Annotated in this window: 92 protein-coding genes, 1 tRNA gene and 1 pseudogene (1 of these 94 running past the window's edge); 64 read left to right on the top strand and 30 right to left on the bottom strand. The window is 33.5% G+C overall.

The window, feature by feature from the left end:
* The 5 genes from TD29_RS04795 to TD29_RS04775 all read left to right on the top strand — a co-directional run.
* Positions 1 to 323 carry the end of a PoNe immunity protein domain-containing protein gene (locus tag TD29_RS04795; protein WP_040279288.1) on the top strand. The gene continues 451 nt to the left of window position 1, outside the view, so the window shows 323 of its 774 coding nt (coding positions 452-774); its start codon lies beyond the left edge, outside the window; the stop codon is at positions 321 to 323.
* 154 nt (positions 324 to 477) lie between these two features.
* Positions 478 to 672 carry a hypothetical protein gene (locus tag TD29_RS04790; protein WP_040279287.1) on the top strand — a complete coding sequence of 65 codons (195 nt, stop codon included), beginning with the start codon at positions 478 to 480 and terminating at the stop codon, positions 670 to 672.
* A gap of 3 nt (positions 673 to 675) precedes the next feature.
* Positions 676 to 1,041: a hypothetical protein gene (locus TD29_RS04785; RefSeq protein ID WP_040279285.1), complete on the top strand. Its 366-nt coding sequence runs from the start codon at positions 676 to 678 to the stop codon at positions 1,039 to 1,041.
* 74 nt (positions 1,042 to 1,115) lie between these two features.
* Entirely contained in the window at positions 1,116 to 1,904 is a 789-nt protein-coding gene (locus TD29_RS04780; protein ID WP_040279283.1) for an immunity 49 family protein, read from the top strand.
* 5 nt (positions 1,905 to 1,909) lie between these two features.
* Complete coding sequence (locus TD29_RS04775) at positions 1,910 to 2,536, top strand: hypothetical protein (RefSeq protein WP_052466979.1); 627 nt, start codon at positions 1,910 to 1,912, stop codon at positions 2,534 to 2,536.
* A gap of 2 nt (positions 2,537 to 2,538) precedes the next feature.
* Here the strand turns inward: TD29_RS04775 and rpoN are convergent, their stop codons facing one another.
* From rpoN to rplM, 10 genes are all read right to left on the bottom strand, one after another.
* Positions 2,539 to 3,999, bottom strand: a complete 1,461-nt coding sequence (rpoN, locus tag TD29_RS04770; protein ID WP_040279281.1) for an RNA polymerase factor sigma-54 — start codon at positions 3,997 to 3,999, stop codon at positions 2,539 to 2,541.
* Positions 4,000 to 4,673: 674 nt separating this feature from the next.
* The gene (asnS, locus tag TD29_RS04765) at positions 4,674 to 6,104 is read right to left on the bottom strand and encodes an asparagine--tRNA ligase (RefSeq protein ID WP_152611466.1); all 1,431 of its coding nucleotides are present in this window, start codon (positions 6,102 to 6,104) and stop codon (positions 4,674 to 4,676) included.
* Between the two features lie 30 nt (positions 6,105 to 6,134).
* Positions 6,135 to 8,546 (bottom strand): efflux RND transporter permease subunit, encoded by a 2,412-nt coding sequence (locus tag TD29_RS04760; protein ID WP_040279278.1) that lies wholly within the window; start codon positions 8,544 to 8,546, stop codon positions 6,135 to 6,137.
* Positions 8,547 to 8,722: 176 nt separating this feature from the next.
* Positions 8,723 to 10,000 (bottom strand): hypothetical protein, encoded by a 1,278-nt coding sequence (locus TD29_RS04755; RefSeq protein ID WP_040279277.1) that lies wholly within the window; start codon positions 9,998 to 10,000, stop codon positions 8,723 to 8,725.
* A 61-nt stretch (positions 10,001 to 10,061) separates the two neighbouring features.
* On the bottom strand, positions 10,062 to 10,619 hold the full coding sequence (gene frr / locus TD29_RS04750) for a ribosome recycling factor (RefSeq protein ID WP_040279276.1): 558 nt from the start codon (positions 10,617 to 10,619) through the stop codon (positions 10,062 to 10,064).
* Between the two features lie 51 nt (positions 10,620 to 10,670).
* Complete coding sequence (pyrH, locus tag TD29_RS04745) at positions 10,671 to 11,378, bottom strand: UMP kinase (protein ID WP_040279275.1); 708 nt, start codon at positions 11,376 to 11,378, stop codon at positions 10,671 to 10,673.
* Positions 11,379 to 11,540: 162 nt separating this feature from the next.
* On the bottom strand, positions 11,541 to 12,506 hold the full coding sequence (gene tsf / locus TD29_RS04740; RefSeq protein ID WP_040279274.1) for a translation elongation factor Ts: 966 nt from the start codon (positions 12,504 to 12,506) through the stop codon (positions 11,541 to 11,543).
* A gap of 96 nt (positions 12,507 to 12,602) precedes the next feature.
* On the bottom strand, positions 12,603 to 13,418 hold the full coding sequence (rpsB, locus tag TD29_RS04735; RefSeq protein ID WP_040279272.1) for a 30S ribosomal protein S2: 816 nt from the start codon (positions 13,416 to 13,418) through the stop codon (positions 12,603 to 12,605).
* Positions 13,419 to 13,658: 240 nt separating this feature from the next.
* Entirely contained in the window at positions 13,659 to 14,045 is a 387-nt protein-coding gene (gene rpsI, locus TD29_RS04730) for a 30S ribosomal protein S9 (RefSeq protein ID WP_040279270.1), read from the bottom strand.
* A complete protein-coding gene (gene rplM, locus TD29_RS04725; protein WP_040279269.1) occupies positions 14,045 to 14,500 on the bottom strand; it encodes a 50S ribosomal protein L13 in 456 nt (151 codons plus the stop codon). Before rplM ends, rpsI begins: the two co-directional genes overlap by 1 nt.
* A gap of 390 nt (positions 14,501 to 14,890) precedes the next feature.
* Between rplM and TD29_RS04720 the strand changes: the two genes are divergently transcribed.
* Positions 14,891 to 16,522, top strand: a complete 1,632-nt coding sequence (locus TD29_RS04720; RefSeq protein ID WP_040279267.1) for an ABC-F family ATP-binding cassette domain-containing protein — start codon at positions 14,891 to 14,893, stop codon at positions 16,520 to 16,522.
* A gap of 480 nt (positions 16,523 to 17,002) precedes the next feature.
* The gene (locus TD29_RS04715) at positions 17,003 to 18,976 is read left to right on the top strand and encodes a YgiQ family radical SAM protein (protein WP_040279266.1); all 1,974 of its coding nucleotides are present in this window, start codon (positions 17,003 to 17,005) and stop codon (positions 18,974 to 18,976) included.
* 13 nt (positions 18,977 to 18,989) lie between these two features.
* Here TD29_RS04715 and TD29_RS04710 read toward each other — a convergent pair whose 3' ends face one another.
* Complete coding sequence (locus TD29_RS04710) at positions 18,990 to 19,706, bottom strand: tetratricopeptide repeat protein (RefSeq protein WP_040279265.1); 717 nt, start codon at positions 19,704 to 19,706, stop codon at positions 18,990 to 18,992.
* Entirely contained in the window at positions 19,706 to 20,251 is a 546-nt protein-coding gene (locus TD29_RS04705; RefSeq protein ID WP_040279264.1) for an RNA polymerase sigma factor, read from the bottom strand. The genes TD29_RS04710 and TD29_RS04705 overlap by 1 nt, the downstream gene beginning before the upstream one ends.
* 115 nt (positions 20,252 to 20,366) lie before the next feature.
* Between TD29_RS04705 and TD29_RS04700 the strand changes: the two genes are divergently transcribed.
* The 8 genes from TD29_RS04700 to TD29_RS04665 all read left to right on the top strand — a co-directional run bounded on the left by TD29_RS04700 (position 20,367) and on the right by TD29_RS04665 (position 30,420).
* Entirely contained in the window at positions 20,367 to 21,785 is a 1,419-nt protein-coding gene (locus tag TD29_RS04700) for a hypothetical protein (protein WP_040279263.1), read from the top strand.
* A gap of 23 nt (positions 21,786 to 21,808) precedes the next feature.
* Positions 21,809 to 23,347, top strand: a complete 1,539-nt coding sequence (locus tag TD29_RS04695) for a T9SS type A sorting domain-containing protein (protein WP_161792598.1) — start codon at positions 21,809 to 21,811, stop codon at positions 23,345 to 23,347.
* A gap of 9 nt (positions 23,348 to 23,356) precedes the next feature.
* Positions 23,357 to 23,998 (top strand): hypothetical protein, encoded by a 642-nt coding sequence (locus tag TD29_RS04690; protein ID WP_040279259.1) that lies wholly within the window; start codon positions 23,357 to 23,359, stop codon positions 23,996 to 23,998.
* Between the two features lie 12 nt (positions 23,999 to 24,010).
* Positions 24,011 to 24,580, top strand: a complete 570-nt coding sequence (locus TD29_RS04685) for a hypothetical protein (RefSeq protein ID WP_152611465.1) — start codon at positions 24,011 to 24,013, stop codon at positions 24,578 to 24,580.
* 5 nt (positions 24,581 to 24,585) lie between these two features.
* Entirely contained in the window at positions 24,586 to 25,065 is a 480-nt protein-coding gene (locus TD29_RS04680) for a T9SS type A sorting domain-containing protein (RefSeq protein ID WP_084203389.1), read from the top strand.
* 2 nt (positions 25,066 to 25,067) lie between these two features.
* Entirely contained in the window at positions 25,068 to 26,627 is a 1,560-nt protein-coding gene (locus TD29_RS04675; protein ID WP_040279254.1) for a hypothetical protein, read from the top strand.
* Positions 26,628 to 26,744: 117 nt separating this feature from the next.
* On the top strand, positions 26,745 to 29,552 hold the full coding sequence (locus TD29_RS04670) for a CHAT domain-containing protein (RefSeq protein WP_152611464.1): 2,808 nt from the start codon (positions 26,745 to 26,747) through the stop codon (positions 29,550 to 29,552).
* Positions 29,553 to 29,613: 61 nt separating this feature from the next.
* Complete coding sequence (locus TD29_RS04665) at positions 29,614 to 30,420, top strand: hypothetical protein (protein WP_040279252.1); 807 nt, start codon at positions 29,614 to 29,616, stop codon at positions 30,418 to 30,420.
* Between the two features lie 2 nt (positions 30,421 to 30,422).
* Here the strand turns inward: TD29_RS04665 and TD29_RS18460 are convergent, their stop codons facing one another.
* On the bottom strand, positions 30,423 to 30,575 hold the full coding sequence (locus TD29_RS18460; protein ID WP_161792597.1) for a hypothetical protein: 153 nt from the start codon (positions 30,573 to 30,575) through the stop codon (positions 30,423 to 30,425).
* Positions 30,576 to 30,783: 208 nt separating this feature from the next.
* Here TD29_RS18460 and TD29_RS04660 point away from each other — a divergent pair, with 208 nt between their 5' ends.
* Both TD29_RS04660 and dcm read left to right on the top strand, forming a co-directional pair.
* Complete coding sequence (locus TD29_RS04660) at positions 30,784 to 31,041, top strand: hypothetical protein (RefSeq protein ID WP_040279250.1); 258 nt, start codon at positions 30,784 to 30,786, stop codon at positions 31,039 to 31,041.
* A gap of 101 nt (positions 31,042 to 31,142) precedes the next feature.
* A complete protein-coding gene (gene dcm / locus TD29_RS04655; RefSeq protein WP_040279248.1) occupies positions 31,143 to 32,387 on the top strand; it encodes a DNA (cytosine-5-)-methyltransferase in 1,245 nt (414 codons plus the stop codon).
* On the opposite strand, the gene TD29_RS04650 is transcribed toward dcm, so the two are convergent.
* Both TD29_RS04650 and polA read right to left on the bottom strand, forming a co-directional pair.
* Positions 32,360 to 33,124 (bottom strand): Eco47II family restriction endonuclease, encoded by a 765-nt coding sequence (locus TD29_RS04650; RefSeq protein ID WP_040279247.1) that lies wholly within the window; start codon positions 33,122 to 33,124, stop codon positions 32,360 to 32,362. The genes dcm and TD29_RS04650 overlap by 28 nt on opposite strands.
* A gap of 41 nt (positions 33,125 to 33,165) precedes the next feature.
* Complete coding sequence (gene polA, locus TD29_RS04645; protein WP_040279246.1) at positions 33,166 to 36,018, bottom strand: DNA polymerase I; 2,853 nt, start codon at positions 36,016 to 36,018, stop codon at positions 33,166 to 33,168.
* A 124-nt stretch (positions 36,019 to 36,142) separates the two neighbouring features.
* Here polA and TD29_RS04640 point away from each other — a divergent pair, with 124 nt between their 5' ends.
* The gene (locus TD29_RS04640) at positions 36,143 to 37,075 is read left to right on the top strand and encodes an isoaspartyl peptidase/L-asparaginase family protein (RefSeq protein WP_040279245.1); all 933 of its coding nucleotides are present in this window, start codon (positions 36,143 to 36,145) and stop codon (positions 37,073 to 37,075) included.
* 153 nt (positions 37,076 to 37,228) lie between these two features.
* Here TD29_RS04640 and TD29_RS04635 read toward each other — a convergent pair whose 3' ends face one another.
* Positions 37,229 to 38,089, bottom strand: coding sequence for a cyanophycinase (locus TD29_RS04635; RefSeq protein WP_040279243.1), 861 nt, complete (start codon positions 38,087 to 38,089; stop codon positions 37,229 to 37,231).
* A gap of 105 nt (positions 38,090 to 38,194) precedes the next feature.
* Between TD29_RS04635 and cphA the strand changes: the two genes are divergently transcribed.
* Positions 38,195 to 40,834 carry a cyanophycin synthetase gene (cphA, locus tag TD29_RS04630; RefSeq protein ID WP_040279242.1) on the top strand — a complete coding sequence of 880 codons (2,640 nt, stop codon included), beginning with the start codon at positions 38,195 to 38,197 and terminating at the stop codon, positions 40,832 to 40,834.
* 75 nt (positions 40,835 to 40,909) lie between these two features.
* Here the strand turns inward: cphA and TD29_RS04625 are convergent, their stop codons facing one another.
* Both TD29_RS04625 and TD29_RS04620 read right to left on the bottom strand, forming a co-directional pair.
* Positions 40,910 to 41,182, bottom strand: coding sequence for a hypothetical protein (locus tag TD29_RS04625; protein ID WP_040279241.1), 273 nt, complete (start codon positions 41,180 to 41,182; stop codon positions 40,910 to 40,912).
* Positions 41,183 to 41,506: 324 nt separating this feature from the next.
* On the bottom strand, positions 41,507 to 41,779 hold the full coding sequence (locus TD29_RS04620) for a hypothetical protein (protein WP_040279240.1): 273 nt from the start codon (positions 41,777 to 41,779) through the stop codon (positions 41,507 to 41,509).
* A 172-nt stretch (positions 41,780 to 41,951) separates the two neighbouring features.
* Here TD29_RS04620 and TD29_RS04615 point away from each other — a divergent pair, with 172 nt between their 5' ends.
* On the top strand, positions 41,952 to 43,364 hold the full coding sequence (locus tag TD29_RS04615; protein ID WP_040279239.1) for an aldehyde dehydrogenase family protein: 1,413 nt from the start codon (positions 41,952 to 41,954) through the stop codon (positions 43,362 to 43,364).
* A 57-nt stretch (positions 43,365 to 43,421) separates the two neighbouring features.
* Here TD29_RS04615 and TD29_RS04610 read toward each other — a convergent pair whose 3' ends face one another.
* From TD29_RS04610 to TD29_RS04600, 3 genes are all read right to left on the bottom strand, one after another.
* The gene (locus TD29_RS04610; protein WP_040279237.1) at positions 43,422 to 44,429 is read right to left on the bottom strand and encodes a N(4)-(beta-N-acetylglucosaminyl)-L-asparaginase; all 1,008 of its coding nucleotides are present in this window, start codon (positions 44,427 to 44,429) and stop codon (positions 43,422 to 43,424) included.
* 66 nt (positions 44,430 to 44,495) lie between these two features.
* On the bottom strand, positions 44,496 to 46,166 hold the full coding sequence (locus TD29_RS04605) for an MFS transporter (protein WP_040279236.1): 1,671 nt from the start codon (positions 46,164 to 46,166) through the stop codon (positions 44,496 to 44,498).
* Between the two features lie 81 nt (positions 46,167 to 46,247).
* The gene (locus tag TD29_RS04600; protein WP_040279235.1) at positions 46,248 to 49,217 is read right to left on the bottom strand and encodes a GH92 family glycosyl hydrolase; all 2,970 of its coding nucleotides are present in this window, start codon (positions 49,215 to 49,217) and stop codon (positions 46,248 to 46,250) included.
* A 112-nt stretch (positions 49,218 to 49,329) separates the two neighbouring features.
* Between TD29_RS04600 and TD29_RS04595 the strand changes: the two genes are divergently transcribed.
* On the top strand, positions 49,330 to 50,619 hold the full coding sequence (locus tag TD29_RS04595; RefSeq protein ID WP_040279234.1) for a metallophosphoesterase: 1,290 nt from the start codon (positions 49,330 to 49,332) through the stop codon (positions 50,617 to 50,619).
* Between the two features lie 141 nt (positions 50,620 to 50,760).
* Positions 50,761 to 51,057 (top strand): thioredoxin family protein, encoded by a 297-nt coding sequence (locus tag TD29_RS04590; RefSeq protein ID WP_040279233.1) that lies wholly within the window; start codon positions 50,761 to 50,763, stop codon positions 51,055 to 51,057.
* Positions 51,058 to 51,060: 3 nt separating this feature from the next.
* Here the strand turns inward: TD29_RS04590 and TD29_RS04585 are convergent, their stop codons facing one another.
* Positions 51,061 to 51,687, bottom strand: coding sequence for a polysaccharide deacetylase family protein (locus tag TD29_RS04585; RefSeq protein ID WP_040279232.1), 627 nt, complete (start codon positions 51,685 to 51,687; stop codon positions 51,061 to 51,063).
* Between the two features lie 6 nt (positions 51,688 to 51,693).
* On the bottom strand, positions 51,694 to 55,053 hold the full coding sequence (locus TD29_RS04580; RefSeq protein ID WP_040279231.1) for a glycosyltransferase family 117 protein: 3,360 nt from the start codon (positions 55,051 to 55,053) through the stop codon (positions 51,694 to 51,696).
* A 150-nt stretch (positions 55,054 to 55,203) separates the two neighbouring features.
* On the opposite strand from TD29_RS04580, the gene TD29_RS04575 reads away from it, so the two are divergent.
* Positions 55,204 to 55,277 (top strand) — tRNA-Gln (locus tag TD29_RS04575).
* A gap of 63 nt (positions 55,278 to 55,340) precedes the next feature.
* Here TD29_RS04575 and TD29_RS04570 read toward each other — a convergent pair.
* The gene (locus TD29_RS04570) at positions 55,341 to 56,165 is read right to left on the bottom strand and encodes a universal stress protein (protein ID WP_040279229.1); all 825 of its coding nucleotides are present in this window, start codon (positions 56,163 to 56,165) and stop codon (positions 55,341 to 55,343) included.
* Positions 56,166 to 56,318: 153 nt separating this feature from the next.
* On the opposite strand from TD29_RS04570, the gene rimP reads away from it, so the two are divergent.
* The 3 genes from rimP (at position 56,319) to infB (ending at position 60,885) form a co-directional block, all read left to right on the top strand.
* Entirely contained in the window at positions 56,319 to 56,783 is a 465-nt protein-coding gene (gene rimP / locus TD29_RS04565; protein ID WP_040279227.1) for a ribosome assembly cofactor RimP, read from the top strand.
* Positions 56,784 to 56,792: 9 nt separating this feature from the next.
* Entirely contained in the window at positions 56,793 to 58,025 is a 1,233-nt protein-coding gene (gene nusA / locus TD29_RS04560; RefSeq protein WP_040279225.1) for a transcription termination factor NusA, read from the top strand.
* A gap of 67 nt (positions 58,026 to 58,092) precedes the next feature.
* The gene (infB, locus tag TD29_RS04555) at positions 58,093 to 60,885 is read left to right on the top strand and encodes a translation initiation factor IF-2 (protein WP_040279224.1); all 2,793 of its coding nucleotides are present in this window, start codon (positions 58,093 to 58,095) and stop codon (positions 60,883 to 60,885) included.
* A 113-nt stretch (positions 60,886 to 60,998) separates the two neighbouring features.
* On the opposite strand, the gene TD29_RS04550 is transcribed toward infB, so the two are convergent.
* A complete protein-coding gene (locus tag TD29_RS04550) occupies positions 60,999 to 61,379 on the bottom strand; it encodes an SPOR domain-containing protein (RefSeq protein WP_040279223.1) in 381 nt (126 codons plus the stop codon).
* A 320-nt stretch (positions 61,380 to 61,699) separates the two neighbouring features.
* Between TD29_RS04550 and TD29_RS04545 the strand changes: the two genes are divergently transcribed.
* The 22 genes from TD29_RS04545 to TD29_RS04440 all read left to right on the top strand — a co-directional run bounded on the left by TD29_RS04545 (position 61,700) and on the right by TD29_RS04440 (position 94,700).
* Positions 61,700 to 63,001 carry a c-type cytochrome gene (locus TD29_RS04545; protein ID WP_040279407.1) on the top strand — a complete coding sequence of 434 codons (1,302 nt, stop codon included), beginning with the start codon at positions 61,700 to 61,702 and terminating at the stop codon, positions 62,999 to 63,001.
* 83 nt (positions 63,002 to 63,084) lie between these two features.
* Positions 63,085 to 66,339, top strand: coding sequence for a TAT-variant-translocated molybdopterin oxidoreductase (locus TD29_RS04540; RefSeq protein WP_040279221.1), 3,255 nt, complete (start codon positions 63,085 to 63,087; stop codon positions 66,337 to 66,339).
* 34 nt (positions 66,340 to 66,373) lie between these two features.
* Positions 66,374 to 68,107: an NrfD/PsrC family molybdoenzyme membrane anchor subunit gene (gene nrfD / locus TD29_RS04535; protein WP_084203388.1), complete on the top strand. Its 1,734-nt coding sequence runs from the start codon at positions 66,374 to 66,376 to the stop codon at positions 68,105 to 68,107.
* A gap of 8 nt (positions 68,108 to 68,115) precedes the next feature.
* Positions 68,116 to 68,646, top strand: a complete 531-nt coding sequence (locus TD29_RS04530; protein WP_040279219.1) for a DUF3341 domain-containing protein — start codon at positions 68,116 to 68,118, stop codon at positions 68,644 to 68,646.
* A 9-nt stretch (positions 68,647 to 68,655) separates the two neighbouring features.
* Positions 68,656 to 69,237, top strand: coding sequence for a c-type cytochrome (locus TD29_RS04525; protein ID WP_040279218.1), 582 nt, complete (start codon positions 68,656 to 68,658; stop codon positions 69,235 to 69,237).
* Between the two features lie 24 nt (positions 69,238 to 69,261).
* Positions 69,262 to 70,653 (top strand): hypothetical protein, encoded by a 1,392-nt coding sequence (locus TD29_RS04520; protein WP_040279217.1) that lies wholly within the window; start codon positions 69,262 to 69,264, stop codon positions 70,651 to 70,653.
* A 27-nt stretch (positions 70,654 to 70,680) separates the two neighbouring features.
* Complete coding sequence (locus tag TD29_RS04515) at positions 70,681 to 71,742, top strand: cytochrome c oxidase subunit II (RefSeq protein ID WP_040279215.1); 1,062 nt, start codon at positions 70,681 to 70,683, stop codon at positions 71,740 to 71,742.
* Positions 71,743 to 71,766: 24 nt separating this feature from the next.
* A complete protein-coding gene (locus tag TD29_RS04510) occupies positions 71,767 to 73,560 on the top strand; it encodes a cytochrome c oxidase subunit I (protein WP_040279213.1) in 1,794 nt (597 codons plus the stop codon).
* 90 nt (positions 73,561 to 73,650) lie between these two features.
* Positions 73,651 to 74,100, top strand: coding sequence for a hypothetical protein (locus tag TD29_RS04505; RefSeq protein WP_152611463.1), 450 nt, complete (start codon positions 73,651 to 73,653; stop codon positions 74,098 to 74,100).
* Positions 74,101 to 74,177: 77 nt separating this feature from the next.
* Positions 74,178 to 75,200, top strand: coding sequence for a Holliday junction branch migration DNA helicase RuvB (gene ruvB / locus TD29_RS04500; RefSeq protein ID WP_040279209.1), 1,023 nt, complete (start codon positions 74,178 to 74,180; stop codon positions 75,198 to 75,200).
* 127 nt (positions 75,201 to 75,327) lie between these two features.
* Complete coding sequence (locus tag TD29_RS04495; RefSeq protein WP_040279207.1) at positions 75,328 to 76,659, top strand: cytochrome P450; 1,332 nt, start codon at positions 75,328 to 75,330, stop codon at positions 76,657 to 76,659.
* Positions 76,660 to 77,583, top strand: a complete 924-nt coding sequence (gene queG, locus TD29_RS04490) for a tRNA epoxyqueuosine(34) reductase QueG (RefSeq protein WP_040279206.1) — start codon at positions 76,660 to 76,662, stop codon at positions 77,581 to 77,583.
* Between the two features lie 154 nt (positions 77,584 to 77,737).
* Complete coding sequence (locus tag TD29_RS04485; protein ID WP_040279205.1) at positions 77,738 to 78,643, top strand: DUF6503 family protein; 906 nt, start codon at positions 77,738 to 77,740, stop codon at positions 78,641 to 78,643.
* A 112-nt stretch (positions 78,644 to 78,755) separates the two neighbouring features.
* A complete protein-coding gene (locus tag TD29_RS04480; RefSeq protein ID WP_040279203.1) occupies positions 78,756 to 81,038 on the top strand; it encodes an NADP-dependent malic enzyme in 2,283 nt (760 codons plus the stop codon).
* A gap of 122 nt (positions 81,039 to 81,160) precedes the next feature.
* Complete coding sequence (gene ruvA / locus TD29_RS04475) at positions 81,161 to 81,742, top strand: Holliday junction branch migration protein RuvA (protein ID WP_040279202.1); 582 nt, start codon at positions 81,161 to 81,163, stop codon at positions 81,740 to 81,742.
* Between the two features lie 4 nt (positions 81,743 to 81,746).
* The gene (gene sov, locus TD29_RS04470; RefSeq protein ID WP_040279201.1) at positions 81,747 to 89,264 is read left to right on the top strand and encodes a T9SS outer membrane translocon Sov/SprA; all 7,518 of its coding nucleotides are present in this window, start codon (positions 81,747 to 81,749) and stop codon (positions 89,262 to 89,264) included.
* A gap of 59 nt (positions 89,265 to 89,323) precedes the next feature.
* Positions 89,324 to 89,704, top strand: coding sequence for a glycine cleavage system protein GcvH (gcvH, locus tag TD29_RS04465; RefSeq protein ID WP_040279199.1), 381 nt, complete (start codon positions 89,324 to 89,326; stop codon positions 89,702 to 89,704).
* Positions 89,676 to 90,059, top strand: coding sequence for a VanZ family protein (locus TD29_RS04460; protein ID WP_241485204.1), 384 nt, complete (start codon positions 89,676 to 89,678; stop codon positions 90,057 to 90,059). The genes gcvH and TD29_RS04460 overlap by 29 nt, the downstream gene beginning before the upstream one ends.
* Before the next feature lie 64 nt (positions 90,060 to 90,123).
* Entirely contained in the window at positions 90,124 to 90,849 is a 726-nt protein-coding gene (locus TD29_RS04455; RefSeq protein WP_040279198.1) for an energy transducer TonB, read from the top strand.
* Between the two features lie 116 nt (positions 90,850 to 90,965).
* Positions 90,966 to 91,769, top strand: a complete 804-nt coding sequence (locus TD29_RS04450; protein WP_052466978.1) for an energy transducer TonB — start codon at positions 90,966 to 90,968, stop codon at positions 91,767 to 91,769.
* A 155-nt stretch (positions 91,770 to 91,924) separates the two neighbouring features.
* On the top strand, positions 91,925 to 94,036 hold the full coding sequence (locus TD29_RS04445) for a hypothetical protein (RefSeq protein ID WP_040279197.1): 2,112 nt from the start codon (positions 91,925 to 91,927) through the stop codon (positions 94,034 to 94,036).
* 178 nt (positions 94,037 to 94,214) lie between these two features.
* Positions 94,215 to 94,700 carry a hypothetical protein gene (locus TD29_RS04440; protein WP_040279195.1) on the top strand — a complete coding sequence of 162 codons (486 nt, stop codon included), beginning with the start codon at positions 94,215 to 94,217 and terminating at the stop codon, positions 94,698 to 94,700.
* A gap of 128 nt (positions 94,701 to 94,828) precedes the next feature.
* Here the strand turns inward: TD29_RS04440 and TD29_RS04435 are convergent, their stop codons facing one another.
* On the bottom strand, positions 94,829 to 95,713 hold the full coding sequence (locus TD29_RS04435) for an MBL fold metallo-hydrolase (RefSeq protein WP_040279194.1): 885 nt from the start codon (positions 95,711 to 95,713) through the stop codon (positions 94,829 to 94,831).
* Between the two features lie 127 nt (positions 95,714 to 95,840).
* On the opposite strand from TD29_RS04435, the gene cyoE reads away from it, so the two are divergent.
* The 15 genes from cyoE (at position 95,841) to tsaB (ending at position 109,237) form a co-directional block, all read left to right on the top strand.
* Positions 95,841 to 96,734, top strand: coding sequence for a heme o synthase (cyoE, locus tag TD29_RS04430; protein WP_040279402.1), 894 nt, complete (start codon positions 95,841 to 95,843; stop codon positions 96,732 to 96,734).
* Between the two features lies 1 nt (position 96,735).
* Positions 96,736 to 97,317 carry a cytochrome c oxidase subunit 3 gene (locus TD29_RS04425; RefSeq protein ID WP_040279192.1) on the top strand — a complete coding sequence of 194 codons (582 nt, stop codon included), beginning with the start codon at positions 96,736 to 96,738 and terminating at the stop codon, positions 97,315 to 97,317.
* A 138-nt stretch (positions 97,318 to 97,455) separates the two neighbouring features.
* Positions 97,456 to 98,433, top strand: coding sequence for a cytochrome c oxidase subunit 3 (locus TD29_RS04420; protein ID WP_040279191.1), 978 nt, complete (start codon positions 97,456 to 97,458; stop codon positions 98,431 to 98,433).
* Between the two features lie 19 nt (positions 98,434 to 98,452).
* Positions 98,453 to 98,833 carry a cytochrome C oxidase subunit IV family protein gene (locus TD29_RS04415; protein WP_040279189.1) on the top strand — a complete coding sequence of 127 codons (381 nt, stop codon included), beginning with the start codon at positions 98,453 to 98,455 and terminating at the stop codon, positions 98,831 to 98,833.
* A 68-nt stretch (positions 98,834 to 98,901) separates the two neighbouring features.
* Positions 98,902 to 99,618: a hypothetical protein gene (locus TD29_RS04410; protein WP_040279187.1), complete on the top strand. Its 717-nt coding sequence runs from the start codon at positions 98,902 to 98,904 to the stop codon at positions 99,616 to 99,618.
* 38 nt (positions 99,619 to 99,656) lie between these two features.
* The gene (locus tag TD29_RS04405; RefSeq protein WP_040279185.1) at positions 99,657 to 100,412 is read left to right on the top strand and encodes an SCO family protein; all 756 of its coding nucleotides are present in this window, start codon (positions 99,657 to 99,659) and stop codon (positions 100,410 to 100,412) included.
* Between the two features lie 4 nt (positions 100,413 to 100,416).
* Complete coding sequence (locus TD29_RS04400; protein WP_040279184.1) at positions 100,417 to 100,965, top strand: DUF420 domain-containing protein; 549 nt, start codon at positions 100,417 to 100,419, stop codon at positions 100,963 to 100,965.
* A 3-nt stretch (positions 100,966 to 100,968) separates the two neighbouring features.
* Complete coding sequence (locus TD29_RS04395; RefSeq protein WP_040279183.1) at positions 100,969 to 101,196, top strand: hypothetical protein; 228 nt, start codon at positions 100,969 to 100,971, stop codon at positions 101,194 to 101,196.
* 133 nt (positions 101,197 to 101,329) lie between these two features.
* The gene (locus TD29_RS04390) at positions 101,330 to 102,031 is read left to right on the top strand and encodes an ABC transporter ATP-binding protein (RefSeq protein WP_040279181.1); all 702 of its coding nucleotides are present in this window, start codon (positions 101,330 to 101,332) and stop codon (positions 102,029 to 102,031) included.
* Positions 102,024 to 103,268 (top strand): ABC transporter permease, encoded by a 1,245-nt coding sequence (locus TD29_RS04385; RefSeq protein ID WP_040279180.1) that lies wholly within the window; start codon positions 102,024 to 102,026, stop codon positions 103,266 to 103,268. The genes TD29_RS04390 and TD29_RS04385 overlap by 8 nt, the downstream gene beginning before the upstream one ends.
* Before the next feature lies 1 nt (position 103,269).
* Positions 103,270 to 104,532 (top strand): ABC transporter permease, encoded by a 1,263-nt coding sequence (locus TD29_RS04380; RefSeq protein ID WP_040279178.1) that lies wholly within the window; start codon positions 103,270 to 103,272, stop codon positions 104,530 to 104,532.
* 37 nt (positions 104,533 to 104,569) lie between these two features.
* The gene (locus tag TD29_RS04375) at positions 104,570 to 105,727 is read left to right on the top strand and encodes an efflux RND transporter periplasmic adaptor subunit (RefSeq protein ID WP_040279177.1); all 1,158 of its coding nucleotides are present in this window, start codon (positions 104,570 to 104,572) and stop codon (positions 105,725 to 105,727) included.
* 55 nt (positions 105,728 to 105,782) lie between these two features.
* Positions 105,783 to 107,225, top strand: coding sequence for a TolC family protein (locus TD29_RS04370; RefSeq protein WP_040279176.1), 1,443 nt, complete (start codon positions 105,783 to 105,785; stop codon positions 107,223 to 107,225).
* Positions 107,226 to 107,230: 5 nt separating this feature from the next.
* Entirely contained in the window at positions 107,231 to 108,535 is a 1,305-nt protein-coding gene (locus TD29_RS04365) for an efflux RND transporter periplasmic adaptor subunit (protein ID WP_040279175.1), read from the top strand.
* 24 nt (positions 108,536 to 108,559) lie between these two features.
* On the top strand, positions 108,560 to 109,237 hold the full coding sequence (gene tsaB, locus TD29_RS04360; RefSeq protein ID WP_040279173.1) for a tRNA (adenosine(37)-N6)-threonylcarbamoyltransferase complex dimerization subunit type 1 TsaB: 678 nt from the start codon (positions 108,560 to 108,562) through the stop codon (positions 109,235 to 109,237).
* Here the strand turns inward: tsaB and TD29_RS04355 are convergent.
* The 4 genes and pseudogenes from TD29_RS04355 to TD29_RS04340 all read right to left on the bottom strand — a co-directional run bounded on the left by TD29_RS04355 (position 109,234) and on the right by TD29_RS04340 (position 112,068).
* A complete protein-coding gene (locus tag TD29_RS04355) occupies positions 109,234 to 110,046 on the bottom strand; it encodes a mechanosensitive ion channel family protein (RefSeq protein WP_040279172.1) in 813 nt (270 codons plus the stop codon). The two genes, tsaB and TD29_RS04355, sit on opposite strands and share 4 nt — an antisense overlap.
* A gap of 88 nt (positions 110,047 to 110,134) precedes the next feature.
* Positions 110,135 to 110,842 (bottom strand): hypothetical protein, encoded by a 708-nt coding sequence (locus TD29_RS04350; RefSeq protein ID WP_040279170.1) that lies wholly within the window; start codon positions 110,840 to 110,842, stop codon positions 110,135 to 110,137.
* Between the two features lie 85 nt (positions 110,843 to 110,927).
* A pseudogene (locus TD29_RS04345) lies at positions 110,928 to 111,124 on the bottom strand (dodecin family protein).
* A gap of 41 nt (positions 111,125 to 111,165) precedes the next feature.
* On the bottom strand, positions 111,166 to 112,068 hold the full coding sequence (locus tag TD29_RS04340) for a NifU family protein (protein WP_040279169.1): 903 nt from the start codon (positions 112,066 to 112,068) through the stop codon (positions 111,166 to 111,168).
* A gap of 349 nt (positions 112,069 to 112,417) precedes the next feature.
* Between TD29_RS04340 and TD29_RS04335 the strand changes: the two genes are divergently transcribed.
* The coding region (locus tag TD29_RS04335; RefSeq protein WP_152611462.1) for a choice-of-anchor L domain-containing protein at positions 112,418 to 115,343 on the top strand (2,926 nt) is incomplete at its 3' end.

Here is a 115,343-nt window from a genome sequence, read left to right as displayed (position 1 = left end):
TTATTAGATCTAAAGTACCTGGTAAAGAGTCTGTTAAAAATGAATCGTATAAAGATTATTTTGGAATTAATGAAAAATATAATGTCTTAAAGGAAATAATTTTTATTGATGATAGAGTTTTAGCTCAAAAAAAATTAAAAATGTTTTTAGAGAATGATTGGTATAATAGTTTTAAAAATGAATCTATTTATGGTTTGCATACTAGTGAATATAATGTTTACAATGGTTATTGGTGCTTTGTGTCAGCAGCCATCGTCAAAATCAAAAACTTAGATGATAGCTCTTTTAGAGACAATCAATATTACCCTAAAGATTTAGTTTAATTTTAAAGTTAACCCTCAAGGCTTTTGTCTTGAGGGTTTTGATACTATTTTAATTAAAACTGAAAATGGAGTAATTACAGATATTATCATCAATGAAAGTAAGCAAGTCACGAATGGGGCAATCTCTTTAAGTACGACAAATTGTTGTACTCAAATGACTGATGCTTGGGTTGATGATGTTTTAATTAGGATGAGAAATTTAAATCAAAATGGTAATGATCAACAAATAAAGAGTTTAGGTGATGACATATTCAATTATATAAATTCTCAAGGTGAAATAACTAAGTTAGTTTCTGGAGTTGACAAAGTTACTGGAGAACTGGTAATTGGTAACATATCTAGTTTTTAAAATATGCAGATAAATTTGAAAGAATCTTTAGAAAATAACTTTAATCGCTCTATTAAAGAAAGTTTAGAGAGAGAGGAAATATTAATTACTAACCCTTCTCACAAAAAAATTAAAACTTTAGTTAATTACCAATGGTATGATTGTGTAAAGTTATTTCTATATGAGTTTTTTATTAACGAAGATTTATTTAAAGCTAAGAATCATCTTTTTAATGCTGGAAAATCTGATGAATTTCTAACTAAATATTTTGAATCTTATATAAGACCAGAGATTATTTACGATAGAATCACATATATTCTATTAAGCGATAGCAAAGAACTCATCAAGTCCTTTTCAAATTGGAAATTTAAAACAATGATTTCTTTTTAAAAAACGGAGCTTCTGGATTTATCGTTCAAGAGATTCTAAAAGGCAATAATAAAAGAGCTTTAGAATTAATTGATGTGTTTGAAAAAAAGCATAGAAAGTATTATTTCAAAGACAAAGATGCTCAAATGTATAGAGCAATAGTTAATAATAACAAGAAAGAAGTAGAAGAACTCTTAGAGTTCTTCGTACTTCCTTCTACGTATAAAAAGCGTAATGATAATCTAGCTATTTATAAAGATTTATATGTGATGCCAGCTTTAGGTTTTGCCAAACTAGCATGGATAAATGGTCTTGAAGTAGATATAGATCATCCATTATTACCTAATACACTATTACCAATACAACCAAATGATAATTATGAGATTGAGTATGAGTTTTTGAAACCAGGTTATAAACCTAATATCAAAACCAAAGAAGAAAAACCAAAACCAAATGCTAAATACAAAAAGCACAAGCCAAAAAATAAAATAGAGGTAACAAAGACAATCATAAAACAACTTATAATAGATAATTGGGATGCAACCTATACTCAAAAAGAGCTACAAGACAATGTAGATTTAATATATTTTGCATTTACAGATCCTCAAGAGTTTGATAAAGTACATTATGAGTTTGCTAAGTTGGGTAATTATCATATTTCTCACCAGGACCAAAATTATATTTATATTGAAAAAAAACCATTCACAAATATATTTACGACCTTTAACGATGAAATAGATTATTTTTTTGATGTTGTGAATGTTTGCTTTGATATTATGGGAATTCAACTTGTAGACGATGAGCAATATGAGACGCTTAAAAAACAATTAGAGAATAATAGAGATAATAAAAGAGGCTTCCTCGGAAAGTTCTTTAATAATTAAAAAAGATGTTTAAAAAAATATTTGGAAACGCTTCCAAAAAAGAACAACAAAACATAGAAAAATCTGTAGAGCAGATTAAACAAGGAAAGTTCAATAAAATATATCCAATTTTAAAACCAGGAAATTGGGTTGGTATACAACAAGGTGCTTTAACACAAACACTTTTAGGCACTCCAGAAAACCCAAAAGTAGTCATTGCTTATGGTTATGATACACCAGATAATTTTATTTTTTTAACGCAAAAGGATTTAGAGAAAAGATCATCAGGTGACATAATAAATGAGGCTTACGCTAATCTAGAGAATTTTAATACAGAATTTACACCTTCAAAACAGTTAAATAATCTTGTGTTAACTTCTAGCGGTCATGATTTTTCTAGTGAGCGTATATTATTAAAATCTCACATGGATAAAGCACATGCATTTTTAAATGCTGAAGAATTAATAGTGTCAATCCCTAGACGAAGGTGCATGATGGTTATGCCTAAAATACCTAATAGAGATCTATTACAAACTTTTATAAACTTACACAAAAATGCTTGGATAGATGATAATTATGGTAATCCTCAAATAACAGATGTTTTTTTCTTTGTAAAATCGGGTAAGATTGTTGGCAGTATGCCTATGAAGTAAAATTAAATCTTCTTCCTCAACCTAGCCACAGAAATATCTAACTGTTCTCTATATTTAGCAACTGTTCTCCTAGCAATTGGGTAGCCTTTTTCTTTTAAAATTTTGGCTAATTTCTCATCAGTCAATGGCTTTTTCTTGTCTTCTTCTTCAATAACAGTTTCTAATATTTTTTTGATTTCACGAGTAGACACCTCTTCACCTTGGTCATTAGTCATAGATTCACTAAAAAATTCTTTAATCAGTTTAGTACCATAAGGTGTATCTACATACTTACTATTGGCAACACGAGATACTGTAGAAACATCCATCTCAATCTCGTCTGCAATATCTTTTAAAATCATGGGTTTAAGATTACGCTCATCACCAGTAAGAAAGTATTCTTTTTGATAATGCATAATAGCACTCATGGTCACGAAAAGTGTTTGTTGACGTTGTCTAATCGCTTCTATAAACCATTTAGCAGCATCTAACTTTTGTTTAATAAACATGACAGCATCCTTTTGAGATTTACTCTTGTCTTTAGCCTCTTTATAACCTTTCATCATGTTGCTATATTCTCTAGACACATGAAGCTCAGGCGCATTTCTACCATTTAAAGTGAGTTCGAGTTCGCCATCAACAATCTTAATTGCAAAATCAGGGACCACATGCTCAACTCTTTTATTATTGCCAGCGTAAGAGCCTCCTGGTTTAGGGTTCAAACGTTCTATTTCTTCTATAGCATCTTTAAGTTGATCTTCAGTAATATCAAATTTTTGAAGTAACTTTTTATAATGCTTCTTTGTAAATTGATCAAAAGCTTTATCAATGATATCACAAGCGAGTTCTACATCTGGATATTTTTCTTTTCTATGTAATTGTATACTTAAACATTCTTGTAAGCTTCTTGCACCAACTCCAGCAGGATCTAATTGATGTACTTTATGTAATACTTTTTCAATTTTATCTTCCGTAGTAAATACATTTTGAGTGAAGGCTAAATCATCCATAATATCACTCAAAGATCTACGTATATAACCGCTTTCATCTACACTACCCACTAAAAACTCTGCAATTTCTCGCTCTTCTTCACTAAGCCTAAACGTATTTAATTGATTACGCAAATGTTGGGTGAATGATGTTCCTGCCGCATAAGGCATTACTTTTTCCTCATCATCACTACTATAATTGCTTACTTGAGTTCTGTAATCAGGTACATCATCATCACTTAAATACTCATCAATATTAATATCTTCAGTATTTATTTCTTCATTGTCATTGTAGTCATCTTCAGAGTTATCAAACTCATCAAATTGATCTTCAGCCTTCTCTTCCTTACCTGTATCAAGTGCAGGATTTTCTTCTAACTCTTGTTTTATACGCTGCTCAAAAGCTTGTGTAGGCAATTGTATCAACTTCATAAGCTGAATTTGTTGCGGTGACAATTTCTGTGATAGTTTAAACTGTAAGTACTGTTTGAGCATTGGTTGTGTTGGTTTTAAGTAAAGTTAAAAAAACTATTGATACACGCTTACAAATATTGTGCCTTTTAAGAATAATTTAGATAATGAGGTTGTCTTCGGAAATGTGACGACTTGAATACTAAGACCTAATAAGATTAAAATGTCATTCAGAAGGATCCCGATAACTATCGGGAGACTGAAGAATCTTTATTAGAATTTAGATTTTTCACTTTGCTCTGAATGAGGGATCTGGGTATTTAATTTAAATGCTCTGCCAATGTTGGTGTTTTCCACCAACATCCTTACTTTTTTAAATCTCAAACATTCATTTTTTTCTTGATAAAAAAACGAACCAAAAAAATCAAAACTGAACCGTATATTCCTAAAAATTTCTTTCACTTCGGCACAAAAATAAGGTGTTGGAATATTCAGATTGATTTATCTACCAATTAATGATTCTAAATTTAAAGAAATAATAGTCTTACTACGATTTTTGTTTGACCCTTCGTTTCAATTCATTTTTCACGGAATATACGCTTAGATTAACCTGTTTTTAGAATATTTGTTTTAACTAGAAAGACCTGTCACGTTCCAAAAACCTGACAGATCTGAATATTAAAAATATACAATTTATAATTTCTTTCTTATTCGCAACTCAAAGCAAAAAGCCATGAGATACCTGCTTTCGCAGGTATTTAAAATTCCGCATTTTGAGGTGTACGAGGATAAGGGATCACATCTCTAATATTACCCATACCAGTTGCAAACATAACTAAACGCTCAAAACCTAATCCAAATCCAGAGTGTACTGCTGTACCATATTTACGTAAGTCTAAATACCACCATAATTCTTCTTCTGGGATATCTAAAGCTTTCATTTTTTCTTTTAATACATCTAAACGCTCTTCTCGTTGAGAGCCTCCTACCATTTCTCCAATACCAGGGAATAAGATATCCATTGCACGAACGGTTTTACCATCTTCATTTAAACGCATATAAAACGCTTTAATGTTTGCAGGATAATCAAATAAAATAACAGGGCATTTAAAGTGCTTTTCTACTAGAAAACGTTCGTGCTCAGATTGTAGATCTGCTCCCCATTCTTCAATAATATAATTGAATTTCTTTTTCTTATTGGGTTTAGAATTCTTTAAAATATCAATAGCTTCGGTATAGCTAACACGTTTAAAATTATTGTCTACAACAAATTTAATTTTTTCAATCAAGCTCATTTCAGAACGTTGTGCTTGAGGTTTTGTTTTTTCTTCATCTAATAAACGTTTGTTTAAAAACTCTAAATCTTCAAGATTATGTTCTAAAACGTAGCGTAATACAGATTTCATAAAGTCTTCGGCTAAATCCATATTACCAGCCAAATCCATAAATGCCACTTCAGGCTCAATCATCCAAAATTCTGATAAATGACGTGATGTATTAGAGTTTTCTGCTCTAAAGGTTGGTCCAAATGTGTACACTTTTCCAAGAGACATGGCAAAGGTTTCTGCTTCTAATTGACCAGATACTGTTAAATTGGTCTCTTTTCCGAAGAAATCTTTTTTATAATCCACATTTCCGTGGTCATCTAAAGGCGGATTTTTAGCATCTAAAGAACTCACTCTGAACATTTCGCCAGCACCTTCGGCATCACTACCTGTTATGATTGGTGTGTGCATATAATAAAACCCATTCTCATTAAAGTATTTATGAATGGCAAATGAAAGTGAAGAGCGTAAACGCATTACAGCACTAAAGGTATTTGTTCGTGTACGTAAATGTGCATTTTCTCTTAAAAACTCAAAGGTGTGTTTTTTAGGTTGGATTGGGTACTCTTCAGGATCAGAATCGCCTAGAATTTCAATCGAAGATACTTGTATCTCTACCTTTTGACCTTTACCTTGACTCTCTACTAATTCTCCTTTAATATGAACCGCAGCACCTGTGGTGATACGTTTTAAAATGGCTTCATCTGTGTTTTCAAAATCAACCACACATTGTATATTATTTATCGTAGAACCGTCATTTAAAGCAATGAAACGATTAGATCTAAATCCTCTAACCCAACCTTTAATTTCTAAAGGTTGAAACGTAATATCTTGAGTTAATAATTGTGAAACTGTATAGCTCATTATTTTAAAATTTTATGCAAATATAAATGTTTATGACATAGTTTGTTCTTCAGAATCATCATCATCGTCTTCCGTAGGAATAATATTAATAGATGGTTCTTTTAAAGTGTCTTTATTAGCAATACTTCGTTCTAATGATAATAATAACGAAGGCAATAATAATAAATTAGATAACATTGCGAATACTAATGTGATTGAAACTAAGGCTCCTAATGCGACTGTGCCACCAAAACTTGAAGTTGTAAAAACAATGAAACCAAAAAATAAGACGATAGATGTGTAAAACATACTAACACCTGTTTCGCGTAAAGCTGCGTAAACTGATTTTCGTATTTTCCAGTGGTTAGCTAATAATTCTTGCCTGTATTTTGCTAAGAAATGTATGGTGTCATCTACAGAAATTCCGAAGGCAATACTAAATACTAATATGGTAGATGGCTTAATTGGTACGCCTAGATAACCCATTAAACCAGCAGTAATTACTAGAGGTAATAAGTTTGGAATTAGAGAGACAATAATCATTTTAAACGACCTAAACATATAAGCCATAAATAGTGAGATTAAGAAAATAGCTAGCGATAATGAGATCGCAAGATTTTTAACTAAGTATTTTGTTCCTTTTTGAAATACTAAAGCTTTACCAGTCATGGTAACGTTGTAACGATCCTCTGGAAAGACTTTATTAATTTTATTGTGTAAATCTTCTTCAATACGTTCCATTTTATCGGTCCCAATATCTTTCATGAACGTTGTTATACGTGCATATTGACCAGTACTATCTACAAAGTTTTGAAGTAAATCGACATCTGATGATGAGTTTTTAGCATAGGATAAAATAAAACTGTTTTCTTGGCTAGTTGGTAATTGGTAATATTTAGGGTTGCCATTATAATACGCTTGCTTGCTATATTTTACTAAACTAACTACAGAAATAGGTCGAGACAACTCAGGAATTTCATCAATAAGATCTTCAACTTCTTCCATTTTTTTGAGCGTACTCAATTTCATGACACCTTTTTTGCGTTTGGTGTCTACCATAATTTCCATAGGCATGATGCCATCAAACTCTTCTTCAAAAAACCTAATGTCCTTAAAAAAAGCTTCTTCTTTTGGCATATCTTCAATGAGGCTACCTGAAATTTTAATTTGGTACATTCCAATAATACTAACAATTATAAGCACTAATGATGTGGCGTAAATTGTTATTTTTTGTTCTCGCACCATACGCTCAATCCAATTGACAAAACCGCCAATCCATCGTTTATTAAGATGTTCGAGGTGACGTTCTTTTGGAAACGGTAAAAATGTATAAATGATTGGAATTACAAATAAACATAAAAGAAATATAGCAAGAATACTCAGGGAAGCGACAATCCCAAATTCTTTTAATAACTGACTTTCTGTTAAAATAAAAGTAGCAAAACCAGAAGCTGTTGTCACATTGGTCATTAGAGTTGCATTTCCAACTTTAGTAATGACCCTTTGTAATGATTTTACTTTATTACCATGAAGTTTAACTTCACGTTGGTATTTATTAATTAAGAAAATACAATTAGGAATACCAATAACGATAATTAAAGGCGGAATTAATGCTGTTAAAACAGTAATTTCATAATTTAGTAAGCCTATGATTCCAAAGGTCCACATAACGCCTACACAAACGACAATGAGTGAGATGAACGTTGCCCTAAATGATCTAAAAAAGAAAAAGAATATAAGTGAAGTAACACCAAGTGCTAAGCCAATAAAAAGCCCTATTTCATCTACAATATTTTGTGCGTTTAACGTTCTAATATAAGGCATTCCAGAAACCCTTACATTTAGCCTATTATTGTCTTCAAAATTTCTAATCCTAGCATCTAGAACGTCCATTATAAAGTCTTTTCTGGCAGCTGTGTTTACAATCTCTTTTTTAAGATAGATGGCAGTTCTAATCGTTTTCGTTTCGGTATTAAACAAAAAATTGTCATAAAACGGATACTGTTTAAACAACTCGTTTTGTAGTGTGTCTATTTGTGCAATTGAAGTAATTGAGTCGTTAATAAATGGAACGAGGTCAAATTTTTCTAGCTCTTTATTTTTGACTAATTTTTGAAGATCACCTAGCGATACTACAGTTTCAACTTCGTCATATGCTTTAAAATCTTCAGAGAGTTGATTCCAAGCGTTTAACTTGTCTACGGTAAATAACGTAGAATCTTTTACGCCTAAAACTATGAGGTTACCTTCTTCACCAAATATATTTAAGAATTCATTATAAGTGACGTTGACCTCATGTTCATCTGGTAATAAGTTGGCTTCAGTGTAGCTAAAGCGCATGTTTTCCCATTGTGAGCTAAAGAAAATAGTAGCCAAAATAATGACTACTAAAATGCCAATTTTATTGCGTAAAATTAATCGCGCAATAACTTCCCAGAAATTTTTATTAAAGAGTTTAAACATGTGTGATTTAAAACTGGAGCAAAGTTAGAAAAAACATAGGGATAAGGCTATTGAACTTGTTTAAACTTTTTTGATAAACTAAAAAAAAGATGGTTTATATAAACAGGTTGCTTTTTTGAGCATTTTAGTAAGGCTTAAAGCTGAGCATAAATATATTGTATGCCAATTAAAATTACCTATAAATTAACATTAAACGTAAACTTAACAGCAACATTATCTGCAAATGCTGGTAAATGGTAACCACCATAACGATAAGCGCAACTTAAACCGAAACCAAAAAGAAGCCTATTCATTTCAAAACCTGCTTCAGAGTAACCTTTTGAAAGTGTTCCAAATTCTATGTCTTGATGACGCTCTTTATTAGTCATGTTACCAATAGCCATTCTAGAAATAAGGACTAATTGAGGTCTGTAACGTTCTGTAATTTTAAATGGTTTTACAAAATGCTTTAGTTGAAGTGTTGTAAATCGATCTGAGAAAAATTCATTAAAATACATGGTCTCAAAACTATTTATACCAGCTACCGAAAATCGTTGAAATATAGTCTCTTTAGTGATGTTGTTAGGATATGCATGGTATAAATGCGTTAATGGTGTGTTTCCCAAGGCCAAACCGGTTGTCACTGTTGCTTCTGTAAAAGAGTGCTTATTATGTATAAATTTATGAACGGTTCTAAAATCTGTTTTATAGAAATTAAAATCTCCTTTTATTTCATTTTTAATACTTTGAGAGACTTGAAATGTAAATTTTGGATAGCCTTCTTTTACTGCCGAAACTCCTTTTTTATTAATAATAGTTTTGTTAAAAGGACTCCATTGCAATGCTAATTTTACACTCGTAATGTCAAAACTCCTATAAGACCTATCATCAATATTAAACCTATAGTCATAAGTTGGCTCAATGTTGCTAGTAGCAATTTCTAGTTCAGACAATAAGTTATTTGAAAACTTATGTTCTATAGATAGCGCCTTGGTGATATGCTTATGAAATAAATCTATATTTAGTAAACGTGGCTCAAAAAAAGAGAAAAAACGTTTATCTGTTAAAAAGGTTGAGCTACCTGTTTCTTGAAGATCATCTGTGTAAGATAAATTTATCCAGGTGTTTGTAGCTTCATTCACTCTAAAGCCACCGCCTATTTTGTATTTGAATCTATGATCTCTAAATCCATAAACAACATAACTATTTATTCTATATTTTTCAGAAAAATCATTGCTCGTTACACCACCAAGTCCAGTTCTTAAACCTTCATATTGGTTATATTTAACAAGGTATTTTAAGTCAACATTTATAAATTTAGTTGGAAAAAAACCATTGCCAAGTTGTTTAATAAACTCTCGTTTACTTATAGAGTCGTTTTTAGCACCTGTAGAGTCATTTTCAGTTTTAGGCGTTTGAGAATATAGTGCACAAGTACAGAGCGTAATTATAATTAAGCAAATAACCTTGTGCATGTAATATTGAATAAATGGGATTAATTAAAAAAAGCGACAATAGATTAGTCGCTTTTTGAATTTATACGGTCATAATTTCTTTTTCCTTGACATCAAAAATATCGTCTATTTTTTTAACGTATTTATCGGTCATTTGTTGTACATCAATCTCTGCATTTTTTTGCTGATCTTCTGATGCATCATCAAGATTTTTTATATCGTTATTTGCATCTTTTCGAGCATTTCGTACACCAACTTTGGCATCTTCAGCTTCGGCTTTTGCTTGTTTTGAGAGATCACGTCGTCGCTCTTCAGTTAGAGGCGGCACGTTAATGATAATTGTTTCACCATTATTCATTGGGTTAAAACCTAAGTTAGCGTAGGCGATACCACGTTCAATTTCTTGTAGCATGTTTTTTTCCCAAGGTTGCACAGTAATGGTTCTACCGTCTGGTGTATTCACATTAGCCACTTGTGAGAGTGGTGTTTGAGATCCATAATAGTCAACCATAACACTGCCTAACATTGCAGGACTCGCTTTACCAGCTCTTATGTTTACAAATTGCTTTTCTAGATGCTTCAAAGTGTCATCCATACTTTCTTTTGTAGAATCTAATATAAATTTTATGTCTTCGTTCATTTTTATATAACTTTAATTACTAAAATACTTACCAAAAAATAAGTCAAATTTTTATAAGTTTACCATAGTACCTATATTTTCTCCAGTAACTACTTTCATTAAGTTACCTTTTTTATTCATATCAAATACTATAATTGGTAATTTGTTTTCTTGACTTAAAGTGAATGCAGTAGTATCCATGACTTTAAGACCTTTTCTTAATACATCATCAAAAGTAATGTGATCAAATTTTACGGCTGTTGTATCTTTTTCAGGATCTGCATTATAAATACCATCAACACGAGTTCCTTTTAAAATAACATCCGCTTCAATTTCTATAGCTCTTAAAACTGCTGCAGAATCTGTAGTGAAATAAGGATTACCTGTTCCACCACCAAAAATAACGACGCGTCCTTTTCTAAGATGACTCATTGCTTTTCTTCTAATAAAAGGCTCTGCAACTTCATTAATTTTAATCGCGGTTTGCAAGCGGGTTTTTACATTGGCATCTTCTAATGCATTTTGTAAGGCTAAACCATTTATAACGGTTGCTAACATTCCCATGTGGTCACCTTGAACACGATCCATACCTGCCATAGCTCCAGCAACACCTCTAAAAATGTTTCCACCTCCAATTACAATAGCGACTTCAACACCTAAATCGGTAATTTCTTTAATGTCTTTGGCATACTCAGATAATCGTTCAGGATCAATACCATATTGACGTGATCCCATTAGAGCTTCACCTGATAATTTAAGTAGGATTCTTTTGTATTTCATAGTTTAAGCAATGCTTTTTTAGAGATTCCTACATAAGTAAGAAAATAAGGTTTAGCAAATATAATGAATTATGTAATTTAGAAAAGTAGATTTTAAAATGAGTTCATAAAAAAACCTCTCAACAAGTGAGAGGTTAGATTTTATATAAAGTACAATAAGATTTTATCCTACAGTAGCACGTTTAAATCCTGTAACAGAAACATCACCATAAGTTGCTACGTGTTGAGCAACAGTTTGTTTCTCATCTTTAATAAATCTTTGATCTAATAAACATTGTTCTTGATCTAAAGTTGTATTGTCAGAAATGAAACGATCCATTTTTCCTGGTAATATTCTATCCCATATTTGTTCTGGCTTTCCTTCAGCTTTTAGTTCAGCTTTTGCAGCTTCTTCGGCTTGAGCAATAACTTCTGGAGTTAATTGTGCCATTGAAATATAACTAGGTACATTTTTTAATGTTTTACCTAAACGTCCTAATTCTATATTGTCTTTTTCAATAACGGCAATTCTAGCTTCAGTTTCTGATGCGATGAATGCTGCGTCAAAATCTTTGTAAGATAAAGAAGTTGCTCCCATAGAAGCTACTTGCATTGCGATATCTTTTACTAATACTTCAGCGTTATCAACTTTTGCCGATAAACCTACTAAAGCAGCAATTTTATTAATGTGAACATATTGTCCAACATAAGGTGCGTCTAATTTTTCAAAAGCAGTGATGTCTAATTTCTCACCAATAACTCCTGTTTGCTCAACTAATTTTTCGGCAACAGTCATTCCACCAAAATCTGCAGCTAAAAATGCTTCTTTTGTGTCGTGGTTTAATGCGATATCTGCTAAATCATTAGCTAATGCTACGAAAGATTCGTTTTTTCCAACGAAATCTGTTTCACAACCTAATACGATTGCAACACCAGAGGTGTTATCTGCATTTATTTTTGCAACTGCTGCACCTTCAGATGAGTCTCTGTCAGCTCTTTTTTCTGCAACTTTTTGACCTTTTTTACGAAGTACGTCAATGGCTTTGTCAAAATCACCTTCTGCTTCAACTAAGGCTTTTTTGCAGTCCATCATTCCTGCACCTGTAGCTTGTCTTAATTTATTTACTTCTGCTGCTGTTACTTTTACCATAACTTCAAAATTGTTTTAAAATTTAAAAAAGTCGTTTAATTTAAACTTTCCGAAGAAAACAACTAAACGACTTTTCTATATTGTATAATTGTTAATTTATTCTTCTTCGTTAGTTGCAACTGGTGCTGCTACTTTAGCTTTAGGTTCAGCTTTTTTCTCAGCTTTTACTTCTTTTTTAGCTGCAGGTGATTTCTCACTTTTAGCGTCTTTTTCAGCTTTTTCTGATTTTCTTTCGGCTAATCCACCTGCTACTGCAGATTCTACTGCAGACATAATGCATTCAATAGATTTAGAAGCATCATCATTAGAAGGAATTAAGTAATCAACTTCACGAGGGTCAGAATTTGTATCTACCATTGCAAAGATTGGAATTTTTAATTTCTGTGCTTCTTTAATAGCAATGTGCTCACGTTTGATATCTACAACAAATAATGCTCCAGGTAAACGTGTCATATCAGAGATAGAACCTAAATTCTTTTCTAATTTTGCTCTTTGACGATCTACTTGTAAACGTTCCTTTTTAGAAAGCGAGTTGAATGTACCGTCTTTCTTCATACGATCAATCATAGCCATTTTTTTAACAGCTTTTCTAATTGTTACGAAGTTGGTTAACATTCCACCAGGCCATCTTTCTGTAATGTAAGGCATGTTTACATTTCCTGCTTTTTCAGCAACGATGTCTTTAGCTTGTTTTTTTGTAGCAACAAACAAGATTTTCTTTCCAGAGGCAGCAATTTTACTTAATGCTTCTCCAGTTTCTTGAATTTTTGCTTGGGTTTTGTAAAGGTTGATAATATGGATCCCATTACGCTCCATATAAATGTAAGGCGCCATGTTTGGATCCCATTTTCTTGTAAGGTGACCAAAGTGTACACCTGCTTCTAGTAAGTCTTTAACTTCTACTTGTTTCATGTTGTAATCGTTTACGTTCTGTTAAATTAGCAATGACTAAGTGGTTGCTTTTGCTCGCCTTAATCATTTAGATGCTAAACTGTACCTGAACTCGTTTCAGGATTTTTTTAATCGCTACGGAAATTCTAATACTTTAGGATTCTCGCATTTGTAATAAAAGCTGTTCTGATCTTTGACCAGAACAGCTTTGAAATTTTTTTATATTCCGAAGAACATTCAGAATAATAAAAAGGAATAGGATTAACGTTTCGAGAATTGGAACTTTTTCCTTGCCTTCTTTTGACCAAACTTTTTACGTTCAACCATACGAGGGTCTCTAGTTAATAATCCTTCTGGCTTTAATATTAGTCTGTGTTCTGCATCAACCTCACACATTGCGCGAGATAATGCTAAACGAATCGCTTCTGCTTGGCCTGTAATACCACCACCAAAAACGTTTACTGTAATATCAAAGTTGCCATCGTTGTTAGTCATGACTAAAGGTTGGTTTACTTTATACTGCAATGTTGCAGTCGTAAAATAATCCGTCATGTCTTTTTTGTTTACCGTGATCTTGCCTTTTCCTTCAGCAAGGTACACACGAGCAACAGCCGTCTTTCTACGACCGATTTTGTGAATTACTTCCATTAGTTAACTTTGTTTAAGTCTATTGTTTTAGGTTTTTGAGCTTCATGTTTGTGCTCAGAACCTACAACAACATTTAAATTACGGAATAAATCTGCACCTAATTTGTTTTTAGGGAGCATTCCTTTTACTGATTTTTCTACGATTCTTGCTGGATCTTTTCCAAACAATTCAGTCGCAGTTAAACTTCTTTGACCACCTGGATAACCTGTGTGACGAATGTACGTTTTGTCATTCCACTTGTTTCCTGATAAGTTGATTTTTTCTGCATTGATAACAATAACGTTATCTCCACAATCAACATGTGGTGTGAAGTTAGTCTTGTGTTTACCTCTTAAAAGTATTGCTACTTTAGAGCATAAACGACCTAGCGTTTGATCTGCAGCGTCAACTAAAACCCACTCTTTATTAACAGTAGCTTTGTTTGCTGAAATCGTTTTGTAGCTTAATGTGTCCACACTTATTAATATTAGTTGCCTGTACACGACAGACGGTTAAACTTTCTCTCTCGAAAAGAGTTTGCAAATTTACGATTATATATTTGATTACCAAATACTAAATGATCATAATTTTAAGGCGCTTTAAAAATTGTGCCTTTTTTATGTGTTCCTGTTGAAATAAAGCAGGTTACAGTGTTTGTCTAACTTTAAGTAATTCTAGTAAACACCGTATAGCAGCCAAGCAAATAAGATGGCTTGCTTTTGCTTTGTTTTAAATGTTTTGTATGGCGTAAACTATATTTCTGGGTTTACTTCATGAATATCAACTTCCAAAATAATTTATAATTTATAGTATTTGAGTAAAACTAAATGTCACTTTTGTTAGTTTTGCAATCTTAATAATTGATTATGATTTCAGTAGATAATTTAGCAGTAGAATTTAGTGGCCACACCTTGTTTAGTGATGTGTCTTTTACAATTAATACCGATGATAAAATTGCGCTAATGGGTAAGAATGGTGCAGGTAAATCCACCATGATGAAAATTATTGCAGGTGTTCAAAATGCAACTCGCGGAAACGTGAGAACACCAAAAGATGCTATTATCGCTTATTTACCACAGCATTTATTGACTGAAGATAATACAACTGTTTTTGATGAAACCTCAAAAGCATTTAGTCATGTGTTTGACATGCGTGATGAAATGGAAGACCTCAACAAACAGCTCGAAACGAGAACAGATTATGAGAGTGACGACTATATGAAAATTATAGAGCGTGTTTCAGATTTAGGTGAAAAGTATTATGCCTTAGAGGATGTAAACTATGATGCCGAAGTTGAAAAGGCTTTAAAAGGTTTAGGGTTTAAACAAGAAGATTTTACAAGACAAACCAATGAGTTTTCGGGTGGTTACCGCATGCGAATTGAATTGGCAAAAATTTTACTACAAAAACCAGATTTGATTTTACTGGATGAGCCAACCAATCATATTGATATAGAATCTGTGATTTGGTTAGAAGACTTTTTGGTAAATAAAGCCAATGCTGTTGTTGTAATTTCTCACGATCGTGCTTTTATTGATAATATTACCAATCGAACTATTGAAGTCACAATGGGTCGTATTTATGATTATAAAGCAAAATATTCGCATTACTTGCAGTTGAGAGAGGACAGACGAGCGCATCAAATAAAAGCGTACCAGGAGCAACAAAAATTTATTGCCGACAATCAAGCATTTATTGACCGATTTAAAGGCACATATTCTAAAACAAATCAAGTGTCGTCTCGTGAGCGTATGCTTGAGAAATTACAAATTATAGAAATTGATGATGTAGATACATCTGCATTGAAATTGAGATTTCCTCCAACACAACGCTCGGGTGATTATCCTGTAACGGTCAAGGATGTTTCTAAATCGTATGATGAGCATGTGGTGTTTAAAAATGCTAATATGTCTATAGCAAGAGGAGAGAAAGTGTGTTTTGTAGGGCGAAATGGAGAAGGAAAATCAACTATGATAAAAGCCATCTTAGGTGAAATTGATGTAGAGGGTACTTGTGCTTTGGGTCATAATGTAAAGGTTGGCTATTTTGCTCAAAATCAAGCCGCATTGCTAGATGATGATTTAACCATTTTTCAAACGGTCGATGAGGTTGCCAAAGGTGATGTGAGAACTCAAATTAAAAATATATTGGGTCGCTTTATGTTTAAAGGTGATGAGATAGATAAAAAAGTAAGTGTGTTGTCTGGTGGAGAAAAAACCAGATTAGCTATGGTGAAGTTATTGTTAGAGCCTGTGAACTTACTTATTCTAGATGAGCCAACCAATCACTTAGATTTGAAGTCTAAAGATGTGTTAAAAGAAGCGCTACAAAGTTTTGATGGTACACTTGTTTTAGTTTCTCACGATCGTGATTTTTTACAAGGGTTATCTAATAAAGTTTTTGAATTTAAAAATCAGCGTGTGATTGAGCATTTTGAAACTATTGATGCGTTTTTAGAGCGTAATAGAATTGAAAGTGTCAAGGCTCTTGATTTGTAGTGTTCTTTGTTATTAAGAGCAAAGCGAAGAATCTCACTTATTGATATAGTATTGTTTTAAAAAAAGATAATTTTTTCACATAAATAAATCCATCTTTTTTTGTTTATGCTCATTTTGGTTTTCTATTTTATTAAATAGGTATTCATGAATGCATTGTATTTGTATTGAAACAAATTGCGCAGCATATCATGAACTCCATAAAATAAGTATAGACAAATAAACGAACCAATAATTCAAAATCAAGTCAAGAATTTTTTTCATGTTTTATATTTAACTCAATATTATTTTTCATTTCTGCTTACTGCGTTAGCGATTGCAATGAAAAGCCCACAGTGAGGCACGAACGAGGACTTGCAATGGAAAGCGCGACCTAAGCGATCCTGCAAGGTTTTGAAAACCTTGTAGGTGTGAGTGTGGTAACGCCCAAAAAATTAACACTATTATGAAAGGCACCTCATTTTTAACTACTTTTGCAGAGTTATGCAAGAAGAATTAAGACTTTCTGATTGGTTACCTACCACAAACAAAGAGGTGAAAATTCGCGGTTGGCAAGAGCTAGATGTGATATTATTTAGTGGAGACGCTTATGTAGATCATCCAACGTTTGGTCCTGCGGTTATTGGCCGTTTGTTGGAAAGTATGGGTTTGAAAGTTGCGATTGTACCGCAACCGAGTGTAACAGATAATCTTCAGGATTTTGTGAAATTAGGGAAGCCAAGATTGTTTTTTGGTGTGACTGGTGGTTGTATGGACCCTATGATTAGTAATTATAATGCTAATAAAAAACGAAGAGACAAAGATGCGTATACACCAAATGGTGATATTGGGTTTAGACCAGATTATGCATCTAGTGTGTATTCTAATATTTTAAAAGAAAAGTGGCCAAATACACCTGTGTTAATTGGAGGTATTGAAGGCTCTTTACGTCGTGTTACCCATTATGATTATTGGAGTGATAAGCTTATGCCAACTATTTTAGAAACCTCTAAAGCAGATATGTTGGTTTATGGAATGGGTGAACAACCTTTACGAGAAATTGTGCGTTTGCTAGAAAAAGGTGTGCCTTTTAATAGTATAAATACGGTGTTGCAAACTGCTGTGCTTTTAAATGAAGATGAAAAAATCCCTAAAAATGCGAATTGGGTAGATGTGGAAATCGCATCTCACGAGGTGTGTTTGAGTGATAAGAAAAAATATGCTTCTAACTTTAAGGTGATAGAGCAGGAATCTAATAAATTGGCTGCACGACGCATTTTTCAAAAGGTAGGCGATAGGACGTTGATGATTAATCCGCCATATCCAACCATGACAGAAGCTGAAATTGATGCTTCTTTTGATTTGCCATACACACGATTACCACATCCAAAATATAATAAGCGTGGACCAATACCAGCTTATGAGATGATTAAGACTTCTATAAACATTCACAGAGGTTGTTTTGGTGGTTGTAGCTTTTGTACAATATCGGCACATCAAGGAAAATTTATAGCGTCTCGTAGTCAGGAGTCTATTTTAAAAGAAGTTGATAAGGTTGCTAATATGCCAGATTTTAAAGGCTATTTGAGTGACATTGGTGGACCGAGTGCCAACATGTATCAAATGAAAGGTAAAGTACAGTCTATTTGTGATAAGTGTGTGGCACCTAGTTGTATTTCGCCAGTAATTTGTAGTAATTTAGATACGTCTCACAAGCCGTTAACCGAATTGTATCAAGCTGTAGATAGCCATCCCAAGGTTAAAAAATCGTTTATAGGTTCTGGTATTAGACATGATATGCTCGTGCCAGAGTTTAATAAAAATGCCGATCCTAAAGAATTAGACGATTATACTGAAGAAGTAATGACCAAACATGTGTCTGGTCGTTTAAAAGTAGCTCCAGAACATACGAGTGATCCTGTTTTAAAATTGATGCGAAAACCGTCGTTTAAATACTTTCATAAGTTTAAAGAACGTTTTGATAAGATTAATATTAAAAAGGGTTTAAAACTACAATTGATTCCTTATTTTATATCTAATCATCCTGCTTGTGAAGTTGAAGATATGGCAAATCTTGCTGCTGAAACTAAAGATATGGGTTTCCAATTAGAGCAAGTGCAAGGGTTTACACCAACACCTATGACGGTTGCTACTGTGATTTATTATAGTGGTTACCATCCTTACACACTTAAAAAAGTAAATACGCCAAAAACTAGAAAAGAAAAAGATGAACAACACCGATTTTTCTTTTGGTATAAAGATGAAAATAAAGCTTGGATTAAAAAGACATTAAATAAAGTTGGACGTCAAGATTTATTAAAGGTTTTACTTCCTGAGAAAACCGAAAAATGGCGTAAAAACAAGCCAAACGGTGAAGCTAAAAATACGTTTAATGATGCTGTACCTTTTAATCAACGGAAACCAGAGGATAAGGTGAGGTTTAAAAAGAAACGTAAACCTAAGAAACGTCGACGTTAATTCCTTGTATAGATTAGTCTTCTAGATATTTTAAAAGCGCTTTTCTGTCTTTAGCTTTAAAAGTAGATGCTCTTGTATTCAATGTATTTAATTGTGCTTTAGCATTTTCATAATCTTCATGTTTTACATAGATTAATGCAGTGTACCAAAGCGATTCGTTAGTGTAATCAAAATCAATTTGATTTAAAATTTTAAACTGCTCTAATGCCAGTTCGTATTTTGCTTGATTGAGCAAAGATGAGGCGTAATAGAAACGAATACTAGGGTTTTTAGATGTTTGTAATAACGTTTTAAATTCATTTTCTGCGGTTTTGAAATTGCCATTTTCATAAGCTACAAAAGCAACATTTTTGATATTATTTCCTGATGTTCTTGTAATTGGTTGATAGGTGTTTTGTGCATGATCAAAATACGAATTAAACAATTGATCACCAGAAGGTGTACTCAATAAGTTATAAAATAAACCGAACACAATAATACTAGCAATCGCGAGATATAAATAGCGATTAAAATTTGATTTTTTATGAGGATTTTCTTGGGTGTCTAATTGTTGAAAATGCTTTTTTAATGATTGTGCTTCTGAAATTTTAAATGCTACAGACATGTCTTTATAAGATTGAAATTCTGCTTTAAATTCTGCATCTGTTTCCAATAAACGGACAACTTTAGCCTGATCATCATCTGACAATCTATGTGCTATATAATCTTGTATGAGTTGTTCGGTATCCATTAGTTCACTTTAAATAAAGATTTTAAATGTTTTAGGCATCTCGATTTATGACTTCTAACAGTATTAGCATCTTTATAATGGGTTAAATTCACAATATCTTCAATAGTTAGATTTCTGTAATAAAATAAATTTAGCACCTGCTTACAGGTTTCTGATAGTTTACTCAATTTTATAGCTAAAGCCAATTGGTTTTTAGAGGGTAAATCTTGTTCGATATCAATTTCAGTATACTCATCGTTTTCAACTTCTACTCTAAGTAAGCGTTGGTTCTCTTTTAATTTTTTAAATATTTTATTTTTTCCAATACCAAAAAGATACGTCTTAATGGTACTACTTTTTAATTCTAACTGCGACGTTACAAAATTTTGATGCAAAGCAATAATTGAGTCTTGATATATATCTAAAACATCAAAAGTTTCTATGTCATAGCGTTTGGCGTAGTTTAAAAATTCGTGCTTATAACATAGATACACTTCTTCTAGAGCCTTCTTATCATCTGCTCTGAGTCGTATTTGTAAATCGTTGTCGCTAAGCGTGTTTTTCATTTAGTGATCTAGAAGATGTAAACATTAACAAAAAAACAAATATAATTTTTTTTAAAGTTTTTGTTAATGTTTCTAAAGTTACAAGAACTAAAGGTGTAATCAATTTATAAAATCAATGAAAACACTTTTAAAATATGTTATAGTATTTATGCTATTTTTTGCTGTTCAGCCTGTTGAAGCGCAATTATTAAAAAAGCTAAAAAATAAAGTTGAAAGAAAATTAGAACGAAAAGCCGAAGAGACCATTGATAAAACCATCGATAAAACTATTGATGATGTCTCATCTGAAAATAAAAAGGATACACCGAAATCTTCCGAAGAGACTAAAAAATCAATAGAAAACTCAGATCTAAATGTGGATTATGGCGATGTTATTCTTACACATTCTAACACATTTGGAGCTGTTCAAATTTCCGAAGTAGGAAAAATAAAAGCAACACAAACCAATTCAGAATGGCGTATTAATGGATCTTGGTGGTCTCACGATGCTGATATTCATGATGGATTTGTACTTACTATACCTACTGAAGACAATTTAAGACACGATATTAAATCGGGTCAAGATAATATAAAGCGAAGTTTTAAAATCCCTGAGGAGGCTACGCTCAAATTATCTTACGATCCAGATTTGTTGCATTATGAAGATAATGGAGACGATTATAGAAAAGCAGTTTCAGATAATTATCAAAGCTATAATGTGTCTAAAGGACAGGTGACTATAGATGTGCTAACCGAAGGTGATATTCAAATTACGTTTGAAGGAAAAGTAAGTTTAAGAAAAATTAAAAGGCAAAGCCCTTCTTCGGAAACCTATACAGAAGCCTATTTTGAATCTACAATTCAAGGTGGTATTGATGCCAAGAGTCCTGAGTTTTTTAATCAAACATCTATTTCTGATAAGGAAGAAACGAATGACAACGTATGGAGTGGTGCGGGAAATCACGAAACTTCAATAACGGCAGTTCCAGGAGTATATCAATTTAATGTCGAATCTAAGGTGAAGGTGACTAACATGGATGATGCTAATGAAACCTTCTATATGTCTTATTTATTAAACCCTAATGAAAACTATATGGGACTAATGGTTGATATGAGTACGTACTCTAATGAAGAGATGGCAGGTGAATCTATAATCGTTATGGATAGTGGTAATTCTCACATTTTTGTTGATACTCAGGGTATGAAAATGCAAATGTCACAAAATATGATGGGTGGACAAGACATGCAAAACCCTACAGATCAGATGACGAATTACGATTATTCAAAAATTAAGAAAACAGGGGAAACAAAAATGGTTTTAGGGGCTACATGTTATGAGTATGTGATGTCAGACAGTGATGTTACAATGACGCTTTGGGTGGCACCAGAAATTAATTTGCCTAATTGGTTTGTTCAAAATGATGAGGTGCTTCAAGGGCATATTATGGAATATATGATTACATCTAAAGATGGTAATATGAAAAGCGAAACCATTGCAATACATGATAATATCCAGAAGACTATCAATCCAAAGGATTATAAAAAGATGTTTTAACCCAAATTTAAAATCTAATGATTATGAATAAAATTCTACTACCATTTATTTTGCTGATACCAGTATTTTGTTTCTCTCAAAATTTTAATGTACCAGATACAAATTTTGAACAAGCTCTAATTGATTTAGGGATTGATACAACATCACCAACAAACGCTATTGATGGGCAAGTGAACCTTTCTGCAGCAGTTACGGGTTCTTCTGTTTTAGATCTCACTGCAAAAAACATTTCAGATCTCACCGGAATTGAGAATTTCACCAGTTTAGAAGAGCTTGACTTAGATCATAATTTGCTAACAACAGTTGATCTTTCTAATAATGTGCAATTAGAGTGGTTGTCGGTTTTTAATAATAATCTTACCCAACTTGATGTTAGTGCGCTCTCAAATTTAGAGCAATTGCATTGTAATTCAAATGCGCTTACAACTTTGATTTTGCCTGTTGTGTCCTCTTTAACATGGCTTGATTGTGGTTCAAATGAATTGAGTTCTGTCGATTTTTCAAATTCTAGTGTACTCGACATATTAGAGTGTCAATTTAATACTTTTGAAACTTTAGATTTAAATGGTTTAGTGTCATTAACCGATTTAAATGCTAATAATTGCAATATCGAGACCGTTATTTTAAACACTGCTACTGCGTTAGAGGATATTGATTTAGCGTATAATAATTTAAGGTTTTTGGATGTTACCAATCAGACTAATCTATCAAAGCTCAGATTAAAATCTAATGATTTGGTGAGTTTAAATGTTCAAAATGGAGCAAATACACTCATGAATACCGGTAGTAAGTTTGATATACTATATAATCCAGATTTAACATGTGTTCAAGTCGATGATGTCGTATTTAGTACCAATACATGGACGTGGTTAGATTCTCAAACGTATTATAGTACAAGCTGTATGCCAGAGAATAATGATTGTGTAGACGCTGTTTCTATTACTTTAGGACAAGATACAATAGGAACAACTCAAAATGCTACAGAAAACGTAAGTAACAACCCTAATTGTCAAGAATCTGGTATTACCATTTTAGATGTTTGGTATCAATTTATTGCTCCAACTTCTGGGAGTGTAACGATGACCATTAACGCACCACTTTTAACTGGTAAAATTGCTATTTACGATAATTGCAGCGCAATGAGTTCTTTGGATTGTGCAGCAGATGAACTGCAAATAAATAATTTGAATGCAGGTCAAACATACTATTTAGAAATTTGGTTAGAAACGTCTGAATCAGGAAGAGCGTCAATTCAAAATCAAGAGGATAATTTTGTGCTTAATGTTGAAGATACTTCGGTGTTATCTTTAGAGAGTATAGCACATGTACCCAATGAAATAAAGCTATTTCCTAATCCTGCAAAAGATAATGTGACTATCACTTCTAATGAATTTATAGATAGCTACAACATATTTGATCTTACAGGCAAATTAATTGTGTCTGCATCTCAATTACAACTTTCTGAATGTTTTGTTGATACTTCTGCATTTTCAAGAGGAGTGTATTTAATTGAAGTTACAACTCAGCATTCTACAATTACAAAACGATTATTAATCAATTAAAAATTACAGATGAAATTACAACAATTATTATATGCTATACTGTTTACAGTGCTATTAATCTCATGCAATGGAGATAAAAAAGTCGTAGATGTTTCACAAATGACTGACACGAGTTTTGTCAATAAAAATTTCAAAGGTAATCTTATTAATTATTCGGAAGATATGAGTGCTTGCGAATCTATTTCTGCAAAAGACATAGCGTCGATGTATAACGTTTCAGAAGATAAAATTGTTATTAATGACATTACCAAAACGGATAGAAGACAACCAAATTCGCCACCTTCATGTATGTTTTACATAAAAACAGGTGATAATGATTTTGAGTGGTTAAGAGGGTCAATGAGTATTCAACCTGAAATTAAAAAGAATGATACTGCTTACGAGATTGCTAAAGCTGTTGGTAATGGCGAAGAGTGGGAGGAGGCTTGGGCTCTAAATAAGTCCATATCTAAATCTTCGGAATGGATTAAAGATATGGGAATGGCAGCTGTTTGGAATCAAAAAAAGGTGGAGCTTAAAATTAAATTTAAAGGGTACAACTTATCTATTTATCCTATAAAAAACAGTTTAAATAAAGCTGAAGTAGCAAAAAATAGAGATTATAAAAGTGTGGCTATCGCCATGGCTAAGGCTTCAAGATTCATAAGATAAAATTAGACTTCAATGAAAATTATAAAGAATATACAACTGTTATTACTTACGGTTTTAATGGTTACTTCATGTGGCCAGAATAAGGAAACTAAAAACGATATTAATTTAGGAGACGAACCAGCATTAGCGTCTCAGTCGAAAACAAAGGCTATAAATATAGCGTCAATAAAGGAGAAACTATGCAATGATTTTCCTGAAGATTTAATTTTAAAGTATAATCCTGACGGTAAAAAAATAGAAATAGAACCAATTGATGATGGTTCTGGTGGGATTTTGGGTTGTAAAGTAAAGTTGTTTTATGGCGAAAAAGAGTATGAATTTTGGGAAGGCTTGGTTGCTGCTAATATCAATAACATGGAAGATCCATTTTGGCAATATAATCCAGAGCGCAACCCTTCATTATATCAGGAAGTTGAAGGTTTAGGAGACAGAGCTGTTTTTATTGGTAATATGTTTCAGTTACAAATTTTAAAAGGAGGTGTGATGTATAATATTACGCCACCAAATCGAGGTCGTACAACAAATACTGGAAAAGAAACGAAAGCTATTGCCATTGAAATTGCTCAATACTATAAAATTTAAAATAGATGAAATCAATTATAACATTAGTATCTCTAATACCTGTGATGATGACTTTGAATGCGCAAAGCGTTAACAAACAGGTGATCGCTTCGATGGGTAATAGTGTTAGTAATTCTAATTATCAAATTACTAATACGGTAGGTGAAGCTATTATTGGGCCAAAAATGAACGCTATAACCATTAATCAAGGGTTTTTAGCAGGCATTACAAATACAGCCACCTTATCTACTAGCACATTTGTAACAGATCATTACATAAAGGTGTATCCAAATCCGGTTGTTGAAACCTTAAACATTGATTTAGAAGATGCTACCAAGGTTACTTTGACAATTTATGATGTCACTGGAAAAAAAATACTTAGCGAAATACTTAGGAGTTCTAAATCGAGATTTTATATGGGCGATTTCTCTAAAGGGGTTTATCTAGTGCAACTTTATTTTAATGATAATCAAATTAATAAAACATTTAAAATCATAAAACAATAACGATGAAAGCTAAACAAAACGTAACCATTATTTTTTTGTGCTTAGTTTCTATACTAACCTACGCTCAAGAATTTCAAAAGAACCATATAAATTATCAGGGAGTTGCAAGTGACGATCAAGGTGCTGCAATGGCAAATAGCTCATTGAATATACAAATAGCACTAAAATTTGGTAATGCTAACGCAACAGCAAGTTATATAGAGAATCATGCTGTTACAACAGACGGTAACGGACTTTTTAATTTACAAATTGGAGATGGAACTTTGGTTAGTGGTAACTATGATACGTTAAGTTGGGGCACAGAGGCTTCTTTTTTAACCATAAGTTTAAATGGGTTAGAAGTTGGTACTTCAGAATTTGTTGCAGTGCCCTTTGCGCTAACTAGTGCTGATAATCAATGGAAATCTGCTGGCAATAATATCCAAAATAAAAATACCGGAACAGTTTCAATAGTAAACGATTTAGAAATTGGTAACAACTTACAATTGTCGGTAGGAACAAGTATTAATGAGTTTTCTACAGATGGAACACTTACGGGTAATAGTGATTTGGCAGTACCTACAGAACAAGCTGTAAAAACTTATATAGATAATATAACATTGAACAGTAATGTGAGTATAAATGATCTTTCTGATGCTAGAACCACTGCAGGTACTTCTGTTTTTTTAGGAAATAATGCAGGTGCACAAGCATCAATTTCAGATGGTCTTACTAATGTTGGTGTTGGAGTCGATGCGCTTTCTCAACTTACTATTGGTTATGCAAATACAGCTGTAGGATATTCTGCGCTTCACGACAATACAGGAAATAGCAATACAGCCATTGGAAATAATTCACTCTCTAGTAATACTTCTGGCTCCGGAAATGTTGCTTTAGGTTATGATGCAGGCAGATATGAAACAGGTAGTAACACTTTATACATCGCTAATTCTTCTACCGAAAACCCACTAATTTATGGTGAGTTTGATACTCAAACTTTAAAGTTCAATGCCACTGCAGAAGCGAGTAGCTTATCACATGGTGTCGATCTAATTTTGGGAGGTTCAGGAAGTGATTCCGTAGGAGATAATGGTATTATGTCTTCAGACCCTCTATATTCTAGTAGTGATATTTTTATGTTAAGTAATGATGATATTTTTATACGTTTAGATAATAATGATGATGAGGATTCGCAATTTGCAATTAGATCTGGAGAAGGAGTCACCATATTTGAGGTTAATGAGAACGGTGATTCTAAAATTAATGGAGAACTACAAAGGCCATCAACAGGTAATGCTAATTTAGTACCCATTGCCTATGGAACCATTAACGATGATGGAACCATAATCAATGGTACAGGAAATTTTACGGCAAGTTTAGATGCAGCCATTTTTACGATATCGGTAAATGATGAGAATTTAACATCTGCAAATACAGTGTGTTCAATTACACCGCGTTCTTTGCTGCCTAGAACGGCATCTTTCGAGTTTTCAGCGAATAACGATTTGTTAGTGATTACTTACGATTCTGACAACAATTCATATACACCAACAGATTTTCAGTTTGTAATTTATAAGCTGTAATGCATGATTCACATTTTGTTTAGGATTTAAGTTTTAGCATAAAAACAAAAAAAATAGTATTATTACTTATTCTTAATGGTTTAAGTGTGAGGTCTTAAACTTTAAAACACGAAGTCATTGTTTGTTTTCAAAATTAAATTTAAGTCTGTTGTAGTACTTTTGTTATTACTCTATTCTTGCGTTTATGCGCAAGAAAACCCCAAAGCTAATGCGCTTGATAGTATTTATGCTTTGCAAGGAAAACTTTATAAAACTAAAGATTATAAAGCTATTATCGATTTAAGTGAAGTGGCAAAAGCAATTGAGCTAAAAAATGCTCAAGACAGTATAACTTTTGCAAGAATTACGGCTTACATTGGTTATGCGAACAATAAATTTGCTAATTATTTTGAGTCTATTGAGGGTTTTGAAGCCGCTTTACAATACATTCCAAGTGAAAAAAGTCCAGGTGTTATTAATACCAATTATAATATTTTATACGACTTGCTCACTAGATATTATAGTTTACGACGATATAAAAAAGCGCTTTCAGTAGCAAAAAAGGCAGAGCAACTACTCGATGATTACGATTATATTAGAGCCAGTAGATATACGTGGCTTTATCAAAGAAAATTTAGAATCTATTCTGCTCTAGGTTTCTATGATAAAGCTGCCATTGAGGTTGAAAAAATTAAACAAAAGTTAGAACCAATTAGCAATGAAACTGATGAAGCCATGCGATATGGTTGGATGCGTTACTATAGGTCAAGTTTAATACTAAGCTATAACGAAGCTTTAAATTTAAAGGAAAAAACTAGTGCTTATGTTAGTGAGGTGATTCCGTTAAGCGCAAATATTGAATTCAATTTATCAAAGCTAGATTCTGTTTTTGATACGACTGAATCATTACAACATCCTAAAATGCGAAGTCAGTTTTCTAACCTATCGCTTTATATAGGAGCTTTGTATTATGTGGCTGATTTTCACAAAGAATTTGAAGATTTAGACCGTTCTCTAATACTCATTAATAAAGCAATTAGACTTTCAGAAATTGCAAATGAACCTGATAGAAATGTTACCGAATATTTAAGATTTAAAGCCAATGTTTTAAATGAAATGGGCCAAACCCAACAAGCTATTGTGCTCATTGATAGTATAAAAACCACCTATAACAGTAACAGTTTTCACCTTAATGACCTCTATGAATTTAAAGGTGATATGTATGCTAGAGCAAAACAATTAGATTCTGCATTGCATTATTATTCTAAAACCTTGAAATTTATTCATAATGCTGAAGAAGCGCTTCAAGACAACTTTAAAAATTTTGAATCGCGACATCAATTCCCGAATGACTGTGAGCAAATAGACCGAATGAGTTATATGTTGTTTACACATTTTAATCAAGACTCCGTTGCTATTAAGAAAGCACGAATTTTAAATAACCTTGCGTATAATGAATTTGTTGAAAATCATAAAGATTTAAACTTAAGCATTGGAAATAAGTTGTTGTATAACAGAATCATAGAGTGTAGATTAGAGCTCAATAAGAATAATTTTAAAGACAAGCAGACCTTTGTTTCTAATCTTGAAAATATAAGCAATCGTTTGGCCTGGCAAGCCTTTAGCCAGAGTAGAGATGTTGTGAAATTACCAATTATTGATTCGCTAGAACACATAGAATTTCAAATTAGAAAGCAAATTGTTAAGGTGAAGCAAGAGCGTAACCAGAAACAAGAAGACTCTTTAAAACGTGTACTTCAAGATTATAAAGACCATGTTAATGCTAAATTTCCAACGATTTCAGATTTTACACAGAGTAATTTTGACATCACTTTTTTTCAAAAACTATTAGGTGCAGATGAAATCGTTTTAAAATATTTATTCTTTTACGATCAGTTTGTCGTTTTTCAAATTACTAAAGATGCCATTGAATGGGAATTGAAACCTTGGACTAAGGCTACAAAAAATTTACTCAATGCGCATTTGGAGTATCTCAAAAACCCAAATAGTCAGTTCGAGTTAAACCCAGAGCTTACAACATTATTAATTCCGAAGAAAGCTTTAAAATATAACTCGTTAACCATTGTTCCAGATACACCTATTTACAGTTTACCGTTTGAAACGTTAAGCTATAACTCTAAGTATTTAATACAAGACAAAGCCATTCATTATTCCTCACATTTAAGATTTGCATTTTTTGAAAGCGAAGAAAACACCAATACCAAAGCCAAGGCGACGATTTTTGCACCAGAATATCCTAAAGGCGAAACACACTTGGTGACTAGAAACAGTTCGGTATTTTTAGAAGGAGCGCAAAAGGAAGCCAAAGTGCTCGAAACGCTTTTTGATTCGGACGCTTTTATTGGTAACACTGCAACAAAAGAGAATTTTATAACTCATAAGTCTAAAGACAATATTTTACATCTTGCTATGCATGCGTCATTAGATAACGATGAGCCTGTATTTAGTTATTTTAATTTCTCAAATGACGAGAAATTATTTTTAGAAGAGCTTTATGGCTTAAATATACCAGTAGATTTAGCCGTTTTGAGCGCCTGTAATACAGCAGTAGGAAAAGAAGATGGTTCTTTAAGTATGGTGTCTTTACATCGTGCTTTTAATTTCTCTGGAGCCAAAGCAGCAGTAGCTAGTTTATGGGAAGTGCCAGATGCTACAACGAGCGAAATTATGATTTCTTTCTATAAACATTTAAAAGACGGTAAAACAAAATCGGTTGCGTTACAACTCGCAAAACAAGAGTATTTAACTAACATTGACAATCCAAAATTTAAACACCCTTATTATTGGGCTGGTTTTGTAGTTTATGGAGATGATAGTGCAATACACAATACGGACTCAAGTTCATATTGGTTTGTGTTGATACTACTACTTGCTGTTGCAGTGATTGCCTTGGCAGTAAGAACTGTTAGAAAGAAAACAGAGTAGAAATCTCAGTTATATGCTCGCATCATATGTGAAGTCGTAATATTTTTTTTATATTACTATTATGAAAAAACTACTACAATTAGCCAACGTTGTTGCATTTGTTTGCGTTATCATCATGAACTATGTTTCTAACACAGGTGTGTTAAATAACACAACCATTGGTGAAGTCTCTAAGCAATACAATACTTTATTTACACCAGCAGGCTATGCCTTTTCTATTTGGGGAATTATTTATATACTAGTCTTAGGATTTGTTATTTATCAAGGTCGAAGCCTATTTGTAAATGTTAGAGACGATGCTTTTGTACTTAAAACAGGTTGGTGGTTTGTATGGTCTTGTGTTGCTAATATATTATGGATTATCACCTGGATTTATGGTTATACGCTGTTGTCCTCTGTCTTTATTTTTATGCTGCTATTTTCTTTAATTCAAATTGTGATTAAAAACCGCATGGAATTGGTAGACGAACCCATTTCTGTGATTGTATTTTTATGGTGGCCGTTTGTGTTTTATAGCGGTTGGGTTACGGTTGCAAGTATTGCAAACGTTTCAGCGGTTTTAGTAAAATATAATTGGGATGGTTTTGGATGGTCTCCAACGTTTTGGACTGTTACACTCCTTATTATCGCTATGATCATAAATTTAATAATCACCTGGACACGTAACATGCGTGAGTTTGCACTCGTAGGTGCTTGGGCTTTAATAGCAATTTACGTAGCTAATAGCGATGGTAATACGACTGTAGCTTATACAGCAATAGGTGCTGCTGCCATTTTAATATTGAGCAGTTTTACACATGCTTTTAAAAATCGAAAAACAAATCCTGCAATTAAATGCATGGAGTATTTTAAAGCGAGAAAAAGTTAAATTTACTTTTCTAGTTGTTTGTTTTTAGATTTCTCATCGTTATTGGTCTTTAAAGCATAGGCCAGAATACCAACTTCTAATAGTAAAATAGCAATTTTGGCTTTCTTACTTTTGGTCAACGTACTTGTTAGTCCTAATAGTTTTGTGATGATCATAATGTGTGTTTTTGATTTATCACAAATTAGTAATTAATGATTTTTTAGTTTGACTTGAATGGGTAATGTTTTGACTTGATTGGGTGAAGTGATGGTTGTTTGTCAAAACTCATTAGAATGCCTTAAAGAAATTAAAATGCTACACATTGTATGTTGACTACCATTTGTTTAACTGGTATTTTTGTAAAAACATATAAACAATAATATTATGAAACCAAGTAGAAGAGGTCAAATAGCGAAATTTCAGACACGAAAAGAGTGTGAGAATTTAGAAAAATTATATGTGATTGTTGAATACCTAGAAGATAACGGTCTTGGTATATCGATAGCTAAGTTACAATTAGGTAATTCAGGTTTAAAAATTCCTCCAATTAGTTATGCTTTGGTTGAAGATTTAGAAGTTGATGATGTTCAAACTGCACAGTTAGATTACTATTTAAAGTATGGTGATCATGATTTGTTTTAATAAATGCCTTGCTAATTTAATGAAAATAAAAATTTTCAAATTTTAATTAAAAATTAATATTTCTTTCATAAATTTGTAACCAATAAGTAAGGTTGCATAACATGGTTATTAAAAATTATTATTCTATTTCTGAAGCTGCTGAATTATTAGGTAAAACTACTGATACTTTACGAAGATGGGATAAAGATGGAAAACTTCCAGCTTTAAGAGAGCCAATAAGTAAGTATCGAATATACAAAAAAGAAGATGTTAATAATCTAATAAAACCATTATTTGATAATCTTGAAGAAGTCGTTGATAATTCTGAAAAACCAATTAGAGAATTTAAAGTTTTAGAACTATTTGCTGGAGCTGGTGGCTTAGCAATTGGTCTTGAAAAAGCTGGGATAAAATGTGCTGCTTTAAATGAAATAGATAAATGGGCTTGCCAAACGTTGAGAGAAAACCGTCCTAATTGGAATGTTTTGGAAGGAGATATTAAAACTTTTAACTTTCAAAAATTTAATGGAGAAGTTGATATCGTTACAGGCGGTTTTCCTTGTCAAGCTTTTAGTTATGCAGGAAAGAAATTAGGTTTAGAAGATGCAAGAGGAACTTTATTTTACGAATTTGCTCGTGCAGTAAAAGAGGTTAAACCACCAATTTGTATTGGAGAAAATGTTAAAGGCTTACGCTCACATGAAAAGGGTGAAACTTTAAAAGGAATGTTGTCAATTCTTGACGAAATTGGCTATAATGTTGTTCCTGTTCAAGTTTTAAAAGCTATTAATTATAAAGTGCCACAAAAGAGAGAAAGAATAATTTTAGTTGGTATTAGAAAAGATATAGATATTAAATACGAATACCCAAAACCTTATCAAACTATTTATAATTTGTCTGATGCATTAAAAAAAGGGAAGTTATATGATTCTGACGTTCCTAAGTCTGAAGGTTCAAAATATCCGAAACATAAAAAAGAAGTTTTAGATTTAGTACCACCAAGAGGTTATTGGAGAAATTTGCCTTTGGATATTCAAAAGGAATATATGGGTAAAAGTTTTTATTTAGGAGGAGGGAAAACAGGAATGGCAAGACGTATTGGTTGGGATGAACCAAGTTTAACTCTAACTTGTAGTCCTGCACAGAAGCAAACAGAAAGATGTCATCCAGATGAAACACGACCTTTTACAGTTCGTGAATATGCTCGAATTCAAACATTTCCAGATGAATGGAAGTTTATGGGTTCAATTTCTCAACAATACAAACAAATAGGAAACGCAGTGCCTTGTAATTTGGGTAAAGAAATTGGTTATTCTATTGTTAAGTTTTTGAATGATTACTATTCTAGCTTATCGAACCCTAAATAATAGCTGTAATTTTCAAAAGTAATTTCGTTGAGAATAGAACGCTTGCTCTCATTTGCACTTTCAGTAATTTCTTTCAATGCAGAATCTTTATTTCCTTTTTTAGCATCTTTGGTTTGAAGGAAATCACTAATAACCTTTGGTAGAACAGAATATAATTCGAATAATGCCTTTTCATTTCCTGTAATTAATTCATAAAATTTGTCTCCAGATATTTTATATACTCTACTGTGACTATATTCTTTTCCATTTATTTCTCCGAACCATTTTTCACAAAAACTTCCTTTTGCTAAAATTTGAACCCAATAACACTTTGCCTTTTTGTAATTATCCGCATAAGTCGCTAATTTTTGAAAAAGACTTTCAGATGAACTACTGTTCATCGTATTATGCTTATTTTTTATATCTGCAAATAAAGTGTCATCAATCGCTTTTATATCAAATCCACTAAGTTTTCCTATTTCATAACCATTAACACCTCCAAGTATTTCCTCATGAAAAGTTCCAATGGAGTTATTAATAGATTTATCAATTTGGCGATTAATCTCAGTTTTAATTAAAGTTTCCTCATCTAAATCATTGAATTTGGAATCAAAAGTTAACTTAATCGTATCAATTTTATTTTTGTAAAATTTTGATTTACTAATATTCGCTTTAGCTCTTTCATATGAATTGTATAGGTTCTCAATACAATTTAAAAGATGTTCGTCTGAAATGTAGTTTAGGTAAGTATTAGACATAAATTGTTATGTGTTTGTTTGACAATATAATAAAAGGTTTCCTAATGCGCCTCCAACCAATCACGACCAACACCAACCTCAACATCTAACGGCACATCCATCACAAAGGCATTTTCCATTTCAGTTTTAATCAAGGCTTTCATTTCCTCAAGTTCTGGTTTGTACACATCAAACACCAATTCATCATGCACTTGTAAGAGCATCTTCGTTTTAAAATTTCCGAGGGATAATTTATTATAAATATTAATCATGGCAATTTTAATAATATCGGCAGCACTACCTTGTATTGGCGCATTTACAGCATTTCGCTCTGCGGCTCCACGCACCACAGCATTACGAGAATTAATGTCTTTTAGGTAACGACGTCTGTCTAAAACCGTTTTTACATATCCATGATCGCGTGCAAAATCGACTTGCTCACTCATATAGGCTTTTAGTTTTGGGTAGGTTTCGTAATACGTATCAATCAATTCTTTGGCTTCACCACGCGATAAATCGGTTTGGTTACTCAATCCAAAGGCAGACACACCATAAATAATCCCAAAGTTGACGGTTTTGGCATTACTACGTTGTGCTCTTGTCACTTCGGAAATTGGCACTCCAAACACTTTTGAAGCCGTTGAAGCATGAATATCTTCCCCATTTTTAAACGCCTCTATCATGGTTTCCTCTTGGCTTAAAGCAGCAATGATACGCAGTTCTATTTGAGAGTAATCTGCAGCAAGTAAAGTGTAATCATCATTTCTTGGTATGAATGCTTTTCGTACCTGTCGACCACGTTCGGTACGTATTGGGATGTTTTGTAAATTTGGGTTATTACTACTCAAACGTCCTGTGGCAGCAACAGTTTGCATATAATCTGTGTGCACACGATTTGTTGCTTCTTCCACTTGAAGAGGTAAAGCATCAACATACGTGCTTTTTAATTTGGCGAGCCCACGATATTCTAAAATATTTCTAATAATTTCATGCTCTTTGGCTAAAGCCGATAAAATATCTTCTCCTGTTTTGTACTGTCCTGTTTTGGTTTTTTTAGGCTTATCTACGAGGTTTAACTTTTCAAATAAAATAATACCCAATTGCTTTGGTGAGGCAATATTGAATTCTTCACCTGCCACCTCAAAAATTTTGGCTTTTAAATTGGTAATATCGGTCTCTAAATCTGCCGATAGTGAATTTAAAAAGGCTTTGTCTAAATTAATACCTTCCAATTCCATGGCAGCAAGCACGCGCAATAAAGGCACTTCAATATCATCAAATAATTTTTGGGTGTTGGCTTCACCTAATTCTGCCGTAAAATGCTGTTTTAATTGTAAGGTAATGTCTGCGTCCTCTACAGCATATTCGGTTTGTTTATCTACGGGAACGTCTCGCATTGAGAGTTGGTTTTTTCCTTTTTTGCCAATCAACTCTGTGATAGATACAGGTGTGTAGTTGAGGTAGGTTTCTGCCAACACGTCCATATTGTGTCGCATATCTGCATTAATTAAATAGTGCGCCAACATGGTATCAAACAGTTTACCTTTAACCTCTACGTTGTATTTTGCAAGGACTTTAATGTCGTATTTTAAATTCTGACCAATTTTCTCAATCTGCTCGTTTTCAAAAAATGGTCGCAATATGTCTATGAGTTTTTGAGCGTCTTCTTTTTTCTCCGGAAATGGGACATAAAATCCTTTTCCGGCTTCCCATGAAAATGCGATACCAACGAGTTCTGCGGTCAACGGATTTAATCCCGTAGTTTCTGTATCAAAACACACTGAAGTTTGATTCAATAGGTTTTTTACAAATAAGGTTGTAGCCATTCCTGGCGCAACACTTTGATAAAAATGCGATGTGTTTTCTATGGTTTTACGAGTAAACTCGTTTGTGGTTTGAGTAGTTGCACTACCTGAAGGTGAAGCTCCAAATAATGAAAATTGTCCTGCTCCTGCGTTTTCTGCTTCTTTTGGTGTTACTTTAGGTTTATTGTTTTCTGTTTTAGCAACGGTTGGTTGGGTAGTTGAGGTTTCCGAAGAAAATGTTTTTAAGAAATTATCTATTAAGCGTCTAAATTCTAAGTCCTGAAAAATTTCTGTAACTTTAGGAATATCAGGTTCAGACATTTCAAAATCTTTAGCATCAAACTCTACAGGAACGTCGAGCATAATTGTGGCCAATTTTTTTGAAAGTAAACCCAATTCTCCATTAGCTTCAACCTTTTCTTTCATTTTGCCTTTAAGTTCATGTGTATTGGCCAGTAAACCTTCCATAGAACCATAAGCTGCTAAAAATTTCTTAGCCGTCTTTGGTCCAACACCTGGTAAGCCTGGAATATTGTCACTTGCGTCTCCCATCATACCTAAATAATCAATGACTTGTAAGGGATCATTAACCTCAAATTTAGCTTTTACTTCTGGGATTCCCCAAGTTTCATAGCCACCACCAAATACAGGTCTGTACATGAAAATGTTTTCTGAAACCAATTGTGCGAAATCCTTATCTGGAGTCACCATATAGGTTTTATAACCTTCTTTTTCGGCTTTTTTAGCTAAGGTTCCAATAACATCATCGGCTTCAAAACCTTCTTTTACCATGATTGGAATGTGCATGGCTTTTAAGATTTCGTAGATGTATGGGACAGCGGTTTTAATTCCTTCTGGTGTTTCGTCTCTGTTGGCTTTGTAAGCTTCAAACATCTCTACACGATCGGCACTACCACCTTTATCAAAACACACGGCTAAATGATCTGGTCGTTCTCGTTTAATAACGTCTAAAAGTGAATTCATAAAACCCATGATTGCTGAGGTGTCTTCTCCTTTAGAGTTGATTCTTGGATTTTTTATAAAGGCGTAATATCCACGAAAAATTAGTGCGTAGGCATCAACTAGAAATAAGCGTTTTTGGTCTGACATGGTATGAATTTATTAGAAACTCAAAGCTACAAAAAACTTATTAGACCTAGCATATTTTTAAAACCTGACAGGTCTTTATTTCTCCTTTTCAAAGCGTATATTTGAAACCTAATAACTTAATGAAATGAACACATTCTCAATAGCGATCCATGGAGGCGCAGGAACTTTAGTAAAAGGTATGATGACGCCAGAATTGGAGGCAAAATATAAAGCAGATTTAAAACGTGCTTTAGATCATGGTTATGCCATTTTGGAATCTGGTGGAACAGCTATTGATGCTGTTGAAAAAGCGGTTCAGGTACTTGAAGATTCTCCTTTGTTTAATGCAGGAAAAGGCTCTGTATTTACCGCTACAGAATCTCATGAAATGGATGCCAGTATTATGGATGGGAAAACGCTAAATGCAGGAGGTGTGAGTCTTATTACCGGAATTAAAAATCCTGTGAGTTTATCTCGAGATGTAATGGAAAAAAGTGAGCATGTGTTTCTTGCCGGAGAAGGCGCTATGCAATTTGCAAAAGAATTAGATTATAAACTCGAAGAGCCTTCTTATTTTTATGATGAGTTTCGTCATAACCAATGGTTAGAAATTAAGGATACAGATAGTTTTCAATTGGATCATTCTACAAAAAAAGACAGCAAATTTGGAACCGTAGGTGCAGTAGCTTGTGATCAAAACGGAAATATTGCTGCAGCAACGTCTACTGGAGGAATGACTAATAAAAAATGGGGACGCGTTGGTGATAGTCCGATGATTGGAGCAGGCAACTATGCTAATAATAAAACTTGTGCTATCTCATGCACAGGAAGTGGTGAGTTTTTTATTAGAGGTGTTGTGGCTTATGATGTTGCTTGTTTAATGGAGCATAAAGGAATGAGTATTCAAGAGGCTTCTCATGAAGTGATTAATAAACGTATATTAGAAATTGGAGGTGATGGTGGTTTAATAGCTGTAGATGCTAATGGTAATATTGCTATGCCTTTTAATACGGAAGGGATGTATAGAGCGTGCAAAAATTCTCAAGGTTTAGAGCAGGTTTCAATTTATAAAAATTAGAGGCTTAGCGCAACATTGTGCTTATTAACTAACGGTTTAACACCATTGCAAAAACTGCGTTAGTGATTGTAGCATTTGTTGAAGCTCCTCGCAGAGAGCGACTTGCGAAAAGCACGACCTTTAGGTAACGCCAAAAATGTAAAAATAAAGGTATTAGATAAAAGGCTCCTCAATAGGTAGCACTTTTACTTTTTTATTGTTGATATGAAAACGGTCTCCATTTGATAAAATATGAGTACGCATATTGGTGAGAGACATTGGAGTGCCTTCATTGAGTACTTTGTGATTGTTATGTTTTAAACGTCTGCCATCAAAAATAATAACCATTCCTGAGCCAATAACGCTACACTTGCTATTTTTAATAATCATGCCAGTATCTTCAGCTAATCCAATACCAATTAATTTAGGGAATTGTGCAACAGCTTCAGAGATTCTACCAAAACGACCACGTTTGATAAAGTGAGTGTCAATAATTAATCCAGGTACCAAGCCTAAACCTTTGTACATGTTAACTGCGCCTTTAATAAATGATTCTGTAGCGCTTCCGCCTGCAATCATTTCTTTAGACATCATCATGGCACCTGCACTTGTACCTGCAACTACAAAGCCTTTTTCGTTTTTATAACGGTGTTTTATGATGTCATGAATTTTAGTGCCTCCAATTTTATTTGAGATTTTAGATTGATCACCACCAGAAAACATGATGCAATTAGCTGCTTTTATTAAATCTATAGACGATTGTTTTTTAGAATCTTCTTTACTTCTAATATCTAAAACGGTAACATTTTTACAGCCTAAAGTCGTAAATGCTTCTAAGTAGTTGTCTCCAACTTCTACAGGAATACTAGATGCTGTAGGGATTACAACAATATTGGCTTCTATGCCTCCAGCTTCTCTAACCACATGAAATAAAATACCCTCATCAATAAACTCTAAGGTGTATTGTTCATTGTCTTCTATTCCTTTATCTTCATTTCCACCAATAGGAATTAATGTTCCTTTATTCTTCAGCATAAAAATCTTTCTGTAGTTTAAATATTGGACAAAAATAAACTAAATTTTCTATTGAAAAATGCTATATTTATAATCTTTCACAATAATTAAACTATACCAACTAACATGAAAATACGCGAAATAAATGCCATGAGAGGACCAAATTATTGGTCTGTAAGACGACATAAACTTATTGTAATGGTTTTGGATCTTGAAGATATGGAAGAGAAGCCATCAAATAAAATAGATGGATTTCCTGAACGTTTAAAAGCGATGTTTCCAACGATGTATTCTCATCGTTGTTCTGAAGGTTGTGAAGGTGGTTTTTTTATGCGTGTTGATGAAGGCACTTGGATGGGTCATGTTATTGAACATATTGCATTAGAAATTCAAACCTTAGCAGGAATGGATACTGGCTTTGGACGAACTCGAGGTTATGGAGAAGAAGGCGTTTACAGTGTTGTATTTTCTTATATGGAAGAAAATGTAGGTCGCTTTGCGGCAAAATCTGCAGTTAGAATTTGTGAAGCCTTAATAAATGGAGAGACCTATGATTTAGAGGAAGATATTCAAGAAATGCGAGAATTAAGAGAAAGCTCGCGCTTAGGACCAAGTACAGGTTCTATTGTTGAAGAAGCTGAATCTCGAGGTATCCCTTGGATTAGACTAAACAAATACTCATTATGTCAATTAGGGTATGGTGCTAACCAAAAGCGAATTCAAGCCACTGTAACTAGCGAAACGAGTAGTATTGGTGTAGAATTGGCTTGTGATAAAGAAGATACTAAATATCTTTTAGAACAAGCCGAAGTTGAAGTGCCAAAAGGCGATATTATTAGACGAGAACGTAGTTTAGAAGAAGCTTGTCGTTATGTTGGATATCCGTTAGTAATTAAACCCATAGATGGAAATCATGGACGTGGAATTACTGTAAATATTCAAAATTATGATGAGGCTTTGGTTGCGTTTCATCATGCTAAAGAGAGTTCTAAAAGTGGTGCAATAATTGTCGAAAAATTCATTATTGGTGAAGATTATAGATTACTTGTAATTAATAATAGATTAGTTGCAGGAGCCGTTAGAACACCAGCACATGTTATTGGAGATGGGGAATCAACGATTCAAGAATTAATAGATACGGTAAATAGTGATCCTCGTCGCGGGTTTGGACATGAAAATGTATTGACTAAAATAACAACAAACGAGTTAACACAAACCATTATAAAAGATGCAGGTTATACTTTAGAATCTGTAATTGCCAAAGGTGAGCGATTGGTATTAAAAGATACAGCAAATTTAAGTACTGGTGGGACAGCAGAAGATATAACCGATATTATACATCCTGCAAACGTTAGTATGGCAGAACGTATTTCTAAAATTATCGATTTAGATATTTGCGGAATTGACATCATGACCACAGATATTTCTAAACCATTATCTGAAACTGGAGGAGCTGTTTTAGAGGTTAATGCTGGGCCAGGATTTAGAATGCACTTAGCGCCAACATCTGGATTGCCACGTAATGTTGCTGCACCAGTTATTGATAAATTATTTCCTACAAAAGGAGAAACAGGTCGCATACCAATTATTGCAACATCAGGTACCAACGGAAAAACAACAACAACGCGCTTAATTGCACATATAGCTAAAATGAATGGCTATCGTGTTGGTTACACTACAAGTGATGGTGTGTATATACAAAACAGATTACTCATGACAGGAGATTGTACTGGTCCTGCAAGTGCTGAGTTTGTACTAAAAGATCCAACGGTGAACTTTGCCGTTTTAGAATGTGCTAGAGGCGGATTATTACGTGCAGGATTAGGATTTAAAAAATGTGATGTTGCTGTAGTCACTAACGTTGCTGCAGATCATTTAGGATTAAAAGGAATACATACCATTGAACAACTCGCCAAAGTTAAAGCGGTAATTCCTGAAACCGTGTTGCCAGAAGGCTATGCGATTTTAAATGCAGATGATGATTTGGTGTATGATATGCGACGTAATTTAGATTGTAATGTGTCACTGTTTTCTATGGACGAAGAGAATCCAAGAATAAAAGCATTACAACGTTTAAATGGTATTACTGCTGTATATGAAAACGGTTGGGTAACTATTTGTAGAGGCGAGTGGAAAATGCGCTTAATGAAAGCAGAAAACATTCCGTTAACCTATGGTGGAAAAGCCAAATTTATGATTCAAAATGTATTAGCAGCCGTACTTGCAGCACATGTTCAAGGCATTAGTATTGAAGATATGAAAGCGGGTTTAGAAACCTTCATACCGTCGGCAGCACAAACTCCAGGACGTCTAAATTTATTCGAATTTAAAGACTTTACGATTCTTTTAGATTATGCTCATAATCCAGCAGGAATGCGTGCGCTGCAAAAATTTACCGAAGAATTAGAAGCAACAGTTAAAGTTGGTATTATTGCAGGAATTGGAGATAGACGTATAGAAGATAATAATGAAATGGGTAGTATAGCTGCCGAAATGTTTGATGAAATTATTATTCGTCAGGATAAACGATTAAGAGGAAAAACAGAGGAAGAGCTCATTAAAATGCTAGATGATGGTATTAAGATGAAAGATCCCAATAAAAAAACCACTATTATTCCTTCGGAAAAAGAAGCCATCACACATGCGGTTAAAAATGCAGTAAAAGGATCGCTCATTATATTGTGTAGTGATGTGATACCTGATGCTTTAGATTTAGTTCAAGAATTTAAAGAGCTAGAAGCTAAAGGAGAATTAACTTTTGAGTAATGCTCTAAATTAAAAAAATGTCAAAAAAAAATCCGAAACTTAAGTTTCGGATTTTTTTTTTGACATATATAATGATTAGCAAAGCTTAACAGTCTTTACTTTAATTTGTAAACTTTTTCTATACGCTTTTATGCTAATAATTTCTGTACTTTTTTTTCTGTTTATTTTTAACACCTTAGCTTTCATTGCAGAACTAGCAGTAGTCTCTTGTTTTATAATTTTAGAGTCTGGCTGTTGTTCAATTACGGTTTCAATGGTATTATCGTTTTTAACTGCTTCATTAGATAGTTGTGCCATTGATAATAATGGTAATAATGTGAAGGCTAAAATTAATAATACTCGTTTCATAATCGTGGTGTGTTGTTTTAAACTCGCAGCAAAGAAACAACAACAAGAGACCTCATATTCAATATTTTAGTTTAAATGACTGATTTCTAGTTGAGTTGAAACCGCTGGTGAAAAAACACGATGAAATACACAATTATGGCTCGTAGCCCAATAAAAGCGTCTAGGGTGAACGGTTAAATTATACGGGTAACTTGTATGAATACACGTAGTTAAGTGAGAATAGTTAACAGTTAAATTTGTAAATGAATTACCTATAGAATCACAATAATGTTTGAAAAATAATCAAAACTCACATTTAGAAAGTTCTCCTTTTTTATGCTAAGATTAGCAAAGCTTAATAGTCTTCACTTTAATTTGTAAACTTTTTCTATAGGCTTTAATACTAATAATTTCAGTACTTTTCTTTTTGTTTATTTTTAAAACTTTTGCTTTCATTTTAGAACTAGTCGCAGTCTCTTTTTTAATATCTTTACCTAGTATTGTTTTTTCGATTATTGTTTCTACAGTATTGGTGTTTGTATTAACAGCATTTATTTCTTGTCCTATTGCAAGAAAAGGTAATGCTAAAAAGGCTAAAATTATTAATACTTTTTTCATAATCGTTGAGGGATTTGTTAATAAACAATAGTCAAAGAAACATAACTTAAGAGCTGATAATGAAAAAAATAGATAAAACGATTGGTTTTTAGTTGAGATGAACACGCTTGAAAAAAACATCGGTGAAATACACAAATATTGCTCGCAGCCCAATAAAAACGTTTAGGATTAAATGATAGATTATTCAGATAACAGGTATTTAGAACTTTTTGAGACTCAAAAATCGCATTATATTGAGATAGGTAATACAACATATAAAACGCGCATAAAAAAACTAAAACGTTTACAGGTTGCTTTAGAAACAACCTATAAGCAAGATTTGCGAGACGCTTTGTATAAAGATTTTAAAAAGCCTCAATTAGAAGTAGATCTCACAGAAATTTATCCTGTTGTTGATGAGATTAAGTTTATAAGTAAGCATTTAAGGTCTTGGCTTAGACCACAAAAAGTAGATACACCAATTGCATTATTGGGTGGTACCTCTAGAATTAAAAATGAATCTAAAGGTGTGTGTTTGATAATTTCACCTTGGAATTTTCCTGTCAATCTCACCTTTGGTCCATTGGTCTCTGCCATTGCAGCTGGTAATACGGTGATATTAAAACCTAGTGAGATGACGCCTCATACATCAAATGTAATGTCTAAGATAGTCACTGAACTCTTTAATGAGAACGAAGTGGCACTCATAGAAGGTGAAGTTGAGGTCTCACAAGAGTTGCTCAAACTGCCATTTAATCATATTTTTTTCACGGGTTCTCCTCAAGTAGGTAAAATAGTCATGAAAGCCGCTTCTAAGCATCTCACATCTGTAACGTTAGAACTAGGAGGTAAGTCGCCAGTTATTGTAGATGATACTACTAATTTAGATAAAGTGGTTAAAAAAATTATCTTCGGAAAATTTCTAAACGCAGGACAAACGTGCATTGCACCCGATTATGTGCTTATCAACGACACTATAAAATCGGAGTTTATAACTAGTTTTAAAAAGCACCTCAAAAATTTCTATACTGAAAACCCTTCTATGTCGCATTCCTTCGGAAGGATTGTCAATCAAAAACATTTTGAAAGATTACATGGGTATTTGGAAGACGCAAAGTCTAGAAACGCAGAAATTATTGTTGGTGGAATTGTTGAAGCGATAGATAATTATATAGCACCAACCTTGGTGTTTGATATTTCCGAAGATAGTGAATTGATGCAAAATGAAATTTTCGGACCCATACTTCCAGTAAAGACCTACACCTCAATACCTGAAATGATAACGTATGTCAACTCAAAAGAAAAACCTTTGGCGCTTTATATTTTTAGTAAAAACAAAAAGCGTATTAATGAGATTATAAATAATACAAGAGCAGGAAGTACGTGTATTAATCATAATCTATTACAATTCTTAAATCATAACTTACCTTTTGGAGGTTCTAATAATAGCGGAATTGGGAAATCCCATGGTTATTTTGGGTTTTTAGAATTTAGCAACCAACGCTCTATTTTAAAACAACATACCATTGGAGCTGTAGATCTATTGACACCTCCTTATACCAATGTTAAGCAGAAATTGGTAGATGTTACGATAAAGTGGTTTTAACTTCGTAGAGCTAAGTATTCAAAATTTCTGCTTTATAAACTTAAAGGTTTTCTCGTGTTAACCCTTATTAAAATAATCAGACTGTATTTGCTCATTTACGCCATCCTGAAACTTAGTCATACTAAACCATTGATGTATCGAGTAACTTCCCGTTTCTCCTTTTTTATTCACAGCAATGTAACCCACTTGAAAATCTTTAAAGTTACTATGAGGTTTATTAACAATGCGACCAATGGCTTCTTCACAAGCCTCTTGAGGTGATTTTCCTTGTCGCATGAGTTCTACGACTAAAAAGCTTCCAACGGTTTTTACAACTTCTTCTCCCAAGCCTGTTGCAACACAGCCTCCAATTTCATTATCTATAAATAAACCAGAGCCAATAATTGGCGAATCTCCAACACGTCCGCCTAGTTTATAAGCCAAGCCACTCGTTGTACAAGCGCCAGAAATGTCGCCATTTTTATCAATAGCGAGCATCCCAATTGTATCATGATTTTCAATATTAATAATAGGTTTGTATTTAGCTTCTACTTGCCATTTTTCCCATGCTTTTTTAGAAGCATCTGTAAGTAGATTTTCGATTTTAAATCCTTCGGAAATAGCAAATTGTTTAGCACCTTCACCAGCTAACATCACATGTGGTGTGTTTTCCATCACTTTTCTCGCTACCGAAACAGCGTGTGTTATATTTTGAAGATACACTACAGAACCACAATTACCATGTTTGTTCATAATACAAGCATCAAGAGTCACATTGCCATCACGATCAGGTAAACCGCCTTTACCAACCGACTGCCCTTTTTCATTAGCTTCTTCAACTCTACAGCCTTGTTCTACAGCATCAAGCGCGTTTCCGCCAGCTTGTAAAATCTCCATAGCCTTTGCAGTAGCATCTATAACATGCCAAGTTGCAATTACCATTGGTAATGTTGCTTTTTTTGAAGTTGGCGCCAGACTAATTTTTTTTTCTTCGGAAGGTGTATCTGCACAACCAACAATAGATCCACTTACAGCCAATCCAGCACTTGATAGTGCAGCGTTTTTAATAAAATGTCTTCTTTTCATAATCTATTGCCCATCAACGTGGGTGTTTGTTAGTTTTCTATTTCTGAAGTTATCGAACCGAAATAATTAATAGGTAACGCCTTGTTTGTCTAAAACGGTTTTGGTTCTAAAAGCATAGAATAATAAATACACAAAACAGGCTACTGCAATCCAATATGAAGATTGGATATTAAATACATCAGCCAATTTTCCTTGTACAGGAGGTATAATAGCACCACCTAAAATCATCATTATTAAAAAAGCAGATCCTTGCGATGTATATTTTCCTAATCCAGCAATACTTAATGTGAAAATACAAGGCCACATTATAGAACAAAATAAACCTCCAGATAAGAATGCAAATAAGGCTACATTTCCTGATGAAAATAACCCAATCAGCATGCCCAAAACGCCTAATATACTAAATACTTTTAAAGTTCTCACAGGATTGTCTTTTGCAACAAAGAAACCTCCAATTTGAATGGCAATACAAATACCAAAAAAGAGTATTTCGTAGACTGTAAAATTATACTTAATAGAATTAGCTAAAATAATCACACCAAAAGCAACGTATGGTACAATGATTAGTAATACTTTTTTTAAACCCTTACTTGGATTAAAAACCGTAATGGCACCAACCCAACGACCAATCATTAATCCTCCCCAATATAGAGAAACGTATGGTGCGATTTCAGCATCATTGAGTGCTGGTAATCCCAATTCATTCAAAGAGGTTCCGTCAACCGCTCGTTTTAATAATTCTCCCAAATTACTACCTACAGTAACTTCTACACCAACATATGTAAATATGGCTAGCATGCCTAAAACCAACTGCGGATATTTCATGGCTCCCCAACCTTCAGCCTTTTTAGAAGAACGAGAATACGCAAACAATAAAGCTCCCACTACGGCAGCTAAAGCTATTATTAATAAGATGAGTCGTGTGTTTTCTACAGTTTCTGAAGCAATTTCGTTTCCAGTATAAGTGCTAAAAATATAACCAAAACATCCTATGATGATAACGGTTAAGGCAATAAGTAAATTTCTAGCTTTGTTAGCCGGCTCAAATGCGGTATCAGATTTTAAAGCGGGTAATTTTTTTGAAAAATGAAATAAAGCTGCAGCAATTAAAAATAAAATACCAACGCCAGCATATAATCCTTGTACAGTAACTAAAGTGATTTCATTATTTGCAATCATACTAGCTATTTCATCGGTACCTCTAGTAGCAGATCCAAATATGACTAAGCCTACCACAATTGGTCCGATAGTAGTGCCAAAAGAATTAACGCCTCCCGCTAAATTTAAACGATGAGATCCTGTTTTAGGGTCACCTAATGCAATAGCAAAAGGATTGGCTCCTGTTTGTTGTAATGAAAACCCTAAGCCAACAATAAATAATGCAATTAGTACAAGATAAAATACTGCCGTTTGACCTTGTTCTGCTCCAGCAGTTGCAGGATACATGGCAAAGGCTCCAATTGCCGATAATAGCAAACCGTATACAATACCATTTTTGTAACCCCAATTATTGTATATATCCTTTTTTAATGAGCCAGAAATAATAAATAGTAAGAGAGCACCAAAATAATAAGCACCATAGAATGCAAAATCAACCAATTGCGATTGAAATTGATCTATATTAAAGTAGGTTTTACAAAATGGGATAAATACACCGTTGGATGCTGCTATAAATCCCCAGAAAAAAAAGACTGTAACTAAAGTAGTTAAAGCAGATTTGTTGTTTTGGTCTTTCATTAGTTAGTTTTTAGTTGTCTAAATGTAATTAAAATATCCTTTTTAGGCTTGTATTAAAGTATATGTATAGTTTTTGTTTGGTTATTTTACGATAATTTCATCTGTAAAAATCCAGCTTCTTCCATTGTGAGGATAGCCTAAATGCCAAGTAGGTAGTTCTCCCATTTTTTTGGCAATGATTTTTATATAACGGTAATTTTCCGAAGAAAAATTAAAGGATACATTTTTTATGAGCACATCATCATTTCGTTTTGCGGTATCAATAGTTATAGTGTCGATGGTATTAAATTTAACACCATCTTTTGACACTAGGCATGTTACTTGTGTAGGGTAAAATATCCAAGCGCCTTGATCTTGTAAAAAATTAATACTTACGGTGTTTACAGGTTTTGTGCTTCCTAAATCTACAGTAGCAATAACGTCTTGATCTGAATATCCTTGCCAAGTACCAGTTCTAAAATCTTGAGTTCCCATGATACCATCAATCAATGCGTCATTACCTCCAGCATTGTATTGATTAGCGTATTGAGTTTCTAATTTGATCGAGAGGTTGGGATCTATTTTGTAAAATTTGGTTTCAACTGTTGCACTTTTATTTTTGGTATCGTCCATAGCATAAACTTGTAATGTCATGGCTTCAGAAATTTTAAAGGGTGCACGATATAGCTTAAATTCACTGTCGTTAAGACTGTAAAAGATTTCTGTTTTTGAGTTTACAATCCCAAGGCTAACTTCGGTTTCATTTTTAAAAGCAACATCGCCTTTAGCAATAAAAGGCACCGGAACTATTTTGTGCTCATTGATTTCGGTTTTTGGTTCTTGACCGTTTTGGCTTCCCCAAATTGCTGGATTATCGGTCATTTTAAATTCTAATGTTCCGCCAGCCATAATAGCGTCATGAGAAATAAAGGATTGGTTGAGCTCATTTCCGTTAAGGAACACATTTTCGATGTAAATATGAGTGTCACTTAAATTATTGGCAGTAATAGTAAATTGTTTGCCAGATTCTAAATTAATCGTGGCTTTATCGAATAAAGGCGTGCCAATTATATAGTCATTGCTTCCTGGTGTTACGGGATAAAAGCCCATGGATGAAAATACGTACCATGCGCTCATTTGTCCGCAATCTTCATTGCCAGAAATGCCATCGGGTTCGTTAGTATATAATTGAGTTAAAATTTGATGAACTTTCTCTTGTGTTTTATGTGGTTTGTTAACAAAATTATATAGATAAGCCATATGGTGACTTGGTTCGTTTCCGTGAGCGTATTGCCCAATTAAACCTGTTATATCTGCTTGATTGCGACCAGAAGTTTCTGCTTTAGCGATAAATAATGTATCTAATTGTGCTTCTAGTTTATCTTTTCCGCCGAGAAGATTCATAAACCCAGATACATCTTGAGGGACGTAAAAACTATACTGCCATGAGTTGGCTTCGGTATAATTGAAATTTACTTCATACGGATCAAAAGGTGCAAACCATGTATTGCGAAATCGTCCACGCATGAATTTGGTTTCGGGATCATAAATGTTTTTGTATTGCTGTGCTCTTTGCGTGTATAATTTATAGTCGTTTTCTTTACCCATAGCTTTAGCCATTTGTGCAATGGTCCAATCGTCATAAGCATATTCTAGAGTTTTAGAAACCGATTCGCTTTCTTCTTCTACGGGTATAAAGCCAAATTCTTTGTAGGATTTAAGTCCTAATTTGTCTCTAGTAGCTGAGTGTTTCATAGCATTAAATGCTTTTTCGCTATCATAATCTTTGATGCCTTTTAAATACGCATCTGCAATTACAGGAACCGCATGATAGCCAATCATGCAACCTGTATAATTAGCGCTTAAATCCCAAATTGGCATAATACCACCTTCGTCGTGTTTTGCTAAAAATGTATTTATAAAATCATTGGTGCGATCTTGCTCAATAATGGTATAGAGTGGGTGAGCGGCACGATAGGTATCCCAAAGTGAGAAAACGGTGTAATATTCAAAATCTTGAGTTTGGTGTATGTTTAAATCCATACCACGATAGCGACCATCAACATCTTGATACAAATTTGGAGCTAACATGGTATGATATAATGAGGTGTAAAAATTAGTTTTGTAATCGTCGTTTTTAGATTCTACAACGATTTTGTCTAATTGAGTTTCCCAATTGTCTTGCGCTTGTTTTTTAATTTGATCAAATGTTTTGCTGCCTATTTCAGCTTGTAGATTTTTGGTTGCACCATCTTGATCAACTGCCGAAATTCCAACTTTAATATAAACAGGTTCATTATTTGGGTTATCAAATTCTATAGCTGCTTTTTTACTTTGATATTTATAGTTTTTTGAGATTGGAGTTCCATCTTCTTCATAAGTGATGTTTTTTATTGGTTTAGAGCATTCAATAGTATAAAATAAGCGTTGGTCTGTTGCCCAGGCTTTAGAGTGTCTAAATCCAGAAATTGTAGAGTCATTAACTTTTTGAATTTTATAATCTAATACCTGATCGCGATGCTCTAAATCTAGGATAAGAATTTGGTTGTTTTCTGAAGGAAATTGATATTTATGAATTCCGCTACGTTTTGAAACGGTAAGTTCTACATCAATTTGTGTGTCATCTAGATGGACTTTGTAATAACCTGGTTGTGCGATTTCGTTATCGTGAGAAAAATGTGATTTATACCCTTTGTTTCCAAATGCTGAGCTTGTCGAGGTTTCGCTACCATTATAAAAATTAATGGCATTGGTAGGCATTAATAATAGGTCGCCATAATCGCTAACGCCAGTTCCGCTAAGGTGTGTATGGGAAAACCCGTAAATGTATTCGTCGCTATAGTGGTAGCCAGAGCAACCATCCCAACCATCAAGCCTTGTATCTGGGCTTAGCTGCATCATGCCAAAAGGCATTGTTGCTCCAGGATAGGTATGACCATGTCCGCCTGTACCAATAAACGGGTTTACATATTCAATAAGCGGTTTGTCTTTTTTTGCAATTTCTATTGGTGTATTTTCTTTGCAATTCGTTAGGAGTAAAGCTATTAAAGCGATGTGAAAAAGAGGTTTCATGGATGGGTATTTAAAAAGTAGGAAAAGATACTAAATCTTAATGTATCGTTAAATACAAAACAGCATCAAAATTACTTTTTAAAATCTATTATATTTGATAAAAATCGGGTTTATGTTACGTTGGGTTCTTTTAATTATACTTATATTTCTTTTTGATATATATGCTTTTCAAGCGGTTAGAACCATAACTAAAAGTTTGTGGATAGGTATTATTTATTGGTCAATTACCTTATTGGTTGTTATAAATTTCGCCTATTATTATTTTAATTTCGTAAGAGGTGAAAGTTTTACACATGGACATGGTTATGCTGTTGCTTTTTTAATGACCTTATTTCTGCCAAAGGCGATATTAATAATTTTTATGTTTGGGGAAGATTTAGTGAGAGGATGCTCATTTGTTTTTCAAAAGTTTACTAATGAACCTATGCATTTTAAAGGTAGGAGAGAATTTGTATCTAAGGTTGCATTGGGTTTTGCAGCTATTCCGTTTGCATCACTTATTTATGGTATAACTAGAGGTAAATACAATTTTCAAGTTGTTGAAAAAACGATCTATTTTGATGATCTTCCTGATGCTTTTGATGGTTATAGAATTACTCAAATTAGTGATATTCACTCCGGTAGTTTAGAAAGTAAAAGTGAGATTGCCGAAGGTGTCTCTTTGGTTAACAAACAAAATAGTGATATTATTTTGTTTACAGGAGATATCGTTAATAGCAAAGCTGAAGAAATGATTGGTTGGTTAGCTGTTTTTGATAAGTTAAAGGCTAGAGATGGAAAGTTCTCAGTGCTTGGAAACCATGATTATGGGTATTATGCTTACGGTGGAGATGTTGAACTCAATAAGTATAACCAAATGGAGATGGAGGCTGTTCATAAGAAAATAGGTTTTGATTTATTACTTAACTCTAATCGACGCATCGAAAAGAATGGTGAGCATATCAATATTATAGGCGTTGAAAATTGGGGAGCATCTCGTCATTTTCCTAAACGAGGTAGTCTAATTAAGGCGACTAAAAATATAACCGATAACGAGTTTAATATCTTAATGAGCCATGATCCATCTCATTTTGATTTTAAGCAAATGGAACTTAATAAAGAAGATGTAAATAACCATGATATTATTATAGATGAAACTAATGTTATTGATTTTGAAAAAAACATTCAATTAACACTTGCAGGTCATACTCATGGTATGCAATTTGGGATAGAACTACCAGCACTAGGTATTAAATGGAGTCCAGTGAAATATCGTTATCCAAAATGGGCAGGTTTGTACAAAGTAGCTGGGAAATATTTATATGTAAACCGTGGGTTTGGCTATTTAGCATTTCCTGGACGTGTTGGTATTTGGCCAGAAATTACCGTTATAACACTTAAAAAAGGTACGAATAACGCATAATTAGGAAGAAATGTTATTTTTACTCTTAAATTGTTTATTTTTATAAATAGGTATGCGTGAACCTGTTGAATTATAATAACTAAAACACTAGAAAAAATTATTTAGGTTTGTTAGATACACCTTGATTAAAAAGTTGAAAATATGTCAAAATTTGGGGAACTTATAGATGTCGATATTCCTGTTCTGTTAGATTTTTTTACAGAGCAGAATGACCAATCTACTGCAATGCATCCAGTATTAAGAGATGTGGCTGCGGCTCTTGGTGATAAGGCAAAAGTCATTAAAATTGACGTTGATAAAAACAGAGAATTAGCCGAAGCACTTCGAGTTAAAGGTCTGCCAACGCTTATTATTTACAAAAACGGAGAAATGAAATGGCGTCATAGTGGAGAACAAGATGCAAACACTCTAATTAGTATTGTTCAAGAATATCTCTAAACCTCAAGACAGAGATTTAAATTTATACCCTTTTTTACTAAAATACTCTAATACCTTTGGAAGCGTATACATCATGTTTTTTGATGCTTTAATGCTATCATGAAACACAATAATGCTTCCAGCTTTACTTTTTGAAATGACGTTCTCTAGACATTTTTCTTCAGAAATGTTCTGGTCCCAGTCAAACGATAAAATATCCCACATAATGACTTTATAACCCAACTCCATTAGCTTTTTACCTTGTTTGGGAGTAATTTGGCCGTAAGGAGGCCGAAATAAATGTGTTTTAGAGCGCATTCTAGTTTGAGCCTCATTTACATCTATTACATATGCTTTGGTTTTTGTAGACCAGCCTTTGACATGGTTTTGGGTATGATTCCCAATAGTATGTCCATCCTTGAGTATATCATTATAAATACTTGGATGTTTGTCAATATTATTACCAATGCAAAAAAAAGTAGCTTTAGCGTCATACTGTTTTAAGATGTCTAAAGTCCAATTGGTAATTTTTGGAGTAGGACCATCATCAAAAGTTAAGTATAACTCCTTATGAGTAGGTGCAATGTCCCAAATATAACTTGGGAATATTTTTTTTGCAACTACAGGTGTTTTTACGGGAGTTATTTTCAAAATCTCCTAATCTTGGATTCCAATAATTTTATCAATAGTATCTTTTGGGAAATCTCGTTCTTCTCTAGCAGGAGGTGTTGAGTCCTCTTCCTCTTCTCCTGTAAAGTGCTTAAAGAGTTTCAAGTAATTATTAAACTTCTCAGTTTCTTGTAAGGCAAACTCTTTATCGTTGTATATAACTAGAAGGTCTACGAGTCCTCTATAGCGTTCAATATCTGTTACAATTTCATCTAAGTAACGGGTTTGGTTTTCTATAGTTAGTTCACTCCAATAAGTAAGGTTTTCTTGATATTTTCTAGTAACATCAGTATATAATTTTCTAGCTTTATCTTTTTTGTCAATTTCATAATAGCCACTAATGTAAGGCTCTAAAAGTGTATAGAATCCAAACTTATCTACTGGCATTTTTTCCATGGCTAAATCAGCAATTTGCTCTGCTTTATCTAGTTGGTCTTCATTGATCAATTGTTCTAAAAGTCTCGCGAGATTTCCTCTATAAGTGATGCCGTTTTTACGAGTTTCAACATCATGATAAATATTGTCATTACCACTATTTCCCCAATCCCATGACATGACTTTTTCATACATAAGATCTGAATCTACACGTCCCATATCAAAAGGATTTGCTCTGTCTACAGGTGTTTTTATAGGCACGAGTTTATAACATAATCCATCGAGCTGTAAATAATCTTTCATCCATATGTAATCTTCATCGCTAAAAGCGCCTCCAGTAAAATAGATAGGGCGTTTCCAATCATTATTTGCTACGATATCTAACATTAATAACCTGTTTTTATATAAAGCACCACCAGAAATATTGATATCGATAAACGGTGCTATGTTCTCTGCATCTTTTTGTTTAACCACTCCATTTTCAAGAACGGCAGCTTTGTTTACCGGAATTCTAACGTGAGATGTTGGTAAATAATTTGAGTTTTGTAATTGTGCAGGATAACCATTTGGGTCTTCTCCTCTACGTTGCATGGCATATTTAAGACTGTACTTAGGATCATCATTAGATATGAAATTCATATACTCTTTAATCATCATAGTGTCTTTGGTGATTTCATATTTCATGATATAATCACGAGTTCCATATTTGTATTGATCATGAGTTAATTGAGAAGGAATTGGGTCACTCTCATAAGCCTTACGCTTCATTTGGTCAATATACCAATCGGTTTGAAATAAACTCGTATTAACAACACGAACATCTGTTCGTACCCCTTCAATTTCTTGTAAATACCATAATGGGAAACTGTCGTTATCACCAATAGTAAAGAGGATGGCATTTGGCGCACAAGATTCTAGATATTTTCGTGCCATGGCTTGTGCTGTATATTTTTCTGAGCGATCATGATCGTCCCAATTTTCGGCTGCTAAAACACCAGGAACTAATAACAAGCAAACTATGGTTATGGCAGGAGCTAAAAATTTGGAGCTGGTAAATTTCCGAAGCATATCAAAAATGGCATAGACACCAAAACCAATCCATATGGCAAATACATAAAACGAACCTACTACAGAGTAGTCTCTTTCGCGAGGTTCAAAAGGTCTTACGTTGGTATAAAATTGAATGGCAAGTCCTGTAAACAAAAAGAACACGAGTAATACCCAAAAGCGTTTTGGATCGCGTCCTAATAAAAATAGAAAGCCTATAATACCTAAAATTAACGGTAGCATATAATAGGTGTTTCTAGCTTTATTGTTGGCTACATCACTAGGCAAATTATCTTGTGACATGCCAAGTCTAGCTTCATCAATAAAATCTATACCACTAATCCAGTTGCCATGTAAGTCATCGTATTTTCCTTGAATATCATCTTGACGTCCAGAGAAATTCCACATGAAATAGCGCCAATACATATAACCAAGTTGGTAATCTACCATATAGTATAGGTTGTCGCTAAACGATGGCTTTTCTATAACTAAAAAGTCTCTACCAAATTGTTTTAAAAAATTGTGATAATCTTCATAATCAACATTGCCTTGGGCGACTTCATTTTTAAATTCATTAACCAATTGTCGAACCTGATTTTCCATTTGATACTCAGGTTTGATTCTAAAATCTAATAAACCTGTAAACATCATGTAGTTTTCGGCATGTTCTGTACTCCACATTCTTGGGAGGATAGATGCTTGCTTTGAATTGTAACGTTGCTCAGCGTTTTTCCAGTTGTTAACGATTACATATTCGCCTTTGTCATAATCTTTTTCATATTTAGGCTTTGCATCTTTATAAGGATTGTTTTCGTCTAAACCTGTGTATTGATCTGTAAATAGTGGTCCGTAAAACAAGTGTGTTTCAGGGTATTGTTCTAAATTATAATATGCTAATAATTCTCTTGCGCTAGACGGATTGTTCTCATTAATAATAACATTAGCATTGGCACGAATTGGTAGCATGACCCAAGATGAAAAACCAATAAATATAAATATTAAGCAAAGAGTTAACGTGTTTGCATATTTATACCCTTTATCACGTGTGTATTTTAATCCGAAATAGAACGCGGCAACCAAAAGTAGTGCGGTAATTATAGATCCAGAGTTAAACGGAAGGCCAATTGTGTTGACGAAGAAAATTTCCGAAGCACTAAAAAGCAATAATGCATTTGGAAGTAATAATTTAAATATAAAGAGTAATATCGCAGCAGCTATGACATTAGCTAATATGAAATTAACAATCGTTACAGTTTTGTAATTTTTAAAATAATAAAGTAAGCCTAATGCTGGGATTGTTAATAGACCCATAAAGTGAACTCCAAATGATAGCCCAATTACAAATGCGATTAAAATCAACCATCTATGACCTCTAGGCTCGTGCATATCTGCTTCCCAACGCAATCCTAAATAAAATAGGATGGCCATGATGAGAGTTGCCATGGCGTAAACTTCTGTTTCAACAGCGTTGAACCAAAATGAATCGGTAAAAGTAAATGCCAAACTACCAACTAAAGCACTGCCTAAAATGGCGATATATTGATTTTTTGATAAGTCTTGATAAGCTTTTTGTTTTGAGTTTTCTTGTTTAGGGCTTGCTACTTTAGCTAATTTAGTTAGCAAAATAGTAATCGTCCAAAACATAAATAGTATTGTAAATGCACTTGATACTGCACTCATCATATTAAGCATTGCTCCAATTTGAGAAGGTTCTAAAGCAAACATAGAAAAGAAAGCTCCCAACATTTGAAATAAAGGTGCACCAGGTGGATGGCCAACTTGTAATTTTGATGAGGTAAGGATGTATTCCCCTGCATCCCAGAAACTAACGGTAGGTTCTATAGTTAGCGCGTACGTTATTAATGCTATGGTAAAGGCAAACCATCCTAAAATGGTATTCCATTTCTTGAAATTGAAATGTATCATAAAACATGTCTATTTAATGCGAGCGAAATTAAGAATAATTATCAAAAGCACTACTGATTTTAAGTAAAGGTTACCATTTTTTGATTTTTTTATAAAAAATTGTTTGCACAAATAAAACTTTGTATTAAATTTGCACCCTCTTTAAGAGATTGGCCCATGGTGTAACTGGCTAACACATCGGTTTTTGGTACCGAAGAGTCTAGGTTCGAAACCTAGTGGGCCAACAAAAACGAAAAAATCCTTACTATTTTTAGTAAGGATTTTTTTTTGACCTTAATATTTGAGGCTTAAATTTTGAATGTCATTACTGGTCTATTGGCATGATTTACAAGATCTTCGCTGATGCTTCCGTTGAAAAAATGCGCAATACCCTGTCTGCCATGAGTACTAATGCCTATGAGATCTGCGTCAATATGTTTTGAAAAGTTGAGCACTCCTTTTTCTACAGATTCATCATTGTATATATTTATAGTGAAATTTTTAAAGCTGTAATCATTTATAAATGCATTAATTCTATCATTTGCCAACTGCGTAGTTGTAAAATTACTTGCTGTATTAACCATTAATAAATGTAATTGAGCACCAAAGGCTGTAGCAAATTCTGTAGCTTGAAGGTAAGTTTCTTTATTATCATTTTTGAAATCTGAAGCAAAAACTATGTCATCTATACTAAAATCATCGTGCTCATTTTTTATAACTAAAACTGGAACATCAGAATTTCTTACAACTTTTTCTGCATTAGATCCAACAAACATTTCTTTAATACCACTTGCGCCATGAGAGCCCATTACAATCATGGTAACGTTGTGTTCTTTACTAATTTCTGAAATGCCATTAAACGTACCGTCAGTTTTAACAACTTCATGCACAGTAAGGCCTTTTAAATAATCACTATTCATGATATCTTCAAACTTTTGATGTGCCATTTTCATAAAAAACATAACTTCAGGTACATCTGCATGTGAGCTTACAGCGTCAATATCTTGCATAGGAATTTCTAGCATATGCAATAAATAAATTTCGCTATTATGCTTTCTAGCTATTTGTGCAGCTACTTTTAAAGCATTTTCTGCTTCTGTTGAAAAATCTGTGGGAACTAATATTTTTTTCATCTTATTTGTATTGATTGTGTTACTATAAAAATAAGAATAAAAAACGAGACTTAATCACTTGTAGAAATCAATAAAAAAGTTGTATATTTGCAGCGTTGTTTGAAGAAAAAAGAATAATGAGCGGACGAGAAGTCCGCTCTTTTTATACTAAAAATGTTCAGAGAGACCGTAAATAAGTTATTAAATGAAGCGCTAGATGAGCGCGAAGATCTGTTTTTAATCAGTTTTGATGTATTGCCAGATAATTCAATTAAAATTATAATTGATGGTGATAATGGTGTTGTAGTTGATGATTGTATTTTTGTTAGTCGCGCTATTGAACATAGTTTAGATAGAGAAGAGCAAGATTTTTCTTTAGAAGTTTTGTCAGCAGGAGCAACAGAGCCTCTAGTAAGTGTGAGACAATACAAGAAAAATATTGGTAGAACACTGAGCGTAAAAACTAAAGACAATGAAACTATAGAAGGAGTGTTAGCTCAAGTAGATGAGTTAAAGATTCTTTTAGAGTGGAAAACAAGAGAGCCTAAACCAGTAGGTAAAGGTAAAATAACAGTAAAGAAGGAGGCAGAAATAGCATATGATGCTATATCAAAAGCTCAAGTGGTAATAAAATTTTAATTCATAATTATGGAAAATATTGCGTTAATTGACTCGTTTTCAGAATTTAAGGACGATAAATTAATTGATCGTGTAACGCTAATGGCTATTTTGGAAGATGTATTAAGAAATGCATTGAAGAAAAAATTTGGCGATGACGATAACTTTGATATTATCATAAATCCAGATAAAGGAGATTTAGAGATTTGGAGAAATAGAATTGTTGTGGCAGATGAAGAGGTTGAAGAGCCTAATCAAGAAATTGCATTGTCTGAAGCTCAAAAAATAGAACCAGATTTTGAAGTAGGTGAAGATGTTGCAGAGGAGGTGAAATTAATAGATTTGGGACGTCGCTCAATTTTAGCATTGCGCCAAAACTTAATCTCTAAAATTCATGAGCACGATAACACGAATATATATAAGCACTTTAAGGAGCTTGAAGGAGAAATTTATTCTGCCGAAGTTCATCATATTCGTCACAGAGCAATTATCTTGTTAGATGATGACGGTAATGAAATCATCCTTCCGAAGGATAAACAAATACCATCAGACTTTTTTAGAAAAGGAGAAAATGTAAGAGGAATTATTGAAAGTGTTGAATTAAAAGGAAATAAGCCAGCAATTATAATGTCTAGAACTGCACCTGCATTTTTAGAGAAGTTGTTTGAACAAGAAATCCCTGAAGTATTTGATGGTTTAATTACAATTAAACATGTTGTAAGAATACCTGGAGAAAAAGCGAAAGTGGCAGTAGATTCTTATGATGATAGAATTGATCCTGTTGGAGCATGTGTAGGTATGAAAGGTTCTAGAATTCATGGTATTGTTCGTGAATTAGGAAATGAAAACATTGATGTTATTAATTATACTAATAACTTGCAATTGTTTATTACAAGAGCATTAAGTCCTGCAAGAGTGACATCTGTTAAGTTAGATGAAGAAAATAAACGTGCCGAAGTGTTATTAAAACCAGAAGAGGTTTCTAAGGCTATTGGTAGAGGAGGACATAACATTAGATTAGCTGGTAAATTAACTGGTTTTGAAATTGATGTGTTTAGAGAAGGTGCAGAAGAAGATGTAGAGTTGTCAGAATTCTCAGATGAAATCGAAGGATGGGTTATCGCAGAATTTAGTAAAGCAGGTTTAGATACTGCAAAAAGTATTTTGGAACAAGATGTTGTTGATCTTGTGAAAAGAACAGATTTAGAAGAAGAAACGATTATTGACGTTATAAGAATTCTTAAAGAAGAATTCGAAGATTAATAAACCATTAAGTCTCTATAAGGACGTTTTGGTAGAATAGAATTTTAAGTTATATTACAAGCAATTTATGGCTCAAACTAGATTAAATAAAGTACTAAGGGAATTGAATATCTCTATAGATCGTGCTGTTGATTTTTTAGAATCAAAAGGTGTCGAAATAGAGAAGAGCCCTAATACTAAAATATCAGAAGAGGTTTACGGGATTCTTTCTGGAGAATTTCAAACCGATGCTAATAAAAAAGTAGCTTCTTTAGAGGTTAGCGAAGCAAAGCTAAAAGAAAAAGAAGAATTACGTGAGCAACGTGAGCGTGAATTGGAAGAAAAGGAAGCTGCCCGAGAAGCGAAAAGTCGCGAGATAGTTAAAGCAAAAGCAGCACTTAGTGGGCCTAAACAAGTTGGTAAAATAGACTTGAATAAAGGTAAAGACTCTAAAGAAGAAACTTCTAAAAAGGAAACTCCAAAAGAAGCACCTGCTAAAGTTGAAATACCTAAGGCATCTACTCCTGAAAAGGTAGCTCCAGTTGAAGAGAAAACTACTAAAAAGGAAACAGCATCAACTAAAGAAACTCCTGTGGAAGCAGCTGCTAAAAAAGCAGATACTTTAAAGTCAAAGGAACCTTCAAAAGCTGTAACTAAACAAACATCAAAAACTGAGGAGAAGCCAGTGAGTACTGAACCTGCTGAGGAAACCTTAAAGACACAATACAAAAAATTATCTGGTCCTAAAATTGCTGGAGATAAAATTGACCTTTCTAAATTTAAGAAGCCTAAAAAGAAAGAGGATAAAAAAGCGTCAGATTCAGATAATAAAAAGAAGAGACGTAGAATAAGTAAAGGACCATCTACAGGTGGTGATAACAGATCTAACAATAGAGGTGGTAACCAAAGAGGTGGTTACAAAGGTAAAAACCAAGGTGGAAAACGTACATCTACTGTTAAAGTTGAGCCTACAGCAGAAGAAGTACAAAAACAAGTACGAGAAACATTAGAGAAACTTCAAGGTAAATCTAATAAAGGTAAAGGCGCAAAATATAGAAGAGATAAAAGAGATCAACATAGAGAGCAGACAGAAATTGATGCGCAAATTGAAGATGCAGAAAGCAAAATTCTTAAAGTTACTGAGTTTGTAACTGCAAATGAAGTTGCTACAATGATGGATGTTTCAGTAACACAAATTATATCAGCATGTATGTCTCTTGGTATGATGGTGACGATGAACCAACGATTAGATGCCGAAACCTTATCTGTTGTTGCAGAAGAATTTGGTTATAAAGTTGATTTCGTAACTGCAGATATTGAGGAGTCTATTGAAGAAGTTGAAGATAAACCTGAAGATTTAGAGCCGCGTGCTCCAATCATTACGGTAATGGGTCACGTAGATCATGGTAAAACATCGTTACTAGATTACATACGTAAAGAGAACGTAATTGCTGGTGAATCTGGTGGAATTACACAGCACATTGGTGCTTACGGTGTAACACTAGAAGGTGGTCAAAAAATAGCATTCCTTGATACACCAGGTCACGAAGCCTTTACAGCGATGCGTGCTCGTGGTGCTCAAGTTACAGATTTAGCTATTATCGTTGTCGCAGCAGATGATTCAATAATGCCACAAACAAAAGAAGCCATTGCTCATGCTCAAGCAGCAGGAGTGCCAATTGTTTTTGCAATAAATAAGATCGATAAAGTTGGTGCCAACCCTGAAAAAGTAAAAGAAGGATTAGCGCAAATGAACTTATTAGTTGAAGATTGGGGTGGAAAAATTCAGTCTCATGATATTTCAGCAAAAAACGGAACTGGTGTTAATGAGTTACTAGAAAAAGTATTACTTGAAGCCGAGTTGTTAGAGCTTAAAGCAAATCCTAATAAAAATGCAACAGGAACTGTTGTAGAAGCGTTCTTAGATAAAGGTCGTGGATATGTATCTACTATTTTGGTACAAGCAGGAACTTTAAAAGTTGGTGATTACGTTTTAGCTGGTAAAAACAGTGGTAAAGTAAAAGCCATGCACGATGAACGTGGAAAGGAAATTAAAGCTGCCGGACCGTCAATTCCAGTATCTATATTAGGTTTAGATGGAGCGCCTCAAGCTGGTGATAAATTCAATGTATTTGAAGATGAACGTGAAGCTAAGCAAATTGCAACCAAACGTATGCAATTACAACGTGAGCAAGATGTTCGTACAACTAAAAAGTTAACCCTTGCCGAAATTGGTCGTCGTATTGCATTAGGTACATTTAAAGAATTAAATATCATAATAAAAGGTGACGTGGATGGTTCTGTTGAAGCATTAACAGATTCTTTCCAGAAATTATCTACAGAAGAAATACAGGTTAATATTATACATAAAGGTGTTGGAGCCATTACAGAAAGTGATGTGTTACTAGCAACAGCATCAGATGCCATTATTATAGGGTTTAACGTGAGACCAATGGGGAATGCACGTCAAATTGCAGATAAAGAAGAAATCGATGTACGTATGTACTCAATTATCTATGATGCAATTAACGATCTTAAAGATGCTATGGAAGGTATGTTGTCTCCAGAGCTTAAAGAAGAAATTACTGGTACTGCCGAAATTAGAGAAACATTCAAAATCTCTAAAGTAGGAACCATCGCAGGTTGTATGGTGACTAACGGTAAAATCTATAGAAGTTCAGGTATTCGTTTAATTAGAGATGGAGTAGTAATTCATACAGGTGAATTAACATCATTAAAACGATTTAAAGATGATGCCAAAGAAGTATCAAAAGGTTACGATTGTGGTATTCAAATAAAGAATTATAACGATATCCAAATAGATGATGTTATTGAAGCATTCCAAGAAGTAGAAGTGAAAAAGAAATTGAAAAGTAAATAGAATTCAATTGTAATATAAGTATGTTCTTCGGAATAACTTCGGAAATGTAAAATCAAAGAAAATGCGACTCAAAGAGTCGCATTTTTTTATGTTGTAAAGCAAAATTAATAGATTTAATCCTCTTTCTTAGGCTCAAAAACCATAGCTTTAGAAAACTTCTTTTTAATATCTAATAAAGCAATGTCTGCCTCTAAACGCGTACTAAAATTACCAACCCATACTTTATAGTTAGGCGTTTCATAAACCATTTCTGCAGGCCATTGTGCAAATGTGTTTTGAAACTTGCGTTTAAGTGATTCTGCTTCAGATCGAGACCCAAAATCCAATTGTATCTTATATAAGTCAACAGTTTTAACATCTTTCTTATACTCTAATAATTTCGTGATATCGCTATCCTGTTCAATATTTACAACGCCTTCTTGAGCAGAAATAATACTAGAACATGCAAGAATGAATACTAACGGAACAGTTGTTTTTAAAAAATTTAATTTCATATTTAAGTTTATTGTTTTAGGAGATCACGTGCAGCTTGCTATTAATCATATGATTATATTTCAATCTGAATTGATCTTATAATTTGAAATTGAGTACAAAGAAAACGTTTTTTTTTAAGTGTTGTTTTAATACTTGAAAATAATGACTATTTTAGTCCTCGAAATATTATTTAGAATCCATATAAATTGTCAATTAACAGTTCTGTAACATTTCTAAAATGGACTATAAGTATTATTTTTGCATGAGATTTTACACGCGCTTTTTTCAAGAGTATATGAAAAAATCGTACCAAAGTTTAGAAGATAATTCAACTAATAATATGATACAGGTGATTTACCGACATTTAGCCTCAAAGATTCCTTACTTAGGATTGGTTATTTTACTTACATTTTCTACTTCACTTAACGCTCAAGAAGGTGATCCTGCAAAAGGGAAGACGTTGTTCAATACGAATTGTGCATCATGTCATAATTTAGATAGAAAGATGACGGGTCCTGCACTTCGTAATGTAGAAGCGCGTTTAGAGGATGAGCAAGGTTTAGGTAGAGATTGGTTAGATAAGTGGATTCGTAATAGTGCTGGATTGGTAAAATCTGGGGACGCTTACGCAAATCAGATTTATGACGAATACAACGGAACTGCGATGACAGCGTTTCCGCAACTGTCAGATCAAGATATTTCCGATATTTTGGCTTATACTGCAGAGCCAGCAAAGGAAAAAGTTATAAAAGATGAAGTTGGTTCTAATGGTGGAGGTTCTACCGAAGCTGGGATTTCAAGTAAATTAATATTAGGAGCATTAGCAATATTGTTTGCTCTGTTAGCGGTGTCACTTGTTCTTGTTAGAAAAACATTACGTCGTTTTGCTGATGAAAAAGGGATTGATGCTGTTGTTGAAAAAGATAAGAGTTTGCCGCTTTGGAAAGCTTTTGTTCAAAATCAATTCTTGGTTTTGGTAACGGTTATATTCTTTTTGTTGATTAGTGCGTATTTTGCATATGGTTATATGTCTCAAGTAGGAGTTGATCAAGGGTATCAGCCTGTGCAGCCAATTCATTTTTCACATAAAATTCATGCAGGAGAAAATGGTATTGATTGTAAATACTGTCATTCATCTGCTAGGGTAAGTAAGCATTCAGGTATTCCTTCATTAAATATATGTATGAACTGTCACAAGTCTATTTATCAAGTTGCTGATGAAACTCAGCAGGCTGGTATAGATGAGTTCAATGTTGATTATAATGCTGAAATTCAAAAGCTATACAAATCTGTAGGTTGGGATGAAGCTGAGCAAAATTATACAGGAGTTACAGAGCCGGTAAAATGGATTAGAATTCACAATTTGCCTGACTTTGCTTATTTTAATCACTCACAACACGTAGAGGTTGCAGGTGTGCAATGTCAAACATGTCATGGTCCTGTTGAAGAGATGGAAGTGATGTATCAACATGCGCCTTTAACTATGGGTTGGTGTATTAACTGTCACAGAGAAACTGATGTTAATGTGCAAGGAAATGAATACTATACTAAGATACATGAAGAGTTGTCTAAAAAGTATGGTGTAGAAAAACTTACTGCTGCTCAAATGGGTGGATTAGAATGTGGTAAGTGTCATTACTAAGACGTAGTTTTCTAAAGTAAGGAGGATCTCATAATAAGAGATTTCAAAAAAAAAATAAATAAGAAGTAATTCAATTATATAATATGTCATCAAACAAGAAATACTGGAAAAGTGTTGAAGAGCTAAAAGATAATAGCTCTATTGTTGAGACGCTAAAACAAAACGAATTCGTAAACGAAATACCTACGGATGAGTTTTTAGGAAATAAAGAGACTCTTGAGTCTTCTTCCACAACGCGTCGTGACTTTTTAAAGTATGTTGGTTTTAGTACTGCAGCGGCTTCATTAGCTGCCTGTGAAGGGCCAGTGGTTAAAGCTATTCCTTATGTTGTTCAGCCAGAATCTATAATTCCTGGTGTTGCTAATTATTATGCAACAACAATTGCAAATGGTTTTGATTTCGCTAGTGTTTTGGTTAAAACACGTGAAGGTCGTCCTATCAAAATTGAAAACAACGACTTAGCAAAAACACACAATAGTGCTAATGCAAGAGTTAATGCTTCTGTATTAGGATTATATGATAGTTTGAGAGTTAAAGGTCCTATGAAAGGTGAAAGTGCTATCACATGGGAAACTTTTGATTCAGAAACTAATCAGAAATTAACCGAACTAAAAAGTGCAGGGAAGCAAATTGTGTTATTAACTCAAACTTATGCGTCACCTTCTACATCAAGGTTAATTGCAGAATTTAAATCTAAATACGGAAATGTTCGTCATGTCGTATATGATGCGGTTTCAGAATCGGCAGCATTAGATGCGTTTCAAGGAAATTATGGTATTCGCGGATTAGCGAGTTATGATTTCTCTAAAGCAATGACAATTGTGTCAGTAGGAGCAGATTTCTTAGGAGATTGGCAAGGTGGAGGATTTGATTCAGGATATGCAAAAGGACGTGTTCCGAAGAACGGAAAAATGTCGAGACATATTCAGTTTGAGTCAAATATGTCATTATCTGGAGCAAACGCAGATAAACGTGTGCCTTTAACACCAAGTCAACAAAAACAAGTTTTAGCAAAATTATATAGCTTAGTTGTTGGAGGATCTGCAGCAACAGATTTACCAGAACATATTAATAAAGCAGTTCAGAATGCTGCTTCAGAATTAAGTAAAGCAGGAAGTAACGGAGTTTTAGTTACAGGAATTCAAGATGTAAATGCACAAACAGTGGCATTAGCAATCAATGAAAAACTGAACAGTAAAGCGTTTGATGCTTCAACACCAATATTAACAAGACAAGGTAATAATGCAGCAGTTGCTAAATTAGTAACAGACATGAAAGCTGGAAACGTTGGTGGTATCATCATGAGTGGTGTTAACCCAATGTATTCTTTACCTAATGCTTCAGAATTTGCTGAAGGTCTTGCAAAAACAGAATTATCTATTGCGTTCTCAATGAAGGCTGATGAAACAGCGACTAAAGCTGGATATATTGCAGCTGCACCTCATTACTTAGAATCTTGGGGAGACGTAGAAATAAAGAAAGGACATTTCAGCTTAATGCAACCAACAATTCGTCCGTTGTTCGATACTCGTCAATTCCAACAAGCATTATTAATGTGGACAGGAAGCGATAAAACATACAGAGAATATATTAAATCTGGATGGTCTGGTGGTTCTTTCAATAAAGCATTGCAAGATGGTGTTTATGTTTCTGGTACGTTTTCTAGTGCTCCAAATGGATCATCAACGATTACTACGGAAACATCAACTGAATTAAAGGATAAAAAAGATAGAACTTTCTTAGGAGGCGTTATACATGACGTTGCTGTAGGAGTTGGTATCAAGGATGAAGATAAAGATGAGTATGTAACTACAACATCGTCTTCAACAACCACTAGTGGATCAAATGGAGCTTTTGGAGTTAGTGCAATTAATGCTGGAACTGCAGCAAGAACATTAGCATCGTCTGCCAAGGCAGATGGTTTAGAGTTGTCATTATATACTAAAGTTGGTATGGGTGATGGTCAAGATGCTAATAATCCTTGGTTACAAGAATTTCCTGATCCAATTACAAGAACCTCTTGGGATAATTATTTAACAATTTCTGCAGCAGATGCAGAAGCAGCTGGATTAGAAAATAATCATGTTGCGACAGGAGCTTTGGATGGTAGTTATGCAGATGTAACTGTGAATGGAGTTACTGTTAATAATGTGCCTGTAATTATTCAACCTGGTCAAGCTAAAGGCTCGATAGGATTGTCCCTAGGTTATGGTAGAACGGCAGGTTTAAAATCAGAAATGATGACTGGTGTTAACGCTTATCCGTTATACCAAGATTTTAATACAACTCAAAGAGTCTCCATTAAAAAAGCAGCGGGAACGCATGAATTTGCATGCGTACAATTGCAAAATACGTTGATGGGTCGTGGAGATATTATAAAGGAAACAACCTTAGAAATCTTTAATACAAAAGATAGAAATGTATGGAATAGAGTGCCTACAGTATCTTTAAACCATGAAGAGGTAGAAGTGACCTCTCCAGAAGTAGATTTATGGGATGAGTTTGATCGTTCAATAGGACATCATTTTAACTTATCTATAGATTTAAACTCTTGTACAGGATGTGGTGCTTGTGTTATTGCATGTCATGCAGAAAACAATGTGCCAGTAGTTGGAAAAGAAGAAATTAGACGTAGTCGTGATATGCATTGGTTGCGTATTGATAGATATTATTCTTCGGAAGATACCTTTGCTGAAGATGATACTAAAAAAGAAGAGTTTTCAGGACTTTGGGGTGATAAAGGATCTTTAGGTGGATTTGGTGAATTAGAAAATCCAGCAGATAATCCTCAAGTTGCTTTCCAGCCAGTAATGTGTCAACATTGTAATCATGCACCTTGTGAAACAGTATGTCCTGTGGCAGCAACCTCACATGGTCGTCAAGGTCAAAATCATATGGCTTATAACCGTTGCGTAGGTACACGTTATTGCGCAAACAACTGTCCATATAAAGTTAGACGTTTCAACTGGTTCTTATATAACAAAAATGATGAGTTTGATTACCACATGAATGACGATTTAGGTCGTATGGTATTAAACCCAGATGTAACAGTACGTTCTCGTGGTGTGATGGAAAAATGTTCTATGTGTATTCAAATGACACAAAAAACTATTCTTGATGCAAAACGTGATGGACGTGTTATCAAAGATGGAGAATTCCAAACAGCTTGTTCTGCAGCTTGTAGTAGTGGAGCAATGGTATTTGGTGATATCAATGATAAAGAAAGTAAAGTTGCAAAACTTAAAGAAGATGATCGTATGTATCACTTGTTAGAGTATGTTGGTACTAAGCCAAATGTGCAGTATCATACAAAAGTGAGAAATACAACAGAAGCATAGAAAAAAATTAATTAAGAAACAATTATAATAGATTATGGCGTCTCATTACGAAGCACCTATTAGAAGACCCTTAGTTACAGGAGAAAAATCATATCACGATGTATCGGTAGATGTGGCAGCACCTGTAGAAGGAAAAGCGAACAAAGCTTGGTGGATTGTATTTTCAATCTCTCTAGTTGCATTCCTTTGGGGAGTTGGGTGTATTATCTATACTATATCAACAGGTATTGGTACTTGGGGATTAAACAAGACCGTAGGATGGGCTTGGGATATTACTAACTTCGTTTGGTGGGTTGGTATTGGTCATGCAGGAACTTTGATTTCTGCTGTGCTTTTACTCTTCCGTCAAAAATGGAGAATGGCAATTAACCGTTCTGCAGAAGCAATGACAATTTTCTCAGTAGTTCAAGCTGGTTTATTTCCACTTATTCACATGGGTCGACCGTGGTTAGGATATTGGGTATTACCTATTCCAAATCAATTTGGATCGTTATGGGTAAACTTTAACTCACCTTTACTTTGGGATGTATTTGCAATTTCAACGTATTTATCGGTATCATTAGTGTTCTGGTGGACTGGTTTATTACCTGATTTCGCTATGTTACGTGATCGTGCGATTAAACCTTTTCAGAAAAAAATATATTCATTATTAAGTTTTGGATGGTCTGGACGTGCTAAAGATTGGCAACGTTTTGAAGAAGTATCTTTGGTATTAGCTGGTTTAGCAACACCTTTAGTACTTTCTGTTCATACTATTGTATCATTTGATTTCGCTACTTCAGTAATTCCTGGTTGGCATACAACAATTTTCCCTCCTTACTTTGTAGCAGGTGCAGTATTTTCAGGTTTTGCAATGGTAAATACGCTTCTTATTATCATGAGAAAAGTATGTAACCTTGAAGATTATATTACAGTACAACACATCGAGCTAATGAATATTGTAATTATGATTACAGGTTCTATCGTAGGTGTGGCTTATATTACTGAGTTATTTATTGCATGGTATTCTGGAGTAGAGTACGAACAATATGCTTTCTTAAATAGAGCAACAGGACCTTATGCTTGGGCATATTGGATGATGATGTCTTGTAATGTGTTCTCACCTCAGTTTATGTGGTTTAAAAAATTAAGAACAAGTATTATGTTTTCTTTCTTTATTTCTATCGTGGTAAACGTTGGAATGTGGTTTGAGCGCTTTGTTATCATCGTAACATCGTTACACAGAGATTACTTGCCATCATCTTGGACAATGTTTTCACCAACATTTGTTGATATAGGTATCTTTATTGGTACTATTGGGTTCTTCTTTGTATTGTTTTTATTATACTCAAGAACCTTCCCAGTAATCGCACAAGCAGAGGTTAAAACGATTTTGAAATCTTCTGGAGAACGTTATAAAAAAATAAGAGAAAGAGGTGATAGTCTAGTTGGAACGGGATCTGATGAAAGAACTTCTAACGTAATAGCAGTGAATACTAATACGACTAGTACTACTTCAACTGAAGATAATTCTGCTAAAGTAAATGATTTACTAGGTAGTATTGGAGCATTTGATCCAACGACTCAAACTCCAGATGACTTAAAAGAAGTAAATGGTATAGGCCCTAAAATGGAAGAAGTACTTAATAGTATTGGGATCTTTACATTTTTACAGGTTAGTAAAATGACAAAAAGAGAATATGACTTATTAGACTCAATTACCGGTTCTTTTCCAGGAAGAGCAGAACGTGATGATTGGTCTGGTCAAGCTAAAAAATTAATAAACTAAAATAGTACATGGAAGCTTCAAAAGTAATTCACGCTATTTATACAGATGATGATGTTTTAATGAATGCTGTCAAGAAAGTCAAGACAGCTAGACATCATATTGAAGAAATATACACACCTTTTCCAGTCCACGGACTAGACAAAGCGATGGGACTTGCTCCTACAAGAATAGCTATTACATCATTTTTGTATGGTTGTGTTGGTTTAACTGTGGCTATCGTTATGATGAATTTCATAATGATATCAGATTGGCCTCAAAATATTGGTGGTAAACCAAGTTTTAGCTATATCGAGAATATGCCAGCATTTGTGCCAATTATGTTCGAGTTAACTGTATTCTTTGCAGCCCATTTGATGGTAGTTACATTTTATTTGAGAAGTAGAATGTGGCCATTTAAAAAAGCTGAAAACCCAGACCCAAGAACAACCGATGACCATTTTTTAATGGAGATTGCTGTGCATGGAAATGAAAATGAATTGACAGATTTATTGAAGGAAACTGGAGCGGTAGAAATTAATTTAATTGATAAAACGCATTAATTGATAGAGATGAAAAGTGTTTTTAAAATAGTAGTAGTGTTTATGGTGTTTGCTAGTGTTGTTTCTTGTCAAAAGAATACAAGACCAAACTACCAATTTATGCCAAACATGTATGAACCTATAAGTTATGAAGCTTATCAGGAAGCAGATGTAATGGTTGATGGAGAACATATATTAAGTAATAATATGGAAGCTCTTTTACCAGCTGAAGGTTCTATAGCTCGAGGTGGTCATATGCCTTTTGAAATTGAAAATACTAATGATGGTTATTTATTGGCTAAAACAGCTTTAAAAAGCCCATTAGATTCTATTCAATATGATAGATTGAGGGCAGGACAATTATATGATATTTACTGCGGAATTTGTCACGGTAAAAAAGGTGATGGTCAAGGAAATCTAGTGAAAAGAGAGAAAATATTGGGTGTGCCTAGTTATGATGATGCAGGAAGAGCTATAACACCAGGAAGTATTTATCATACAATTTACTACGGAAAGAATGCAATGGGATCTTACGCAAATCAACTTAATGAAGAAGAGCGTTGGCAAGTTGTTGATTACGTTATGGAATTGAAGTCAGACTTAGAAAAATAAGATAGATAAAGATTATATATAGATATGTATACATTTTCAAGTAAATTAAAATCAGTTGCAATTGGCCTAATTATTATAGGAGCCATTGGTGTTGCTTATGGTTTTTTCACATCTCATAAAGATTTTGCTGCAGTAGAAATGATGTTAGCGAGTGAATCTCATGGTGATGCTCATGGTGAAACTGCAACGCATCATGACACTAAAGTGAGTGATTCTCATGCAACAGAAGACACTCATTCTGAAGCTGCTCAAGCTGGTGCTAAAATTCATGGAGAACATGGACCACAAGCCGAAGTTGATGAACATACAAAACATGTGAATCACGTGATGCACGCTATGCACAATAGACCGTGGTCAGCATTATATGTTGCTGCATTTTTCTTCTTTATGATTTCACTAGGAGTATTAGCTTTTTATGCTGTGCAATATGCTTCACAAGCAGGATGGTCGCCATTGCTCTTAAGAGTTATGGAAGGTATAACGGCTTATATGTTGCCTGGTGCTGTTATTGTATTATCAATTGCTTTAGCATCTGGAATAATTGGACACTACAACTTATTTATTTGGATGGATCCAGATGTTGTGGCTCATGATAAATTAATACAAGGTAAATCAGGTTGGTTAGATATCTTCTGGTTCGGCGTTAGAGGTTTTGTATTCATCGCTGGATGGTGGTTATATAGACATTTTGCACGTAAATTTTCAATTGCTCAAGATGAAGCAGACGATAATAAAAACTTTATAAAAACGTTTCGTATCTCAGCAGCATTTTTAGTGTTCTTCTTATACACTGAATCTATTATGTCATGGGATTGGATTATGAGTGTTGATCCACACTGGTTTTCTACATTATTTGCTTGGTATGTCTTAGCAGGTATGATGGTTTGCGGTATTACGGTAATTTCAATGGTTACTATATATCTAAAATCAAAAGGATATTTGCCTAAAGTAAATGATAGTCACATTCATGATTTGGCAAAATTCATGTTTGGTTTCAGTATTTTCTGGACGTATTTATGGTTCTCACAATTCATGTTGATCTGGTATTCTAATATTCCAGAAGAAGTAACTTACTTTGTTACTCGTTTTCAAGATTATCAATTGCCATTTTTAGGAATGGTCGTGATGAACTTTGTGTTCCCATTATTAGTGTTAATGAATAGTGATTTCAAGCGTGTTAATTGGTTTGTAATCATGGCAGGTATCATAATCTTAGGTGGTCACTATATTGATATATTCAATATGATTATGCCAGCTACAGTTGGAGATCAATGGTCTATTGGAATTCCAGAAATTAGTTCAATACTTCTTTTTGCTGGGTTATTCATTTTTATAGTCTTTACTGCATTAACAAAACAGCCTTTAGAGCCTAAACGTAATCCTTTCATTAAAGAAAGTGAACATTTCCATTATTAATAAATTATATAAAGAACAGAAACGACAATGACTGCTTTTTTAACCCTTATCATAGTACTTTTCATAGCTGTTGCAATTTGGCAAATGGTCAAAATATTTGACCTAGCTCAAGTAGGCTCTTCTAATAGCCCTGTAGCTACAGATAAAGACAACACAATTAATGCATATTTAATGATGGGATTTTTGGTCTTCATCTATGCTATAACAATCATTAGTTTTTGGTATTTAGGTGATTTACCATTAATGTCTAATTCTGCTTCAGAGCATGGCCCAGATATTGATAATCTAATGATTATATCAATGATTGTCATTTTTATTGTTCAAACTATAACTCAATTTTTATTACATTATTTTGCTTTTAAGTATAAAGGAGAAAAAGGTAAGCAAGCTCTGTTTTATGCAGATAATAATACACTTGAAGCAATTTGGACCTTCGTTCCTGTAATTGTATTGGCTGGTTTAATTATCTACGGATTATTCACCTGGACTGCAATTATGAATGTAGATGAATCTGAAGATCCTCTAATTGTTGAGTTATATGCACAACAATTTAGTTGGAAAGCTCGCTATGGTGGAGCTGATAATACTTTAGGTTTAGCAAATGTGAGATTAATTGATATTGATCGTGCTAATATCTTAGGATTAGACGAAGCAGATCCTAATGCTCAAGATGATGTCATTACTACTGAGCTACATTTGCCAGTAGGTGTTCCAGTATTGTTTAAAATGCGTTCGCAAGATGTTTTACACTCAGCATATATGCCTCACTTTAGAGCACAAATGAACTGTGTTCCTGGTATGATTACTCAGTTTGGATTTACTCCAACAGTAACAACTAAAGATATGCGTCAAAATCCTGATATTCAAGAAAAAGTAGCTAATATTAATGCGCTTAGACTTGAAAATAAAGAGCAGGTAGAGGCTAGAGGCCAAGAGTTAATGTATGAGTTTGACTACTTATTATTATGTAATAAGATTTGTGGCAAATCACATTACAACATGCAAATGAAAATTATAGTAGAAACTCAAGAAGAATATGATGCTTGGATGAAAGAGCAAAAATTATTCAAAGATTCTTTAACAAAATAAAAAGATAAAAAAAGAAAATAGATTATGTCAGCACACGCAGATACTCACGCACACGACGACGATCACGGACATCATCATAAAGAGACTTTTGTAACTAAATATATATTTAGTCAAGATCATAAAATGATTGCAAAGCAGTACCTTATTACGGGTACAATTATGGGAGTTATTGGTGTTTTAATGTCAATAATGTTCCGTATGCAAATTGCATGGCCAGAAGAACCAAATGTCCTTTTTGAGGCATTGTTAGGTAAATGGGCTCCAGGAGGTGTTATGGATGCAGATATTTATTTAGCATTAGTAACCATTCATGGTACTATTATGGTATTCTTTGTATTAACAGCTGGTCTGAGTGGTACATTTAGTAACTTGTTAATTCCATTACAAATTGGAGCGCGAGATATGGCTTCAGGCTTCTTAAACATGGTGTCATATTGGTTATTCTTCTTGTCAAGCGTAATCATGATTATTTCATTATTTGTTGAAGCAGGACCAGCAGCAGCAGGTTGGACAATCTATCCACCGTTAAGTGCATTGCCAATGGCATCTGGTGGATCAGGAATGGGTATGACATTGTGGTTAGTTTCTATGGCTATATTTATTGCTTCTTCTTTATTGGGATCTTTAAACTATGTGGTAACTGTTATAAACCTACGTACTAAAGGGATGTCTATGACGAGATTACCTTTAACAATTTGGGCGTTTTTTGTAACGGCTATCATTGGTATCGTATCATTTCCAGTATTATTATCAGCAGCATTATTACTTATAATGGATAGAAGTTTTGGTACATCTTTCTTCTTATCAGATATATTTATACAGGGTGAAGTATTACACTATCAAGGAGGTTCTCCAGTTTTATTTGAACATCTATTTTGGTTCTTAGGGCATCCTGAAGTTTATATCGTAATCTTACCAGCCATGGGATTAGTTTCAGAGATTATGGCAACCAGCTCGCGTAAACCTATTTTTGGTTATAGAGCCATGATTATGTCAATTCTTGCAATTGCATTCCTTTCAACTATCGTTTGGGGTCACCATATGTTTATTTCAGGCATGAATCCATTCTTAGGTTCTGTGTTCACATTTACAACATTATTAATTGCAATACCTTCCGCAGTAAAAGCTTTTAACTGGATAACCACCATATGGAAAGGTAATATACAAATGAATCCGGCCATGTTATTTTCTATTGGTTTTGTTTCAACCTTTATTACAGGTGGTTTAACAGGTATCATTTTAGGAGATAGTGCCTTAGATATTAACGTACACGATACTTATTTTGTAATTGCGCATTTCCACTTGGTAATGGGTATCTCAGCACTCTATGGTATGTTTGCAGGAATCTATCATTGGTTCCCAAAAATGTTTGGTCGTATGCTAAACAAAAACTTAGGGTATATTCATTTTTGGGTAACTGCTATATGTGCTTACGGAGTTTTCTTCCCAATGCACTTTATTGGAATGGCAGGTTTACCAAGACGTTACTATACAAATTCTAATTTCCCATTATTTGATGATTTAGCCAATGCTAATGTAGTGATTACTATATTTGCTATTATTGGAGGAGCATTTCAGTTGGTATATTTATGGAATTTCTTCTATTCAATTTTCTTCGGAAAACGTACAGTTCAAAACCCTTGGAGATCTACAACGTTAGAATGGACTACTCCAGTAGAACATATTCACGGTAACTGGGAAGGTGATATACCTCACGTGTACCGTTGGTCGTACGATTACAGTAAACCTGGTCACGATGTAGACTTTGTACCTCAAAACGTTCCATTAAAGGACGGTGAAGAAGAGTTACAGCACTAAAATTCCCGTGAAAACGGGTATCCATAATAAATATTCAGAGACCTTTAGATTGAGCAATCATTCTAAAGGTCTTTTTAGTTATATTTGATTATGCTGAAATATAAATTCTTTATATTATTTCTATTGATTGTTTTCTCTTGTAATTCTGAAAAGAGCAATCAAGAAGAGCGTCGGATTATTTATGAATTAGAAGAAAAATACTCAACTTATATCATTAACTATTTTGAGGCTGCTCAAAAAAACTCAAATAATGATAAATATAATTTAACGAAACAGTTTGTAGAAATTAATGGTTTTAAAGAGAGATTTACTGTACATTTCAACACATGTGATGATTATTATAAAAATGAACGTTATATGAAATTAACAAATAGATATTTGAAATTATCAGATAACTATATAATACCAATTGTTCCTTCTGAAGATGCTGAATTTTCAGCAAAAGATAAAGACAAAATGCTACAAACATGGGTTGGTTCAAAAGGAATTTCATTTATAGTCCAAGAAGATGGTTTGATTAAAAAAATGAGCATGATGTAATTTCTAATCATTAACTTTGGATACAGCAAATTTCAGAATATAATTAATAAAAGATATCTGCCTGCGCAGGTAATGCCATGAACGAAAATCTAGACCCAACAGATGAAAATTTCACTCCAGAAGAACTGGATGTTGAAAAAAAGTTAAGACCCTTATCCTTTGATGATTTTACAGGTCAAGATCAAGTGTTGGAGAATCTTCAAATTTTTGTTCAGGCAGCTAATGGGAGAGGAGAAGCCCTAGATCATACCTTATTTCATGGTCCTCCAGGATTAGGGAAAACAACACTTGCTCACATTTTGGCAAGTGAGCTTAATGTTGGTATCAAAGTGACTTCTGGTCCAGTATTAGACAAGCCAGGTGATTTAGCTGGTTTGCTAACCAATCTTGATGAAAGAGATGTCTTATTCATTGACGAAATACATAGATTAAGTCCTATTGTAGAAGAGTATTTATATTCTGCTATGGAAGATTACAAAATCGATATTATGATTGAGTCTGGACCAAATGCAAGAACGGTTCAAATCAATTTAAACCCCTTTACTTTAGTTGGTGCAACAACGCGTTCAGGGTTATTAACGTCTCCAATGCGAGCACGTTTTGGAATACAAAGTAGATTACAATATTATAATACCGAGTTGTTAACTACAATTTTACAACGTAGTGCATCTATTTTGGGCGTTCCAATTTCTATGGAAGCTGCGGTTGAAATTGCAGGACGAAGCCGTGGTACACCAAGAATAGCAAATGCCTTATTACGTAGAGTACGAGATTTTGCTCAAATAAAAGGTAATGGTAGTATAGATATTAAAATTGCAAAGTTCGCTTTAGAAGCCCTCCATGTAGATGCACATGGTTTGGATGAAATGGATAATAAAATCCTTGCAACCATCATTGAAAAATTTAAAGGAGGTCCTGTTGGTATAACAACCATTGCTACAGCAGTAAGTGAAAGTGCAGAAACTATTGAAGAAGTTTACGAGCCCTTTCTAATTCAGCAGGGATTTTTAATGCGTACACCTCGAGGTCGTGAAGTTACAGAACAAGCTTATAAGCATCTTGGTAAAATAAAAGGACCAACTCAAGGTGGATTGTTTTAAATAGTACGCACTATATCAATCACCCAAAGTAGGATTAAGAGGTACACAAATGAGATGAGAATTCTTGATGCTTAATCTATTTTTCATCAAAATGACCATAAAATAAAAACGTAATAGGACACGCTTCATGAATTCAAAAAAACAAATACCTACTATTTCTTTACATAAATTCATTAAGCATTCGTTAGAAATTCTTAAAAACCCACTTCCTTTTCACCATAAAAATTTCACAGAACAAGGAGATGTTTTTAGATTAAAAATAGGGTTCAATAACAGCGTTATTTTTTGTAGAAATGCAGCTTTAGCAGTGTATGTACTTCAGAAGAATCAAAAAAACTATGTAAAATCTAAAATCCAAACGGAAGACTTAGTTAAATATGTAGGTGAAGGCTTGTTAACTTCCGAAGGAGACAAATGGAAAAAACAACGTAAAATGATGCAGCCTGCTTTTCATAAAAAGCAGTTGGAGAATTTATTAAGTGGCATGCAAGAAACCATCGTTTCAGAGTATGAAAATATTGAGGTGAATACAGTTGTAGATATATTCCCTACGCTCAATGATTTAGCCTTTCAAACCGTTGTAAAATCATTATTTACAAAAGCTGCACGATCTAGAGATATGGAACGTTTGCAATACGTAACCGAAGCAAATCAACGTATGTTGGTTAAAGAATTACGTCAACCTTATCTAGGTTGGTGGTTCAAAGCAAGTGGTACAATTAAAAAACATTTGGATCTTTCAAAAGAGGCTAGAATAATTTTGAAAGGTATCGTTGACGAACGAAAATCATCTGGTAAACGTTATGATGATTTATTAGATATGTTGATAGAAACCAAATATGATGACGGTTTGGGTATGAGTGAAGAACAACTCATAGATGAAATTCTAATTATTTTTACTGCAGGTCATGAGACCACATCAAATGCATTGACATTCACGTTTCAGTTATTAGCAAAACATCCAGAATGGCAAGAAAAGATTTATGCTGAAATTTCTGAAGTAAATCAAGAAACCAATGATTTAATGCAACGTGTTTTGGCATCAAAAATTTGTCAGCAAGTTATTGAAGAGTCCATGCGTTTATATCCTCCAGCCTATTTTATAGATCGCGTTAATATTGCCGAAGATCATTTTGATGATATGAATTTTGAACCTGGCTCTAATTTATTGTTTTCGGTATATGAGATGCATCGTCATCCAAAACTTTGGGAACAACCAAACGAGTTTAAACCAGAACGTTTTGAAGAGGGTTCACGTAAATTTTCATCACAATATTTCCCTTTTGGTGCAGGACCTAGAAAATGTATTGGTAACAATTTTGCGATGTTTGAAATGATTATCGCCATAAGAGAAATAGTATCTAAGTATAAAATATATGCAGAATTTGAAAACATTGAAATTACACCATTAATTACTTTAAAGCCTGAAAATGCATTTCTAAGATTTGAACCTAGATAAGTGATTAATAACAAATCTAAATACAGTCAATTAATAAAAGATGAGGCCCAACGCCTCGGGTTTTTATCTTGTGGTATAAGTCCATCAGGATTTCTAGAAGAAGAAGCACCTCGATTAGAAAAGTGGTTAAAAAACAACGCACATGGCGAAATGCGTTATATGGAAAACCATTTTGACAAACGCCTCGATCCCACAAAACTCGTTGAAGGATCAAAAAGTGTGATCTCATTACTCTTAAATTATTTTCCTTCGGAAATTCAAAACCCAGAAAGTTATCAACTCTCAAAATACGCTTACGGTACCGATTATCACTTTGTCATCAAAGATAAACTGAAAGAATTGTTACATACAATCCAAACGGAAATAGGAGACGTTAACGGACGAGCATTTGTAGATTCTGCTCCAGTTTTAGACAAAGCTTGGGCAGCCAAATCTGGTTTAGGATGGATTGGCAAACACTCTAACTTATTGACTCAAAAAGTTGGATCATTCTATTTTATTGCAGAGCTTATTATCGATCTAGAACTAGAATATGACCATATAGTTTCAGATCATTGCGGTACATGTACAGCTTGTATAGACGCGTGCCCTACAGAAGCAATTACTGAGCCTTATGTTGTTGATGGTAGTAAATGTATTTCATATTTCACGATAGAACTTAAAGACAATATTCCTTCCGAAGTAAAAGGAAAATTCAATGATTGGATGTTTGGCTGCGATATTTGCCAGGATGTGTGCCCTTGGAACCGGTTTTCTAAAGCACATAGCGAACCCTTGTTTAATCCGCATCCTGAATTGTTAGATATGACAAAAAAAGATTGGGAAGAAATTACTCAAGATACGTTTAGTAAAGTATTTCAGAAATCAGCAGTAAAAAGAACTAAATTTTCTGGATTACAACGAAATATTAATTTTTTGAAATAGTTGAATTAATCATTTAAGAATTATCATGTACATTCATTTAGAGACTCATTAATGCATTGGTCGTAAGTATCACGTTTTCCATAAAACTAATTATTTTTGAAATGTCAAGATCATCATTACGACTTTAGTTTATTAACCAATAAAAAATAGAATAATGAAAATATCACATAAACTATTAGGCTTAGTTTTAGTATTAAGTCTTATAGCTTGTAAGGAAACTACCGGTGAAACAACCGTTGAAAAAACTGTAGAAGAAACATCTAAATCGCAATATGATATCCCAGACTCATGGATTCAAAAAAGAGTAGATGCAGCTAATAAAAGATTAAACGCTACAGAGGCTGGGAAAGTGTTATGGAGTGCGATGGAAGCTCATGGAGGTTTGAAAACTTGGTATTCTAATGGTTATTTTTCATTTCGTTTTAACTATCAACCCGTAAATGGCAAAGGTATAAGGGATTCATATCAAACTATTGATACTTGGAGTAATAAAGCTAGACATCATAGTATAGAAGATCCATCTTCAATCTATGGTTGGGACGGAAACGAATCGTGGGTAAAAGCTAAAGACAGTACCTCTTTTGATTATGATACTGCTTTTTGGGCACTAACACCTCTGTATTTCTCTGGACAGCCTTTTGTTTTAGATGGAGAAGGTGTTAATCTAGAATTGTTGCCGGAGCAAAACTTTAAAGGTAAAGCACAAAAAGTTATAAAAGCAACATATGATGCAGGTGTAGGGTCTGCTCCTGATGATTATTACATACTATATGTAAATGCAAAAACTAATTTAGTAGATGCTTTTAAATATATAGTATCATACCCAAAGTATTTTCCAAACGGAGGTCATGCTCCAGAGAAAATTACGGTTTCTCAAGGAACTACAACTGTCAATGATATCACGTTTTCAACAGGCTTTAAAACATATTGGTCAACCAAAGATAAAGATGGCTTAGGTGAGTATATTACTAAAATAGAAGTGAGTGATCTTAGCTTTTCTCCTGCAGTTGATAAAAACTTTTTTTCTAAACCTGAGGGAGGAAAAACAATAAATAAGTAATTGTAAAATAATTTAATAAGAGCCTTAATAATCAATCAATGATTACTAAGGCTTTTTGTTTTTCTTTCTTATAAAACAATTATCTTTGTAAATCATTTAATACGCAACTAAAATGAGCAAACAAAGTAAACGCAGAGAAGCTTTAGTGTATCATGCTAAGCCTACTCCAGGTAAAATTCAAGTCGTACCAACAAAAAAATATGCTACACAAAGAGATTTGTCTTTAGCCTATTCGCCTGGTGTTGCTGAACCTTGTTTAGAGATTGAAAAAGATAAAAAAAACGCCTATAAATATACAGCTAAAGGTAACTTAGTTGCTGTGATTTCTAATGGAACTGCAGTATTGGGACTAGGTAATATAGGTCCTGAAGCCTCTAAACCTGTTATGGAAGGTAAAGGTTTGCTCTTTAAAATTTTTGCAGATATTGATGTATTTGACATTGAAGTTGATACCGAAAATGTTGAAGAATTTATTCAAACCGTGAAAAAAATAGCACCAACTTTTGGTGGTATAAATTTAGAGGATATTAAGGCTCCTGAAGCTTTTGAAATAGAACGTCGTTTAAAAGCAGAATTGGATATTCCGGTAATGCATGACGATCAACATGGTACTGCAATAATTTCTGCAGCTGCATTATTAAATGCTTTAGAGATTGCAGGCAAGAAAATAGATGACGTACAAATTGTTATAAGTGGAGCTGGTGCTGCCGCGATTTCTTGCTCGAGATTATACCAAGCTTGTGGAGCTAAGCGCGAGAATATGGTCATGCTAGATAGTAAAGGTGTTATTAGAGACGATCGTGATAATTTAACCAAAGAAAAGGCTGAATTCGCAACCCATAAAAAAATTGATACTTTAGATGAGGCTATGAAAAATGCCGATGTTTTTATTGGTTTGTCAATGGCAGATATTGTGTCACCAGACATGCTTTTGGCTATGGCTAATGATCCGATTGTGTTCGCGATGGCAAATCCTAATCCAGAGATTCCTTATGATATTGCAATTGCTACTCGTAAAGATATCATTATGGCAACTGGTAGGAGTGATCATCCTAATCAAGTAAACAATGTACTTGGTTTTCCATTTATTTTTAGAGGAGCTTTAGATGTGCGTTCAACAAAAATAAACGAAGCTATGAAAATGGCCGCAGTTTATGCTTTGGCTAATTTAGCTAAAGAGCCAGTACCAGAGCAAGTTAATATCGCTTATGGGGAAACACGTTTAACTTTTGGACGTGACTATATCATCCCAAAGCCATTTGATCCTAGATTAATTGCAGAAGTGCCTCCAGCAGTAGCAAAAGCAGCTATGGAGAGTGGTGTTGCTACAGAGCCAATTGTAGATTGGGATAAGTATAAAGATGAACTTTTAGAGCGTTTAGGATCTGATAACAAAATAGTAAGACTATTACTAAATAGAGCAAAGATGAACCCAAAACGTGTGGTTTATGCTGAAGCCGATCATTTAGATGTACTTAAGGCAGCTCAAATTGTTTATGATGAAGGTGTTGCCATTCCTATTTTATTAGGAAGGCGTCAAACGATTCTAAAATTAATGGAAGAGATTGAGTTTGATGCAGATTTAGAAATTATTGATCCAAAATCTGACGAAGAAGAAGAACGAAAAAATCAGTATGCAAAAGTCTATTGGGAACAACGTAGACGTAAAGGTGTAACGCTTTATTCCGCAGAAAGAATAATGCGAGAACGTAATTACTATGCTGCGATGATGGTAAATATGGGTGATGCAGATGCATTGATTTCTGGTTATGCTAGAAGTTACCCGCTAGTCGTAAAGCCTATGTTAGAGCTAATAGGTTTAGCCACTGGTTCTACTCGTGTTGCAACTACAAATGTAATGATGACACAACGTGGTCCAATGTTTTTGAGCGATACCTCTATTAATATAAATCCGTCAGCTAATGATCTTACGAGAATAGCTCAAATGACGGCTGGTGTTGTTAAAATGTTTGGTATGGAACCTGTGATGGCAATGATATCGTACTCTAATTTTGGATCTTCAAAAAATCAAACAGCAGTTAAAGTTAGAGAAGCAGTTGAGTATTTACATAAAAGGCATCCTGATTTAATTGTTGATGGTGAATTGCAAACCGATTTTGCACTAAATAGAGAATTACTAGAAGAAACGTTTCCATTCTCTAAATTGGCAGGTAAAAAAGTGAATACGCTAATTTTTCCAAATTTAGAGTCAGCCAACATTACTTATAAACTCTTAAAAGAACTTAATAAGGCAGACTCAATTGGACCTATTATGATGGGAATGAAAAAACCAGTTCACATACTACAATTACATGCAAGTGTAGATGAAATAGTAAATATGACAGCTATCGCAGTGATTGATGCTCAGCAAAAAGCAAAATTATTGCGTAAGTAAGTCAAGTGTAATACCATACCAATCGCCTTTGTAATGCAAATAATTTTATTACATTTGAGTTTTCAATTTTAATTGTGATATAGGAGTACTATTTTACTATTGAAATTAAACACAGTTGAGTAATGATAACACATATTCAAGGTAAATTAGTAGAGAAGAACCCAACAGATGTTGTTATAGACTGTAATGGTGTTGGTTATCTTTTAAATATATCACTACATACATTTTCACAAATTCCAGATCAAGAGGCTCTCAAATTATATGCGCATTTAATAGTGCGAGAAGATTCTCATACACTTTATGGGTTTTCAACCATTGCAGAACGTGAAATCTTCAAATTATTGCTATCTGTAAGTGGAATAGGAGCAAATACTGCAAGAATGATGCTGTCGTCTCTAACACCACAGCAAGTGAAAGAAGGTATTGCTCATGGAGATGTAGCATTAATCCAATCTATTAAGGGAATTGGAGCCAAAACAGCAGCACGAGTAATACTAGATTTAAAGGATAAAGTACTTAAAGTGTACGATATTGATGAAGTTTCTGTTAATAAGAACAATACGAATAAAGATGAAGCGTTATCAGCTTTAGAGGTTTTAGGATTTGCTAAAAAACAAGCAGAACGTGTTGTAGAAAAAATTGTATCAAAACAACCAGATGCCACGGTAGAAAACATTATTAAAGAAGCGCTAAAAAATTTATAGAAATTTGAGTACAACTAACTTTACTTATTCAAAATCATACCGACTACTATTAGTAATTGCTTCAATATTGATTAGCAGTTTTGGCTATGCACAAATTAATCCTGCCGAACAAGACTCAACAAAAACCGGATTTTCTTTAGGAAAGCTTAGTATTCCTAACCCTCAAAGTATTGTTTCAAAATATACATATGACCCAATAACAGATAGATATATTTATACAGAAACTGTTGGGAATTTTAATATTAATTATCCTATTATATTAACACCAGCAGAATTTCATAGACTCGTTTTGCTCGAACAACAGCAAAAATATTACAAGCAAAAAATTGATGCTGCAGCTGGTCAAAAAGAAGGTGCAGAAGATGAACAAAAAAACCTTTTGCCAGAATTTTATGTTAATTCAGGGTTTTTTGAAACTATTTTTGGAGGTAATACAATTGAAGTGATACCACAAGGTTCTGCAGAAGTAGATTTAGGAATCCTTTTTACCAAACAAGATAATCCAACATTTTCTCCTAGAAATCGAAGTAATTTTACATTCGATTTTGATCAACGTATAAGCCTAAGTTTATTAGGTAAAGTAGGTACACGTTTACAAGTAACTGTAAATTATGATACTGAGTCCACATTTGATTTTCAACAATTAACAAAATTAGAATACACACCAACCGAAGATGATATTGTTAGAAAAATAGAAGTTGGTAACGTAAGTATGCCACTTAACAGTTCGTTGATAACTGGTGCACAAAGTTTATTTGGTGTTAAAACCGAATTGCAATTTGGTAAAACTAGAGTGACTGCAATTTTCTCTGAACAAAAATCACAGTCACAATCTGTAGTAGCTCAAGGTGGTGGTACGGTTGAAGAATTTGAATTCTTTGCAAGAGATTATGATGAGAATAGACACTATTTCTTAGCACAATATTTTAGAGATACTTATGATGAATCAATGCTGCGTTACCCTTACATTGCTAATAATATACAGGTTACAAGAATAGAAGTATGGGTAACCAACAGAAGTAATCAAACTGAAAATGTTAGAAACGTTGTTGCGTTGCAAGATATTGGTGAATTTGAAACTATTGGTTTAAATGGAGGTGTGCCTCCAGGAGGATTTATAAATGCAGCTGGCTCACAATTTCCTGATAATGATAATAATGCATTTGACCCAACAAATATTGGTGGAGCAGGTTCATTTTTATCTTCTGCTGTAAGGGATATTACAACTGCAGAACAAGGGATTTTAACTCCTGCTAATGAAGGGTTTGACTTCGGAAAACTTGAAAACGCGAGAAAGTTACAACAAGGAAGTGATTATACGTTAAGCCAACAATTAGGTTATATTTCTTTAAACCAAAGATTACTTAATGATGAGATTCTTGCCGTTGCGTTTCAATATACTATTGGAGGTCAAGTGTATCAAGTAGGTGAATTTGCTAATGATGGTGTGAATTCTACTGCTTCAGGAAATGATACCGATAGTGATGGTGTTCCTGATTCTATAGACGCAGATGTTGATGGTGATGGTGTTGTGGATAATGGACCAGATACAGATGGTGACGGAATCAATGATATTGGTGATGCAGATGTTAATGGCGATGGAGCAGTTGATAATGGACCAGATGCTAATTTTGATGGAATTAATGATAGCTATGTAACGATACAAGAAGGATCTACACAAAGTTTAATTGTTAAAATGTTGAAGAGTCCAATTACAGATGTCAATCAACCTATTTGGGACTTAATGATGAAAAACATCTATGATACTGGAGCTTTTCAATTAGATCAAGAAGATTTTAGGCTTAATATTTTCTATACAGAAGCCTCACCTTTAAATTATATCTCGCCTGTAGAAGGTTCTACGTTTCCAGAATTTGATAATAATACACCATTTGATACATCTGATGACGGACAAATATTAGATACACCATTAATTAGATTATTTCATTTAGACAGGTTAAATTATAATAATGATCCGCAAGCTGGTGGTGATGGTTTCTTTGATTTTGTTCCAGGAATGACTGTTTTAACCCAAAATGGTAAAATTATATTCACAAAAACCGAACCTTTTGGTCGTTATCTCTTTGATATTCTTGATGATGATGGAAATGATTTTGATAATGAGGCAGATTATGAATATAACGAAGGTGATGCAGGAGCAGATCCGTATAACTTAAATCAGCTTAAGTATGTTTATGATATTCTTTACAAGGAAACAAAAACAGCAGCCTTAGATGAAGCTGAGAAAAATAAATTCCAAATTAAAGGTCGTTATAAATCTTCAGGTGGTGATGGGATTCCGTTAGGAGCATTCAATGTGCCTAGAGGATCTGTGATTGTAACTGCTGGTGGACGTACCTTAGTTGAAGGTCAAGATTATACCGTAAATTATCAAATTGGACGTGTTTATATTATTGATGAAGCGTTAAAATCTTCTAATATTCCTATCAATGTTTCGGTAGAAAATAATGCCGTATTTGGACAACAAACAAGACGATTTACAGGTGTAAATGTTGAGCATCAATTTAATGAAAACTTTGTACTAGGTGCTACACTTTTAAATCTAAATGAGCGTCCTATTACTCAAAAGGCCAATTATAATTCTGAACCAATTAATAATACCATCTTTGGGTTTAATGGTAATTATTCAACCGAAGTACCGTTTTTTACACGATTGGTTAATAAACTTCCAAATATAGATACAGATGCACCTTCAAACCTATCAGTAAGAGGTGAGTTCGCATATTTAGCACCAGGTGCTCCTAAAGGAACAGACTTTGATAATGAAGCTACGGCATATGTTGATGATTTTGAAGGAACACAAGGCGCTATAGATTTATTATCACCTCAATCTTGGTTCTTATCTAGTAGACCAAGAGGATTAGGTAGAACCTATGCTGGTTTTGGTGGTGAAGATGAAAATGGAATTCAAAATGGTTTTGATAGAGCCGTATTAAACTGGTATACAATTGATCCTATTTTTTATAGTAATCAACGTCCAGGCGATATTAGTGATGAAGATGTTTCTGATCTTTATACGCGTCGTGTATTTATCGATGAAGTTTTTCCTGAAATTGATGTTGCTCAGGGTCAAAGTACGGTGATTAATACTTTAGATTTAGTGTATTATCCTACAGAAAGAGGACCTTATAATTTTCAACCATTAAATCAAACTGATACCGATGGAAATGGGTTGATAGATAGTCCTCAAGATAGTTGGGCAGGAATTACAAGGCAAATTACCTCTACAGATTTTGAACAAGCTAATGTAGAATATATTGAATTTTGGTTAATGAATCCGTTTATGGACGATAGTGGTGACACCATATTAAGTGCATCTCCTGGTAGCCTATTTATCAATTTAGGTAACATTTCCGAAGATGTCATAAAGGATGGGAAAAAACAATATGAAAATGGATTGCCAGAGGATGGAGATATTACGCCTTTATTACCTGTAACAGCCTATCAAACGGTTGTGCCAAGAAATCAATCACTCATCTATACTTTCTCAACAGGAGGAGAAGAACGTGATAATCAAGATGCTGGTTATGATGGTTATGATGATGCACAAGAAACGATACAATTTGGCTCAACCTTTGGTCCAGACCCTTCAAATGATAATTACACGTATTATTTAAACACTGAAGGAGATATTTTTGAGCGTTACAAAAAATATAATGGTTTGCAAGGTAACTCTCCAGATGTCTTTACAGATACTAATAGAGGGTCTACTGTACAACCTGATGTTGAGGATATCAACCGAGATAATACCATGAATACTATTGATAGCTATTATCAATATGAGGTTAAAATTGATCCAACTACATTAAATGCTAGTAATCCACAAATTAATGATGTCAAAACGCGTCCAGTAACATTGCCAAATGGTCAAACAGCAGATGTAACTTATTATCAATTTAGAATTCCAATTTCTGAGCCTACTGATGCTATTGGAGGTATTTCAGATATTAGATCAGTTCGTTTTGCTCGTTTGTTTTTGAAAGATTTTGAAGAGAAAACAGTTATGCGTTTCGCAACTTTAGATTTAGTGCGTAGTGATTGGAGACGTTATCAATTAACACTTGATGAAGAAGCAAATAATGATGATGATAATACAGATTTTACCGTAGGTGTTGTTGGCCTTCAACAAAATGAAGGTAATTATTTCTTACCACCAGGAGTTGTATTAGAGCAGTTAAATAACAACAATAATATTATTAGACAAAATGAACAATCCTTACAATTAGAGGTTTGCGATTTAGAGCCACAAGATTCTCGTGGTGTTTACAAAAATGTTAATGTAGACATGAGACAGTATAATAAGCTGCGTATGTTTATACATGCAGATCCAGGTGAGTCTACAACCATGCTAAGTGATGGTGATTTAATAGGTTTTATTCGTATGGGTAATGACTTTACTCAAAATTATTATCAAATTGAAGTGCCTTTACAAGTCTCTTCAGGAACGTCTACTGCAGAATCTGTTTGGCCAGAAGCCAACGAAATTAATATTGATCTATCTGTATTAGAACAAGTAAAATCTTTAGGAATTGCAGCCGGCTCTTTAGCTAACTTAGAACCTTCATTTTATGATCTTATAGGTGATGACTTAACGGCAACTTCAGAGTATGCTTTACCTGTTGTACCTGGTCAACAAAGAATTGGAATTAAAGGAAATCCAAACTTTGGAGACATACGAGTTTTAATGGTAGGTGTTAAAAATTCTGGTCAAAGTGGAATGGATGCATGTGGAGAGATTTGGTTTAATGAACTTCGTTTAGCCGATTTAGATAATGAAGGTGGTTGGGCAGCTGTTGCAGGAATGGATGCTAATTTTGCAGATTTTGCCAATATCAGCGCAACAGGACGTAAAAGTACTATAGGTTTTGGGTCGGTAGAGCAAAGACCAAATGAGAGAAGTAGAGAAGATGTAGAGCAGTATGATATCGTAACTAATTTAAATTTAGGACAGTTATTACCTAAAAAATGGGGAATTCAATTGCCTTTTAATTACGCTATTGGTGAAGAAATAATTACACCAGAGTATGATGAGTTTTATCAAGATATTAAATTACAAACACAATTAGATAATACAACAAATCGGGATTCAATATTAAATGTAAATGAGAATTATACAAAACGAAAAAGTATAAACTTTATAGGTGTTAGAAAAAATAGAACAGGTGATGCTAAGCCACGTTTCTATGATGTAGAAAACCTAACATTTAACTATTCTTATAACAAGGAAGAACGACGCGACTTTGAAATCGAAAATGCCTTAAGTCAGCAAGTAAGAGCTGGAGTTAATTATGCTTATAGTTTTGATGCTAAACCTATAGAGCCATTTAAGAAAAACGATTCTCTGTTTAGAGGTAAATATTGGAAAATTTTAAAAGATTTTAATTTTAACCCAGTACCAACAAGTTTTACAGTGAATTCTGATATCATTCGTCAGTTTAATAAGCAAAAGTTTAGAGAAGTAGATTTAACAGGAGATAATATTGGTTTAGAAGAGTTGTTTCAAAGAAATTATAATTTCAACACGCAATATGCCCTCAATTATAACTTAACAAAAGCATTGAGTTTAAACTTTACAGCTGCAAATACAAATATTGTAAGAAATTATTTTGTTGATGATGTTTTAAACGGCCGACAAAACCCAGAATTAGATGTATGGGATGGCTTCTTTGATTTTGGTGATCCAAATATTCAAAATCAACAATTACAACTTAACTATGAAATCCCGTTATATAAGATTCCTACATTAAGTTTTATGAGAGCGACCTACTCATATACAGGAGATTTTCAATGGCAAAAAGGATCAGATTTAAATACGAATCTACCTATTGAAAACGAAGATGCACCTGGTACATTTACGACTTATAATTTAGGGCATTCCATTCAAAATGCAAATACGCACAATATTAACTCCACATTTAATATGGAGACATTGTATAAGCATGTTGGTCTAACTAAAAAGAAAAAAAGGAATACAAGAGTGTCTAAACGCCCAACACCAGGAGCTTTAGGTAAAGATGGGAAATCTACATCGCCTGCAGCTGCCTCTAATGAACCAGCAAAAAAAGGTGCAGGCTCTAAAATATTAAATGCAGGTATAGATTTGTTAACAGCAGTTAAGCGTATTCAAATAAATTATACCGAAAATAACGGTTCATATTTACCAGGTTATTTAAGAACTCCAGGGTTTATAGGTACCTTTAAGCCAACATTAGGGTATACTTTTGGTAGCCAAAGAGATATTAGAGGTCTAGCAGCAAGAAATGGTTGGTTAACGGTATATGAAGATTTTAATCAACAATATAGCGAGACAACAAATCGTATTTTAGATATTTCAGCAGATATAGAATTAATTCCCGATTTAAACATAGATATTACTGGTGGACGTACTTATTCCGAAAGTATAACACAAAACTTTAGAGTTGAAGATTTTGTCGATGCCAATGGTAACTTAGGGTCAGATGGTGTGTTGGATTACAATCCTTTAATTACTAATTCCTTCGGAAACTTTAATATTTCAACCGCTTTAATTAAAACATCATTTAGTAAAAGTGATGAAAACCAATCTGCAGCATTTGATGATTTTAGAACCAACAGATTAGTTGTCGCAAGGCGTTTAGCACGCGAGTTTTATGGCAATGATAACTATTCTATAGATGCAGAAGGCTATCCATTAGGGTTTGGTAAAAACAGTCAAGCAGTATTATTACCATCATTTTTGGCAGCTTATAAAGGTACAAATCCAGATAAAATTAGTTTATCTGCATTTAGAGATATTCCAATTCCTAATTGGCAATTAAAGTATACAGGCTTCATGAAAATGAAGTGGTTTAAAAAACGATTTAAGCGTTTTTCAATAACACATGGTTACCGTTCTAGTTATACAATTAATCAATTTAGAACAAATTTAGATTTGCAGCCAGGAGATTTACAACCAGGTGTAGCCTATGAAGATCAACCTAATTTTAGTGAAGTTGTAGATCAATCGGGTAACTTTAAAAATCAAACTATTTTTAGTAATATCAATCTAGAAGAACAATTTAGTCCTCTGTTTAGAATCGATTTTGAAATGAAAAATTCAGTCAAGATCTTAGCTGAAATGAAGAAGGATCGTATTTTATCTATGAGTTTTGATAATAATTTATTGACAGAAATTCAGGGTCATGAATACATATTAGGTTTAGGCTATCGTATTAAAGATTTACGCATTCGTTCTAAATTAGCCGGACCAAAGCAAGTGATTAAAAGTGATTTAAACATGAAAGCAGATGTTTCAGTAAGAAACAATAAAACCATTATTAGGTATTTAGATATCGAAAACAATCAAATTACTCAAGGTCAAACCATTTGGGGATTAAAGTATACAGCAGATTATGCGTTTTCTAAAAACTTAACTGCCATTTTCTATTTTGATTATACTTTCTCTGAATACGAAATATCCACTGCTTTTCCACAAACGACAATTAGATCAGGATTTACATTGCGTTACAATTTTGGAAATTAGTAGCATATAATATCTAAAAAAATTACATTTGTAAACCATACAAAAAATTAGATTATACCATGAATATACCATCAGATTTAAAATACACAAAGGATCACGAATGGATCAAAATTGAAGGTGATACCGCTACAGTAGGTATTACAGATTTCGCACAAGGAGAACTTGGAGATATCGTTTATGTTGAAGTAGAAACACTCGATGAAACTTTAGACATCGAAGAAATATTTGGTACGGTTGAGGCCGTTAAAACCGTTTCAGATTTATTCTTACCACTCTCTGGAGAGATTATAGAGTTTAACGAGAGTCTAGAAGACGAGCCAGAAAAGGTGAATACAGATCCTTATGGTGACGGTTGGATGATTAAAATTAAATTTTCTGATGCCTCAGAAATTGATAATCTATTATCTGCCGATGATTACAAAGCTCTTATTGGTGCTTAAAAAATGGGCATTGCCTATTTTAATATTATATGCTTTAGCATTAACAACTGTTAGCCTAGTTCATTTAGGAGGTATGCCAAGTTTAGGCTCCTCGTTTGATGATAAGATTTTCCATTTTATAGCTTATTTTTTGTTCACTGTTCTTGTCTATAATTATAGTAGAACCAAAAAAGGAACGTATATCATATTAATATCTGCTATATGTGTAATTATTTATGGCATTATTATTGAAGTTCTTCAGCATGTATTAACATCTTACAGAACGTTAGATGTTTTTGATGCATTAGCAAATACATTAGGAGTAACCTTTGCAACTCTAATTATTAAATTTAGAAATAAACTAAAGTTAAATTAAAATAATAGCTTGCTTTTTTAACAAAAAATTGGTTAATTTAGCATTCAGAAAACCTTTTAAGCACATGGAACCTAAAAAGAATATTAAATCAGATGTAAGCAGAAACAGCTCGCTGTATTTTGCCGTAGGAATGGTATTGATGATGGCTCTAACTTATTTGACTATTAATTATAGATCATATGAGAAAGAAGTTATTGATATTGGACAATTAGACTTAGACGCTCTTGAAGAAGAAGATATTCCTATTACAGATCAAAAAATAGTTCCACCACCTCCACCACCTCCACCACCTGTAGTGCCTGAGGAAATTGAAATCGTGGAAGATGAAAAGGAAATTGAAGAAACAGTAATTGAATCTACAGAAACTGACCAAACTGAAGAAATCGTTGAGGTTGAAGAAATTGAAGTTGAAGAAGTAGAAGAAGATATAGATGTACCTTTTAACGTTATTGAAAATGTACCAATTTTCCCAGGTTGTGAAAATGAAAAAGGTAACAATGCTAAAAAGCAATGTATGTCTGATAAAATTAGCAAGTTTGTAAACAAAAAATTTGATACAGATTTAGCTAGTGAATTAGGTCTATCTGGAAGACAGCGTATCAACGTGATCTTTAAAATTGATAAAACAGGTAACATCGTTGGTGTACGAGCAAGAGCTCCGCATCCAGGTCTTGAAAAAGAGGCTAAGCGAGTGATTAACTTGTTACCTAAAATGAAACCAGGTAAACAAAGAGGTAAGCCAGTAAATGTACCTTACTCTTTACCAATCTTATTTCAAGTGCAAGACTAGATATTATATAACATATCATAAAATTTCAAAATCCCATCTAAGTAATTAGATGGGATTTTTACTTTGGTATGCTTATTGTGATTTAAACATAATATTAACATTTTAAATCAAATATTATGAAAGATTTTAAAAAATCGCACGATATTGCTGGTCAGAGCAATAAAAATGTGCAAAAATCACACAAGCACGATGCAAATTTACAAAAAAACTCATCGTTGTATTTTCAAATCGGACTCATTCTTTGTCTTCTTGGTACCTACGCCTTATTTGAGATGAAGTTTGAAAACAAAGTATTTAAACAAGACCTTGTTATCGTTGATCCTGATGATAGTCCTTATTTCACACCAACAATTATTGTGGAGCCCAATGTACCTCCAAAAGCAGATCCAATTAAAAAGCCAAAAGAAAAACAACTCATTGATGATCCAATAATTGTAGATAATGATACACCAGATGTTGAAACACCAAACATTATTACAGATCCGCCAACAACAGATAAACCTATTAATCCTAATACGTTCGAAGATCCTGTAGATCCTAGTAAAAATGAGAAAATTGAGGCGCCTTTCAATTTAAATGGTGTTGAAGTGGTACCTGTATATCCAGGTTGTGAGAAAAAAACAACCAATGGAGAGCGTATTAAATGTATGAACGAAAAAATCACCAAATTAGTGCAGCGTAAATTTGATACCGATCTTGCCGGAGAACTAGGGTTGTCTGGTACACAACGTATCAATGTTCAGTTTAAAATTGATAAAAATGGAAATGTTTCAGAAATCTTAACCAGAGCACCACATCCAAGTTTAGAAAAAGAAGCAGAGCGTGTAACAAACAAAATTCCACAAATGGAACCAGGTTTGCAAAGAGAGCAACCAGTATCTGTACTTTATAATCTTCCAATTGTATTTAAAGTGAATTAAACTTTGCCAAACCTATTTTGCGGTAAACAGGTGAAATACACCTATAGCGATCTATAACTAATTTTAGTTTTAGGTCGCTTTTTTTATAAAAAATCGAATTACCTAATTTTTGAAAAAAACAGTATCTTTCGAGCAACTAATGTTGTACATGCTATATGAAGAATCGTTTCTTACTTGTGTTTTTATTCGCTTTTGGATTCATAACAGCACAAGAGGTTTCAAATTTTGAAAAATCTCCAGTATTCCCTGAGTGTGAATCTCAACCTATCAACCAATTAAAAGTCTGTTTTAATAATAATATCAATGCCTTTATCTATAAAGAGTTTAAGGTTCCAGAAATAGTCAATGATGATAGTTACAATGGTGAAGTCAAAGTGCTTTTTGAAGTCGATAAACTAGGTAACATTACTATCATTTACATAGACGCTGTTTATGATGAGCTAAAAGAAGAAACAGAGCGAGTTTTTGAGGCTTTACCAAAAGTATCTCCAGGAACGTACAACGGTAAACCCACATTTTATCAATATTCTTTAGGTATAAAAATACCTTTAATTAATCCTTCGGAAATTCAAACACAACAAGCAAAAGCTAAAACCATTCACCTTAATGCTGCAACCAATTTAAATGCAGACGTAAGTGATGAGTATAATAACGTAGCAGATAGTATTGTTAAATATGAAAAATTGGAATATAGCAGCCAGTTAAATATTCCTTTTACACATAACTATTATTCTAGATTTGATCAAGAAATGAATGGTTTAGGAACAAATAGTCATACTGCAGCAAAACCATTTACCTATAATGAAGTCTCGGCTTACTATGATTTTAAAGCCGAAAAGCAAGCTTTGGTTAAAGGTAGCGATACGTGGTGGAAACGAAAATTATGGAACGAACATTTAGTAGAAATTCAAGGAAAAGACTATTGGTTCACAGTAGATCCTATCTTTGATTTGCAAGTTGGTAAAGATACCGAAGCCGATTTTAGTTCTACATATAATAATACGAGAGGTATTTTTATTCAAGGTGGTTTGGGTAAAAAATTCAATTTTACAACTTCAATTTATGAGAGTCAAGGACGTTTTGCTCAATATTTTAATGAATACGCAGTAGGCATCAGTGCCGAAGGTAATGAGCCAATCATACCAGGAAGAGGACTATCTAAACTGTTTAAAGATGGTGGTTTTGATTATCCGGTGGCAGAAGCTTATTTGTCGTATTCGCCAGCTAAATTTATTAATGTTCAATTTGGCCACGGTAAAAATTTTATAGGTGAAGGATATCGATCCTTATTTCAAGGTGATGCTACGAGTCCTTATCCGTTTTTAAAATTGAACACCAAATTTTGGAAAATAAAATATACCAATACTTGGATGTGGTTAAAAGATGTAAGGCCAGAGGTGACCGAAGATGGAGCGTTTTTAACCAAATATATGGCAAATCATTATTTGAGTTGGAATGTTACCAAGCGATTAAACATTGGTTTATTTGAATCTGTACTCTGGTCAAATGATAATGATAGAGGATTTGATATAAATTATTTAAATCCAGTAATATTTTATAGAGCCATTGAGTTTTCTACAGGTCAAGATGCTGGTAATGCTATCTTAGGAGCTTCGGCAAAGTATAAATGGAATAATAAAGTGAATATCTATTCGCAATTTATTCTAGATGAATTTGCAATTAATGATGTTACAGCAGGAAACAAGAGTTGGAGAAATAAGTTTGGATATCAAATAGGAGTCAAATATTTTGATGCCTTTAAAGTAGATAATCTATTGTTGCAATTTGAATATAATAGAGTGCGACCTTACACATACTCACATAATTCTATCGTTTTAAATTATGCGCACAACAATCAACCAATGGCGCATCTTTGGGGAGCAAACTTTAGCGAAGCCATTTTAATAGGTCGTTACAATTATAAGCGTTGGTTTGGAGACGCTAAGTTTATCTTTGGTAAACGTGGTTTTGATTTTAATGATGGTACAGATGATTTTAACTACGGAAGTAATATTTTTAGATCCGAAGTTGATCGTAATGCAAATACAGGGATTACCGTTGGACAAGGAAATACAACAACCGTTTTTCAAGCAGATTTAGGTGGTGGTTACATCGTTAATCCTGCAACTAATTTGAGATTGTTTACCAATATTACGTTTAGAAATTATAACCCAGAGGCAGATACAGCTGCTGCTTTAAATACAAGTACAGCTTGGTTTACGGTAGGTGTAAGAACAGATTTGTTTAATTGGTATAATGATTTTTAAGAAATGTTAATTGTGAAATAGATCGTGCTATAAATATATCGATGTACAAAAATTAATGTAAGTTTACATTTTGAAAATTAACCCAATTATGTAACGAGCATGTTAAAAAAACGATCATTTAAAAGAATGATTAATTGCAAGCAACATGTGATCATTAAAAATTAATACATACAAACACATGAAATATTTTAAAATTCTTCCAATACTAATAGTTAGTTCATTACTTTGTTTTTATAGCTGTAATGAAGATAAAAAAACACAAAAGCAAGAGACTGTAACCGCTAAGGAGGATTTAGAAACAACTACAGAAGCTACCAAGGCAACTCCGCCTCTTAAAGAACCTGCTCAAAATGCGAGTGGTGTTTGGCATTACACGTGTAGATTAGGATGCCCAGGAGGAGCTGGATTAGCTAATAAGTGTGCCACTTGTGGTAATATTTTAGCACACAACACAGCTTATCATGCTAATGCAAATACGACTACAAATTCATCCCCTTTTGCAACACCTCAAACTAGTGCTGCAACCACGACTCCTGAGCCAGCTCAAAATGCTGCTGGTGTTTGGCATTATACCTGTGCTAAGGGTCATGCAGGAGGTGCAGGATCTGCAGTTGCTTGTGGTACTTGCGGTGAAACTTTAGCTCATAATACAGCTTATCATTAATAGCTTGTTTGCAAAAGTGTAAAAGCTATATAAAGCACTGTAAAGGAAATTGTTGTTATGGTAAAGTTCCTTCTGTTACAATGATTTGGTTTTATGGTATTGTTTGTGAGTAAGTTATAAATAAACACTTATTGTGTTAAGCTCAAATAAAAAGTACGTCTAATCTTCTCAGAGTTAATAAACCCAGTGCCATACTGTAAATCGTCATAGGTTTTGGTAAGAGTTTGATCCATTGCAACGTCATTTTCAGTTTTACCTGCTTTTATAGCTTCGGAAATTTTAGATTTTAAATCTTCAAGCATTTTTAAGAAACTTAGATAATCTTCTTTGTTAGATAAACTGCCATGTCCTGGAATAATTTTGGTGTTGTCGTCAATAAGTTGAAGTCCGAGTTTTACAGCATTAATATAGCCATTAACACTGCCTCCAGAACTTAGATCGATATAAGGGTAGCGATCTTTAAAATAAGTATCTCCTGTATGTAATACATTACTCTCTGTAAAATAAAGCAGAGCGTCACCATCGGTATGTGCATGCTCTACATGAAACACACCAATTTTCTCTCCATTAATATGTAAGCTCATTTCATCATTAAAAGTGATAATTGGCAAGGCTGCTTTAGCTTCCGAAGAGCCATCGCGTTTAGGTGTTGTTTCTAAACGTTGCCTCACATTGTCATGAGCAATAATGGTAGCGCCTAGTTTTTGCATGTTTTCATTACCACCTGTGTGATCACCATGATGATGTGTATTGACTAAAAATTTGATGTCTTTTTCGCTTAAAGCTTTTATGGCTGTGTGAATTTTTTTAGTAAGTGGTGCAAATTGATCATCAATTATAAAAATGCCATCGTCACCAATAGATATACCTATATTTCCGCCAGCGCCTAAAAGCATATACACATGATCTGAAACTTTTATGGTTTCTATTTCTACCTTATCAAATCGTTGTGCATTGGCATAATTTCCGAAGAGAAAAAAAAGAATAAGAGTAAATGTAGACACATATTTCATGAATATCGGTTTTTAACTAGAGTCTGATAAAGATAACTAAACTTACAATGGGCTTAATTAATTCTGTTTTGAATTGTCCAAAACCTTTTTTAAAAGTATCTTTGCAAACGCAATAAAATCTCTCAAATTGAGTACTGTAAAATCATCTGTAAATCAAGTGTCTTTAATTTCCGATTTTAAGGAAATTACTAAAATGAGACTGTCTTTAAGCGTCGTGTTTTCGGCACTTGCTGGTTATTTACTTGGCGCTATAGAGGTTGATGTAAACACATTGGTTTTACTAGCGTTTGGTGGTTATTTTATGGTAGGTGCCTCTAATGCATTTAATCAAATTATAGAAAAAGATTTGGATGTATTGATGGATCGTACTAAAAATCGTCCAATTCCTGCTGGACGAATGAGCGTTCAATCGGCATTTATTATTGCAACAATCTTTACTATTTTAGGGCTTACCGTATTATATATCATTAATGAGCGTACAGCAATGTATGGTGCCATTTCAATATTTATATATACTTGTGTGTATACGCCTTTAAAAACAAAAACACCTTTATCTGTTTTTGTTGGTGCAATTCCTGGTGCGATCCCGTTTATGTTAGGTTGGGTGGCAGCAAGAAATGATTTTGGTATTGAGCCAGGAACCTTATTTGCTTTACAGTTTTTTTGGCAATTTCCACACTTTTGGGCTATAGGTTGGTTTTTGTTTGAAGATTATGAAAAAGGAGGTTTCTATATGTTACCAACTAGAAAACGAGATAAAGGTACAGCTGTGCAAACAATTATGTATACAATATGGATGATTCTTGTTTCTATCGTTCCTGTATTTGGTATTACTGGAGATTTAAAATTATCTATAGTGGCAGCAATAGTTGTATTATTATTAGGATTAGTAATGTTATACTATGCCTTTGAATTATTTAAAAAGAGAACTGCAAAAGCGGCTAAGCAATTGATGCTTGCTAGTGTAATATATATATCATTGATACAGATTGTTTACGTTGCAGATAAATTTATAAGATAAAATGGATTTAACACAAGGAACTTTAGAAGAGAAAAAAGACAGATCAAAACGCATGATGCTCATGTTTGGTATTGGTTCTTTAATTATGTCTTTTGCAGGTTTAACCAGTGCGGTTTTAGTAAGTAGAAAGCGTGAAGATTGGATGCATGATTTTGTATTGCCTCAAGCATTTTTAATTAGTTGTCTACTAATTGTAGTGAGTAGTATTACATTTATTCTAGCAAAAAAAGCAATAAAAAATAGTAATAGGAGTTTGGCAACAATACTGTTGTTAACCACTTTTGGATTGGGAGTAGCATTCATCATGTGTCAATTTGAAGGTTTTAAACAAATTATTGATTCAGGTTATTATTTTACTGGAGAAACCTCTAATGTGACAATGAGTTTTATTTATGTGATTGCATTCGCTCACATTTTACACGTTGCAGTAGGATTAATCTCAATATTGGTCGTAATTTATAATCATTTTAAACAAAAATATACAGCAACCAAAATGCTAGGTATGGAGCTTTCTGCTACCTTTTGGCATTTTGTAGATATACTGTGGATATTCTTGTTTTTATTTTTATCATATTTCGTTTAATTTTTAAATCATTTTTATAGTCTAAAACTCATGATTTAGTCTAGTACAGACCGATGTTTTGAATTTTTAGAATCGGATGTTTTTTTAGATAGATAAAATGATTATTTTTGTGCAACTTTTAACAACTAAATGCTCTATATGGATACTACAGTAGCGAATACTGGTGCAGAAGGCAAAACTTGGGGTGGAGGAAACGAACCTCTTAAAGCAAGTTATGGTAAAATGATGATGTGGTTTTTTATCGTATCAGATGCTTTAACATTTTCTGGATTTTTAGCAGCTTACGGATTTTCACGATTCAAATATATTGGTTCTTGGCCAATAGCAGATGAGGTTTTTACTCACGTTCCGTTTTTTCACGGGAACTATCCAATGATTTATGTGGCTTTTATGACATTCGTCTTAATTATGTCATCTGTAACAATGGTATTAGCCGTTGATGCTGGTCATCACATGAATAAAACCAAAGTGACTTGGTATATGTTCTTAACCATTATTGGTGGTTTAATTTTCGTTGGCTCACAAGCTTGGGAATGGGGAACATTTATTAAAGGTGATTATGGTGCTGTACAAACTAAAGGAGGTAATATTCTTCAGTTAGTTGATAATACAGGGCATAGAGTAGCTATTAATGATATAGCTTTAGATGCTCATGGAGAACGTGTAGCGCATGAACGTAAAAATGGACTTTGGTTTGTAGATGAAGGTACTTTACCTGCATACACGGTTGACGAAGTATATAATGGCTTAGTGGCTAATCCTAATGTATTAGTAAGAACTCAAATTATTAATGAAGAAGGTCATAAAACAGTGCTTTCTAGAGAAGCGTCTTTAGCTAAGTTAAAGGATGAGGGTGTTTTGGTTGTTCAAGGTGCTAACCTTAAGGTTAACGAGTATGGGACATCACTATTTGCAGATTTCTTTTTCTTTATTACAGGTTTTCACGGTTTTCACGTACTATCGGGAGTTATAATAAATATCATCATTTTCTTTAATGTTATTCTTGGAACTTACGAGAGAAGAGGTAGCTATGAGATGGTAGAGAAAGTTGGATTATATTGGCACTTTGTCGATTTAGTATGGGTATTCGTATTTACATTCTTCTACCTAGTTTAATTAAGAATAAAATTTTAAAATGGCACACGAACATAAATTAGAAATATTTAGAGGTTTAGTTAAGTTTAAATCTAATACCCAAAAAATTTGGGGAGTACTTATTTTCTTAGCATTAATAACAGCAGTTGAAGTTATATTAGGAATTTACAAGCCAGAATCATTTATGGCTAAATTTTTAGGAATGAAACTTCTAAACTGGGTGTTTATCATACTTACTATTGTGAAAGCATATTATATTACATGGGATTTTATGCACATGAGAGATGAAACAAAAGCATTGAGACGTATGGTCGTTTGGACATCAATATTCTTGATTTGCTATTTAATTTTCATCTTATTACAAGAAGGTGGTTATATAGAAAGTGTGTATTCTAATGGATATGTTAAGAAAGATTTTTAACATATATTCAATATCATAAAGTATACGAAAAGACGGTTTTTTAAACCGTCTTTTTTTATTTTTGCACTATGGAAATACGCAAAATTAAACGTTACCTCGTACTAGTCATTTTATTCTTTTTGCCTGTGGCTTTTTTGTTGATGTTATATCCATCTACACACAATTACGAACCCTTAAATATTGTAAAAAAACAACAGGTAGCAGATCTCGAATTGTTTACTTCAAATTCTGAAACAGACATTCGCCTAAAAGATTATATCACGATTATTGCGTTCTTCGGAAATGAGCCAGAAAACCAAGTGATAGCAGCTTCAAACCTAAAAGAACTAGTTTACGATAAGTTTAAAGGCTTTAAAAAATTTCAAATTGTAATTGTATTGCCAAAAGGAACAGAAGCCAAAGCAGACCAGCTACAAGATGAAATAAATAATTATGACGATATGCGTTTTTGGCATTATGTTTTTGGACAACCTAACGATATTAAAAAAGTTTTTGAAAGCCTTAAAATAGAAGAGTCGCTTGACCAAAATTTATTTTCTGATCATGTGTTTATTATTGATCAAGATTTAAAACAACGTGGACGATTAGATGATAGAACAGATCAAGAGAAAGAACAACAACACGTCGCATACCCACTTTATTCATACGATTGTATTGAGGTTGCCGAAATTAAAAATAAAATGAGTGATGATTTAAGAATTCTATTTACTGAATATCGTCAAAAACGTAAAGGTGAATTTGATTCGGCATCACGAAGAGCAGGAGATATAAAAGAAACCAATTAATCAAACACAACAAAAATTGTTGATTTAGATATACTATTATGAGCACAAAAAAAACAAACTATTCTTTCGTAGGAATTGCACTTGTTCTTTTAGTTTTCGGAATTATTTTTATTCCTAAAATTGTAGATAGAATAAAAGGTGGAGATGTAATAAGATCTGAGAGCAGGTCAGAAAAAGTATCGTCAAATGCCGAAGGTTTTGTAGCAGATTTAATGTTTTTAGAAATTAATGGAGCGCCTAAAAAAGTGCCGCCTTTTTCTTTTGTTGATCACCACGGAAATGTGATTACTAACAAAGATTATGAAGGTAAAGTGTATTTGGTAGAATTTTTCTTTACAACCTGCGGTTCCATTTGTCCAAGAATGAATAGAAACCTTGTAGAAATTCAAAATACGTTTTTAGATTCTAAAGATTTCGGAGTTGCTTCATTTACCATAAATCCAGAATATGATACTCAAGAAGTGTTATATAAATATGCCGAAAATCACAAGGTGACCAATCCAAATTGGCATTTTATGACAGGAGATCAAGAGGCAATTTATGAATTAGCAAATATTGGTTTTAATATCTATGCAGGAGAAAATCCAGAAGTAGAGGATGGATTTGAGCATTCAGGAAATTTCGCGCTTATTGATAAAAACGGCTTTATGCGATCTAGACAAGATAATTTTGGTAACCCTAAAATTTTCTATAAAGGTGTTATTTCCGAAGAAGAAAAAGTTGATGATGATGGTGAAACAGAAGAAATAAGTATGCTTAAAGCAGATATTGCTAAACTATTAAAAGAAGATTAAAGTAATGAGTTCTATAGAAAATCCTTCCGAAGAAAAAAAATACAATAAATGGATTGTGCTTTTGGCCGTTGTGATTCCAGTTGTTGTGGCCATTTTATCAAGAGTAAAATTGCAAGATTTTGGTATTGAAGTAGAGCCTTTAACGTTTTTGCCTCCAATATATGCTGCCATTAATGGTCTTACTGCATTGGTGCTAATTTTGGCAGTAATTGCAATAAAGAAGAAAAATAGAATTGATCACGAACGTTTAATGAAAACAGCTATTTGGTTGTCGGTATCATTTTTAGTGATGTATGTTGCTTATCATATGACGAGTGACTCTACAAAATTTGGAGGTGAAGGAGTAATCAAATACGTTTATTATTTTATATTATTTACACATATATTATTATCTATTGTAATCATTCCGTTTGTATTGATTACCTATGTGAGAGCTATTACTAATAATTTTGAGCGACATAAAAGGATTGCTAAGATCACATTTCCCTTATGGTTATATGTTGCTGTTACTGGTGTTATTGTATATATTATGATTGCGCCATATTATATTTAAACTATGAAGCATAAACTCGTCATTTTTGTATTTTCTCTTGCCTTTTTTATAAAAGGAAATGCGCAATGTGCCATGTGTAGAGCTGTTTTAGAAAGTGAAGAAGGTCAAGCTACAGCAGAAGGTGTAAACGATGGTATAATGTATTTAATGGCGATTCCTTATATGTTGGTTGCAGGAATTGGTTTTATGATTTATTGGAAATTCTTCCGTAGAAAAAAAGAATTAGACTAATTTTCTAAGCTACTGTAACATTCTTGATATTTAGACGTCTTATAAATATCAATCAAAATCTAATTCTTAACAAATACTTAGCATAATCCAGATTGTGATTTAATTAAGTTTGTGAGAATTAACCAATCACATTATGATTCAAATCAAGGATTTACACAAGTCTTACCATATGGGAAGCAACTCGCTTCATGTATTAAAAGGTATCAATTTTGACGTAAAACAGGGAGAATTAGTCTCTATTATGGGATCATCGGGATCTGGTAAATCAACTTTACTAAATATTTTGGGTATGTTAGATGAGGCAGATGAAGGTCAATATATACTTGATAATGTACCAATCAAAAACTTAAACGAAAAAATTGCAGCTAAATATAGAAATCAATTTTTAGGCTTTATTTTTCAATCCTTTAACCTTATTAATTACAAAAGTGCTCTAGATAACGTATCTATGCCTTTATACTATAAAGGTGTAAAACGTAAAGAGCGTACAGAAAAAGCCATGCACTATCTAGAGAAAGTGGGTTTGGCAGATTGGTCTCACCATTTACCAAGTGAATTATCTGGTGGTCAAAAACAGCGTGTTGCAATTGCCAGAGCTTTAGCTAGTGATCCTAAAGTGCTTCTAGCAGATGAACCTACAGGTGCATTAGATACCAAAACGTCTTATGAAGTTATGGAGCTTATTCAAGGAATTAATGATGATGGTAAAACAATTTTGGTCGTAACTCACGAACCAGATATTGCACAAATGACAAAACGAATTGTTAATCTTAAAGATGGATTAATAATAGATGATAGTCCAGTACAACAAGTAAGAGCATCATTACATGTTTAATTTAGAACGTTGGCAAGAAATATTTGAGACGTTGAGCAAAAATAAATTGCGAACGTTTTTAACAGGGCTTTCTGTAGCTTCTGGGATTTTTATATTGGTTGTACTATTAGGTTTTAGCAAAGGTATTGAGAATGGTGTTAAGTCTCAGTTTGAGCAAGATGCTACTAATTTAATTACTGTGTGGACTGGTGTAACTACGAAAGGTTATAAGGGTTTAAATCCAGGGCGTTATATTCAAATGAAGAATGATAACTTTGAAATGATTTCTAAAAAATATGAAGATAATATTGAGTATGAAACCGCTTTATATGCTATTTGGGGAGCAGAAGTAGCTTATAAAAATGAAACAGGAAATTATCGAGTACGAGGTGCAATGCCAGATCATCAATTTATTGAAAATGCCGAAATAGAATCTGGTCGATTTGTCAATCAATCTGATTTAAATGAGAATAGAAAAGTTGCTGTTATTGGTCGTAAACTAAAACAGGATTTGTTTAAAGATGAAGATCCAATAGATAAAAATATTTCCATTTTTGGAATGAATTTTAAAGTTATTGGTGTGTTTATAGATCCAGGTGGAGAACGAGAAGAACAACAAGCCTATATACCATTAACAACATCTCAAAAAGTATTTAATGCAGGTGATAACATTAGAAATATGTTATTTACAGTGAAAATGTCTGATAATTTTGATGACGCTGTTGCTTTATCTCAAAATATGGCTAATGCTGTTGAAACCGAATTAAAACAAATGCATACGGTGTCTCCAGATGATACAAGTGCTGTTCGTGTGTTTAATACGTTAGAAGAAGCAAAGAAAATCTACTCCTTAATTGGTATGATTCAATCTGTTTTTTGGTTTGTTGGTATAGGTACTATAATAGCAGGTATTGTTGGTGTTGGAAATATCATGCTTATTATTGTTAAAGAACGAACTAAAGAAATAGGCATAAGAAAAGCTTTAGGAGCTTTACCAATGTCTATTGTTGGTATGATTATACAAGAAGCAGTGTTTGTAACCATGTTTTCAGGATTGTTTGGGTTGATTTTTGGTTTAGGCCTTCTAGAATTGGTTGGTCCACAAATAGAAAGTGATTTTATTAAATACCCTCAAGTTGATTTTAATATAGCAATAACTACAGTGTTTTTATTAGTATTTGCTGGAGCATTAGCAGGATTTATACCTGCATATCGTGCAGCAAAAATTAAACCTATTGTAGCACTAAGAGACGAATAATATGTTTAGTAGAGACCGTTGGGACGAAATATTAGAAGCCTTAAATGCAAATAAGTTTAGAACTTTTTTGACAGCATTTGGTGTGGCGTGGGGCATTTTTATTTTGGTGGTGCTATTGGCTTTAACCAATGGACTTAAAAATGGTGTAACTGCAGATTTTGGTGATTTTGCTACAAACTCCATGTTTATGTGGACGCAAGGAACATCAAAGCCTTATAAAGGCTTACCTAAAGGACGTTATTTTAATTACAAAATAGATGATGTTGAAGCCATAAAATCTACAGTGCCAAATATTAAATATGTATCTCCAAGAAATCAGTTGGGCGGTTACAATGGCGCAAATAATGTTGTTAGAGGTACTAAAACAGGTGCTTTTGAAATTTATGGTGATTATCCAGAATATATAAAACAACAACCAATGGATATTCTTCAAGGTCGTTTTATTAGTTATTCAGATATTGAGTCTAAACGTAAAATTTGCGTCATTGGCACAGGTGTTGAACGTGGACTTTATGATAAAGGAGAAGAGATTTTAGGGACATATATTAAAATTAATGGTGTTAATTTTTTAGTTGTTGGAACTTTTAAAATGAGTAACAGTCAAGGTGATGGTGAACAAGATGCGAGTACAATTTATATCCCATTTACCACATTTGGTCAAGCATTTAATAGAGGCGATAGTGTAGGTTGGATGGCTATTACTGCGGAAGACGGTACAAGTATAACCTCCCTGAAACAACAAGTTTTTGATGTAATGAAATCAAGACATAAAATTCATCCTGATGATGATCGTGCTATTGGACATTTTGATCTTTCTGAACAATTTGAACGTGTAAACGGTTTATTCTCAATTTTAACTATTGTGGGCTATTTTGTTGGAGCATTGGTTCTTATGTCTGGTATTATTGGGATTAGTAATATTATGCTCATCGTTGTTAAAGAGCGTACAAAGGAAATTGGAGTAAGACGAGCCTTGGGCGCTTCTCCTTGGATGATTAAATCACAAATTTTACAAGAAAGTTTAATTCTTACGATTTTATCAGGTATGGTTGGTATCTCCTTTGGAGCCTTACTAATTTGGTTTTTAAATTATCTTTTAGATATGAGTGGAGGACCAGTTGAAAATTTTGCAAATCCTAGCGTGGGCATGCAAGTCGTGTTTGTCGCTTTAATTATATTGGTAGTCTCTGGTGTTTTAGCAGGCTTAATTCCAGCTAACAGTGCCACAAAGATGAAACCTGTAGATGCATTAAGAATAGAATAAATCAAATCAAAATAAATTATATAATCAACAACATCTAATGAAAAGAACTAGAACTATAATCATATTAATATTAATCGTTGTCGTGTTTGGTGGCGCATTATATTATTTGTGGCAAAAAAATCAAGAAGATCCGATAAAATACACTTCAGAGAGCCCATCAGAGCAAACCATTGTAGTTAAAACGGTGGCAACAGGTAGTATTGTTCCGAAGGAAGAAATATTAATTAAGCCAAATATTTCTGGTGTTATAGAAGAAGTATTTATTGAAGCTGGTGAATATGTGAAACAAGGTGATTTAATTGCACAAATTAGAGTCATTCCTAATGTGTCATCATTAACAAGTGCAAAAAATAATATTGCATCTAATCAAACTGCTTTTCAAACGGCTAAAATCAATTTACAAACACAACAGTCTAACTATGATAGGCAAAAAGAATTGTTTGAAAAAGGAGTGATTTCGGCAAACGATTTTGAAGGCGTAAAGAACACGTATTTACAAACAAAACAAGCTGTTGAACAAGCGAGAATAAATGTGAATTCGGCAAGTCAAAATTATGATATTATAAAAACTGGTACCACTAGCGGATTAGGCAATATTGCACAAACACAAGTAAGAGCAACCGTTTCTGGGATGGTTTTAGATGTTCCAGTAAAAGCAGGTAACCAAGTTATTGAAGCAAATAATTTTAATGAAGGTACGTCTATTGCATCGTTAGCAGATGTAAAACAAATGATTTTTGAAGGAAAAGTAGACGAAAGTGAAGTTGGTAAAATCAAAGAAGATTTACCATTAGAGATCACAGTAGGAGCTATAGAAAACAAAACATTTGATGCTGTGTTAGATTATATTGCACCAAAAGGAGTCGCTGAGAATGGAGCCATTCAATTTGAAATAAAAGGATCGCTTAAAAATATAGATTCTACTTTTATTAGAGCTGGATTAAGTGCAAACGCATCCATTATATTAGAAAAAGCAGAAAAGGTTTTAGCCATCAAAGAAGCCCTTGTTCAATATGATGATGAGACTAAAAAGCCTTATGTTGAAATTGAAACTGGAGATCAACAATTTGAAAGAAGAGAAGTAGAACTCGGTATAAGTGATGGTATTTATGTAGAAGTAAAAAGTGGAATAAATAAAGACGATAAAATTAAAGTTTGGAACCAAATACAAGGAATGCCAGATTACGCTCAATAAAAAGTTTAATATTAAGTGTAACACTTTAAGAATTATAGATACTTATAGATTAATTATGAAAAAAATAGTCAGTATATTAATTGTTTTAATAACAATAAGCTCGCAAGCTCAAGATAAAAAATGGACACTTATTGAATGTGTTGAGTATGCTTTGGAAAATAATATTTCAGTAAAACAAAGCGAATTAGATCTCGCAACTGCCGATATAGATAAATTAACAGCAGTTGGTAATTTTTTACCGAGTTTAAATGTAGGTGCAGGTGTTTCAGAAAGTACAGGTCTTAACTTTAATCCGGTAACAAATAATGCGCAAACAGAAACATTTTTGTCTGCCAGCGGAAACATTAATGTAGGTTATACCTTATTTGATGGTCTTAGAAATGTAAGAACATTACAGAGAGCAGAAATCTCAAAACTCGCAAGCCAGTATCGCTTAGATAAAATGAAAGATGATATTTCGCTGTTTGTTGCTAATGGTTACCTTCAAATTATTTTAAATAAAGCTAATTTAGAAGTTTTACAATCTCAAAATGGAGTCACTCAAGAGCAAATAGATAGAACAAAACAATTGGTAGAAGCTGGGTCTTTGCCAAGAGGAGATTTACTTGAAATTCAAGCGACAGATGCTACTGAAAAACAAGGCATTGTTAATGCAGAAAATGCAGTTCAAATTTCACTTATTAGCTTGGCTCAATTACTTCTTATTAAAGATTATGAAAATTTTGATATTCAAGATGAAGGTTATGATGTTGTAGATGGAGGTATTGCAGATAAAGATATTTCAGAGATACTTGCAAAAGCTAAAGAGTCTCGTTCTGAAATTAAAATAGCTGAGCAAAATGTGGAATTAGCCAAAAAGGATGTGCAAATAGCTAAAGGAGCAAACTTGCCTACACTCACAGCGTTTTTTGGTTATAATACGAGATATACCAATAACTCATCTTTCATTTCAGAAATAGATCCAGATAATCCAGTTACAATTTCACAAATTGGAGTCGTAGAAGCCACAGGTCAATCTGTTGTTGGAGAATTTCCAAACACAATTCTAAGAGAAACAGGAGCAGATCCATTTATAGATCAATTATCTTTAAATGACGGTATTGGATACGGTCTTAATTTAAATATCCCTATTTTTAATGGATTTTCTACTAAAGCTAGTATTAAGAGAAGTAAAATAAATTTACAATTATCTGAATTTCAATTAGAACAAGCAGAATTAGATTTAGAATCTACCGTGTATCAAGCATATGTAGATGCTAAAGGCGCTTTAAAATCTTTTGAAGCAGCTAATACAGCGTTAGAATCTCAAGAATTGGCTTATGATTATGCAAAAGAGCGTTATGATGTTGGATTAACAAATGCGTTCGATTTTAGCCAATCTAAATTAAGATTTGATAATGCAAAAATTGAAGTTAATCGTGCTAAATACGATTATATATTTAAGTTAAAGGTTCTCGAATTATACTTCGGAATCCCAGCTACAGAATTAAAGTTTTAAAAACCATGACTAAAAGTACTAAAATTATTCTCGGCATTGTTGTATTACTGCTAATTGCACTAATCGCAGGAAAATCAATGGGAATGTTCGGTGAAAAAGGAAATTCTAAAGAAGTAGAGTTTAAAAAAGTAGCTCTATTAGATATTATCGAAACGGTTTCTGCAACAGGTAAAATACAGCCAGAAGTTGAAGTTAAAATATCTAGTGAAGTTTCTGGTGAGATTTTAGATCTTCCTTTTAAAGAAGGTCAGCAAGTTAAAAAAGGTGACCTCTTAGTTCGAGTTAATCCAGATTTAATACAATCTGCAGTGAATAGATCTCAAGCATCTTACCAAAATGTAAAAGCTGGATTAGAACAAGCAGACGCATCACTTAAAGAAGCAAAATCAAACTATAATAGAAATAAATCTCTTTTTGAAAGAGGTGTGATTTCTAAAGCAGATTGGGATAGAGCTATTGCAGCTTATGAAACCGCTACAGCATCACGAAGCTCTGCCTATTATAGCGTACAAAGTGCAGCAGCTACTGTAAATGAAGCAAAAGATAATTTAGGAAGAACAACAATCTATGCGCCAATGAGTGGCACTATTTCTTTGCTTAATGTTGAATTAGGTGAGCGTGTTGTGGGAACGCAACAAATGGCTGGTACAGAAATTTTGAGAGTTGCCAACCTAAACAATATGGAAGTAGAAGTTGACGTCAATGAGAATGATATCGTAAAAGTTCAAATTGGTGATTCTACCATCGTTGAAGTTGATGCCTATTTAAAAAAGGAGTTTAAAGGCGTTGTTACTGAAATAGCAAACTCAGCGGCTAGTACGTTAACAGCAGATCAAGTGACTAATTTTAGAGTGAAAGTTAGAATTGTTGAAGAATCTTATGCCGATTTAATAGAAGGGAAACCAGAATCTTATTCGCCATTTAGACCTGGTATGACAGCAACTGTAGATATTATTACAAGTAAAAGAGATAACTCTATTGCGGTTCCTATTAGTTCTATTGTGATTAAAACCGAATCTGAAATGAAAAAGAAAGAAGCGGGAAGTAAAGTATCCGTTTCCGAAGAAATTAAAGCCGAAGATGAAGAAAAATTTGAATGTGTCTTTGTAAACGATAATGGTGTAGCCAAATTAGAAAAAGTAACAACAGGAATTCAGGACGATACCAATATAGAAATTGTATCTGGTTTAAGTGAAGGTGTTGAAATTATTACAGGACCTTACAATATGGTTTCAAAAATTCTTAAACCAGGCGATAAAATATCCCAAAAAGGGAGTGCAAATAAAACGACCGAATCTACTGACGAATAGCACTAAATTTTAATACACACAGTAATGTCTATAATATTAAGTATAGAAACATCTACAACAAACTGCTCAGTCTCTCTTTCAAAACAAGGAGAGACTTTGGTTTTAAAAGAAGATAACAATGCTAATTATTCTCACGCTGAGTCCTTACATACATTTATTGATGACGTTTTAAAAACTGCTCAAATAAACAAGACTCAAATTGACGCCATTGCAGTAAGTAAAGGTCCAGGTTCTTACACAGGTTTGCGTATTGGAGTGTCTGCTGCAAAAGGCTTGTGTTATGCCTTAAATAAACCCTTAATATCGATATCAACCTTGCATGCTTTGGCGCATCAAGTCAAAACTCAAGACGGTGTAATTGTACCAATGTTAGATGCACGACGCATGGAAGTGTACTCTGCCATCTATGATCATAGCTTTAATTTACTGCGTAACATTGAAGCACAAATTTTAGAAGCCACATCCTTTGAGCAAGAGTTAAACAATGGTAAAGTGTTTTTCGTCGGAAATGGAACTGAAAAAACAAAAGCTATTATTACACATGAGAACGCGGTCTTTATAGATCATAAATTGCCATCTGCTAATGAGATGAGCGCTTTGGCGTATTCTAAATATAAAATAGGCGACACCGAAGATGTCGCCTATTTTGAACCTTTTTATTTAAAAGATTTTATAGCTTTAAAACCGAAGCCTAAATCTTAGCCTTCTTTTTTAATTTCAACAGTATGTGGGTAAGGTATTTCTATGCCAGCTGCATCTAATGCTTCTTTAGTTTGTTCAGTAATATCAAAAAATACAGTCCAATAATCTGCAGTATTACACCAAGGTCTCACAACAAAATTTATTGAGCTGTCAGCAAGTTCAGACACTGCTATAGTTGGAGCAGGATCTTTCAATATTAATGGATGTGCATCTACAACACTCTTAAAAACATCTTTAGTTTGTTTAATGTCACTATCGTAACCAACACCAAATACTAAGTCTACTCTACGCGTACCTTCCGTAGAAAAATTTATTATATTTCCATTTGAAAGTGCTGCATTTGGTATAATGATCTCTCTGTTTGAGAGTCCAATAAGTTTGGTCGTAAAAATTTCTATTTCTTTTACAACACCAACTTCACCTTGAGCTTCAATTAAATCACCAATTTTAATTGGTTTAAAAATCATAAGTAATACACCTCCTGCAAAATTGCCTAGAGAGCCTTGTAATGCTAATCCAATAGCTAAACCAGCCGCTGCAATTACTGCTGCAAATGACGTAGTCTCAATACCTAGAGTGCCTAAAATCACTATAATAAGAACGATTTTTAGTACCCAACCAACTAAATTTAAAAGAAATTTTTCTAAACTAGGATCAAATGCTCTTTGCTTCATTGCCTTTCTCGTGCCTTTGATTAGCGTTTTTATAACCCACGCACCAATAATCCATATAGCAAGAGCTGCTAATACTTTAGGTCCTAAATCAACAATGATGTCAATACCTTTGTCTATCCATTTTTGTAAATCCATAATATAGTTTTTAATTTGAGTATAATATTAATAAAAAAACCCGAACGCTGTATGAAAACGTTCGGGTTTTGAGTACGATACTGTCTGTTTATAGCGTGTTAACGTAATTTGTTAATTGTATTAAATCTTCTTCACGAGACGTCTTAATTCTATTCTTTTTAATAAAACTTAGCACTTCTTTTGAATGTTTAGGAAATAATTTTGCTAAATCTTTTTTCTTTTTTGGTAACTCACGAGCATAAGCATCTTGTATACTTATAAAGTACGAATCACTAACGTTTTTAAATTCAGCAGGCTTATCCTTGTCATAACCTGTTACAGCAGGCTTTGCTTTATAAAAGACTACTTGTTTTTTTGAAAAAAGCTTAACCTTTTCATTGTTCTCTGTTAATGGTACAAAATATCCTCTTTGCACACCATCATTGGAGTTAATATAGTTTAAAGGTGTTAATTTCAAATCATCTGCAATAAATGTAATTACTACATTACTAATGCTTTTATTAAAGTTTTGAACTTTATCGTCACTTACTTTTACCTCAACTTCATCAGTGTAGGCGTTATATCTAATATTATATACTTCTGTTGGTGTAGCAGAAATTTTTGCTATGGTAAAATTTTCATAGAGGTAAGGTGACCCAATTGCCTTTTGGCTTTTTTGATTAAGCGTCGTAATAAAAGACCCACTACCATCCATTAAGGCTTGATTAGATCCTGCATCATCTTGAGCGTTAGCAATGTTGAAACCAAAAGTCATAATGAGGCTTAGTGATAGTGATAATAATGTTGATTTTTTCATAATTTTTTTTAATTGTTTTTTAAATTAATATCAAAAGTTATGCCTTTTCTAAAGTAATTACTCAAAGAAAAGATATAGCTATATTTTATTTTACTTCAAACGTTAGTTTTAAATGAACTCTAAATTCAGTTACATCATCTTCTTTTATAATGGCGTTTTGTTCTTATAAATAGATTTTATGTTTTTAACACTTTTAGAAGCATGCTTTACCGCTTTTCTAGTTGCGTCTTCCCAACTTGTTTCTGAATTAGATAATACTTCTATTACTTTTAATACAGCCATTAGATGTTGTTTTTAATAAAAATGATGTAGTTGAGGTGTCATTATCCATTGATAGCTTCAACGGTTTCAACCTTGCCTTTCATCATTTCTTTAAGCATGTTTTCGATGCCATTTTTTAATGTAAAAGTAGACGATGGACAACCACTACAAGCACCTTGTAGAATTACACTTACTTTTTTTTCTTTTGGATCATATGATTGAAATTCTATGTTTCCACCATCACTAGCAACAGCTGGTTTTACATATTCTTCCAAAATATTTATGATTTCTTTAGATGTGTCATCTTTAGATTCATAATCAAGATCTAATTGGTCACTCTGTTTTGATTTCGTTTCAGGCGCATTTGGATCTATAATGGTTTTGCCATTTTCAATATAGCTTCTCAAAAACTCCCTAAGTTCCATAGTGATCTCATTCCATTCAGCAATATCAAACTTAGTTATAGACACGAAGTTTTCATCAATAAAGATGCTTTTTACAAAAGGAAAATGAAAAAGCTCTGCTGCTAATGGTGCAAATTTAGTATCATCAATTGATGTAAATTCATGTGTAGTTGTTACCAATTTTTTATTGGCAACAAATTTTAGTACCGATGGGTTTGGTGTACTTTCGGCATAAATAGTTACAGGTGTTTTCTTTTTTTCTTCGGAAACTTTAACGATCAAAGCTCCAGAGTTTAAATAGGTCTCAATCTGCTCTGCAACTTCATTTTGAACATCTGCCCATTCAACAATATTAAAACGTTCTATCGCAATAAAATTACTTGAGATATATACTTTTTTAACAAATGGAAGATAAAATAATTGTTGAGCTAAAGGCGATGAGCTAGCCTCATCAATATTATTAAATTCAAAACTCTCGTGTTGAGTAATAAATTGATTGGCTTCAAATTTTACAATTGAAGGATTTGTGGTTTCTTTTATTGAGATTGAATACGTATTCATTGAATTTGTTTCTGCAAAAATAAGCAACAAAAAACGCAATTAACACCATTTTAAGATTATCATAACTTTTTAAAATTAGCGCTAAGAATAAAATAAAAATCACTGGCAAGAGTTAATTTTTGAAGAGTGCTAGGAAATTAAACTGTTAAACTGTTTATATTATAACGATTTAACAATTGTGTTTCCTTTAATTTTTATTAAATTTCGCTCTTATTATGAAAACCTCTACCTATAACTTGATTGCATTTGCTTTTTAAAGTAATTTTATTTTAAGATATAGATTTCATCTATTCAATTTAATATGATGATTGTAAGTTAAATAATAGGTTTAAAACTATTTTCAAATACTATGAAAAAGCTTTACTTACTACTTGTCTTATGTTCTTGTTTTTCCTTTGCACAAGATTTAAATATGCAAAATGGAAGTTTTAATAGGTGTGCTCCAGATAAATTTTATGATTCTGGTGGTGCAGGAGGAGCCTATGGTAGTGATGAAAATTTTGTGACTACAATTTGTGCTTCAAATGCAGGAGAATTTATAATCCTAGATTTCTTGTCTTTTAGCACACAACTTAATGTAGATGTCTTAACAATTTATGATGGTGATGATACGTCAGCTCCTATCATAGGTTCGTACAATGGCGCCAATAATCCAGGTACAATAGTTGCATCAGATACTAACACAAGCGGCTGTATTACAATAGAATTTGTTTCAAATGACTCAGGAACCACAACAGGTTGGGAGGCTGATATAATTTGTGCAGTACCTTGTCAAACCATTACTCCCTCAATAGATAGTACAATACCTGAAATGAACTCTTCGGGTTCTGTTCAAGCAAATGTTGGTGAAGTCATTACATTCAATGGTAGCGCAAACTTTTCTACAGATGGAACAGGTGCAACTTACGAGTGGAATTTTGGAGACTCTAATACAGATACTGGTACAACAGTATCAAATACATATACGGCTCCAGGAACTTATACAGTCACTTTAATAGTTACAGATGACAATCCTATAGGATGTACTGAGACTACAACGATATCTGTATTTATAGTTGGTGAAAATATTGTTGTTGATCAAACAACCTATACAATAGAAGAATTAGTTGAGGATGTACTTGTCAATAGTGATTGCGCTCAAATTAGTAATATTTCATCTTCAACAGGAACCGATTTTGGTGACGATAATGGTATTGGTTATTTTATAAATGATGGCACGTTATTTCCATTTACTGATGGGCTGTTATTAACTTCTGGTAACGCAGCTAATGCAAGAGGACCTAATGATAATGCATTAAGTGAAGGTGGTTCGAATTGGCCAGGTGACACAGAATTAGATACTGCTGTCGGTATTGGGTCAAATAATGCTTCTATCATAGAATTTGATTTTGTGCCATTAGCAGATAGTATCAGCTTTGATTTTTTAATGGCTTCGGAAGAATATAATGGTTATAGTGGAGGGTCTTTTGAATGTACCTACTCTGATGCCTTTGCTTTTTTATTAACCGATGCTGCTGGTAATGTTACTAATTTAGCAGTATTACCTGCAACTACAACTCCTATTTTAGTAACAAATATCCATCCAGATAATTCAGGTTGCAATGCTATTAATGAACAATATTTTGGTGGTTATACACAATGGCCAGATATGACAGTGCCATATGATAACGCTACACCTCCTCAAGCTCCAATGAGCTTTGATGGTCGTACAGCTGTATTTACAGCTCAATCTGCTGTTATTCCTGGTGATACGTATCATATAAAATTAGTAGTTGCTGATGCTTCTGATACGTCTCTAGATTCTGGGGTATTTTTAAAAGCAGGAAGTTTTGATTTAGGAGGTGATTTAGGTGATGATATTACAATCGCTGCAGGTACTGCAGAATGTGATGGAGCTGTAATTCTTTTAGATACTCAAACACCAACGGCAACTCATGTTTGGTATAAAGATGGAATTGTAATTACAGGAGAAACAGGGTCTACTTTAAATGTAACAGAGTCTGGAATTTATGCTGTAGATGTTATCTTTTCTGGAATTTGTCAAGCAAATGATTCTGTAGTAGTTGAATTTAAACCTATTCCAGACCCAAATACACCACCAAATATGATCGTTTGTAGTACAGATGGAGTTGGTGAATTTATGCTTACAGATAATGATTCTGAAATTCTAGGAACTCAAAACTCAGCAGATTTTGTAATTAGTTATCACTACTCGGAACAAGATGCAATTGATAATGTTAATCCATTGACAAGTCCATACACAAATGATTCAAATCCGCAAACAATCTATGTTCGTATGGCAGAATTATCTCAAGAATGTTATGATACAACATCCTTTAATTTGGAGTTTACAAATTTGAATATTAATACAGCTCTAACACCTTTAGAAATTTGTGATGATAATGCTGATGGTTTCGCAACGTTTACCTTAACAGATGCGAATTTAGAAGTTATCGATGTTTTAGATCCTGGAACGGTATCCGTGTCTTATCATTTTTCTTCGACAGATGCTATTGATGGAATTAATCCTCTACCTATTTCATATACAAATGTGATGGTTGATAACCAAACCATATATGTAAGGGTGCAATCGAATCTCAGTGCAGATTGTTATAATACAACCTCATTAGAATTAATAGTAAATGAACTACCAGTGCCATTAACTCCGACTCAATATGAAATTTGTGATGATGATAACGATGGTTTTTCAATATTCGATTTAACTACAAAAGATGCTGAAATTTTAGGGACACAAACAGGAATGACAGTGACCTATCATGAAACGCCTACCGAAGCTATTGATGGTGTCAATCCTAAAACCAGTCCTTATAGTAATATATCAGCAGGTTCTCAAACATTGCACGTTAGGGTTACTGATGATATTTCTGGTTGTTATGAAACCGTAGAATTAGTATTATTTGTAAATCCATTACCTTCTGTAGGTACAATTTCAGATTATCAACTTTGTGATGATAATTTATCTGGAGATGAAACCGAAGTGTTTGATCTTTCAACCAAAGATGCGGAAGCGATTGATGGACAAACAGGAGTTACAGTGAGCTATCACGAATCGTTATCTGATGCCGTTGATGGTTTAAATCCTTTGCCTACGCTTTATAGTAATACAAGTAATCTAGAAACCATTTTTGTAAATATTACAAATACAGCAACAGGTTGTTCTAATGTGGGTAATTTTGATTTAATAGTAAACCCTTTACCTATCATCGCTGATCCAATAGCCTTAGAAGTTTGTGATGATGGTACACCAGATGGTA

Source organism: Psychroserpens damuponensis (assembly GCF_000826655.1).
Classification (GTDB): Bacteria; Bacteroidota; Bacteroidia; order Flavobacteriales; family Flavobacteriaceae; genus Psychroserpens; species Psychroserpens damuponensis.
Note: the sequence above shows the minus strand (reverse complement) of the source record. Positions and strands in the feature narration are given on the sequence as shown.

What these genes read in the sequence shown, in the direction of transcription:
- TD29_RS04790 (WP_040279287.1), top strand. Translation starts at nt 478, where the DNA reads ATGACTGATGCTTGGGTTGATGATGTTTTAATTAGGATGAGAAATTTA.
- TD29_RS04785 (WP_040279285.1), top strand. Translation starts at nt 676, where the DNA reads ATGCAGATAAATTTGAAAGAATCTTTAGAAAATAACTTTAATCGCTCT.
- TD29_RS04775 (WP_052466979.1), top strand. Translation starts at nt 1,910, where the DNA reads ATGTTTAAAAAAATATTTGGAAACGCTTCCAAAAAAGAACAACAAAAC.
- rpoN (WP_040279281.1), bottom strand. Translation starts at nt 3,999, where the DNA reads ATGCTCAAACAGTACTTACAGTTTAAACTATCACAGAAATTGTCACCG.
- asnS (WP_152611466.1), bottom strand. Translation starts at nt 6,104, where the DNA reads ATGAGCTATACAGTTTCACAATTATTAACTCAAGATATTACGTTTCAA.
- TD29_RS04760 (WP_040279278.1), bottom strand. Translation starts at nt 8,546, where the DNA reads ATGTTTAAACTCTTTAATAAAAATTTCTGGGAAGTTATTGCGCGATTA.
- TD29_RS04755 (WP_040279277.1), bottom strand. Translation starts at nt 10,000, where the DNA reads ATGCACAAGGTTATTTGCTTAATTATAATTACGCTCTGTACTTGTGCA.
- frr (WP_040279276.1), bottom strand. Translation starts at nt 10,619, where the DNA reads ATGAACGAAGACATAAAATTTATATTAGATTCTACAAAAGAAAGTATG.
- pyrH (WP_040279275.1), bottom strand. Translation starts at nt 11,378, where the DNA reads ATGAAATACAAAAGAATCCTACTTAAATTATCAGGTGAAGCTCTAATG.
- tsf (WP_040279274.1), bottom strand. Translation starts at nt 12,506, where the DNA reads ATGGTAAAAGTAACAGCAGCAGAAGTAAATAAATTAAGACAAGCTACA.
- rpsB (WP_040279272.1), bottom strand. Translation starts at nt 13,418, where the DNA reads ATGAAACAAGTAGAAGTTAAAGACTTACTAGAAGCAGGTGTACACTTT.
- rpsI (WP_040279270.1), bottom strand. Translation starts at nt 14,045, where the DNA reads ATGGAAGTAATTCACAAAATCGGTCGTAGAAAGACGGCTGTTGCTCGT.
- TD29_RS04720 (WP_040279267.1), top strand. Translation starts at nt 14,891, where the DNA reads ATGATTTCAGTAGATAATTTAGCAGTAGAATTTAGTGGCCACACCTTG.
- TD29_RS04715 (WP_040279266.1), top strand. Translation starts at nt 17,003, where the DNA reads ATGCAAGAAGAATTAAGACTTTCTGATTGGTTACCTACCACAAACAAA.
- TD29_RS04710 (WP_040279265.1), bottom strand. Translation starts at nt 19,706, where the DNA reads ATGGATACCGAACAACTCATACAAGATTATATAGCACATAGATTGTCA.
- TD29_RS04705 (WP_040279264.1), bottom strand. Translation starts at nt 20,251, where the DNA reads ATGAAAAACACGCTTAGCGACAACGATTTACAAATACGACTCAGAGCA.
- TD29_RS04700 (WP_040279263.1), top strand. Translation starts at nt 20,367, where the DNA reads ATGAAAACACTTTTAAAATATGTTATAGTATTTATGCTATTTTTTGCT.
- TD29_RS04695 (WP_161792598.1), top strand. Translation starts at nt 21,809, where the DNA reads ATGAATAAAATTCTACTACCATTTATTTTGCTGATACCAGTATTTTGT.
- TD29_RS04690 (WP_040279259.1), top strand. Translation starts at nt 23,357, where the DNA reads ATGAAATTACAACAATTATTATATGCTATACTGTTTACAGTGCTATTA.
- TD29_RS04685 (WP_152611465.1), top strand. Translation starts at nt 24,011, where the DNA reads ATGAAAATTATAAAGAATATACAACTGTTATTACTTACGGTTTTAATG.
- TD29_RS04680 (WP_084203389.1), top strand. Translation starts at nt 24,586, where the DNA reads ATGAAATCAATTATAACATTAGTATCTCTAATACCTGTGATGATGACT.
- TD29_RS04675 (WP_040279254.1), top strand. Translation starts at nt 25,068, where the DNA reads ATGAAAGCTAAACAAAACGTAACCATTATTTTTTTGTGCTTAGTTTCT.
- TD29_RS04665 (WP_040279252.1), top strand. Translation starts at nt 29,614, where the DNA reads ATGAAAAAACTACTACAATTAGCCAACGTTGTTGCATTTGTTTGCGTT.
- TD29_RS18460 (WP_161792597.1), bottom strand. Translation starts at nt 30,575, where the DNA reads ATGATCATCACAAAACTATTAGGACTAACAAGTACGTTGACCAAAAGT.
- TD29_RS04660 (WP_040279250.1), top strand. Translation starts at nt 30,784, where the DNA reads ATGAAACCAAGTAGAAGAGGTCAAATAGCGAAATTTCAGACACGAAAA.
- dcm (WP_040279248.1), top strand. Translation starts at nt 31,143, where the DNA reads ATGGTTATTAAAAATTATTATTCTATTTCTGAAGCTGCTGAATTATTA.
- TD29_RS04650 (WP_040279247.1), bottom strand. Translation starts at nt 33,124, where the DNA reads ATGTCTAATACTTACCTAAACTACATTTCAGACGAACATCTTTTAAAT.
- polA (WP_040279246.1), bottom strand. Translation starts at nt 36,018, where the DNA reads ATGTCAGACCAAAAACGCTTATTTCTAGTTGATGCCTACGCACTAATT.
- TD29_RS04640 (WP_040279245.1), top strand. Translation starts at nt 36,143, where the DNA reads ATGAACACATTCTCAATAGCGATCCATGGAGGCGCAGGAACTTTAGTA.
- TD29_RS04635 (WP_040279243.1), bottom strand. Translation starts at nt 38,089, where the DNA reads ATGCTGAAGAATAAAGGAACATTAATTCCTATTGGTGGAAATGAAGAT.
- cphA (WP_040279242.1), top strand. Translation starts at nt 38,195, where the DNA reads ATGAAAATACGCGAAATAAATGCCATGAGAGGACCAAATTATTGGTCT.
- TD29_RS04625 (WP_040279241.1), bottom strand. Translation starts at nt 41,182, where the DNA reads ATGAAACGAGTATTATTAATTTTAGCCTTCACATTATTACCATTATTA.
- TD29_RS04620 (WP_040279240.1), bottom strand. Translation starts at nt 41,779, where the DNA reads ATGAAAAAAGTATTAATAATTTTAGCCTTTTTAGCATTACCTTTTCTT.
- TD29_RS04615 (WP_040279239.1), top strand. Translation starts at nt 41,952, where the DNA reads ATGATAGATTATTCAGATAACAGGTATTTAGAACTTTTTGAGACTCAA.
- TD29_RS04610 (WP_040279237.1), bottom strand. Translation starts at nt 44,429, where the DNA reads ATGAAAAGAAGACATTTTATTAAAAACGCTGCACTATCAAGTGCTGGA.
- TD29_RS04605 (WP_040279236.1), bottom strand. Translation starts at nt 46,166, where the DNA reads ATGAAAGACCAAAACAACAAATCTGCTTTAACTACTTTAGTTACAGTC.
- TD29_RS04600 (WP_040279235.1), bottom strand. Translation starts at nt 49,217, where the DNA reads ATGAAACCTCTTTTTCACATCGCTTTAATAGCTTTACTCCTAACGAAT.
- TD29_RS04595 (WP_040279234.1), top strand. Translation starts at nt 49,330, where the DNA reads ATGTTACGTTGGGTTCTTTTAATTATACTTATATTTCTTTTTGATATA.
- TD29_RS04590 (WP_040279233.1), top strand. Translation starts at nt 50,761, where the DNA reads ATGTCAAAATTTGGGGAACTTATAGATGTCGATATTCCTGTTCTGTTA.
- TD29_RS04580 (WP_040279231.1), bottom strand. Translation starts at nt 55,053, where the DNA reads ATGATACATTTCAATTTCAAGAAATGGAATACCATTTTAGGATGGTTT.
- TD29_RS04570 (WP_040279229.1), bottom strand. Translation starts at nt 56,165, where the DNA reads ATGAAAAAAATATTAGTTCCCACAGATTTTTCAACAGAAGCAGAAAAT.
- rimP (WP_040279227.1), top strand. Translation starts at nt 56,319, where the DNA reads ATGTTCAGAGAGACCGTAAATAAGTTATTAAATGAAGCGCTAGATGAG.
- nusA (WP_040279225.1), top strand. Translation starts at nt 56,793, where the DNA reads ATGGAAAATATTGCGTTAATTGACTCGTTTTCAGAATTTAAGGACGAT.
- infB (WP_040279224.1), top strand. Translation starts at nt 58,093, where the DNA reads ATGGCTCAAACTAGATTAAATAAAGTACTAAGGGAATTGAATATCTCT.
- TD29_RS04550 (WP_040279223.1), bottom strand. Translation starts at nt 61,379, where the DNA reads ATGAAATTAAATTTTTTAAAAACAACTGTTCCGTTAGTATTCATTCTT.
- TD29_RS04545 (WP_040279407.1), top strand. Translation starts at nt 61,700, where the DNA reads ATGATACAGGTGATTTACCGACATTTAGCCTCAAAGATTCCTTACTTA.
- TD29_RS04540 (WP_040279221.1), top strand. Translation starts at nt 63,085, where the DNA reads ATGTCATCAAACAAGAAATACTGGAAAAGTGTTGAAGAGCTAAAAGAT.
- nrfD (WP_084203388.1), top strand. Translation starts at nt 66,374, where the DNA reads ATGGCGTCTCATTACGAAGCACCTATTAGAAGACCCTTAGTTACAGGA.
- TD29_RS04530 (WP_040279219.1), top strand. Translation starts at nt 68,116, where the DNA reads ATGGAAGCTTCAAAAGTAATTCACGCTATTTATACAGATGATGATGTT.
- TD29_RS04525 (WP_040279218.1), top strand. Translation starts at nt 68,656, where the DNA reads ATGAAAAGTGTTTTTAAAATAGTAGTAGTGTTTATGGTGTTTGCTAGT.
- TD29_RS04520 (WP_040279217.1), top strand. Translation starts at nt 69,262, where the DNA reads ATGTATACATTTTCAAGTAAATTAAAATCAGTTGCAATTGGCCTAATT.
- TD29_RS04515 (WP_040279215.1), top strand. Translation starts at nt 70,681, where the DNA reads ATGACTGCTTTTTTAACCCTTATCATAGTACTTTTCATAGCTGTTGCA.
- TD29_RS04510 (WP_040279213.1), top strand. Translation starts at nt 71,767, where the DNA reads ATGTCAGCACACGCAGATACTCACGCACACGACGACGATCACGGACAT.
- TD29_RS04505 (WP_152611463.1), top strand. Translation starts at nt 73,651, where the DNA reads ATGCTGAAATATAAATTCTTTATATTATTTCTATTGATTGTTTTCTCT.
- ruvB (WP_040279209.1), top strand. Translation starts at nt 74,178, where the DNA reads ATGAACGAAAATCTAGACCCAACAGATGAAAATTTCACTCCAGAAGAA.
- TD29_RS04495 (WP_040279207.1), top strand. Translation starts at nt 75,328, where the DNA reads ATGAATTCAAAAAAACAAATACCTACTATTTCTTTACATAAATTCATT.
- TD29_RS04485 (WP_040279205.1), top strand. Translation starts at nt 77,738, where the DNA reads ATGAAAATATCACATAAACTATTAGGCTTAGTTTTAGTATTAAGTCTT.
- TD29_RS04480 (WP_040279203.1), top strand. Translation starts at nt 78,756, where the DNA reads ATGAGCAAACAAAGTAAACGCAGAGAAGCTTTAGTGTATCATGCTAAG.
- ruvA (WP_040279202.1), top strand. Translation starts at nt 81,161, where the DNA reads ATGATAACACATATTCAAGGTAAATTAGTAGAGAAGAACCCAACAGAT.
- gcvH (WP_040279199.1), top strand. Translation starts at nt 89,324, where the DNA reads ATGAATATACCATCAGATTTAAAATACACAAAGGATCACGAATGGATC.
- TD29_RS04460 (WP_241485204.1), top strand. Translation starts at nt 89,676, where the DNA reads ATGATTACAAAGCTCTTATTGGTGCTTAAAAAATGGGCATTGCCTATT.
- TD29_RS04455 (WP_040279198.1), top strand. Translation starts at nt 90,124, where the DNA reads ATGGAACCTAAAAAGAATATTAAATCAGATGTAAGCAGAAACAGCTCG.
- TD29_RS04450 (WP_052466978.1), top strand. Translation starts at nt 90,966, where the DNA reads ATGAAAGATTTTAAAAAATCGCACGATATTGCTGGTCAGAGCAATAAA.
- TD29_RS04445 (WP_040279197.1), top strand. Translation starts at nt 91,925, where the DNA reads ATGAAGAATCGTTTCTTACTTGTGTTTTTATTCGCTTTTGGATTCATA.
- TD29_RS04440 (WP_040279195.1), top strand. Translation starts at nt 94,215, where the DNA reads ATGAAATATTTTAAAATTCTTCCAATACTAATAGTTAGTTCATTACTT.
- TD29_RS04435 (WP_040279194.1), bottom strand. Translation starts at nt 95,713, where the DNA reads ATGAAATATGTGTCTACATTTACTCTTATTCTTTTTTTTCTCTTCGGA.
- TD29_RS04425 (WP_040279192.1), top strand. Translation starts at nt 96,736, where the DNA reads ATGGATTTAACACAAGGAACTTTAGAAGAGAAAAAAGACAGATCAAAA.
- TD29_RS04420 (WP_040279191.1), top strand. Translation starts at nt 97,456, where the DNA reads ATGGATACTACAGTAGCGAATACTGGTGCAGAAGGCAAAACTTGGGGT.
- TD29_RS04415 (WP_040279189.1), top strand. Translation starts at nt 98,453, where the DNA reads ATGGCACACGAACATAAATTAGAAATATTTAGAGGTTTAGTTAAGTTT.
- TD29_RS04410 (WP_040279187.1), top strand. Translation starts at nt 98,902, where the DNA reads ATGGAAATACGCAAAATTAAACGTTACCTCGTACTAGTCATTTTATTC.
- TD29_RS04405 (WP_040279185.1), top strand. Translation starts at nt 99,657, where the DNA reads ATGAGCACAAAAAAAACAAACTATTCTTTCGTAGGAATTGCACTTGTT.
- TD29_RS04400 (WP_040279184.1), top strand. Translation starts at nt 100,417, where the DNA reads ATGAGTTCTATAGAAAATCCTTCCGAAGAAAAAAAATACAATAAATGG.
- TD29_RS04395 (WP_040279183.1), top strand. Translation starts at nt 100,969, where the DNA reads ATGAAGCATAAACTCGTCATTTTTGTATTTTCTCTTGCCTTTTTTATA.
- TD29_RS04390 (WP_040279181.1), top strand. Translation starts at nt 101,330, where the DNA reads ATGATTCAAATCAAGGATTTACACAAGTCTTACCATATGGGAAGCAAC.
- TD29_RS04385 (WP_040279180.1), top strand. Translation starts at nt 102,024, where the DNA reads ATGTTTAATTTAGAACGTTGGCAAGAAATATTTGAGACGTTGAGCAAA.
- TD29_RS04380 (WP_040279178.1), top strand. Translation starts at nt 103,270, where the DNA reads ATGTTTAGTAGAGACCGTTGGGACGAAATATTAGAAGCCTTAAATGCA.
- TD29_RS04375 (WP_040279177.1), top strand. Translation starts at nt 104,570, where the DNA reads ATGAAAAGAACTAGAACTATAATCATATTAATATTAATCGTTGTCGTG.
- TD29_RS04370 (WP_040279176.1), top strand. Translation starts at nt 105,783, where the DNA reads ATGAAAAAAATAGTCAGTATATTAATTGTTTTAATAACAATAAGCTCG.
- TD29_RS04365 (WP_040279175.1), top strand. Translation starts at nt 107,231, where the DNA reads ATGACTAAAAGTACTAAAATTATTCTCGGCATTGTTGTATTACTGCTA.
- tsaB (WP_040279173.1), top strand. Translation starts at nt 108,560, where the DNA reads ATGTCTATAATATTAAGTATAGAAACATCTACAACAAACTGCTCAGTC.
- TD29_RS04355 (WP_040279172.1), bottom strand. Translation starts at nt 110,046, where the DNA reads ATGGATTTACAAAAATGGATAGACAAAGGTATTGACATCATTGTTGAT.
- TD29_RS04350 (WP_040279170.1), bottom strand. Translation starts at nt 110,842, where the DNA reads ATGAAAAAATCAACATTATTATCACTATCACTAAGCCTCATTATGACT.
- TD29_RS04340 (WP_040279169.1), bottom strand. Translation starts at nt 112,068, where the DNA reads ATGAATACGTATTCAATCTCAATAAAAGAAACCACAAATCCTTCAATT.